This window comes from Roseateles sp. P1_C6, assembly GCF_056406315.1.
In genome coordinates this window covers 1-115343 of the sequence record NZ_JBFUAK010000005.1, presented here as the reverse complement: position 1 = coordinate 115343, position 115343 = coordinate 1, and the positions used below count along the sequence as shown (strand labels likewise).

The following is a 115343-nucleotide window of genomic DNA, read 5'->3' as shown; positions in this document are numbered from 1 at the left end:
CGCTGAGGCCGTCCAGCGGCGTCAGCAGGTGCAGCACGCCCTTGCCGATGTCCAGCGCCTTGGCCAGCAGCTCGCGCAGCTCGGCCTCGCGCTCGGGCGCGATGACGAGGTCACCGACCGGCAACTCCAGCGTGTGCTCCTTGAAGCGGTCGATGCGCGGCCAGGGCGACGTGGGCAGGAACTCGCCGTCCACGCGCAGGTGCGTGTGGCCGCGGCCCTTGGCCCATTTCGCGAGGTCCGTGTAGACACCCTTGCGGTTGACCACCAGCGGCGCCAGCAGGCCCACATGCTGGCCGCGGTAGTCGCGCATCAGCTGCGCGGCGATGGACTCCACGCTTTGCGGCCGCACTGGCGCGCCGTCGTGCACGCAGTGCTGCACGCCCAGCTTCACGTACAGCAGGCGCAGGAAGTGCCAGACCTCGGTCGTCGTCGCGACCGTGCTCTTGCGGCCGCCGCGCGACAGGCGCTGCTCGATGGCGACTGTCGGCGGAATGCCCCAGACCGCGTCCACCTCGGGCCGGCCGGCCGGCTGGACGATGCTGCGCGCGTAGGCATTCAGCGATTCCAAGTAGCGGCGCTGGCCCTCGTTGAACAGGATGTCGAACGCGAGCGTGGATTTGCCGGAGCCCGACACGCCGGTGACGACGTTGAACTTGCCGCGCGGGATGTCGACGTTGACGCCCTTCAGGTTGTGCTCGCGCGCGTTGACGATGCGGATGGACTCTTCCGTCATGCGCCGCGCGCGCAGCAGCGACTGCAGCGGGCGGCCTTCCTCCACGACCGTGGCCGGGCGGTCCATGTGCAGCGCATAGTCGCGCAGCGCCGCGGCGGTGTGCGAGGTGGCGTGCCGGGTGATCTCTTCCGGCGTGCCGACGCAGACGACCTCGCCGCCGGCCTCGCCGCCTTCGGGGCCCAGGTCCACCAGCCAGTCGGCCGCGCGGATCACGTCGAGGTTGTGCTCGATGAGGATCAGCGAGTGGCCCGCGCTCAGCAGCTTGCGCATCGCCCGCATCAGCTTGGCGATGTCGTCGAAGTGCAGGCCGGTGGTCGGCTCGTCGAACAGGAACAGCGTGCCCTTCTTGGCGACGCCGAACCGCGGGCTCGCCGCGGCCTCGGCCAGGAAGCCGGCCAGCTTGAGCCGCTGCGCCTCGCCGCCCGACAGCGTCGGCACCGGCTGGCCCAGCTTCACGTACTCCAGCCCCACGTCGACGATGGGCTGCAGCTTGGCCACCACCGCGCGGTGGTCGCTGAACAGGTGGACCGCCTCGGCCACGGTCAGGTCCAGCACGTCGGCGACGCTCAGGTCCCGGTCCTTCAGTGCGAGCTTGGCGTCCAGCATCTCGGCACGGAAGCGCTTGCCGTCGCAGTCCGGGCAGCGCAGGTAGACGTCGCTGAGAAACTGCATCTCGACGTGTTCGAAGCCCGAGCCGCCGCAGGTGGGGCAGCGGCCGTCGCCGGCGTTGAAGCTGAACATGCCGGCCGTGTAGCTGCGCTCCCGTGCGATGGGCGCGTCGGCAAACAGCTTGCGGATCTCGTCGAACGCGCCGACGTAGCTGGCCGGGTTGGAGCGCGCCGTCTTGCCGATGGGCGACTGGTCCACGAACACAGCGTCGGCCAGGAAGTCCGCGCCCAGCAGGCGGTCGTGCGCGCCCGGTGTCTCGGTCGCCTTGCCGAACTGGCGGGCCAGCGCCGGGTAGAGCACGTCCTGCATCAGCGTGCTCTTGCCCGAGCCGGACACACCGGTCACGACGACCAGGCGCTGCAGCGGGAACTCGACGGACACGTTCTGCAGGTTGTGCTCGCGCACGCCTTCGAGGATGAGCTTGGGCGTGGACTCGTCCACCAGCCGCTTCAGTCCCATGCCCACATGCTTGCGGGCGCCCAGGTAGGCGCCGGTCAGCGTGTCGGCCGCGCGGATCTGCTCGGGCGTGCCGTCGAAGACGATCTCGCCGCCGCGCTCGCCCGGGCCGGGGCCCATGTCGATCAGGCGGTCGGCCGCCAGCATGACCGCCGGGTCGTGCTCCACGACCACCAGCGTGTTGCCCGCGTCGCGCAGCCGCTGCATGGCCTGCACGATGCGGCCCATGTCGCGCGGGTGCAGGCCGATGCTGGGCTCGTCCAGCACGAACAAGGTGTTGACCAGCGACGTGCCCAACGCCGTCGTCAGGTTGATGCGCTGCACCTCGCCGCCGGAGAGCGTGCGGCTCTGGCGGTCCAGCGTCAGGTAGCCCAGGCCCACGTCGCACAGGTAGCGGCTGCGGTGGCGGATCTCATCCAGCAGCAGCTTCAGCGCCTCGTCCAGCATGGAGCTGGGCAGCTGCAGGCCGTCGACGAAGTCGCGCAGGCGCTGGATGGGCAGCTGCATCAGGTCGTGCAGGGACAGGCCCGGCAGCGCCTTCAGCTGCTCACGCGTCCAGTCGACACCTACCGGCAGGAAGCGCTGCGCCGCCGGCAGCGCGGTGTCGGCCAGCGCCTTGGCGCCCACGCGCCACAGCAGCGCTTCGGTCTTCAGCCGCGCGCCACGGCAGCTGGGGCACTCGGTGTAGCTGCGGTATTTGGACAAGAGCACGCGGATGTGCATCTTGTAGGCCTTGCTCTCCAGGTAGTCGAAGAAGCGTTTGACCCCGTACCACTGCTTGTTCCAGTTGCCGTTCCAGTTCGGCGTGCCGCCGATGACCCACTCATGCTGCGCGGGGCTCAAGTCCTTCCACGGCGTGTCGCGCGGGATGCCGGCCTCGCCGGCGTACTTCAACAGGTCTTCCTGGCAGTCCTTCCAGGCCGGCGTCTGCATGGGCTTGATGGCGCCGTTGCGCAGCGTCTTGCGGTCGTCGGGGATGACCAGCCCCAGGTCCACGCCGATGACGCGGCCGAAGCCGCGGCAGGCCTCGCAGGCGCCAAAGGCCGAGTTGAACGAGAACAGCGCCGGCTGCGGGTCGGCGTAGCGGATGTCGCTGTCGGGACAGTGCAGGCCGGTCGAAAAACGCCAAAGTGTTGCGCCATCGTCACCCACGTGAACATTCACCCGGCCCGCGCCGCGCTTCAAACTGAGCTCGATGGCCTCCATCGCGCGCTGCTTGTCGGCGCCCTGGATGCGGAAGCGGTCGGCCACGACATCCAGCACTTTTTTGCCTTCGACGTCGCGCTCGCCCTGCACGCGGGTGAAGCCGCTGGCCGACAGCCATTGCTCGACTTGCGCCGCCGTCGTGTTGGCCGGCAGTTCGATGGGGAAAGTCAGCACCAATCTGGGATCGTCCGCCGCCGTGCGGGCCATCAGTTCCGCATAAATGCTCTGCGCCGTGTCATGCTTGACCGGCAGCGCCGTCTTGCGGTCGAACAGCTCGGCCGCGCGCGCATAAAGCAGCTTCAGATGGTCGTTCAGCTCCGTCATGGTGCCCACCGTGGAACGGCTGGTGCGCACCGGATTGGTCTGGTCTATGGCGATCGCGGGCGGCACGCCGTCCACCCGGTCCACGGCGGGGCGGTCCATGCGGTCCAGGAACTGGCGCGCGTAGGCCGAGAATGTCTCCACGTAGCGCCGCTGCCCTTCGGCGTACAGCGTGTCGAACACCAGGCTGGACTTGCCGGAGCCGCTGGGCCCGGTCACCACGGTCAGCTCGGCGGTGCGCAGATCCAGGTCGAGGTTCTTGAGGTTGTGCTGCCGAGCGCCTCGGATGCGGATCAGACCGTCAGACATTGATGGGGGCCAAAACGACAAAGGCGAGCAGTGTAGGGAGACGCATGGACAAAAACTGTCAGCACACCTTGCCGACCAACGGTCGATTCACGCCGCGTGAGCGGCCAAGGCTGACCGCAAACGTGGGGCTTGCCATTGCGCGCGGACGCTTGCTGAGGCAACAATGGGTCACGCCTCTTGCCGGGCGCATAACAACAACGTCATCGAGGACATGGGGATGGACAACTCAAGGCTGCCTGCTGAAGTGCTGATGCACCCGATCTGGCTGAGCGCCGCCTCAGGCGGTGGTGCAGGGGGTGATCCGTCTCGAAGCGAGTCCGATGGCCCGGCGGCGGGTCAGCGCCAACCCCAGGTGCTGCTGGTCGAAGACAACCACATCAACCAGGTCGTCGCGCTGGAGTTCCTGTCGCTGATGGGCGTGCAGGCGCGCCTGGCCAAGAACGGGCTGGAAGCGCTGGCCGCCTGTGCCGAGGCGGCGCCTGACCTCGTGCTGATGGACATCCAGATGCCCGGCATGGACGGCCTGGAATGCGCCCGCCGCATCCGTGCCCAGCAGCGCGAGGGCAAGCTGCCCAACTTCCCCATCCTGGCGCTGACCGCCCATGCGCTGGACGCCGACGTGGCCGCCAGCATGGATGCCGGCATGGACGAGCACTTGACCAAGCCGCTGGACTTCGTCGCGCTGCGCACGCGGCTGCAGCGGTGGCTGAAGCTGCCCCAGGCTAACTAGCCCCTTGCCTGGGCTCGCCGCGCTGAACGCGGGCGTGCCCAGTCGGTCTTGCAGACCGCGCTGCGGCAGTGCCGCAGCATTCACCACCGCCGCGACGCTGTTGTCAGCCGGCCGGCACGTACACGTAGCCGACGTTCCTCACCGTCTTGATGACCTCCGGCTTGTCCGGGTTGCGTTCCACCTTGCGGCGCAGGCGCATGACGCGCAGGTCGATGCTGCGGTCGAACACGTCCCAGCCGCGGTTGTGCGCCTGCTCCATGATCTGGTCGCGGTTCAGCGGGCGGTTGGGGTGGCGGGCGAACAAGGCCAGCAGGTCGAACTCCGCGGCCGTGATGTCGATCTCGGCGCCGTCCGTGCCGTAGAGCTTGCGCTGGGCCAGGTCCAGCTGGCAGGCACCAAAGACCACGCGTTCGGGATCTGCTGCGGCCGCGGCCGGCGCGGTGGGGACCTGCAGGCGACGCAGCACGGCGCGTACGCGCGCCAGCAGCTCGCGCAGCTCGAAGGGCTTGGCGACGTAGTCGTCCGCGCCCATCTCCAGGCCGACGATGCGGTCGATGGCCTCGCCGGCCGTCGTCAGCATCAGCACGGCCAGGCGCGGGTGCGTCTCGCGCAGCGAACGGGCCAGCGACAGGCCCGACTCGCCCGGCATGTTGATGTCCAGCACGGCCACGTCCGGCACGCGCTGGGCCACTTGCGCGCGAGCAGCGGCGGCGTCCTCGGCCTGCATGACCGTGAAGCCGTTGCGGCCGAAGTACTCGGCCAGCAGCGCGCGCAGTTCGGGCTCGTCGTCGACGAGCAGCACGGTGGGTGTGATGTCAGGCATGGCGCCGAATGATAGGCAGGCGCGCCCCGGCACGGCGTGGGGCTGAAACAAACGCAACACAAGCCCGCCGGGCCTGAAGCCGTGCTGAAACGCGCGCTGCCGACAGTGGCGACACCCCAACCGAAAGACCGCCATGAACTACCGCAGCGACAACCCCCACACGGACTGGCCGGAAACCATGGCCGTCACCTACCGCAGCGAGGCCTTCGCTGAAGACCTCGAAAACACAGCGCCCGCGACCAGCCGCTGGCCTGTGCTCGAGCGACTCCTCGCGGCGCTGCCGTTCCTGTGCCTGTTCGCCCCCGTCGCCGACGCCTACCTGATCCATTGAGAGGCCCACCATGACCCCGCACCAGATCCACCTCATCCGCAGCAGTTTCGAGCCGCTCAAGCCGCTGGCCGCCTCGGTGGCCGAGGCCTTCTATGCCCAGCTGTTCGCCCGTGACCCGGCGCTGCGCGCGCTGTTCCGCGGCGGCGACATGAGTGAGCAGGGCGCGCGCCTGATTCAGATGCTCGCCGCCGCCATCGACCTGCTGGACCGGCCCGCCACGCTGCGGCCCGTGCTGCTGCGCCTGGGCCAGCGCCACACCGTCTACGGTGTCGTCGATGCGCACTACGCCTGCGTCGGCGCGGCACTGCTGGACACGTTGGCCGTCGGCCTGGGCGACGGCTTCACGGCCGAGGTGCGCGAGGCCTGGACGACGATGTACGGCCATGTCGCACAGACCATGCAGGAAGGCGCCGCCCACCCGGCCACGCTGGCCGCCTGAGCGTCCTTATCATCCGCCGCGATCCAGGAGTGCTGGACGGACAGGGCCGAGATGACCGAAGACATTCATTTCCATCCCACGCCCGACGCCGGCGTGGGCGAACTGGGCGATGTGCTGCAGGCCACGCTGCCGCTGCTGTCGCAGCTGTTGGAAGCCGTGCCGGCGCGCGTGGTTGTCATCGACGTGAACGAGCGACTGGTGTGGGCCAACCAGGAGTTCTTCCGTTTCACGCGCCTGCATCCCAAGCAGGTGCTGACCCAGCCCATCGGCCGCATCATTGGCGAGTCGGCCTACGCCAGCTACAACGCCGTGCGCTCGCGCCTGGCGAATGGCCAGACCGTCGCCTGGGAGGGCTGGACCGAACTGGCCGGCATGGGGCGGCGCTACATGCGCGAGCACCTGGTGCCGGTGAACGTCGTCAACGGCGTGCCGCAGGCCACCGTCGTCATGAGCCTGGACCTGACCGAGTTGAAGCGCCGCGACGCCGAGCTGTCGGCCAAGGTCGCCGAGCTGGAGGCCAGCGAGGCCTTGAAGTCGTCCATCTTCGACAACGCGATGGCGGCGCTGGTGTCCACCGACGAGACCGGGCACATCGCCGAGTTCAACCCGGCCGCGGCGGCCATGTTCGGCATCGCGCGCGAACAGGCGCTGGGCCGCTCGGTGGCCGACGTGATGATCCCGCCGCGGCTGCGCCAGGCGCACGACGCCGGCATGGCCCGCGTGACGGCCGGCGGCGAACAGCGTGTCATGGGTCGGCGCGTCGAGATGCCGGCGCTGCGTGCCGACGGCAGCGAGTTCCCCGTCGAGATGGTGCTGTGGCGCACGGCCGTCGGCAGCCAGACCTATTACACGGCGTCGCTGTTTGACCTGTCCGAGCGCGAGGCCGCGCAGAGCGAGATCGAGCGCCAGCGCGAGGCGCTGCGCCAGAGCGAGAAGCTGACGGCCATGGGCAGCCTGCTGGCCGGCGTGGCGCATGAGCTGAACAACCCGCTGTCCATCGTCATGGGCCGCGCGGCGCTGCTGGCCGAGAAGATGGGCGGCAACCCGCTGGCTGCCGATGCGCAGCGCATCCACGAGGCGGCCGAGCGCTGCGGCCGCATCGTGCGCACCTTCCTGAACATGGCGCGCAGCCGCCCGGCCAACCGCAGCGAGGTGGCGCTGAACGACCTGGCCACCGCGGCCATCGACATGCTGGCCTATGTGCTGCGCAGCCACGGCATCGCCGTCATGCTGGACCTGCTGCCGGGCCTGCCGCCGGTGAAGGCCGACGCCGACCAGATCGGCCAGATCGTGCTCAACCTCATCGTCAATGCGCAGCAGGCGCTGGGCGCGCGCGACCACGGCCGCCGCCTGACCGTGTCCACGGGTCTGGCGCCCATGACCGAGGGCGACCGCCGCCGCGTGCCGCGCGTGTGGCTGCGCGTGCGCGACAACGGCCCCGGCATCACGCACGAATTGCGCGAGCGCATCTTCGAGCCCTTCTTCACGACCAAGAGCGAGGGCGTCGGCACCGGCCTGGGCCTGGCCGTGTCGCGCTCCATTGCGCGCGACCACGGCGGCGAGCTGACGCTGCAGGACGAGGAGGGCGGCGCCTGCTTCTGCCTGCAGCTGCCCGTCAGCGGCGAGCCCGAGGCCAGCGAGACCGAGCCGGTGCCGCTGGCCGACACCGACGAGCGCAGCGCCCGGCTGCTGGTGGTGGACGACGAGCCCGAGATTGCCGAGCTGATCGGCGAAATGCTGGGCGGCGCGGGCTACGAGGTGATGACGGCCGAGTCCGGTGCCGTGGCGCTGGCCATGCTGGCCGAGGCCCGCTTCGACGCCATCGTCAGCGACCTGCACATGCCCGAGCTGGACGGCGCCGGCCTGTGGCGCGAGGTCAAGCGCAGCCACCCGGCGCTCGCGCGGCGCATGCTGTTCGTGACTGGCGACACCTTGTCGCCGACGGCCCGCCAGTTCCTCAACGAGGCACGCTGCGACAGCCTGAACAAGCCCTTCTCCAAGCAGGAGCTGCTGGCCCGCGTGACGGCGCTGTTAGAGGCTTGAACGCCACCGCGCGGCGACCATAATCGCCCCGCACAAGACCAACGGAGACAAGCCGATGAAGCGACGCACGCTGCTGCCTGTGATTCCCGCGCTGTTGAGCCCCTGGGCGGCGCAGGCGCAAGGCACCAAGCCCCTGACCTGGATCGTGCCCTTTCCTGCCGGCGGCGGCACCGACGCCTTCGCGCGGCCGCTGGCCGCGATGCTGACCAAGCAGATGGGCCGCCAGGTGCTGATCGACAACAAGGGCGGTGCCGGTGGCACGGTGGGCGCCGGCGTGGCGGCCAAGCTGGCGCCGGACGGCAGCAACTTCTTCATGGGGGCCGTGCACCACACCATCGCGCCGTCCATGTACCCCAAGCTGGACTACCGGCTGGAAGAGGATTTCGTGCCCGTGGGCCTGCTGGCCAGCGTGCCGCAGGTCATCGTCGTGCATCCGGGGCAGGTGCCCGTCACCGACCTGAAGGGGTTGCTCGCGACGGTGCGCGCCAAGCCCGGCAAGCTGAACTACGCGTCGGCCGGCAACGGCACGTCGCACCACCTGGCCGGCGAGCTGTTCAAGCTGCAGACCAAGACCTTCATCACTCACATCCCCTACCGCGGTGCGGGCCCCGCGCTGCAGGACCTGATCGCGGGCCAGGTGGACCTGATGTTCGACGGCCTGGGCTCGTCGGCCAGCCACATCAAGGGCGGGCGCATCAAGGCGCTGGCCGTCGCGGGCAAGCAGCGTGCCGTGGGCTTCCCCGACGTGCCCACGGCCGCCGAGGCCGGCGTGCCGGGCTACGAGGTGTCGACCTGGTACGGCCTGTGGGCGCCCAAGGGCACGTCCAAGGAAGCGGTGTCGGCCATGCAGGCCGAATTGCGCAAGGCCTTTGCGGCGGAGGAGATCCGCAACATCTGGCACGGCCTGGGCGCCGAGACGCCCAACCTGTACGGCGACGCGTTCGGCCAGTTCGTCAGCGCGGAGGCCAAGCGCTGGGCCGAGGTGGTCAAGCGTTCCGGCGCCAAGCTGGACTGAGCGATGAACCTGTTCAGCGCGCTGCGCGCCGGCTTCCCGGCCGACCTCGACACCACTGCCATCGACGCCGAAGGCGCGCTCTATTCGTGGCGCGACCTGGAGCGCGGCAGCGCCATGCTGGCCAACTGGCTGGGCCGGCTGGACCTGGCCCCAGGCAGCCGCGTCGCGGTGCACGCGGACAAGAGCGTCGAGGGCCTGATCCTGTACCTGGCCGTGCTGCGTGCCGGCCTGGTGTACCTGCCGCTGAACCCGGCCTACCAGGCCAGCGAGCTGGAGCACTTCATCACCGACGCGTCGCCCGGCGTGGTCGTCTGTGCCGGCAAGAACTTCGGCTGGGTCAGCAAGCTGGCCTTCCAGCGCGGCGTGCGCTGGGTGTTCACGCTCAACGACGACCGCACCGGCACGCTGCTGGACCGCGCCGTGCAGATGAGCGACCAGCACGAGCCGGCGTCTCGCGGCGCCGACGACCTGGCCGCCATCCTGTACACCAGCGGCACGACCGGGCGCAGCAAGGGCGCCATGCTCAGCCACGGCAACCTGCTCTCCAACGCGAAGACGCTGAAGACCTACTGGGATTGGCGGCCCGATGACGTGCTGCTGCACGCGCTGCCCATCTTCCACGTGCACGGCCTGTTCGTCGCGTCGCACGGTGCGCTGCTGAACGGCAGCAAGATGCTGTGGTTCAACAGGTTCGACGCCGGCTCGGTCGCGCGCCGCCTGCCCCAAGCCACCGTCTTCATGGGTGTGCCCACGCTCTACGTGCGGCTGCTGCAGGAGCGCACGCTGGACACGCGCCACATGCGGCTGTTCATCAGCGGTTCGGCGCCGCTGTTGATCGAGACCTGGCGCGACTGGCAGGCCTGCACCGGCCACCTGATCCTGGAGCGCTACGGCATGAGCGAGACGCTGATGCTGACCTCCAACCCCTGCCGGCCCGAGGACGGCGAGCGCGTCGGTGGCACTGTCGGCAAACCGCTGCCGGGCGTGGGCCTGCGCATCGTGCGCGACGACGGCCAGGCTTGCGCCGCCGACGAGATCGGCCATGTGCAGGTGCGCGGTCCCAATGTCTTCAACGGCTACTGGCAGATGCCGGAGAAGACGGCCGAGGAATTCACGCCGGACGGCTGGTTCCGGACCGGCGACGTCGGCCGCGTGGATGCGCGCGGCTACCTGACGCTGATCGGCCGCAGCAAGGACCTCATCATCAGCGGCGGCTTCAACGTCTACCCGGCCGAGGTCGAGGGCTTCCTGAACGAGCTGCCCGGCGTCGGTGAATCGGCCGTCATCGGCGTGCCGCACCCGGACTTCGGCGAGGCCGTCGTGGCCGTCGTCACGCCGCATGGTCAGGTCGATGCCGACGCGCTGATCGCGGCCTTGAAAGCGCGCATCGCCGGCTTCAAGGTGCCCAAGCGCGTCATCGTCGTGCCCGAGCTGCCGCGCAACGCGATGGGCAAGGTGCAGAAAAAGCTGCTGCGCGAGCAGCACGCGGCGCTGTTCGCGCCGGGCGCCTGATCTCCGCTCGCCCGCGGCGGGGCCGCGCGTCACAATGGTCCGGGCCTCTGCGCCCGTAGCCGATGAGCGCACCCGCCCCCTCCACCCCGCCACCGGCGCCCGAGGCTGCCCAGCAGCAGCTCGCGCGTCAGCGGCAGCGCCGTGAGCGCGCGCTGCTGCTGGCGCCGGCGCTGGCCTTCGGCCTGGTCATCCTGACGCTGTGGGCCTTGGTGGCCTGGTATGTCGTCGAGCGTCCGCGCGAGCTGCTGGCCGATCAGCGTCAGGGGCTGGCCGGGGCCGTGCGCACCATCGGCATGCAGACCGAGCCGGTGCTGCGCCAGGCCGAGTCGGCGCTGCGTGTCGTCGACCTGTGGCTGCTGGCCCATCGCGGCGACGATGCTCCGCTGGCCGACCCGGCGTTGATCCAGCTCGCCGAGGTCGTGCGCGGCAACTCGCGCCAGCTGGTGGACGTGATGCTGGTGGCCCGTACCGGCAAGCTGCGGCGGTTGCAGGCGGGTGCCGAGGGCGACAGCGCCAGCATCGAGGGCAGCGCCGCCTTCGCCCAGGTGTCGGGACTGGTGCCCGAGGGTGTTGTGCTGGGACTGCCGCTCAAGCTCGGCGGCCGGCTGGACGACGGCCATGCCCGCCTGCCGCTGTTGATGCGCCTGTCGCGCCCGCTGGACGACCACGACATGGTGCTGGCTGTCGTCGACCTGCAGCGGCTGCGCGACGTGCACAGCCTGTTCACGCCGGGGCCGCTGGCCTCGCTGGTGCTGGTGCGCACCGACGGCGTCACGCTGTCGCGCCAGCCCGAGGTGCCCGGCTTCGTCGGCCGCAACATGTTTGACGAGTTCCCGTCACGTCGCAAGGACCTGAACGACAACGAGGGCTTCTTCGCCAGCACCGGCGCGGCCAGCGATGGCCGCCGGCGCATGGGGGCCTTCGTCACGCTGGCCGATTTCAACCTCAAGATCCTGCTGTCCGACACCGAGGATGCGGCCCTCGCCGCCCACCGTCGCCAGCGCGCCTTCATCCTCGTCGTGGCGGCGGTGGCGACGCTGGGCCTGCTCGTGCTGGCGCGCTGGCTCAGCCAGCTGCAGCGCGCTGCACGGCTGCGCGAGGCCGCGCTGCAGGCCACCAGCAATGCCATCCCGCTGGGCCTGTTCCGCTGCGACGAGACCGGCCGCATGGTCTACGCGAACGACAGCTATCTGCGCGTGCACGGCATCCGGCGCGAGGACCTGGCCTGGGGCTGGACCACGCTGGTGCAGCCCGAGCACCGCGACATGCTGATCCAGCGCTGGAAGCACCACGTCGCGACCGGCGAGCCCGTCGACATGGTGCGCAAGATGCGGCGCGCCGACGACGGCCGCGTGCGCTGGATCGCCGTGCGCACGGCGCCGCTGTACTTCGACGGCCAGGTGGCCGGCCAGGCCGGCACCGTCGAGGACGTGACCGAACGCGGCGAGCAGGAGAAGGCGCGCCAGACGCTGGCCGCCATCTTCGACATGACGCCCGACATCGTCTGCCAGGCGCGCGCCAACGGCGACGTCATCTACATGAACCCCGCCGCGCGCGCGCGCTTCGGCCTGGCGCCCGATGCCGGCCTGGGCAGCGCGCGCGTGGAGCGGTTCTTCTCGGAGCAGCAGATCGACGCCTACCAGAAGCTCGTGCTGCCGGCCGCGCTGCGCGACGGCCACTGGCGCGGCCGCACGCAGGTGCAGCTCGGCGGCGACAGCGTGCCCATGGACCTCACCGTGCTGGCCCACCGCGACCTGCGCGGCCGCACGGAAACCGTCTCGGTCATCCTGCACGACGTGTCCGAGCAGGCGCGCGCGCAGCGCGAGCGCGCACGCAGCGAGGCCATGCTGCTGGCCGTCGCGCACACGGCTCGGGCGCAGTTCATCGTCGGCGACAACGAGGCGCGCGTCATCTTCTTCAACGCCGCCTTCGAGCAGCCGCGCGGCATCAAGCTGCAGGACTGGGTCGGCCGGCCGCTGGTCGAGCTGTTCGGCACCACCGAGTACGAGTTGCGCGCGCCGTTGATCGCTGCGGCGTTGGCCGGCGAGACCTGCCACCTTGGCGTGACCGAAGGCCCCGGGCGCGACGCGCGCAGCTTCGACGTGCAGTACGCGCCGCTGCGCGTGCAGAGCGGCCAGATCGAAGGTGTCATTGGCATCGAGCTGGACGTGACCGAGGCGCGTCGCGAAGAGGCGCGCCTGCGGCTGGCGTCGCAGACCGACGCGCTGACCCAGCTGCTGAACCGTGCCGGCTTCGAGGACGGCGCGCGTCGCCTGCTGGCCGCGCCGGCCACGCAGCGCCTGGCACTGCTGTACCTCGACCTCGACAAGTTCAAGCCCGTCAACGACCAGCACGGCCACCCGACCGGCGATGCGCTGCTGAAGGCTGTCGCGCTGCGCCTGCGCCATGCACTGCGCCCGGGCGACCTGGTCGCGCGGCTGGGCGGCGACGAATTCGCCGTGCTGCTGCCGCAGCTGCACGAGGCTGCCGACGCCGCCACCGTGTCGGCCAAGCTGGTGCATGCGCTCAGCACGCCTTATCACATCGGCGAGCTGGAGCTGGAGATCGGCGTCAGCATCGGCTACGCGGTGGCGATGGCGGGTGGCGCGGGCCTGGAGGCGTTGCTGGCCAGCGCCGACGCCAGCCTGTACGAAGCCAAGCGCGCCGGGCGCGGGCGCTACCGTGGCGGCGAACTCACCGCCTAGGCCGCAACGCCGTTCTTGATCTCGTCCAGCGCCAGCTGCAGCACGCGCGCGTCGCTGCTGGCGCGGTGGCGGTTCAGCCGCTGGCGCTGGCGCACGGACTCGGTCACGCCGCGCCAGCGCTGCGCCTCCTGCTCGTTGAGCAGCCGGCGCAGGTCGTCCAGCCGGAAGCTGGGCTGCAGGCCGGCGGCGTCGTACAGGCGGGCCAGCCAGGGATAGTCCTGGCCCCAGCCGTCGCAATAGACCGTCTGGCCGCGCAGCCGGGCATTGATCTGCTCGGCCATCCACAGCGCCGGCCGGCCGTGGCGGCTCAGCAGCGCGCGGCTGATGCCGTGCAAGGCCTCGGCGCGCTCGTCCCAGTGCTGCCAGTCGGGCTCGGGTCGGATCAGGCCGCAGAACAGCGCGCCGTCAGTGCCCACGAAGCCGACCTCGATGGGGTAGCTGCCGCGGCCGAACCCGGAGGCTTCGATGTCGAGGATGGCGGGCATCTGCATTGGGGCCGAGTTTGTCAGGCCGGACGCAGAAGTTACACAGGGTTGTCGCCGAGCCGTCAGCCCGGCTCGTTCTCGATCACCTGCTCACGCTCGAACAGCTGCAGCGCCGCGCGTCCGACCTGGCGCGTGTCCCACCAGGCATAGGCGCCCACGCCCGCTGCGCCGACCAGCGGTACCCAGCGCGAGAGCGCCCGGCTGGCGGCCTGCTTGCCCAGGTGCATGCCGACGGCCGCGGCCGCACGCTGAAGCAGGGCCTGCGCGGCCGGCCGCACGATGACGCGCTCGCCGACGCGCACCGTCAGGTCGCGCAGGGCCTGCGCCGCCGTGTGGCGGAACAGGCACCACAGCATCTGCGTGGGCCCCAGCTCGGCGCTGCGGCCGTAGATGGCCGCGATGTCGGCCACGAGCTGGCGCTGGATCTGCCAGACGGCGGTCATCTCCGGCAGGATGGTCGCCCAGCCCAGCGGCCCCGCGGGCAAGGCCAGCGCGCTCGCGGCCAGGGCGGCCTTGCTGGCGGCGCTGTCGATGGCGCGCGCCGCCGCGTCGCCCGGGCGTGGGCTGGGCACGCAGTCGGGCTCCGGCGGCTGCGTCACCAGCGCCAGGACCCTGTTGCTCAGACTCGCATCACTTCCCATGCCTGTACTCCGTGGTCATCGTTGCGGCGTTGTGGCGCAAATGCGCCTTGCGTTGCGTCAGCAGAATGGCACAGACTCGCACACCGCGCATCCCTACAGAGCCGAGATGCCCGCTGCGCGGCCCGAGCCTTGTTCAGCAACGCACTCACAGGGAGCCTACGCATGAACCTCCTCACCAACCTGCGCATCGGCCGACGCCTCGGTCTGGCGTTCGCGATCTCCATCGCCTTCACCGTGCTGATGGCCGCCTATGCCCGCACGGCGCTGATCCGCGTCAACGACGAACTGGCCATGATGGTCGATGACCGCATCGTCAAGGTCCATCAGCTCGAGGAGATCAAGGACAACGTCAATCTGACGGCGCAGGCGGTGCGCAACGTGCTGCTGCTGCCCAACGTGGAGGGCAAGCGCAAACAGCTGGCGACGGTCGAGGCTGTCGCCAAGCTGACCCAGGAGGTGTTCGAGAAACTCGACGCGAGCATCAAGTCCGAGCGCGGCCGTCAGCTGATGGCCTTGGCCGTGCAGCAGCGCGGCCAGTTCGTCGTCTCCGTGCGCAAAGTCATCGACCTGGGCATGAAGGACGAGACCGAAGCGGCGCGCGACCTGCTGCTGGGTGAAACCGAAGGCCTGCAGGCACAGTATTTCAAGGCGCTGGAGACCTTGATCGACTTCCAGAAGGACCTGATGCATGCGGCGGCCAGAACGGCCGACGACACGGTGGACTTCGCCGCCATCGCCGTCGTGGTGGCTGCCGTGGCCGCCATCGCCATCGGCGCGGCGATGGCGCTGCTGATCACGCGCTCCGTGGTGACGCCCATCCAACAGGCCGTCAACGCCGCCGAGACCGTGGCCGGCGGCGACCTGCGCCTGCGCCTGGTCACGGACCGCAAGGACGAGGCCGGGCTGCTGTTGGGCGCGCTGCAGCGCATGAACGACTCGCTGGTGAGCATCGTCGGCGCGGTGCGTGGCAATGCCGACAGCGTCGCCACCGCCAGTGGCCAGATCGCCCAAGGCAATGCCGACCTGAGCCAGCGCACCGAGCAGCAGGCCAGCAACCTGCAGGAGACGGCGGCCTCCATGGAGGAGTTGAGCGCCACCGTCAACCACAACACCGACACCGCCCGCCAGGCCGCCCAGCTGGCCACCAGTGCCGCGCGCGTGGCCGAGAGCGGCGGCCAGGTCATGGGCCAGGTCGTCGAGACGATGGACCAGATCACGACCAGCTCCAAGAAGATCGCCGACATCATCGGCACCATCGACGGCATCGCCTTCCAGACCAACATCCTGGCGCTGAACGCGGCGGTCGAGGCCGCGCGGGCCGGCGAGCAGGGGCGGGGCTTTGCGGTCGTGGCCGGGGAGGTGCGCCTGCTCGCCCAGCGCAGCGCCGAGGCGGCGCGCGAGATCAAGGCCTTGATCGGCGCCAGCGTCGAGCGCGTGGAGGCTGGCAACACGCTGGTCGGCGAGGCCGGCCGCACGATGGGCGAGGTCGTCAGCCAGGTGCAGCGCGTGGCCGACCTGATCAGCGAGATCAGCGCCGCCAGCGGCGAGCAGAGCAAGGGCATTGGCCAGATCGGCGAGGCCGTCAACCAGCTCGACCAGGTCACGCAGCAGAACGCCGCCCTCGTCGAGCAAAGCGCCGCCGCCGCCGAGAGCCTGCGCGCCCAGGCGCGCCAGCTTGCCGAGACGGTGTCCGCCTTCAAGCTCGATGCCGCCGCGGCGCCCCGGCCGGCCGCGGCGAAAGCGCCCAGGCCCAAGGCGGTCTTCGCACCCAAGGCCGCGGCCAAGCCCATGGCCAAGGCGGCACCCGTGCGCGCCTTTGCGGCGACGGTGTCGCCCGTGGCCCCCGCCGCGCCGGCCGCCGCTGCCGCGGCCGACGACGAATGGACCTCCTTCTAGTTGAGCGAACATCGGGCCCCTGATCTCAGGAGCCCCCGATGCAGACCCTTCCCTGGCGCGGCGTCTTCCCCGCCGTCACCACCAAGTTCCACGCCGACGAAAGCCTGGACTTCGCCGGCACGGCACGCCACATCGACTTCCAGGTCCGCAACGGCATCCACGGTGTCGTCTGCTGCGGTTCGCTGGGCGAGGCCAGCACGCTGGCGCTGGACGAGAAGCTGGCCGTGGCGCGCTGCGCGCTGGATGCCGCCAACGGCCGCGTGCCGGTGCTGGCCACCGTGTCCGAGACCAGCACGCGCGAGGCGCTGCGCTTCATCGAGGGCGCCAACGCGCTGGGCGTGGCCGGCTACATGGTCATGCCGTCGGTCATCTACGTGGCCGACGCACGCGAGGCCATGGCCAATGTGCGCGCGTACGCCAATGCGGCCCAGCGGCCGCTGATGGTCTACAACAACCCGGTCGCGTACCGCGTGGACCTGAAGCCGGAGCACTTCGCCGAGCTGGCCGGCGGTGCGCACAGCGAGCACATCGCCGCCATCAAGGAGAGCAGCGGCGACGTGACCCGCATCACCGACCTGCGCAACCTGCTGGGCAACCGCTACCAGCTCTTCATGGGCGTGGACGACCTGGCCTTCGAGGGCCTGGCGCTGGGCTGCGACGGCTTGCTGGCCGGCGTGGGCTGCGCCTTCCCGCGCGAGACGGTGGCGCTGTTCGACCTGATGCAGGAAGGCCGCTGGGACGAGGCGCGCGCCATCTACCGCTGGATGACACCGCTGCTGCACCTGGACGTGTCGACCAAGCTGGTGCAGAACCTGAAGCTCATCGACGTGCTGGTGGGCGTGGGCACGGAGCACATGCGCCGGCCGCGGCTGCCGCTGGTGGGCGTGGAGCGCGAGCGGGTTGAAACGCTGGTCGCGCGGGCGCTGGCGACGCGGCCGGCGCACTGCCAGTCCCGGCCATGAAGCGCATCCAGATCATCGACTCGCACACTGGCGGCGAGCCGACGCGGGTCGTCATCGACGGCTTTCCCGACCTCGGCACGGGCACCATGGCTCAGCGACGCGAGTTGCTGGCGAGCGAGCACGACCGCTACCGCCGCGCGACGCTGCTGGAGCCGCGCGGCAGCGACGTGCTGGTGGGCGCGCTGCTGTGCGCACCGGCCGACCCGGCGCACGCGGCCGGTGTCATCTTCTTCAACAACGCCGGCTACCTGGGCATGTGCGGCCACGGCACGATCGGCCTGGTGGCGACGCTGGCCCACCTGGGGCGCATCGCGCCGGGCGAGCATGTCATCGAGACGCCGGTAGGCGACGTGCGGGCCACGCTGCATGCCGACGGCAAGGTCAGCGTGCGCAACGTGCCGGCTTACCGGCTGACGGCTGACGTGGCCGTGACGCTGCCGACGGGCCAGGTCGTGACCGGCGACATCGCCTGGGGCGGCAACTGGTTCTTCCTGTGCGCCGACCATGGCCAGGTCGTGGCCCCCGAGCGCGTCGCCGCGCTGACCGACTACGCCGCCCAGCTGGGCGAGGCCTTGCACGCCCAGGGCCACCGCGGCGCGGACGGCGCCGTCATCGACCACATCGAGCTGTTCGCCGCTGCCGACCCGGCGCTGGCTGACAGCCGCAGCTTCGTGCTGTGCCCCGGCCGCCAGTACGACCGTTCGCCCTGCGGCACCGGCACCAGCGCCAAACTGGCCTGCCTGGCCGCGGGCGCGAAGCTCGCGCTGGGCGAGGTCTGGCGCCAGGCCAGCGTCATCGGCAGCGTCTTTGAAGGCTGGTACGACGTCCCAGTGGGTGACGCGGCAAGCATCGTGCCCACCATCCGCGGCCAGGCCTTCATCAGCGCGGAGGCGACGCTGCTCATCGACGCGGCCGACCCCTTCGGCTGGGGCCTGCCCGGCCCCGGCTGATGCAATGCCCCTATCGCGGGCATTGAAATCTGGGACTGCAGCGGCGCGACCGCGACGGCAAACTTGGGGCGTCACGCCGGGTCCACGAGGCCGGGCGGCTGTCGTTGGAAGGAGCTGTCGAGCATGCAGTCGGAGCAAGCCACGCTGTCCCGGCCACAAGGCCCCAAACCACAACCGGCGGTACACCCGCCCCCCGTCCTGCGCGAACTGCTCGCGCGGGCCGATGTGCAGATCAATGGCACGCGGCCCTGGGACATGCGCGTCAATGACGCCCGCGCCTACCGCCGCATCCTGACGCAATGGTCGCTGGGTGCCGGCGAGGCCTATGTCGACGGCGACTGGGACTGCGAGCGGCTGGACATGATGTTCGAGCGCCTGCTGCGCGCCGAACTGGACCGCACCGCCCCCGGCACCGCGCGGCTCAAGCTGCTGCTGGAGAGCCTGCGCCAGCGCCTGTTCAACCTGCAGACGGAGGAACGCGCGCACCAGGTCGGCGAACACCATTACGACGCCGGCAACGACGTCTTCGAGGCCATGCTGGACTCGCGCATGATCTATTCCTGCGCCTACTGGGCCAACGCCCACGACCTGGAGCAGGCCCAGGTCGACAAGCTGGACATGATCTGCCGCAAGCTGGAGTTGCAGCCTGGCGAGACGCTGCTGGACATCGGCTGCGGCTGGGGCGGCCTGGCGCGCTTTGCCGCCGAGCGCTATGGCGTGCGCGTGACCGGCATCACCATCAGCAAGGAGCAGCTGGCCATCGCCCAGCAGCGCTGTCAGGGCCTGCCCGTCACGCTGCTGCTGCAGGACTACCGTTCGCTGCAGGGTCGTTTCGACAAGGTCGTGTCGGTGGGCATGTTCGAGCATGTGGGGCTGAAGAACTACGGCGTCTACTTCGACACCGCGCGTCGTCTGCTGGCGCCGGACGGCCTGTTCCTGCTGCACAGCATCGGCGTGGACCGCCGCGCGCCGCACACGGACCCGTGGATAGAGCGCTACATCTTCCCCAACGGCAAGCTGCCGTCGCCCGTGGAGCTGGCCGGCGCGCTGGAGGGCCGCTTCGTCGTCGAGGACTGGCACAACTTCGGGCCCGACTACGACCGCACGCTGATGTGCTGGGCCGAGCGCTTCGAGGCCGCCTGGGCCCGGCTGAGCTCGCGCTACGACGAGGGCTTTCGCCGCATGTTCCGTTACTACCTGCTCAGCTGCGCCGGCTTCTTCCGCTCGCGCCAGGGCCAGCTCTGGCAGCTGGTCCTGAGCCGGCCGGAGCGGCGCGAGGTTTACCGGTCGTTCCGGCCCGCTTGACGCTCACAGCGCCACGGTGCGGCCGACGAACAGGATGGGCCCGGTCGGGCGGCCGATGGGCGAGCCGGCCTCGGGCTCCAGCGTGATCTCGAACAGCTGCTGCGCGCCCACGGCGGGCAGGCGCGCCACCGGCATCTCCACCGTCTGGCCGGCGCGCACCAGGCCCAGCGACGTGGGGCCGGCCGCGCCCTGCGGCTTGGTCCAGAACTGCAGCGCGCGGCCCGGCGGCACGGGCGGGCTGTCGCCCACCGGCACCAGGCGCAGCGTGTGGCCCGCCTGCAGCTCCACCACCCAGCCGGTGGCGCGGCGCTCGTCCGGGCTTTCCAGCAGCGCGATGTAGCGCGGCCCGTCGGCCGCCGGCAGCGGCGCGAGCAGGCGCAACGCCAGCAGCAGCGACGCGGCGACGCCGACGGCGCTGAGGCCTTGCCAGAAGCGCAAGCCCTGCCACCACGGGGGGCGCGCTTCGCGCGGCTTGCCGGGCGGCGTGCGGCTGTCCAGTTCGACGGACACGCGCGTCCACAGCGACGCTGCTGGCTCGACAGCGGGCGCCTGCGCGCTCAGCGGCAGCAGCCGGTCCTGCCAGGCGTACACGGCGGCGCGCAGCGCGGCGTCGCGCGGCAGCGCGGCGGCGACGGCGGCATGGTCCTCGGCGCTGAGCGTGCCCAGCACGTACTCGCCGGCCGCGGCGTCGCGCTCGTCGGGGTCGTGCAGCGCGATCACGCCAGGCACTCCTTCAGGCTCGCCAGGCTGCGCTTGATCCACGACTTGACGGTGCCCAGCGGCGTGTTCAGCCGCGCGGCGATCTGCTCGTGCGTGTAGCCGTCCACGAAGGCGTGCATCACGCAGGCGCGGCGGGGCGCATCCAGCCGCTGCAGGCAGCGTTCCAGGCTGTCGGCGTCCAGCCCGCGGTCCTCGCCGGCGCCGTCATCACGCTGCCGCGCGTCGGACAAGGCGGTCAGTTCCGTCACGTCCATGACCTGCAGGCGGCCGGGCTCGCGCGCGGCCTTCAGCGCGGCGTGGCGCACGACGGTGTAGACCCAGCCGCGCCCGGAGCCCAGCGCGGGCTGGAAGGTGGCGGCATGGTCCCAGACCTGCATGAAGGCGTCGTGCAACACGTCCTCGGCCCGTTCGCGGTCGCGCACGATGCGCAGTGCCACACCCAGCAGCCAGCGCGCCTCGCGCTCGTACAGCGCGCGCAACGCAAAGCGCTCGCCCCGCGCGCAGGCGAGCAGCGCGGCTTCGTAGTCGAACGGAGGTTGCGGGGTGGGCAAGGCGGATCGGGGCTGGGCAGGTCGCGCGGACTCTAGCCCAGCCCAGGTGCCCAGGTCAGGCGGCTTTCCAGAAGATGTAGTCGGCCTGGTACTTGACGATCTCCTTGCGGCCCACGCCGGCGGCGTCGCAGGGCAGGGCCGGTGCCACGCCGCCCTGCGTGGCCACGCGCTGCACGAAGGTCACGTCCATCATGGCGCCGGGACCCGAGGCCGGGTTGGCCTTGACGAGCTGCAGCGGGATGTTGCCGGCCGTGTGGGGCGACACGGCGACCTGCGTGCCGGTGAACTTGGAGCCGTCATTGGCCACCCAGGTGGCCGGCGGGCCGAAGTAGCTGCCCAGCTTGGCGCCGGTGCGGCTGTTCAGGTCTGCCTTGGGGCCGACGAACACCCACTCGAACGCGCCCGCCATGTTGGCCTTGGCGCGGCATTCGTAGGTGATCTCGCCCACGCCGACGGTTTCCAGCGCGACGCGGTGGCCGGCCGGCACCTTGACGGCATCCGGCAGCGCGGCCTGGCTGAAGACGGGCGCGGGCGGGGTCATGCCGGCGCAGGCGGACAAGGCGACGACGGCGAACAGCGTCAGGGCGGTGGCAGCGGTTTTCTGCATGGTGAATCTCCAGAAGTTGGGGGGTAGCAAGACCGGTGTGGCCGAAGCTCACCCTCCCACTAGCCGCCAGCGCCGGCCTTGGATGCAGAGAGCTGAAAAATATTTCTTGCGGCCTCAGTCGCCCCGGCCGAGGTAGGCGCGGATGGCGGCGATGCGGCCGTCGCTGTCGAGGTCGAACACGTCGACGACGAACAGCGTGTCGCGCCCGTTGACGACGATCTTCAGCTCGGCCGCCGCGCCGCCCGGGCGCTCGTAGGCGGCCAGCACGTCGATGCCGATCTGCTGCGCGGCCGCGAAGTTCTTGCGTGTCTCTTCCAATGCCGCGGCCTTGCCGACGACGCGGATCTTCCAGTCGCGCAGCGTGACGTCGTCGGCCAGCAGCGGCGCGATGGCCGCGAGGTCGCGCGCCGCATAGGCCGCCAGGTAGGCGTGGACGAGGTCCAGGGTCTTGTTGCTCATCATCACCAGGTGTCGATAAAACGGGTGTCCGGGGGGCGCACGCGCGCCGAGGCCAGACCGCGTGCCAGCCAGGCGCGCGTGTCGGCGGGGTCGATGACGGCATCGATCTCCAGCGTCGCCGCCAGGTTGATCGCTTCGCCGTTGGCGTATTGCTGGGCGACCAGGCGCTGGAAGAGTGCCTCGCGGTCCGGCCCCTCCGGCAGCGCCGCCAGCTCCTTGCGAAAGCCCAGCCGCACGGCGCCCTCCAGCCCCATCGCGCCGAACTCGCCTGTGGGCCAGGCGATGGTGAACACCGGCCGGTGCAGGCCACCTGCGGCCAGCGCCATCGCGCCCAGGCCATAGCTCTTGCGCAGCACGACGGCGAAGAAGGGCACGCGCAGCGCGCCGGCGGTGACGAACAGGCGGCTGACATGCCGCACCTGGGCTTGCGCCTCGATGTCCGGCCCGACCATGAAGCCCGGCGTGTCGATGAGGCTGATCAGCGGCAGGCCATGCGCGTTGCACAGCTGCATGAAGCGGGCGGCCTTGTCGGCGGCGTCGGCGTCGATGGCGCCGCCCAGGTGCAGCGGGTTGCTGGCGATGACGCCCACCGGCCGGCCCTCGATGCGCGCCAGCGCCGTGTGCAGGCCGGTGCCGAAACCCGTGCGCAGCACAAGCACGCTGCCCTCGTCGAACAGCGACGGCAGCACCGCCCGGCTGTCGTAGACGCGCAGCCGGTTCTCCGGCACCACGTCGCGCAGCCGTCGCGCATCGGGCGCTGTCCAGTGCGGGCGGCGGCCCTGGAAGAAGGACAGGTAGTGGCGCGCGGCGGCCACGGCCTGGGCCTCGTCGTCGACCAGCACGTCGATGACGCCATTGCCGTGCTGCACATCCGCCGGGCCGATCTGCTCGGGCTTGAACACGCCCAGCCCGCCACCTTCCACCATGGCCGGGCCGCCCATGCCGATGTTGCTGCGGCGCGTGGCGATGATGACGTCGCTGCAGCCCAGCAGCGCCGCATTGCCGGCAAAGCAGCGCCCGGCGGCGATGCCGACGACGGGCACCCGGCCCGACAGCGCGGCGTAGCTGGCGAAGGTGGGCACATGCAGGCCGGCGACGACCGGCATGTCGGTGTCGCCCGGCCGGCCGCCGCCGCCTTCGGCGAACAGCACGACGGGCAGGCGCTGTTCGGCGGCGATGCCCAGCATGCGGTCGGTCTTGGCATGGTTGCGGGCGCCCTGCGTGCCGGCCAGCACGGTCGCGTCGTAGGCCATGACCACCGTGCGGGCAGCCTCTGCGCCGAACTCGCTGCCGTTGACCGCGCCGATGCCGGTGACGATGCCGTCGGCCGGCGTGTTGGCGATCAGGTCTTCGGCCGTGCGGCGGCGCGACTGCGCGGCGACGGCCAGCGCGCCGTACTCGATGAAGGAGCCGGCGTCGCAGAGGTCGGCGATGTTCTCGCGCGCCGTGCGCTGGCCCTGCGCGTGCCGCCTGGCGATGGCGTCGGGGCGGGCGGCGTCCTGCGTGAAGGCGCTGCGGTCGAGCAGGCGCTGCAGGTCGGGGCGGATGTGGTCCGGGTCGCTTGCGGTGGTCGTGTCGACGGCTGCCGTCGTGTCGTCCGTGGGCGCCAGCGTCAACAGCGGCTGGCCGCTGACGACCTGCTGCCCGGCCCCGGCCAGCAGCGCGCTGACGCGGCCCGCGCGCGGCGCGGCGACCACGTGCTCCATCTTCATCGCCTCGACGACGGCCAGCTCGGCGCCGGCCGCGACCAGGTCGCCGGCCGCGACGCTGAGCTGCAGCAGCCGCCCGGCCATCGGTGCCGGCACGGCCTGCGGGTCGGCGCTAGCGTCAGTCCGCTCGGGCAGCAGCTCGGGCAGGTGCGCTTCCAGCCAGCCCGTGTGCAGCTCGCTGCCGCCCAGTTCGGGCCGCGCGGCCAGCGTGCGCAGCAGCGCCAGGTTGGTGGCGACGCCTTCGATGCGGCATTCGGCCAGCGCGCGCTGCGAGCGCCGGAGGGCGTCGGCGAACTGCGGGCTGCGCGACGACACGATGAGCTTGGCCAGCAGGCTGTCGTACAGCGGCGACGGCGTGCTGCCCGCCACGCCATGCGTGTCCACGCGCACGCCGGGGCCCTGGGCCAGGTCGAAGCGGTCCAGCCGGCCGTCGCCTTCGGCGTTGATGCGCCACTGGATCGCAAAGCCCTGCGCCGGTGGCGGCTCGCTCAAGCCCAGCTCGGCCAGCCGGCGCCCGGCGGCGACGCCGATCTGCAGCTGCACCAGGTCCTGGCCGGTGACGGCCTCGGTGACCGTGTGCTCGACCTGCAGCCGCGCATTGGCCTCGATGAAGACGAACTCGCCGCGCGCCACGTCGACGAGGAACTCGAAGGTGCCCAGGCCCAGGAACTTGGCCGCGCGCGCCATGCGCAGCGCGGCGTCGGTCAACTGTGCGCGCAACGCGTCGCCCAGCACCGGGCAGGGCGCCATCTCGACCAGCTTCTGGAAGCGCCGCTGCAGCGTGCAGTCGCGCTCGCCCAGCGCGACGACGTCCACGCCGTCGCCCAGCACCTGCACCTCGATGTGGCGGGCACCGCGCATCAGCCGCTCGACGTAGACGCCGTCGACGCCGAAGGCCGCGCCCGCCTCGGAGCGGCAGCGCTCGAACGCGGCCGGCAGCGCGTCGGCGCTCAGCACCGCGCGCATGCCGCGGCCACCGCCGCCGGCGAGGGCCTTCAGCATGACGGCCCCGCCGCCCGCCGCGGCGAAGAAGGCCTGGGCCTGGTCCAGCGTCACGGCGCCCGCGCTGCCCGCCAGCACCGGCACGCCGCATTGCTGTGCCAGGGCGCGCGCGCTGGCCTTGTCGCCAAAACGCGCCAGCTGCGCCGGCGTCGCGCCGATGAACACCAGTCCGGCCGCGGCGCAGGCCTGGGCGAAATCGGCCCGCTCGCTCAGGAAGCCGTAACCCGGGTGGATGGCCTGGCAGCCGGTGCGCAGCGCCACGGCGACGAGGCCGTCTATGTCCAGATAGGCCGCCGGCCCGCTGGCCGGCAGCGCGACGACCTCGTCCGCGGCGCTGGCGTGGCTGGATGCCGTGTCGTCCGCGGCGTGCACGGCAACGGCATCCAGGCCGAGGTCGTGCAGCGCGCGCAGCACGCGCAGCGCGATCTCGCCACGGTTGGCAACGAGGACTTTGCGGAAGGGGCGAGGGGTGGGATCGACCATGGCTGGGCGGCATCCTAGGGCCGTGCGTGCCAAACCACCGGCTGGCCAGGGCGTGACGAATGGGCGGTCGACGCCCCCTGCCTAGAATTCGCGGCCCCTAACCCTAGGGGGCAGTTCAGGAGACCCCCTTGAAGCCCGTGACCTTCGCTGCCGCCTGCAGCCTGGCCCTTGCCTTGACCCTCGCGGCCACGATGCCGCAGGCGCAGACCGCGCCCGCCACCGCGGCGCCCAGCCTCGAGCAGATCTTCCGCGCCGAGCCCTACCGCGGCGAGAACGCCAAGGAGGCCGCCTTCAGCCGCAGCGGCCGCTACCTGGCCTATCTGTGGAACCCCTTTGGCGAGCCGGGCACGGACCTCTATGTGCACGACACCCGCACCGGCAAGACGCAGCGCCTGACGTCGCCGCAGCTGATGGCGGCCTTCGACGCGCCCGAGGACACCGAGCGTTTCGACAGGAAGCTCAAGCAGCGCCAGACCGAGTACGCCGAACGCCAGGCCCGCGAGGTGGCGCAGCAGGCCTATCTGCGCGGCGACAAGGTCGACCTGTCGCAGTGGGAGCGCGCCGCGCTGGAGAAGGTCAAGCAGGAGCTGGCCGACAAGAAGGCCAAGGACGACGCGCAGAAGGCCGCCGACAAGGCCGAGGCCGAGGCCGAGAAGAAGGCCATGGCCGAACTGGCCGCCAGGCGTGCCGGCAAGCCGGTGGTGGCTGCCGCCGCGGCACCGGCGTCCGCCGCGTCGGCCGCCGCCGACAAGGCCAAGGAGACCTGGGAGCTGCGCGACGAGCTCAAGAAGAAGCTGGTGCGCGACAAGCTCAAGCCCGCCGACCTCTACCCCGGCCCGACGCAGTTCGTCTGGGCGCTGAAGGCCGACGAGCTGATCTTCCAGTACCGCGGCGGCCTGTACCGCTGGCAGGTGGGCGAGGCCGCGCCGGTGGCGCTGCTGACGACGCAGCGCGACCTGCGCATCGTCGCCTACACGCCGGACGACGGCGGCTTCATCTACACCGACGACGGCCGCGTGCTGCGCGCCCGCTTCGCGCAGGCCGGGGCGCAGGTGCTCAACCGCGACCTCATCCACCCGGACGACGAGCAAAAGAAGTACCGCATCGTCGAGACGCAGATCAGCGAGAACGGCCGCTGGATGTCGCTGGTGGCGCGCGCGCCGGTGAACCCGCCCGGCCCCGACGGCAAGCCCGTGCCGCCGCCGACCGGCCGCCAGGTCGAGATCATGAATTACAGCGACCGCTGGGCCACGGCCAAGAAGGTCAATCGCGAGGTGTCGGACGACAAGCGCACGCTGCAGCCGATGGCGCTGTACATCCGCCAGGTGCCGGCCGGCGCCGAGCCGCCGCGCAAGCAGCCAGCGCCGGTGTTCACGCACACCGGCGGCGACGTCTGGTTCGAGATGAGCACCGTGGCCTGGGCGCGCGACGGCAGCCGCTACGCGTTCACGACCTGGGAGCGCGAGAAGGAGCTGCTGCGCGTCTACCTCGGCAATGCCGACGAGAACGCCAAGCCCGAGATGGTGCTGGAGCGCCGCGGCGACGTGGGCCACGAGGTGGTCAACGTGCTGCAGCCGCGCTTCACGCCCGACGGCAAGCTGCTGGTGCTGACGCTGGACGAGACCGGCTGGCGCCAGCCCTACGGCATCAACGTCGAGGACAAGGTGCTGCGGCCGCTGGTCAAGGGCGAGTTCGAGGCCCACCAGGTGGTCGGCTTCACGCCGGACAGCAAGGCCATGTTCGTGCTGGCCAACCAGGGCGATGCGGCGGCGATGAACCTGTTCCGCGTCGACCTGGCCACCGGCGGCATGACCGCGCTGGGCGCGCCCGGCGAGTACCACCGCGCGGCGGTGTCATCGTTCGACGGCCGCTGGCTCAGCGCCAACGCCGGCAACTGGGCCCAGCGTCCCGAGCTGAAGCTGCTGGCCGCCGACGGCAAGACCGCAAGCCGCGTGCTGACCGACTCCACCGACAAGGCCTGGAGTGCGCTGAACCTGCTGCGCCCGGAGCGCTTCCACTTCACCAACCGCCATGGCGACCGCATCGAGGCCTACGCCTTCAAGCCCGCCGGCTGGCAGGCCAGCGACAAGCGCCCGGCCGTGGTCTACGTCTACGGCGGCCCGCTGAACGACCGCCACATCGTCGAGGTCGACAGCTTCCAGAACACCGCCTACCTGTTCGGCCAGTACATGGCCGCCAAGCATGGCTACGTGACCATCGCCGTGGACCCGCGCGGCCACAGCAACTACGGCCGCAAGTTCTCCGACGCCAACTGGGAGCGCGCCGGCGAGCCGCAGGCCGAGGACCTGGAAGACCTGGTCAAGCTGCTGCCCGCGCAGTTCGGCGTGGACGCCGGCCGCGTGGGCCTGAACGGCTGGAGCTTCGGGGGCTTCCAGACGCAGTACACGATGTACACCAGGCCCGACCTGTTCGCCGCCGGCATCGCCGGCGCCGGCCCGACGGAATGGGAGAACTACAACAGCTGGTACAGCGGCCGCACCATCGGCAAGGTCGACCGGACCAAGCCCAACCTGCGCAAGTACTCGCTGCTGCCGCTGGCGCGTGGCCTGAAGAAGCCGCTGCTGCTGGTGCACGGCATGCAGGACCCCAACGTGCTGTACCAGGACACCGTCAACGTCTATCGCGAGCTGCTGGACTCGGGCAAGGAGTCGCTGGTGGAGCTGTTCCTGGACCCGGACGGCGAGCACGCGCTCGGCGGCGCGGTCAAGCCGGCCGGCTGGCACCGCAAGTACGAGGCCTTCTGGCTGCGCAACCTGGGCCGCGCCACGCCGGCGCGCTGATCAGTTCAGCGGCCGCAGCTGCGTCGCCAGCACTTCCTCGGCCACCTTCTGGCCGAGGCGGTAGCCGACGTCGACGGAGTTGCGGAAGTGCACGCCGCTCCACACGCGTGACGACGCCAGCTCCTGGCCCAGCGCCTCGGGCGTGGCCCAGCTGCGCGTCATCGACAGCGCCGAGTTGACCCACACCAGCGGCGCCTTGCTGTCGCCGCGGAAGGCGGCCAGCAGCGCCTGCAGCGTGCCGCCGCCGACGGCGCCGCCCGAGGGGTAGTCGCTGTTGGGCGGCGTGTGGATCAGCGGCTCCCAGCTCGCGTCGCGCAGCTTGGCATCGGCAAACGCGCCGCGCAGCGCGTTGTAGGGCCGCCAATGGCGGTACTTGGTCTTGATGCCCGTGTAGACGATGCGCGAGTCCAGGTCGGCCATGTCCGTCAGCGCCAGCATGCGCGCGAACTCCAGCGGCGTGGCCTTGTTGGCCTCGGCCAGCGTCTTCAGCATCTGCACGCCGTCCTCGCCCTCGCCGGAGTTCCAGAACAGCGCGATGACCGACTGCTCGCCGGTGCGCGCCGTGCTGACGCGGCCGCCCAGCGCCTTCACCTCGGCCAGGTCGCGCTGCGCCACGGCGCTGCCGACGGCCGGCGGCGGGCCGGGGTCGAACGCCGCCACGTCGCGGATGCCGAAGGGCTTCATGCGCGCCAGGCCCACGCCCGACTCCTGCTTGGCCTCCGGTGTCAGCACATGGATGCCGGGCGCCGGCTCGACCTTGGGCGGGTCCACGCGCGCGAAGCTGTCGTCGGCGCGCAGCGCCAGCAGCGCCAGGCCCACGCGCCGGCCCAGTGCCACGCCCTTGGCGCGCGCCGTGGCGTCGCTGACGGCCTTCAGCGACGCGTCGTAGGTCTTGTCGATCAGCGCCTGGTCGGCGCCCGGCACGCTGCCCAGCACGACACGCGCCGCCGCCGCGACAGCGGCCTCGGGTGCGGCGTCGGGCACCGGCGTGGGGGCCGGGCCATAGGCCTGGTAGCGCGGCGTGATCGCGTTCAGCGCGTTGAACATCGCCAGGTCGGTCAGCAGCACCGTGTGCAGCCATTGCGAGCGTGGCGACTTGGCCAGCACCTTGGGCGCGGCCTCGGCCCAGTCGCTGACGATGTCGGCGTGCACCGGCGCGGCGGCCAGGCACAGCGTCAGCAGCAGCCCGCAGGCGGCATGAGGGAATCTGGACATCGCATCTCCCGGTGGCAAAGCGGCGACGCTAGCCGCGCTACCACCGGGGCGCAATGCCCTTCAACGCGAACTCAGCGCGTGGCGAGCGCAGCTGCCAGCCGCTGGCTGGGTTCGCCGAAATAGGGCGCTGCCTCCGGCCGCGCCTGCAGGATGGCCTGGGCCTGCTGCTGCAGCGCGGCGGCGGCCTGGCGTCGGCCGGCGCCGAGTTCGCACAGGCCCTGGGCCGCCAGCAGCCGGGCCAGCACCGGGTTGTCGGGGCCGCTGTCGACGCGCACCTTGCGCGCCAGCTGCAGGCTCTGTGCCAGGTCGCTCGCGCCGGCCTGCCACTGCTTCAGCGCGCAGCGCGCCTCGCCGCGGATGGCCAGCACGACCTGCGCGTCGAACTGGCTGATGCGGTCGGTGCCGGGGTGGAACCAGGCCTCGGGCAAGGCCTTCAGCGCGGCCTCGGGCTGGCCGTCGTTCAGCAGGATGCGGGCGCGCGAGGCGTCCATCATGTGGTTGTAGCGCAGCGGGTCGGGCGTGGCCTCGCCACGCGCGGGCTCGAAGCGCGGCGCGCCGTCCAGCAGCGCCAGCGCCTGCCTGACCTTGCCGGCCTTGGCCAGGTTCTCCGCCGCCGAGCTGTACTGGAAGGCCGTCATCGGGTTGCGGCCCATGCCGCCGTCCAGGCGCGCCTTCAGCGCCATCTGGTAGCCGTGGTCGGCCTCGTCGTAGCGGCCCAGGCCCTCGTTGACGTCGCCCAGCGTGTGCCCCAGCCGCAGCCGTTCGCCGGGCGTGCGCGCCCAGGCTTCCAGCGCCGGCAGGCTGCGCGCCAGCAGGGTCTGGGCCTCGACGGCGCGGTTCATGCGCGCCAGCACGGTAGCTTCGTGCAGGTCCATCAGCGCATCGATCTCCCCGGCCACCGGCTGGCCGCGTTCGGACAAGGCCTTCAGCCGTGCGCGGCTGTCCTGGATGGTCTTCAGGGCCTCGTCGCCGCTGATCTGGAAGAAGGCCGTGAAGCGCGCCGCGGCGAACGCGGCCGCCGTGAAGGCCTCGCGGATGCGGTGCTCGCCGCCCAGCTCGTGCAGCGCCGCCAGCGCCTGCGACAGGTGCCGATCGGACAGCTGGCGATCCTGGGACTGGATGGCCGCCTCGGCGGCGCTGAGCTGGATGACGACATGGTCCAGCGGCGCCGTGGCGGCATGCTGCTGCGCCAGCTGCACCGCCGCCTCGTGCAGGCGGGCCGCGTCGTCGCGGCGGTTGGCCAGCGCCGACAGCTGAGCGCGCAGCGAGGTGGCCCAGGCCGCGTCCATGCCGGTGGGCTGCCCGGCCTCGATGTCCTGCACGGCGGCCTGGGCCTCGGATGCGGCCTGCCGCCGCACCAGCGCACGCGCCAGCAGGATGCGCGCAGGCATGCTGGGCTGGGCCTGCAGCGCGGCGCGGGCCTGCTGCTCGGCGGCCAGTGGGTCGCGCGCGTCCAGCAGCGTGCGGGCCAGCGCCAGCCTGGCCTGGGCCAGCTGGGGAGCCGCGGCCTGGGCCTGCGTCAGCGCGGCGATCTGGCGCGCGCCGATGTCGGAGGCCAGTCGGAAAGCGCCCATGCGCCCCAGTACCGCGCCGACGGCGCCATACAGCTCCGCGCGCTGCCCGTGCTGTTCGGCAAAGCGCTGCTCGATCAGCTCGGTGCTGCGCTGGAACAGGCCTTGCGCGCCGCCGGCCTGGTCGCTGGTGCTGGCGCGCACGACGTCGCCCACCAGGCTGCGCGCGGCCTCCTCGCGGTGCACGGCGTCCCAGGCCAGCGCGGCCTGGCGCCAGGCCACGCCGATGCCCACCGTCAGCGCCAGCAGCGCGATGCCGGCGGCCCAGGCCCAGGGGCGGTACAGGCGCAGTAGCCGGCGCAGCGACCGCCAGCCGCTGTCCGGCAAGGCCATGATGGGACGTCCGTCCTGGTGGGCCTGCAGGTCGGCCGCGAACTCCGCCGCGCTGCCGTAGCGGTCGGCGGGGTCGGGCCGCAGCGCGCGGGCCAGCATGGCCTGCAGCTCGTTGCGCGCCGGCTGCGGGATGGTGGCGGGCAGCGCCGGCGTCTCGCCGGACAACGGCAGCCGGCCCGTGATCAGCTGGTGCAGCATGACGCCCAGGCTGTAGACGTCGGAGCGCGCGTCCGCACGGCTGCCCTCGATCTGCTCGGGCGCGGCGTGGCGCGGCGTGTGGGCCGAATCGCCCACGGCGTCGCCCAGCAGCTCGGCGATGCCGAAGTCCAGCAGGCGTGGCGTGCCGTCGGCGGCCACCAGCACGTTGCTGGGCTTGAGGTCGCGGTGGATGACGCCCTGGGCATGGGCATAGGCCACGGCGCCCAGCACCTGCAGCATCAGCGTCAGCGTGGCGCGCAGGTCCAGGCCGTGCGACTTGACGTGGTCGTCGATCGGCTGGCCGGCGACGAACTCCATGGCGATGAAGGGCCGGCCCTGGTCATCGCGGCCGGCGTCGTACAAGCGGGCGATGTGGGCGTGCTCCAGGCGGGCGCTGATGCGCTGCTCGCGCTCCAGCCGCGTGGCCAGCGCCTCGCTCCAGGCGCGCCGCGGCAGCTTGAGCGCCACGCGGCGGTCGTAGGCGCCGTCCGCGCGCTCGGCCAGCCAGACCGAGCCCATGCCGCCCTGGCCGATCTCCCGGATGAGGCGGTAGGGGCCGACCTGCTCGCCCCCGTGCGCGCTGGGCAACTCGCTGGCCAGCCGGGGCAGCGTCGCCATCGCGCCGGCGGCCAGACGCTGCTGGTCGGCCAGCATGTGGGTCAGCTCCTCGCGCAGCTCGACCGGCTGCCGCGCCAGCCAGGCCGGGCGCTCCTCGGGCGGCAGGTCCAGCACCTCGTCGAGCAGCGCGCTGAGGCGCGTCAGCTGGGCGATGTCCAGCGTCATGTCAGCCGCCCTGCGGCAAACCAGGCCTGCGGGCCGAGCGCCGGGCCGTTCCCAAGCCCACCCCTCGGGGGACCGGCCAAGGTATGCCTTGGGCGAGGGGCCTCATGTCAACGCAGGAGGGCCAGCAGCAGGATGCGGGCCTTCTCCCAGTCGCGCCGCACGGTGCGCTCGGTCAGGCCCAGCGTCTCGCCGATCTCGGCCTCGGTGTAGCCGCCGAAATAGCGCATCTCGACCACCTGGGCCAGGCGCGGCTCGGCGGCCTGCAGCGCGCCCAGCGCATCGTGCAGGCGCAGCACCTCGTCGGCGTCGGAAGGCAGGTCGACCTCCACCTGGGTGTCCAGCGTCAGCGCGTCGCCGGCGCGCGGGCGGCGCAGCGTGTCGACGATGAACTCGCGCATGACGCGGGCCGCGAAGGCGAAAAATTCGCGCCGGCTTTCGGGCCGCAGCCGCGAGCTGCGCGCCAGGCGCAGATAGCTTTCATGCACCAGCTGGGTGGTGTTCAGGCCGCCGGCGTGGCCGCCGCTGTCGCGCAGCCGGGCACGGGCCAGCTCGCGCAGCGCCGGGTAGGCGGTGGCAAACAAGGCGTCCTGCGCGCCGGGCTCTCCGGCGTTGACGCGCGCGATCAGCGCATCGACTTCATCAATCTGCATGACCAGATCTTCCCTCATCCCTTGCCATAAGCTTGCGGCCATGGTGATCCCCGACCTGCCGCTCGACGAAGACCGACGCCTCGCCCGCCTGGCCGCGCTGGCCGTCATGGACACCGAGCCCGAGCCGCTGTTCGACCACCTGACCGCCCTGGCCGCGCAGATCTGCGGCACGCCGGTGGCGCTGCTGGGCCTGCTGGACGAGCGCCGCCAGTGGTTCAAGGCCGCCGTCGGCTTCAGCCGCAGCGAGACGCCGCGCGCGCTGACCTTCTGCGCCCACACGTTGCTGGCCGACGGCCTGTTCGAGGTGCGCGACGCGCGTCTGGACGGTCGCTTCGTCGACCACCCCGACGTGCGGGCCAAGCCGCCGCTGCGCTTTTACGCCGGCGTGCCCATCCGCCTGGACGACGGCAGCCACCCCGGCACGCTGTGCGTCGTCGACTTCCGCCCGCGCGAACTGAGCGAGGCGCAGCGCGAGGCGCTGATGCGCCTGGCCGATGCCGCGGCCGAGGCGCTGATGATGCGCGAGCGCGCGCTGGCCGGTGTCGACTCGGCGGCCGCCGAGCAGCCCTTTCGCCTGCTGGCCGAGACGGCGTCGCTGGGCATCTTCCGCGCCGACGCGGCCGGCCTGTGCGTCTACACCAACCCGGTCTGGCAGCGCATCTACGGCATCGGTGCGCAGGCCGCGCTGGGCGAGGGCTGGGCGGCGGCGCTGGTGCCGGACGACGCCGCCTCGGCGCTCGACCACTGGCGGCGCTGCGTGGCGCAGCGCCAGGCCTTCGAGATGCGCTACCGCGTGCGTCGGCCAGGCATGGCCGCGCCGCGTCAGGTCTGGGCGCGAGCGCGGCCGCTGCTGGCGGTCGACGGCGCGCTGCTCGGCTTTGTCGGCGTCACCGAGGACGTGACCGACAAGCTCACCACCGAGCGCGAGCTGCACGAGAGCAAGGCGCTGCTGGACCGCACCGGCCGCGTCGCCGGCGTGGGGGGCTGGAGCCTGGATCTGCAGACCCAGGCCGTCGTCTGGAGCGACCAGACCTGCCGCATCCACGACCTGGAGCCCGGCCATCAGCCCACGCTGGAGGAGGCCATCGGCTATTACAAGCCCGAGGCGCGCGCCGCCATCGAGGCGGTCGTGCAGCGCGGCATCAGCCACGGCGAGCCGTGGTCGCTAGAGCTGCCCCTGGTCACCGCCAAGGGCCGCGAGATCTGGGTGTTGTCCCAGGGCCAGGTGGACTGGCAGGACGGCGTGCCGGTGCGGCTGGTGGGTGCCTTCCAGGACGTCACCGAGCACCACCGCGCCGCGGTCGAGCTGGAGCACAGCCGCCAGCGCCTGCGCGCGCTGTACGAATCGACACCGGCGCTGATGCATTCGGTCGATGCGGCAGGGCGGCTGCTGAGCGTGTCGGACCGCTGGCTGGAGCGCCTGGGCTACCGGCGCGAGCAGGTCATCGGCCGCATGATGGACGACTTCCTGACGCCCGAGTCCAGCGCCCAGGTGCGCGACATCTACCGCCCGGCGATGTGGCGCGACGGCCATGTCGACGACTGCCCGGTGCAGCTGATCTGCGCCGACGGCCGCTTGCGCGACGTGCTGGTGTCGGCGGTGGCCGAATTCGATACCGACGGACAGCCGCTGCGCGCGCTGGCGCTGGTGGACGACATCACCGAGGAGTTGAAGCGCCGCGCCGAGCTGGCCCAGGAGCAGCAGATGCGCCGCCAGACCGAACGCCATGTGCAGGAGCTGGACCAACTGCTGCGCGAGCGCTCGGAGATGCTGGACGTGCTGGCCCACGAGGTGCGCCAGCCGTTGAACAACGCCAGCGCCGCGCTGCAAAGCGCCGCTGCCAGCCTGGCCGGGCGCGGGGAGCGCCAGGCCCAGGAGCGGCTGACGCGCGCCCAGGCCGTGCTGGGCCAGGTGCTGGCCGGCGTCGACAACACGCTGGCCGCTGCCAGCCTGCTGGCCGGCGGCGGGCGCATCGCGCGGCTGGACACCGACATCGACACGCTGATCGCCGTGACCATCGCCGACCTGCCGCGCGACCAGCGCGACCGTGTTGTCGTGCACCGCCACACGGCCACGCGCACGGCGCTGATGGACATGAGCCTGCTGCGCCTGGCGCTGCGCAACCTGCTGTCCAACGCGCTGAAGTACGCGCCCGGCGTCAGCCCGGTGGCGCTGCACGTGATGGACTTCGACGAACCGGCGGCGCTGCAGTTCGAGGTCGCCGACGCCGGCCCCGGCATCCCGCGCGAGCTGCTGCCGCGGCTGTTCACGCGCGGCGCGCGCGGCGGCGGGCATGAGTCGGCCCACGGCCTGGGCCTGTACATCGTCCGTCGCGTGATGGATTTGCACGGTGGCAGCGCTGAATTGCTGCGCACCGGCCCCCTGGGCACCGTGATGCGGCTTACGCTGCCGCAAGCCGGTTGATGCGCTTTCCCACGCTCTAGACTGGCCGCCCGTCAGCGCTGCCCTTCGACCATCCGATGATCGACTCCCACGCCGCCGCCCCCCCACCGCCTGCCCGGCCCGCGGCCGGTGTCTCGCCTGCCCCGGCCCGGCGGCTGTTCAGCCTGCGTGGCCAGCTCAGCCTAGTGCTGGGCGGCCTGGCACTGGCCATCCTGACCCTCGTGGGCGGCTATCTCGGCAAGCTGGCGACCGACGAGCTCTACACGGCCCAACAGGCCGCCGTGCGCGCGACGGCGCAGAGCGCGGCCGAGCTGCTGGCCACGCAGTTGCGCGACCGCGAGCGCGAGATCGAGCTGCTCAGCGTCGCGCCTTTCCTCGGCGAAGGCTCGCTGGACTCGGCACGCGTGCGCGACGCGCTGGACCGCCGCGCGGCGCTGCACGACGAGTTCGCCTGGATGGGCGTTGCCGACCCGGACGGCCTCGTGCTGCAAGCCAGCGGCGGCATGCTGACGGGCCGCTCGGTGGCGCAGCGGGAGTGGTTCATCGCCGCGCGTGAACGCATCTACGTGGGTGACGTGCACGAGGCCAAGTTGCTGGCGACGATGCTGCCGGCCCAGCCCAACGGCGAGCCGACGCGCTTCATCGACTTCGCCGCGCCGATACGCGACGCCGACGGCCGGTTGCGCGGCGTCGTCGGCGCCCACGCGCACTGGCGCTGGGTCACCGGCCTGGTGGACGGCGTCACGAGCCGCCAGCACCCGGGCAGCGGCATCGACGCCCTCATCATCGACCGCCAGGGCCGCGTGCTCTACCCGGAGGCACTCAAGCTCGCGCAGGCGGCCGGCGACACGGTGCTGCCCAAGCTGGTCAACGGCCGCTTCGAGGGCGAGCTGGAATTCGACGGCAAGCCCTACCTGACCAGCGAGGCCACGCTGCAGGCGCGCACCAACGCCGAGCTGGGCTGGCGCATCGTGGCCCGCCAGCCGCTGGAGCTGGCGCTTCGCCCCGTGCGCGACCTGAGGCGCGAACTGGTGCTGCTGGGCGGGCTGGCCGCGGCCGTGCTGACGCTGGCCGCACTGCTGCTGGCGCGGCGCATCAGCCAGCCGGTGGAACAGCTGGCACGCATCGCCGAGCGTGTCGAGAGCGAGCGGCGCATCCCCGATTTCCCCGCCAAACCCGCTGCGCATGAGCTGGCCCGGCTCAGCCAGGCGATGCAGTCGATGGCGCGCTCGCTGCTGGACACCGAGCGCGAGCTGCAGCAGGCGAACTCGACGCTGGAGGCCCAGGTGCAGCAGCGCACGGCCGAGCTGCAAGCCGCCAACGCGGCGCTGGAACACCTGGCCACGCGTGACCCGCTGACCGGCCTGCACAACCGCCGCAGCCTGGATGCCCGCCTGGCCGAGGCCCAGGCGCTGGACCACCGCTACGGCCGCCAGAACGCCCGCGTGCACGGCCTGCTGCTGGTGGACGTGGATCACTTCAAGCGGGTCAACGACCAGTTCGGCCACCCGGTCGGCGATGCGGTGCTGCGCCAGCTCGCGCAGCTGTTGCAGACGTCGGTGCGCGTCACCGACGTCGCGGCGCGCTTCGGCGGCGAGGAGTTCGCCGTGCTGCTGCCCGAGCTGGCCGGGCCGCTGGATGCCGTCATGGCGGCCGAGAAGATACGCGCCGCGGTCGAGACGACGGTCTTCCCCGAGGTCGGCCATGTGACGGTCAGCATCGGCGTGAGCCTGGCCTCGCCGGAGGACGCCGACGTGCGCCCGCTGATCGACCGCGCCGACGTGGCGCTGTACGAGGCCAAGCGCGGCGGCCGCAACGCCGTCGTGTTGAAGACGGCCGAAGACGTGAATTGAGTCACGGCCGGGCGCGGTGGGCGGCGCCTTTCGCGGCCACCCCATGGCCGTGTGCAAGAACTCCCCGCAGCGTCGCCGCGAGGGGCCTCCTACGCTGGCGGCCATGTCCGAAGCTGCCTCTACTGCCGCCAAAGCCACCCTGGCGCCGCCCAGCGCCGCCGGCTGGCAGCGCCTGGCCGAGCGGCTGCGGCAGTCGGCCGGCCTGATCCTGCCGGCCACCAGCGGCGCGCACGTGGCGGCCCGGCTGGCACCGCGGCTGCGCCGCCTCGGGCTGGACGGGTTCGATGCCTATGCCGCGCTGCTCGATGAGGGCGGCGCCGAGCTGGCGATGGCGCTGGACCTGCTGACGCGGCCCGAGGCCGGGTTCTTCCGCGAGCCGGCGCAGTTCGAATCGCTGGAGTCGGAATTCGGCCGGCTGCGGCCGGCGCGCCTGCGGCTGTGGAGCGCCGCCACCGGCTGCGGCGAGGAGGCCTACAGCCTGGCCATGCTGCTGAGCGACCTGCAGAACGCCGGGCGCATCGGTGTGGACTGGGCCGTGCTGGGCACCGACATCAGCGCCGGGCTGCTGCGCGGTGCCGCCGAGGGCTTGTACGCGGAGCCCCGGCTGACGCCCGAGCGGCTGCGCCACCACGCGCTGGGCGGCGCGGTATCGACGGGTCTGGTGCAGATGCAGGCCGCGCTGCGCGAGCGCGTGCGCTTCGCGTGCCACGACCTGCGCGGGCCGCTGGCGTCGGACGAGGTCTTCGACGCCGTGCTGCTGCGCCAGCTGCTGGTCTATGTCGACGCGCTGACGCGCCGCGAAATCATCACGCAGGTGCTGGCAAGGCTGCGGCCCGGCGGGCTGCTGCTGGTCGGCGCGGCCGAGCAGGCGCTGGTCGATTCGGCCGAGCTGACGCCGCTGGGCGGTGGCGCGTTCCGCAAGAACGGGAGCGACTGAACCGCTAGATCAGCTGCAGCGGCGCGCGGAACACATAGCCGACGCGCGACTTGCTCTGCAGCGGCACCAGCGTGGGCGTGGCGCGCTCGATGCGCCGGCGCAGCCGGTAGATGGTGGCGGACAGGCCGTCGTCGGCCTCGCCCTCGGGCAGCTCGCGGCCCAGCTTGTTCAACAGCGCCTCGCGCGTGACCGGCTCGCCGCCGGCCTGGGCAAAGCATTCCAGCAGCTGGCGGTCGGCCTCGCTGAGCTGGATGCGCGTGCCGTCCGGCACGACCAGTTCGCCGCTGGCGCGGTCCAGCTTCCAGACGGCATCGGCCGCCGACGGCTTGGCGACGCGGCGCTGCACGGCGGCGATGGCCAGCGACACCTGCTCGAACTGCACCGGCTTGACGAGGTACATGTCGGCACCGGCCGTGATGACCTCGCGGAACACTTCCGCGCCCAGGCGGCCCGACACGACGACGATGCCGGCATCGGTACGGCGGCGCAGGATCTTGATCAGCTCCACGCCGTTGACGCCCGGCAGCATCAGGTCGACCAGGTAGAAGTCGAACGAGAAGGCCTCGGGCGCCGCCAGCAGCGCGTTGCTGTCGTCGAAACGGCTGACCGCGATGCCTTGCTCGAGCAGGAATTGCGTCAGAAACTCCGAATACTCGGCGTCGTCATCGATCAGGGCGAGGGATTTGGGTTGCATGGCAGCGCGGGAAAGCACGAGAGCGAGCAACCGGGGAGTTTGCCGCATGATGGAGGCGTCAGGCCCCATCCAATCGCGCCTGCGTGAAGGCTTCACGCCAGGTGCGCGCCATAAATGATTGACACTGGCCTAGTTCCGTGAGAAATCAAGAACCAGAACGGCGCACGAGGAGACAACGATGCCCGACGCTGCGTATGAAGAAGAGGCTGAAGACCCTTTGGCCTGGCTGCAACCAGGCTGCCGTGCGGCGCCGGCCGAGGCGCTGCGCCGCATCCAGCTGCTGTGCGGCGGCTGGCCGGACCTGTACGCCGCGATGTTCCTCGTGCTGGCGACGCACCAGGAGCTGCCACGCGACGTGCTGGCAGCGGCGATCAAGCAGTGCCGCCCCGACCTGGAGGCCTACACGCGCGAGGACGTCGTCAGCCTGCTGACGGCGATCTGGAACGGCGGCAAGAGCGGCTTCGACGCGGTGCTGCGCACGCGCGCCAACTCGCCCAAGAAGGGTGGCGGCGCCTTCTCCTGGGTCAAGGAATAGCGGCTACTTCTTCAGGCCCAGCGCGGCCCAGCCGTCGTGGCCCAGCCGGGTCAGCGTGTCGAGGTTGTTCTCGTAGATGGCCGCCGTGTCGGGCATGGCCTCGACGGCGCGTTCGATGCTGTCCTCGCGCAGGATGTGCAGCGTGGGGTAGGGCGAGCGGTTGCTGTAGTTGGCGATGTCGTCGGGCTCGCTGCCATCGAACTGGTAGCCGGGGTGGAAGTCGGCGATCTGCAGGATGCCGTCCAGCTTCAACTCCTCCACCAGCGCATCTGCCGCATCCAGGAAGTCGTTGAAGTCCAGGAAGTCGGTCAGCACGCCGGGGTGGATCACCAGCGTGGTGTCGACCTCCTCCGGGTCGGCGCGGTTCAGCGCCAGCAGCTCGCGGGCCAGGTCCTTCAGCAGCGCCTCGGGCTCGGTCGCGTCGCTGACGACGTAGCGGATGCGCTCGTTGACGTGCACGGCCTTGGCGAACGGGCACAGGTTCAGGCCGATGACGGCCTTGACGACCCAGTCGCGGGTGTCCTGGATGATCTGCTCGGAATTCATCGCGGCGTGTTCAACCATTGCTCGGCCATGCGCACCCACATCGAGCCGCCCAGTGGGATCAGCTCGTCGTTGAAGTCGTAGCTCGGGTTGTGCAGCATGCAGGGGCCCATGCCGTGGCCGCCGATGCGGTGGCTGCCGTCGCCGTTGCCGATCAGGAAGTAGCAGCCCGGCTTGTCCAGCAGGTAGTAGCTGAAATCCTCGGCGCCCATGGTCGGTTCGAACTCTTGCACGTTCTCAGAACCGACCATGTCGGTCAGCACGCGGCGCACGAACTCGGTCTCCTGCGGGTGGTTGATGGTCGGCGGGTAGTTGCGGCGGAACTCGAACTCGGCCGTCAGCTCGAAGGCGCCGGCCAGCTGCTCGGTCATCTCCTTCATGCGGCGCTCGAACAGGTCCAGCAGCTCCAGCGTGAAGGTGCGCACCGTGCCTTCCATGACGACCGAGTCCGGCACCACGTTGGTGGCCTCGCCGGCGTGGATCATGGTCACGGAGATGACGCCCGGGTCGATGGGCCGCTTGTTGCGCGACACGATGGTCTGGAAGGCCGTGACCAGCTGGCAGGCGGCCGGCACTGGGTCCAGGCCCAGATGGGGCATGGCGGCGTGCGAGCCCTTGCCCTTGAGCGTGATCTTGAACTCGTTGCTGGACGCGAACACCGGGCCCGACTTCAACGCGAACTGGCCGGCCTGCATGCCGGGCCAGTTGTGGGCGCCGAACATGGCCTCCATCGGGAACTTCTCGAACAGGCCATCCTTGATCATCTCGCGCGCGCCGCCGCCGCCCTCTTCCGCAGGCTGGAAGACCAGGTAGACCGTGCCGTCGAAGTTGCGGTTCGTCGCCAGGTGCTTGGCCGCGGCCAGCAGCATGGCCGTGTGGCCGTCATGCCCGCAGGCATGCATGCGGCCGCGGATGCTGCTGGCGTGCGGGAACTCGTTGCGCTCGGTCATCGGCAGCGCGTCGATGTCGGCGCGAAGGCCCACGGCGCGGTCGGACGCGCCGTTCTTGACGATGCCCACGACGCCCGTCTTGCCCAGGCCGCGGTGGATGGGGATGCCCCAGTCGGTCAGCGTCTTGGCGATGACGTCGGCGGTGCGCTCCTCGTGGAAGCAGAGTTCGGGGTGCTTGTGCAGGTCACGGCGGATGGCGGTGATGGCCGGCGCGTCGGCCAGGATGGTGTCGATGAGCTTCATGAGAGGGTGACTTCAGGCTCTGTGAGGTGCTGAGTTTAGGATTGCGGCCGTGAACATGCGTCGCAACGTCCGAAGCTGGCTTTTGTGGCTGGCCCTGCTGCTGCCCATCGCGCAAGCGATGGCCGGCGTGCACGCGTTGTCGCACGTGGGCGACCGCCAGGACGATGGCATCGCCCATCTGGTCCATTGCGACCTGTGCCTGACGGCCGCCGACCTCGGCGCCGGCGCGCCGGCGGCCGAGCCGCCGCTGCTGGCGGCCAGCCCGGCCGTCCATGCGGCGCCGCTGGCTACCACGGCCACCGCAGCCCGCACGGCCGACACCGGCCTGCCGCCGGCCCGCGCACCGCCTCTTTCCGCCTGAAACCAAGCCTGTCCCGCGCCCGGTCATCGGGGCGCGGGTTCTTGTCTTTCTTGCGGAAATCTCCCTCATGCGTTCCTTTGCCCTGGCGCCGCTCGCGGCCGCCTGTCTTTGCCTTTCTGCCCAAGCCGATCCTGCTGAATCTCTCGACAAGGTCGTCGTCACCGGCAACCCGTTGAAGAGCCAGGTGCTGGCCCAGCCCAGCGATTCCCTGTCCGGCGACCAGTTGACGCTGACCCGCGCCGCCAACCTCGGCGACACGCTGCAAGGCCTGCCCGGCGTCGCGGCCACCAACTTCGGCCCCAACGCCAGCCGGCCCAGTATCCGCGGCCTGGATGGCGACCGCGTGCGCATCCTGAACAACTCCGGCGCTTCCGTGGACGCGTCCAACCTCAGCTTCGACCACGGCGTGGCGATCGACCCTTTGGTCATCGACAGGGTCGAGGTGCTGCGTGGCGCGGCGGCGCTGCTGTACGGCGGCAATGCGGTGGGCGGCGTCGTCAACACGCTGGACAACCGCATCCCGCGCACGCTGCTCCAGGGCTTGAGTGGCGCGGCCGAGGTCCGCCTGGGCGGCGCCAGCCGCGACAAGAGCGGCGCCGTCGTGCTGGACGGCGGCAGCGGCCAGGCGCACTCGGGCTTTGGCTGGCACGTGGACCTGGCCGGCCGCGACGCCGACGACCAACGCGCGCCGCGCTTCGCCAGCCCGACCGAAGACGGCAGCGAAACCCGCAACAGCGTGCGCAACTCCGCCGCGCGCAGCCAAGGCGGGGCGGTGGGCGGTTCGGTGTTCTTCCAGGGCGGCTTTGCCGGCGTGTCGGTGGACGACTTCCACACCAACTACGGCACGACCGCCGAAGAGGACGTGACCATCCGCATGCAGCGCCAGCGTGTGGCCACGGCCGGTGAATGGGCGACGGCCGATGGCCCTGTCCACCGCATCAGCTGGCAGCTCAGCCGCAACCGCTACGAGCATGTCGAGATGGAAGGCGACGAGGTCGGCACGACCTTCAAGAGCCGCGGCACGGACGGGCGGCTGGAGGTCGAGCATGCCGCCCTGGGTCCGGTGAAGGGCCTGGTCGGGCTGCAGACCGAGGCCCTCAATTTCTCCGCGCTGGGCGAGGAGGCCTTCGTGCCCAACACGCGCACGCGCAACACCGGCGTCTTCGTGCTGGAGCAGGCCCGCCTCGCCGGCGTGGACTGGTCGGCCGGCGCGCGCACCGAGCGCGTGACGGTGGACTCGGACGGCGGCGACCGCTTCGGCGCGGCGCAGTCGCGGCGCTTTCGCCCGCTGAGCGTGGCGCTCAGTGGCGTGCTGCCGCTGAGCGATGCCTGGAGCCTGAGCGCCAATCTGAACCGCACGCAGCGCGCGCCGGCCTATTACGAGCTGTTCGCCAACGGCCTGCATGTGGCCAGCGCGGCGTACGAGCGTGGCGACGCGACGCTGGGCCTGGAACGCTCCAAGGGCTTGGACGTCGGCTTGAAGTGGGAGGGCGACGGCAGCCATGTGCACGTGAACGTCTACGAGACCCGCTTTGCGAACTACATCGCGCTGCAGGCCACCGGCGAGACGGCGGACAACGACGGCGAGACGGTGCCGGTCTACGCCTTCCAGGCCGTGCCGGCGCGGCTGCGTGGCGTGGAGTTGGAAGGCCGCTGGCAGGTTCACCCCGCCGTCGCGCTGCTGAGCCAGCTCGACGCGGTGCGCGGCGACAACCGGGCGACGGGCGAGCCGCTGCCGCGCCTGGCGCCGCTGCGCGCGATGCTGGGGCTGGAAAGCAAGTGGGGCGAGTGGTCTGGCAAGCTGGAATGGCGCGGTGCCGCGCGCCAGACCCGCGTGGCCCAGTTCGACACGCCCACGGCCGGCTACGGCACGGTGCGCCTGTCCGTCGCGCGCCAGTTGCGCTGGGGCCAGACCGACGCGCTCTGGTACCTGAAGCTCGACAACCTGGGCAACAAGCTGGCCTACAACGCGACGGCCGTGCCAACCATCCGCGACCTGTCGCCCCAGGCCGGCCGCTCGGCCAGTACAGGGTTGCAACTGCGTTTCTGATCCTCCAAGCCGGTGTACAACCGTGCATGCCGCCCATGCACCGGGCGGCATGCACGCAAGTCGTGCGTGCGCGCACCAGGAGCTTCTTTCCAGCGCGGGCGCGGAACTTGCGTCGCGAGCCAGGGAACAGGAGCGACGATGCAGACCGCCTTTGACGAGATGAACGCTGCGGGGTCCAAGACCCGCGCCCATTACGAGGGCTATGCCCGCTGGCTGGCGGAACAGCCCGAGTCGCTGATGCGGGAGCGCCGCGAGCAGGCCGAGCTGATCTTCCGCCGCGTGGGCATCACCTTCGCGGTCTACGGCGACAAGGATTCGGGCGAGGGCACCGAGCGCCTCATCCCCTTCGATCTGATCCCGCGGGTCATCCCGGCCACCGAGTGGACGTCCATGCAGGCGGGCCTGGCCCAGCGGGTGACGGCGCTGAACCGCTTCATCCACGACGTCTATCACGACCAGGAGATCCTCAAGGCCGGCATCGTGCCCGCCGACGAGATCCTGAAGAACGCGCAGTTCCGCCCCGAGATGATGGGCGTGGACGTGCCCGGCGGCGTCTACAGCCACATCGCCGGCGTCGACATCGTGCGCGCGGGCAACGCCGACGGCTCGGGCGACTACTACGTGCTGGAGGACAACCTGCGCGTGCCCAGCGGCGTGAGCTACATGCTCGAGAACCGCAAGATGATGATGCGGCTCTTCCCCGAGCTGTTCGTGCAGCACCGCATCGCGCCGGTGGCGCACTACCCCGACCTGCTGCTGGACACGTTGCGCAGCGTGGCGCCGTCGGGCGTGTCCGACCCCACCGTCGTCGTGCTGACGCCGGGCATGTACAACTCGGCCTACTTCGAGCACGCCTTCCTGGCGCAGCAGATGGGGGTGGAGCTGGTCGAGGGCCAGGACTTGTTCGTCGACGGCGGCTTCGTGTACATGCGCACCACGCGCGGCCCCAAGCGCGTCGACGTCATCTACCGCCGCCTGGACGACGACTTCCTCGACCCCACGGTGTTCCGCGCCGACTCGCAGCTGGGCTGCGCCGGCCTGGTGGGCGCCTACAAGGCCGGCAAGGTGACGCTGTCCAACGCGATCGGCACCGGCATCGCGGACGACAAGTCCATCTACCCCTACGTGCCGAAGATGATCGAGTTCTACCTCGGCGAGAAACCCATCCTGCAGAACGTGCCGACCTATGTCTGCCGCGACAAGGACGACCTGGCCTACACGCTGGCCCACCTGTCGGAGCTGGTCGTCAAGGAGGTGCACGGCGCGGGCGGCTACGGCATGCTGGTCGGGCCGGCCGCGAGCAAGGACGAGATCGAGTCCTTCCGCCAGCGGCTGGTCGCCAACCCCGGCAACTACATCGCGCAGCCGACGCTGTCGCTGTCCAGCTGCCCCACGTTCGTCGACAGCGGCATCGCGCCCCGTCACATTGATCTGCGACCCTTCGTGCTGTCGGGCGCCAGCGTGCGCATGGTGCCGGGCGGGCTGACGCGGGTGGCGCTGAAGGAGGGATCCCTGGTGGTCAACAGCAGCCAGGGCGGCGGGACCAAGGACACCTGGGTTCTGGAAGACTGAAGGGAACGATCAAGATGCTTTCAAGAACCGCTGACCATCTTTTCTGGCTGAGCCGCTACCTCGAGCGGGCCGGTCAAGCGCGAAGCGCTTGTGGCGAAGCCAGAACACAGCAGAGCGCGTCAGCGCGGGCGGTGTTTTCGGCCAACGAATGGGAGTCGAAGCATGCTGTCTAGGACTGCTGACCACCTTTTTTGGCTGAGCCGCTACATCGAGCGGGCCGAAAACACCGCGCGCATGCTGGACATCGCCTACCAGACCTCGCTGCAGCCGCAGTCGGCCGACGAGTCCGAGCAGTCCTGGCGCAGCCTGGTGTCCATCTCCGAGCTGAACAGCCTGTACGGCACCAAGTATTCGACGATCAACAGCCGCAGCGTCATGGAATTCATGGTGGCCGACGAGGACAACCTCTCGTCCATCTTCAACTGCCTGCGTGCCGCGCGCGAGAACGCCCGGGCCGTGCGCGGCGCGCTGACGACCGAGGTCTGGGAGACCATGAACCAGACCTGGCTGGAGTTCCGCCGCCTGCTGCGCGAGGGCGCGCTGACACGCGACCCGTCGGCGCTGTTCGAGTGGGTCAAGTACCGCTCGCACCTGTCGCGCGGCGTCACGGTCGGCACCATGCTGCAGGACGAGGCCTTCCACTTCATCCGCATCGGCTCCTTCCTGGAGCGGGCCGACAACACGGCGCGGCTGATCGACGTCAAGTTCTACCGCCACGACGGCACCGGCACCGAACGCGACGCGGCGCGCGACTTCTACTACTGGTCGGCCGTGCTGCGCTCCGTGTCGGGCTTCGAGATCTACCGCAAGGTCTACAGCAACGTCATCCAGCCCGACAAGGTTGCCGAGCTGCTGATTCTGCGCCCCGACATGCCACGGTCGCTCTCGCATTGCGTGACGCGCATGCTGGCCAACCTGAAGCGCGTGGCCAATGCCCAGTCCGGCGAGACGCTGCGCCGCGTCGGCCGCCTGGAGGCCGAGCTGGCCTTCGGCCGCATCGACGAAATCCTGGCCAAGGGCTTGCATCCCTTCCTGGACGGCTTCCTGGCCGAAGTGGCCGATCTCGGCGCGGGCATCAGCCGCGATTTCCTCGTCCCTTCGACCTGACCCACAGGGCCACGCATGTCCATCCACGTCGCCCTCAAACACGTCACCCGCTACAAATACGACCGCCCCGTCGCCCTCGGCCCGCAGGTCGTTCGGCTCAGGCCCGCGCCGCATTGCCGCACGCCGGTGCTGTCGTACTCGCTGACCATCGAGCCGGCCAAGCACTTCCTGAACTGGCAGCAGGACCCGTTCGCCAACTACCTGGCGCGGCTGGTCTTCCCCGAGAAGACGACCGAGTTCACCGTCACGGTGGACCTGGTCGCCGAGATGGCGGTCTACAACCCGTTCGACTTCTTCCTGGAGCCACACGCGCAGACCTTCCCGTTCGCCTACGACGAGGCGCAGCGCGCCGAGCTGGCGCCGTACCTCGTCACCGAGCCGGCCACGCCGCTGCTGGACGCGTACCTGAAGACCATCGACCGCAAGCCGCAGGTCACCATCGACTTCCTCGTCGCGCTGAACCAGAAGGTGCAGCACAGCGTCTCCTACCTGATCCGCATGGAGCCCGGCGTGCAGACGCCGGAGGAGACGCTGGCCAAGGCGTCCGGCTCCTGCCGCGACTCCGGCTGGCTGCTGGTGCAGCTGATGCGCCACCTGGGCCTGGCGGCACGCTTCGTGTCGGGCTACCTGATCCAGCTGACGCCCGACGAGAAGGCGCTCGATGGCCCCAGCGGCACCGAGGTCGACTTCACCGACCTGCACGCCTGGTGCGAGGTCTTCCTGCCTGGTGCCGGCTGGATAGGCCTGGACCCCACGTCGGGCCTGCTGGCCGGCGAAGGCCACCTGCCGCTGGCCGCCACGCCCACGCCCGGCAGCGCCGCGCCCATCAGCGGCGCGGTGGACGAGAGCGAGGTCGAGTTCGAGCACGAGATGGCCGTCACGCGCATCTACGAGTCGCCGCGCGTGACCAAGCCCTACAACGACGAGCAATGGGCGCAGGTGCTCAGGCTCGGCGAGCAGGTCGACCGCGAACTCGTGGCCGGCGACGTGCGCCTGACCATGGGCGGCGAGCCCACCTTCGTGTCCATCGACGACCGCGACGCGGGCGAATGGAACACCGAGGCGCTGGGCCCGACCAAGCGCCTGTACGCGCAACAACTGACGCACCGGCTGCGCGACGAGTACGGCCAGGGCGGCTTTCTGCATTTCGGCCAGGGCAAGTGGTACCCGGGTGAGCAGCTGCCGCGCTGGGCCTTGTCCATCTGCTGGCGTGCCGACGGCCAGCCCTGCTGGCGCAACCCGGACTGGTTCGCCGACGAAAGCGAGGGCCACGCCTACACCAGCGACGACGCCAAGACCTTCATGGCCGCGCTGACCCGCCGCCTGGGCGTGACGGACGCGCACGTGCAGCCCGGTTACGAGGACACCTTCTACTACCTGTGGCGCGAGCGCCGCCTGCCGGTCAACGTCGACCCGTTCGACTCGCGGCTGGACGACGAGATGGAGCGCGCGCGGCTGCGCCGCATCTACGAGCAGGGGCTGGCGCATGTGGTCGGCTATGCGCTGCCGCTGAGCCGCAGCGAGGACACGCCGCCGCTGGGCGGCAACCGCTGGCAGACGGGGCCTTGGTACTTCCGTGACGAGCGCCTGTACCTGTTCCCCGGCGACTCGCCGATGGGCTGGCGCCTGCCGCTGGATTCGCTGCCCTGGGTCGGCAAGGGCGACTTCCCGCACCTGATCGAGCAGGACCCCTTCGCGCCGCGCGGCATGCTGCCTGCTGCCGCGGCGCTGCGCGCGCAGACCATGGGCGTGCTGTCGACCGGGCCGACGCCGGGGCTGCTGCGCGGCGGTTCGGCCGCCGCGGGCGACGGCTCAGCACCCGGCGCCGGGAGCGCTGCGTCTGCGGCCCAGCGCGCCCCCGCCCGCTTCGAGAGCGCCCGTGGCATCACGCGCACGGCGCTGTGTGTCGAGGCCCGCGACCCGCGCCGCGCCAATGGCCCCAAGGCCGAGCGCCAGGGCAAGGCCAGTGGCGTGCTCTACGTCTTCATGCCGCCGCTGGAAAAGCTGGAGCACTACCTGGAACTGCTGGCCGCCGTCGAGTGCACCTGCGAGGACACCGGCTACAAGATCGTGCTGGAGGGCTACCCGCCGCCGCGCGACCCGCGCCTGAAGCTGCTGCAGGTCACGCCCGATCCCGGCGTCATCGAGGTCAACATCCACCCCGCGCACAGCTGGCGCGAGCTGGTCGACCACACCGAATTCCTCTACGAGGCCGCGCGGCTGACGCGCCTGTCGAGCGAGAAATTCATGATCGACGGCCGCCACAGCGGCACCGGCGGCGGCAACCACTTCGTGCTGGGCGGCGCCACGCCGGCCGACTCGCCCTTCCTGCGCCGGCCCTCTCTTCTGGCCTCGCTGCTGGCCTACTGGCACAACCACCCGTCGCTGAGCTATTTGTTCAGCGGCCTGTTCATCGGCCCGACCAGCCAGGCGCCGCGCGTCGACGAGGCGCGCAACGACCAGCTGCGCGAGCTGGAGATCGCGCTGACCGAGATCCACAAGGCGGGCGACAACGTCATGCCCTGGCTCATCGACCGCACGCTGCGCAACGTGCTCGTCGACGTGACCGGCAACACGCACCGCAGCGAGTTCTGCATCGACAAGCTCTACTCGCCCGACTCCGCGACCGGTCGCCTGGGCCTGCTGGAGCTGCGCGCCTTCGAGATGCCGCCGCATGCGCGCATGAGCATCGTGCAGCAGCTGCTGCTGCGCGCGCTGGTGGCGCGCTTCTGGAAGACGCCCTACCGCGCGCCGCTGGTGCGCTGGGGCACCGAGCTGCACGACCGCTGGCTGCTGCCGCACTTCGTGCAGGAGGACTTCGGCGACGTCATGCAGGACATGAACGAGGCCGGCTACCCGCTGGACGCCGCCTGGTTCGCGCCGCACTTCGAGTTCCGCTTCCCCAAGTACGGCGAGTTCGCCGCGCGCGGTGTGCAGGTCACGCTGCGCAGCGCGCTGGAGCCCTGGCATGTGATGGGCGAGGAGGGCTCGTCCGGCGGCACCGCGCGCTATGTCGACTCGTCGCTGGAGCGGCTGGAGGTGCACGTCACCGGCCTGGTGGACACGCGCCACCGCGTCACGGTCAACGGCATCGCGCTGCCGCTGCAGCCCACGGGCCGCGTCGGTGAATACGTGGCCGGCGTGCGCTACCGCGCCTGGCTGCCGCCGTCGGCGCTGCACCCCACGATCGGCATCCATGCGCCGCTGACGGTGGACCTGGTCGACACCTGGCAGAACAAGAGCCTGGGCGGCTGCCGTTACTCGGTGGCCCACCCGGGGGGGCGCAACTACGAGACGCTGCCCGTCAACGCCTACGAGGCCGAGAGCCGGCGCCTGTCGCGCTTTGTCGCGCTGGGGCACACGCCGGGCAAGCTCGTCGTCGCCGAGCCGCAGCGCAGCCTGGAGTTTCCGTTCACGCTGGACCTGCGCAAAGTATCCTGAGCGCATGCGTATTGAGATCGAACCCGGCGTCCGCCTCTTTGTCGACATCGAAGGCCTGGGCCACGTGCCTGAAGGCCCAGAGCTGCGCGCGAAGCCCACCCTCGTGCTGATCCACGGCGGCCCCGGCTTCGACCACACGGCCTTCAGGCCCTTCTTCAGCCGCTTTGCCGACATCTGCCAGGTCGTCTATTTCGACCTGCGCGGCCATGGCCGCAGTGACCCGCGGCCGGCCGAGGAATGGGTGCTGGATGTGTTCGCCGACGACGTCGTGCGGCTGTGCGAGCGCTTGGGCATCGTCAAGCCCATCGTGCTGGGCCAGAGCTTTGGTGGCTTCGTCGCGCAGCGCTACCTGGCGCGGCACCCGGGCCATCCGAGCAAGGTCGTGCTGTCCAGCACCTCGCATCACTTCGGCCTGCAGCGCAAGATCGAGCGCTTCGGCGCGCTGGGCGGCCCCGATGCGGCCGCGGCCACGCGCGAGTTCTGGGAGCATCCGAGCCCGGCCAGCTGGGCGGTCTACGAGAAGCATTGCCGCCACCTCTACAACACCCGGCCCAAGAACCCCGATGCGGGCGGCTGGATGATGTTCAAGCCCGAGATCCTGTTCGCGCACACGCGCGGCGAACTGCGCAACATGGACCTGCGCCCCGGCCTGGCCCAGGTGCAATGCCCGGTGCTGGTGATGGCCGGCGAGCAGGACCCGGTCACACCGCCGGAGGACGCGCAGGAGATCGTCGCCGCGCTGCCGGCGCCCTGGGTGCAGTTCGAGCGCTTCGCCGACGTGGGCCACGGCGCATGGCGGGATGACCCCGACGCCGCCGAGCGCGTGCTGCGGGCGTTTCTCACGGCTTGACAGGGCAGGCCCCGGTGGGGGCGGCGTGGACATTGCTTGACAATGCCGTTTGCCCTCGCCCTGCCCATGCCTGCCCCCACCCGACTCGCCGCCCGCCGCCATGTCTGAGCTCACGCCCAGTCAATGGAGCCTGCTCCCCGACGAGCCGGAAGAGCCGCCCGCCCCCGACCCGCTGGCCCAGGCCGCATCGGCCGCGCTGCGCAGCCGCGATGGTCATTTCTACGAGCTGACCGGCCAGGTCAACCATGCCGGCGAGCCGCAGGCGGGTCTGAGCGAACGCTGGCGGCGCTTCTTCGAGGCCGGCGGCGCGGCAGGCTGGCAGGAGCTGAGCGCCAAGGCCTTGCGCGTGCAGCGCCGCGTGCTGGAGGACGGCGCCAGCTACAACGTGCACAGCGACGCGCCGCCGCTGCCGGGCGAGACGGGCCGCGAGGGCGCGCCGCTGGCCCGCCACTGGCCGCTCGAGCTGCTGCCCATGCTGATCGAGCCTGACGAGTGGCGCCACATCGAGGCCGGCATCGCCCAGCGCGCACGGCTCTTGAATGCCGTCATGGCCGACACCTACGGCGAGCGCCACCTGCTGCAGCAAGGCCTGCTGCCGGCCTCGCTGGTGCTGGCCCACCCGCAATACCTGCGCGCCATGCATGGCAGCGAGCCGGCCGGTGGCGTGCACCTGCATGTGCTGGCCTTCGACCTGACGCGTTGTGCCGACGGTCACTGGTGGGTGGTGGGCCAGCGCACGCAGGCCGCTTCGGGTCTGGGCTATGTGCTGGAGAATCGCCTCATCATTGCGCAGCAGTTCCCGGAAGCCTTCCGGCAGATGGCCGTGCAGCGGCTGGCCGCCAGCTATCGCGACTTCATCCAGGCGCTGACCAAGCTGTCGCCCGCCGGCGAGCGCAGCCGCGTCGCGCTGCTGACCCCCGGGCCGCGCAACGAGACCTATTTCGAACAGGCCTTCCTGGCGCGCTACCTCGGCATCACGCTGGTGGAGGGCGCCGACCTGACCGTGCGCGCCGACAAGGTCTACCTGAAGACGCTGGCCGGCCTGGAGCGCGTGCACGTGCTGCTGCGCCGCGTCGACGACACCTGGCTGGACCCGCTGGAGCTGCGCCCCGACTCCATCCTCGGCGTGCCGGGCCTGCTGCAGGCCGTGCGCGCCGGCGAGGTGGTGCTGGCCAACACACCCGGCTCCGGCTGGCTGGAAAGCCCGGGTCTGACGGCCTTCTGGCCCGGCGTGGCCGAGGCGGTGCTGGGCGAGGAGCTGGCGCTGCCGGCCATCCAGAGCTGGTGGTGCGGCGAGGAGAGTGCCTGGCGCGCGCTGCGGCCGCGGCTGGCGGAGTTCATCGCCGTGCCGACCTTCTCGGCCAGCAGCACCACGCGCAGCTTCGCCCCCATCGTCGCCGCCGAGCTCAGTGACGAGGCGCTGCGCGACCTGGCCGCGCGCATCGACGCCGACCCCACCGCCTACACGCTGCAGGCGCGCGTGAAGCCGACCAAGCAGCCGGTCTGGACACGCGGTGCGCTGGAGCCGCGCGTGGCCGTGCTGCGCGTCTTCGCGCTGTGCGACGGCCACGGTGGCTGGAAGGTGCTGCCCGGCGGCCTGACGCGCGTGGCACCGCGCCGCGACCCGCTGGCCGACGCCTGGCTGTCCATCCAGCGCGGCTCCCTGAGCGCCGACACCTGGGTCATGACCGACGGCGAGGTCGACGCGACGACGTTGCTGGCGCAGCCGCTGCAGCCCGCCGACCTGGCGCAGGTGCACTGGACCGTGACCAGCCGCGCCGCGGAGAACCTGTTCTGGCTGGGCCGCTACACCGAGCGCGCCGAGAACAGCGCGCGGCTGGCGCGTCATGTCATCGAGGCCAGCGTCATGGTCCAGCGCGGCGCCATGCCGCCGCCCATGCTGCCGCTGCTGGACGCGCTGGCGCGCCGCCACGGCCTGGTCGGCCCGCGGGCGCCCAAGGCCGACGACGACCCGCGCGGCTTCGAGCGCGCGCTGCTGAGCTCGCTGCTGACCAGCTCGGGCGTCACCAGCGTCGGCTGGAACCTGCGCGCGCTGCAGGGCTGCGCCCAGGCGCTGCGCGAGCGCCTGTCGCCCGAGGCCTGGCGCCTCATCCACGAGACGGCGGCGCAGTTCGAGCAGCACCTGCGCGCCGTGCTGGACCGCCCCGGCCCCAGCGCGTCGGTGACCGACGTGCTCAATGTGCTGGCCCGTGCCGACACGCATCTGGCCGCCATCACCGGCGCGCAGACCGACCGCATGACGCGCGACGACGGCTGGCGGCTGCTGTCCATCGGCCGGCAGATCGAGCGGCTGTCCTTCCACGCCGAGGTGCTGGCCGAGACCTTCGCGCAAGGAAGCGCCGGGTCGCTTCCAGCTTCCTTGACCCCCTCGGGGGGCGGGCTGGGCGAAGGCCCGACCTGGGGGCACACACAATCTCTGGCTCTCAGCGAGGACGGCTTCGGCCTGCTGCTGGGCGTGTTCGACTCCACCATCACCTACCGCGCGCAGTTCCAGGCGCGCCGCGAGGCGCCGCCGCTGCTGCACCTGCTGGTGCACGACACCGACAACCCGCGCTCGCTGGCTTGGGTGGCGCGCACGCTGCGCGACCGCTTCGCCAAGCTGGCGCGCCACGACCCCGGCTGGGCCGCGGACGTCGGCGCCGAGCTGCCCGTGCCCGAAGCCTGGCCGCTGGCCGAGCTGGCCGCGCCCGGCCCGGCCCTGGTCGAGCACCTGAAGCGCGCGGCCGCGCAGGCCGGCGAGCTGTCCAGCCTGATCAGCCAGCGTTACTTCGCGCATGTCATCGGCGCCGAGCAGAGGGTCTGGCAGTGAGCGACGTGCGCCTGGCCGTCCACCATGTCACCGAGTACACCTACGAGGACTCGGTCGAGTGGGCCTATCACGCGGCCTGCCTGGCGCCGCGCGACACGCCGTGGCAGACCGTGCACGGCTGGCGCCTCAACATCGACCCCTTGCCCGATGGCTGGGGCGTCGAGGGCCTGGAGCTGGACGCCGCCGAGCTGGCCCGCCATCTGCGTCGCGACCCCTGGGGCAACCGGCACCTGAGCTTCGGCCATTCGCGCGTGCATGAGCTCCTCGTCGTCGACAGCCGCTTCGAGGCCGCACTGAGCGCTCGCCCGGCGCCCGAGCCCGGCCGCGGCCCGTCCTGGGAGGCGGTGGCGGCCAGCCTGCGCTACCGCGCCGGCCGCGCGCTGCAGGCCGCCGACGAGTTCGCGCTCGCCTCCACCTACGCCGCGCCCGACGCCACGCTGACCGCCTACGCACGCCGCGCCTTCTCGCCCGGCCGCACGCTGGCGGCCGGCGGGCTGTCGCTGATGCACCAGATCCACACCGACCTGCGCTACGTGCCCGAGAGCACGACGGTCGCGACGCGCGCCGCCGACGCGCTGGCGCAGCGCAGCGGCGTCTGCCAGGACTTCGCCCATGTCTTCATCGCTGCCTGCCGCTCGCTGGGCCTCGCGGCGCGCTATGTGTCCGGCTACCTGCTGACCCACCCTCCGGCCGGCCAGCCGCGCCTGGTCGGCGCCGACGCGTCGCATGCCTGGGTGGAGCTGTGGTGCCCAGAGCAGGGCTGGCTGGCGCTGGACCCGACCAACGCCGTGCCCGCGGGCCTGGACCATGTCACGCTGGCCTGGGGCCGCGACTACGCCGACGTGGCGCCGCTGCGCGGCGTGCTGCGCGGGGGCGGCGTGGCCAAGCTGGGCGTCAGCGTCAGCGTCGAGCCCGTGACGGGCTGAGCAGCGCGCACGTCGCCGCTCAACGCCGCTGTGCGAGCAGCACCGCCACCTGCGCGGCCAACTGCTCGTCGATGAACTCCTTGGCACACAGGCCCACGCCGGGCAGCGCCGCGCTGTCGGCGCGCAGCGCGTCGCTCACCTGGCCCGTGACGATGAGCACCGGCAATGCGGGGTGCAGCTGCCGCACGGCCCGGGCCACCGCCAGGCCGGACATCTGCGGCATGTTGTAGTCGGTCACGACCAGGTCGATCGCGGCGGGCGTGGCAGCCACGGCCGCCAACGCGGCCTCCGGGTCGGCGTGGGTCTCGACGCGGTAGCCCTGGCGCTCCAGCAACGCGGCGACGGTCAGCCTCAGCACCTCGTCGTCGTCCAGGTAAAGGATGCGTTGGCCCTGGCCGCGCGCGGCGGCGGCGCTGGTGGGCTCGGCTGTGGTTTCGGCGGCGGTCGCGGCGACGACGGGGAGCCAGATCTCGAAGAGGCTGCCGTGCCCCGGCGCCGAGCTGACCTCGATGCGGCCACCGTGGCCGGTGATGATGCCGTGCACCATCGCCAGCCCCAGGCCCGTGCCCTGGCCTGCGACCTTGGTCGTGAAGAAGGGTTCGAAGATTCGCTCGCGCAGCGCGGCATCCATGCCGGCGCCGTCGTCCTGCACGCCCAGGCGCGCCCAGGGCCGGTCGTCCAGCATCCGTGCCTCCAGCGTGATCTCGATGCGGCCCTGGTGGCCCGGCATGGCCTGCCACGCGTTGTTGCACAGGTTCAGCAGCACCTGCTGGATCTGCGTGGGCTCGGTGACGACGTGCACCGGGGCGTCCGTCAGCTGCACGTCCAGCGTCACGGTGACCGGCAGGCTCAGGCGCAGCAGCGCCAGCGCTTCCTGCACCAGCGGTTGCAGCGGCTGCGCCCAGCGCCCCTCGGCGGACGGGCGGCCGAAGGTGAGCAACTGCTGCACCAGCGTGCGGGCGCGCAGGCCGGCCTGGCGGATGCGCTGCAGGTGCGGCCGGCCGGCGTGGTCGTCGGCGAGGTCGGTGTCCAGCAGCGCCGTGCCGCCCAGCACGACGGCAAGCACGTTGTTGAAGTCGTGCGCGATGCCGCCCGCGAGCGTGCCGATGGCCTGCATCTTCTGTGCGTGGCGCAGCTGCGCCTCCAGCCGCTGCCGCTCGGCGGCGGCGCTCAGGCTGGGCGTGAGGTCGCGCACGATGACGCTGGCCAGGCCGCTGCCGTCGCTGTCCTGGTAGCTCATGGAGCTGACCTCGGCCTCGAACAGGCTGCCGTCGCCGCGGCGCATGCGGATCTGTCCGCGCGTGCGGCCGGTGGCATTGCGCTGGGCCATCAGCTCGGGCAGGCGCGGGTCCTCGAGGTCCAGCAGGTCGGCGCGGCCGGCGGCGATGAACTCGGCTTCGCTGCGGCCGAACAGCTCGCAGGCGGCACGGTTGGCGGCGATGACACCGCCGCCGGGCCGGGTGTTGAGCACCGCGTCCAGGCTGTGCTCGAAGAGCAGGCGCAGGCGTGTTTCGCTGCGTGCCAGCTGGGCCTTCTCGGCCTCCAGCCGCGCCAGACCCTCGCGCACGCGGGCTTCGGCGCGCCGACGCCCGCGGGACAGCCCGGCCGTCAGCGTCGCCAGCGACGCCGCGCAGACCAGCCCTGCCGCCAGCAAGGCGGCGGTGCCCTCGTCGACGTCCCGCCACCAGGCCAGCGGCGCCGGCGCCACTTCGACCAGCCAGCGCCGGTCCGCGACGTTCAGTGCGAAGCGCTGGGCCTGGGCAGCGGGTGCGGCGCCTGGTTCGCTGTCGTAGACGGCTGCGGCGCCGGCGGCGTCCTGGTCGGTCACGCGCACACGGGCCGGGCTGGCCAGTTCGGGGGGCAGGGCGCTGCGCACGAGGGCCGTGGTGCGCAGCGCGATGCCGACCACGCCGGTGGCGGCCGCGCGCCGTGCCGCAGTGCCGCCCGGCAGGTGGTCGCTGCGGTAGGTGGCCGCGCGCACGACCACGTGGCTCAGCTCGGGGTGCGGCGGGCGGTGGCGGTCGCGTGCCAGCAGCAAGGGCGCGGTGGCCACCAGGCCGCCGTCGGCAATGGCGCGTTCGACGGCCTGGCGGTAGGGCTGGCCGGGGTCGTAGAGGTCGTAGCCGTCGCTGAGCGGGTCGCGCGGCAGTTGGTGGCGCAGCAGCATGTACTCGGGCCGCGTGCCGGAAGGCTGGATGTCAAAGCCCGGGTGGCCGGCAGGGTCGATGCTGCGGTCGGCGCGCACGCGCTCGACGTAGGCGTCGCGCCCGGCCGCCTCGACGCGCTCGGCGATGAAGCTCAGCGTTAGGCCTGCGTAGCGCCCCGTGCCGAGCATGGTGTCGGCATAACGAGAAAACTGCGCGTCATCCAGCCGCTGCGCGCCGCTCGCGGCCAGGCGCAGGCCGGGCAGGATGTCCAGATGGCTGCGCACGGCGCCCGTCAGCGACAGGCGGAAGGCCTCGGTGTGGCGCTCGAACAGCGCCTTGCGGTCGGCCGCGTTGCGCATGACGGACCAGGCTGCCAACGCCAGCGTCACCACCAGCGTGGCTGCGAACAGCAGCCAGGGCAGGGCCCTGCGAGCCAGAGGTTCAGCGGCGGGCATGGGCGGTCGGGTCTCCCTCGGCCGCCTGTGCCAGGCTCAGCGGCTAACAGCTTTTTCTAATGCTTGGCGGTCGATGATAGAGCGGCACACCCTGTCTCGCCGGTTCAGTGTTGCAGCAGCGGCAGCACCGATGCGACCATCAGCGCCGCGGCACCCCAGTTGAAGGCCTGCAGCGCGCGCGGCCGGTGCAGCCAGCGGCGCATCTGCTCGCCCAGCAGTGCCCAGGAGCCGCAGCAAGGCAGGTTGACGAGCACGAAGATGGCTGTCACGGCCGCGATGCCCAGGTCGCCGTAGGCCGTCACGGCGGTCAGCGCCATGGCCCAGGCCTTGGGGTTTATGACCTGGAACAGTGCCGCGGCGCCAAAGCCCATGGGCCGGCCTTGCGCCTGGCCGTCGCCGGCCGTCGGCGGCGCCGCGGTGGCGACCTTGTAGGCCAGGTAGAGCAGATAGGCCAGGCTGGCCCACTTCAGCACGTCGTGCAGCGCGGGGTAGCGCGTGAACACCTGGCCGAGCCCCAGGCCCACGAGGACCAGCATGACGCCGAAGCCGAAGGAGATGCCCAGCAGATGCGGCAGGCTGCGCCGCCAGCCGAAGCGCGTGCCCGAGGCCAGCAGCATCAGGTTGTTGGGGCCCGGCGTGACGGAGGTGACGAAGGCGAAGCCGGTCAAGGCGATGATCGTGGCGCTGGTTTCCATGGGGCGCAACTCTAGGCAACCGGGCGGCGAATGGGCTTGCGTTCTGCGGTGCGCCGCGCCGTTGGTGTGCAATCATCTGCGGCCATGGATGCGATCGACGAGAAAATATTGCGTGAACTGGTCAGGGACGGCCGCGTCACCAACGCCGAGCTGGCGCAACGCATCGCCCTCAGCCCCTCGGCCTGCCTGCGCCGCGTGCAGGAACTGGAGCGGCTGGGCGTCATCAAGGGTTATCGCGCGGTGCTGGACCCGGCGCGGCTGGGCCTGGGCTTTTTCGCCTACGTGGCCATCGGCCTGTCGCGCCACACGCTGGCGGAGCAGCAGGGCTTCGAGCAGGCGATGCGCGACTGCCCGGTCGTGCGCGAATGCCACAACGTGACCGGCGCCTTCGAGTACCTGCTGCGCGTCGAGGTGCCCGACCTGGCCGCCTACAAGCGCTTCCACGCCGACGTGCTGGGCGGGCTGCCGCAGGTCAGCATGATCACGAGCTACATCGTCATGGACTCGCCCAAGGACGAGCGCGGCTGATCCGCCGGCGTGCGGCGCGGCGGCAGCGGGCGAGGGGGCTTCAGCGCTTGACTTTGCCGTCAGCGGTCAGCATCGACAGCTCGACGAAGTTGGAGCCGACGTGCTTGGTGGGCGAGAAGGCCAGGTGGTAGCCGCGTGAGTCGTAGCCGGACAGGCTTTCCAGCGCACCGATCAGCGCCTCGCGGCTGGGCTTGCCGCCGGTGCGGCGCAGTGCGTCCACCATCACGCGGGCGGCCAGGTAGCCCTCGATGCTGGTGTAGTTGGGCTCGGCCTTGGGGTCGAACTTGTGCAGCGCCTGCTGGTACTCGTTGACCAGGCCGGCGGCGGTGCCAAACGGCGAGGGCATGACCTGCGAGACGACGACGCCGGCGGCGTCCTTGCCCAGTTCGTCCGCCAGCGCCTGGGTGCCGACGAAGGAAACGTTGTAGAACTGGCCGAAGTACCCGGCCTTGCGTGCCTCGCGGATGAAGGCCGCGCAGCTCTTGTAGGCGCTGATCTGCACGATGGCCTCGGGCTGCGCCGGTACCAGCGTCTTCAGCGCGGCGGCCACATCCACGCTGTTGCGTTCCACGGTGGCCACGGCCACCGGCTGCAGCCCGCGTTTTTCGAGCGCACGCATCACGCCCTTCAGGCCGGCCTGGCCGTACGCGTCGTTCTGGTGGAAGACGGCGATCTTCTTCTGGTCGAGTTGCGTCAGCTGTTTGACGATCAGTTCGGTCTCGTCGTAGTAGCTGGCGCGGATGTGGAACACCAGCTTGTTGAACGGGTCGCGCAGCGATTCGGCGCCGGTGAAGGGCGCGACGAACGGGATCTTGGCGGCCGTGGCCAGCGGCAGCGCGGCCAGCGAGGTGGGCGTGCCGACATAGCCGAACAGCGCGAACACGTCTTCCTGGATGAACTTCTCGGTGTTGGCCTTGCAGCGTGCGGGGTCGTAGCCGTCGTCCAGCGTCTTCAGCACGATGGGCAGGCCAGCGACGCCGCCGCCCGTGTTGATCGCGTCGAAGTAGGCCTTGGCACCCAGCTGCATCTGCAGGCCGAGCTGGGCGGCCGGGCCGGTCAGCGGCACCGACTGGCCGAGCACGATGGCGCGGCGCTCCTGGGCATGGCTGAGACTGAGGGCCGGCAGGCTGAGGCCGGCGATGGCGAGTTGGTGGAAGCGGCGACGAGTGTGCATACCCGCATGATCTGCGAGGTTGGCCCCACCAACGTGTGAAAAAAATCAGGTCTTGCTGGTGCTTGTGCGCAGGCGACCGGCACGTTTGTTAGCAAACATTTCTTCGTCGGCTTGGCGCATTAGCGAATCCGGCGTGCGGCCGTCTTCGGGGAAGTGGGCCAGGCCCAGGCTGCTGCCCACCGCCACCTGCACCCCGCTGCTCAGCGTGATGGGCTGGATCAGCGCGTCCAGCAGGCGGTTCAGCACCGGCTCCGCCTCGGCCGGCGCCTGTGCCGGCGTCAGCAGCACGACGAATTCGTCCCCGCCCAGGCGGGCCACCGTGTCGGTGGCGCGCAGCCCCGCCTGCAGTCGTGCGGCCACGGCCTTCAGCACCTCGTCGCCGGCGTCGTGGCCGTGGCTGTCGTTGATCTGCTTGAAGCCGTTCAGGTCCAGGTAGGCCAGCGCAAAGACATGGCCGGTGCGCTCGGCGCTGGCGATGGCCTGCTTGAGGCGGTCGGCCAGCAGTAGGCGGTTGGGCAGGCCGGTCAGCGCGTCGTGCAGCGCGGCCCGCTCCATGCGCGCCTCGTAGGCCTTGCTTTGCGTGATATCCACCATCATCCACAGCGAGGCGCCGTCGCTGCCGGGCAGCTCGATGCCGGAGAGGTCCACCCAGATCAGCGAGCCATCCTTGCGCCGCATCTGCAGCTGCGTGCGAAAGCGCCCACCGGCGCGCAGCTGCGGGTAGGCCGTGGCGCCCAGCGTCGTGTACGCGGCGTCGTCGACGTACAGCAGGCGGGCCGCGGTGCCCAGCAGTTCGCCGTCGTCGTAGCCGAACATGCGCTCCACGGCGTGGTTGCGCCAGACGGCCTTGCGGTCGCGCAGCTTGACGATGCCGACCAGGTCGCTTTCCAGCATGGCCTCTTGATCGAGCGTCAGCTGGTGCAGCTGTTGGCGGATGCGATGCGTCTCGCTGATGTCGAACATCACCGAGCGGCTGCGCAGGTAGCCGCCGTCGGCGGCGTAGATGGCCGTGGCCGACAGGCTGACGCGGCGGGTCTGGCCATCGCGGCCGGTGACGTCGAACTCCAGCCCCGACACCCGCCCCTCGCGCATGAAGCGCGGGAAGGCCGCATCGAACAGCACGCGGCCCTCGTCGGTGAAGAAGTCGCGCGGGCTCATGCGGCCGATCAGCTCGGTCGCCGTGAAGCCCAGCCAGCTCACGCCCAGCGCATTGATCTGCAGGAAGCGGCCCTGGCTGTCCAGCGCGTAGTAGGCGCAGGGCGCGTTGTCGTAGAGGTCTTGTAGGCTCTGGCGGGCCTCGTCGGCCTGGGCCTGCAGCGCCTTGCGCGCCGTGATGTCGGACTCGATGACCATGAAGCCGCTCAGCGCCTCGCTCTCGTCGCGCAGCGGCTGGATCTCGATGTCGACCCAATAGTCCCGGCCCCACTTGCTGCGGTGGATCAACTCGACCTTGCAACCCAGGCCCACATTCATCGCCTCGCGCATGCCGTGCACGGCGTCGGCATCGGTGAGCTCGCTGTGCAGCAGCTCGCTGGGCAGCTTGCCCAGCGCCTCGGCACTGGTGTAGCCGCTCAGCCGCGTGAAGCCGTCGTTGACCCAGGTGATACGCCGCTCGGGGTCGGTGATCAGCACCGCATTCGTCGTGTGGCTGGCCACCATTGCCAGCCGGGTCAGGTCGGCCGTCATGCCGCGCGCCATCTGCTCGGCCCGCGCGCGCCCGGCGGCCAGCAGATAGACCGTCACGGCCAGCAGCAGGCTCAGCGCCGCGCCGCCCAGCTCCAGGCCCAGGCCGGACAGGCCCAGCAGGCGCATGGTGGCGTCGTGCGTCAGTGCGCTGTCGAGCTGGAACTCGCGCCCGGCGACCGAGAAGCGCAGCGACTCCGCCGTCGACGCCTCGGCCAGCGAATACTCCGCGGCGTCCTCGGGCGGCAGCGTCTCGCCCCCACGCGTCGCGAGCAGGGGTTGCCACTCGCCGTCCACGGTGCGCGCGGACAGCTTCAGGTCCAACAGCGACATGGCGGGCTCGGCAACGCCGCGCAGCATGTCGTTGGCCACCATGGGCGCGTACAACAGGCCTTGCAAGGCCGCTCTGCGCTCGGCCGGGTTGCCGGGGTCATGCCCCTCCCGGTAGACCGGCACGAGCAGCAGAAACCCCGGGCCCTTCAACGGGTCCTGCACCAGCCGCACGGGGCTGGACAGCGTCGCCTCGCCGCTGTCGATGGCCTGCTCTATGGCCTGGCGGCGCACCGGGTTCGCACCCGAGTCGATGCCCCAGGCCGAGAAGTTGCGCGAGAACGGCGAGATCTGCGTGACGACGTACAGCGTCGGGTCCTGGCCCGAGCCATGCACGCGGAATTCCATGGCGCCGTCGCGCTGGCGGGCGGCGACGAAGGCATCCAGGTTGCGGCGTTCCACCCGCTCGATGAAACCGAAGCCGCGCACGCCGGGAAACTCCTTGGGCAGGTCGCGCGACTCGACATAGGCATCGAAGGCGGCACGGGTGAACTTGCCTTCCAGCGCCGCCAGCGCGCCGCGTGCGCCTTTCAGGCCGTAAACCGGCATCGTCAGCCGCTTGACCAGGTCGGATTGCAGCCGCTCGACCTGGCGCCCCTGCAGGCTGCGGGCCTCGGCGCTGGCGTTCTGCTGCTGCCAGATGACCGCCGCGGCCGTCAGGGCCAGGCCGATGGACAACACCGCCGCCGCCGCGACCCACGCGGTGGTGCTGACCATCTCTGGCCCGGTGTAGCCGTCTCCGATGCGCAAGCTTGTCTCTTTTCTTTTGCCGTGGTTGCAACGCCGCACGGCGATTGAAGCATTTCCGGCAGGCGCCGTCAGCCCCGTGGCGGGTCAAGGCGTGCACTGTCCACGCCTGGGCCGCGCACAATCGCGTCGCTATGAATCTGCACCTCATCCAAGCCCGCGCCAACCGCCTCGCCAACCGCCGCCTGCTGGGCGTCGTGGCGCAGCTGAGCGAAGCCGACTTCCACGCGCCACGTGTGAGCTTCTTCCCCAGCCTGGCGTTGACACTGAACCACGTTTTGAACGTGGACCACTACTACATCGCCGCGCTGCATGGCGACGAGGCCATGCGTGCCATCTGGGCCAGCTATGTGCCGGCGAAGACGGCGGCCGAGCTGGCCGAGCGGCAGGACGCCAGCGACCAGCGGCTGATCGCGCTCTGCGAGACGCTGACGCCTGCCGACGACGAGCGCATCGTCGCCTTCGACCGCGGCGCCGGCATCGCGGCCGGCCCGCGCGAGCCGCTGGCGCGGGTGCTGGGCCACCTCTTCATGCACCAGACCCACCACCGCGGCCAGGCGCATGCGATGTTGTCGGGCACGTCGGTGAAGCCGCCACAGCTGGATGACTTCATCATGCTGGGGGACAAGGTCCACCGGGTTGAGGACATGGCCGCCCTCGGGTGGGCCGAACCGGTCTGAGCCTTGGCCACCCGCCTGGCTGCGCGCCAGGCGTCGCTCAGAGTTCCGCCACGCCCTTGACCCGCACCGGCATCGCGACCGGCTGGGCCACGACCTCGACCGCGCGGCCGTGGAAGCGGTCCAGCAGCGACTGCCACTGGGTCTTCACTGCCACGACATTGGCATGCTTCACGTGGCCATAACCGCGGATCTTCTCGGGCAGGCGGGTCAGCTCGACCGCGGTGTTCAGGTTGTCGGCCGTCAGTGAAGCCAGGATGTCGTCGACCAGCGCCTCGTAGTCGGCGATCAGCTGGCGCTCCATGCGGCGTTCCTCGGTCTTGCCGAAGATGTCCAGCGCGCCGCCGCGCAGGCCCTTGAACTTGGCGAGCCATTTGAAGGCGGTGAAGGTCCACGAGCCCAGCTCGATCTTTTTCGCGCGGCCGTCGGCGCCGGGCCTGGAGATCAGCGGCGGCGCGAGGTGGAAGCTCAGGGATTCCCAGTTCTCGAACTGGTCCTTCATCGCCGCCTCGAAGCGGCCGTCGGTGTACAGCCGCGCGACCTCGTACTCGTCCTTGATGGCCAGCAGCTTGGCGTAGTAGCGGGCCACGGCCTGGGTCAGGCGTTGGCCCTTGGCGAGCGCGGACTCGGCGGCGCGCACGCGGTCGACCAGCGCGCGGTAGCGCTGGCCGTAGGCGGCGTCCTGGTAGTCCGTCAGGAACTTCACGCGCCGTGCGATCAGGCCGTCAGGGCCGTCGAGCTGGTCGAAGTTGAAGAGCTTGACGACGTTGGCCTGACCGGCGAGGCGCTGGATCGCGTCCGGCGCGGCGATGGCCAGGCGCCCCAGCGCGAAAGCGGTCTTGTTGGCTTCGGCCGCCACGCCGTTCAGTTCGATGGCGCGCATCAGCGCCGCCTCGCTGACGGGGATCAGCCCGCGCTGCCAGCAGGCGCCCAGCATGATGATGTTGCTGGGCAGCGTGTCGCCCATCAGGCGCTGCGAGATGTCTTGCGCGTCGATGGTGTCCAACGTGCCCTGCTCGCCGACGGCGAACTTCATCTTGGCCAGCAGCGAGTCCCCTTGCAGCGATGCATCCGGGTTGCGCACGAAGCCGGCGGTGGGCAGCTCGTGCGTGTTGGCGAGGATGACCGTGCGGCCGGGCTTGACCGTGCCCAGCGCATCGGGCGACGCGCCAACGACCATGTCGCAGGCCAGCAGCACGTCGGCCTGCTGGGTGTCGATGCGCACCTGGTTCAGCAGGTCCAGCGTCGGCGCCACGCGCACGAAGGAGAGCACCGCGCCGCCCTTCTGCGCAAAGCCCATGAAGTCCAGCACCGACGCCTGCTTGCCTTCCAGGTGCGCGGCCATCGACACCAACGCGCCGACCGTGACGACGCCCGTGCCACCGACGCCGGTGACCAGCAGGTCAAACGGCCCCGTCCAGTGCCAGCTCGCAGGGGGCTGGATGGCAGCAATCTCGCGCGCCAGGTCTTGCGCCGTGTAGCTCGCGCCGGCCTTCTTCTTCAGCACCGGCTCGTGCACCGACACGAAGCTGGGGCAGAAGCCGTTCACGCAGGAGAAGTCCTTGTTGCAGCTGCTCTGCTCGATGGCGCGCTTGCGGCCCCAGTCGGTCTCCACCGGCACCACGCTCAGGCAGTTCGACGCCACGCCGCAGTCGCCGCAGCCTTCGCAGACGGCCTCGTTGATGAAGATGCGCTTCGGCGGGTCCGGGAATTCCTTCTTCTTGCGGCGGCGGCGCTTCTCGGCCGCGCAGGTCTGGTCGTAGATCAGCACGGTCACGCCTTCGATCTCGCGCAGCTCGCGCTGCACGGCGTCCAGCGCGCTGCGGTCGTGGAAGGTCGTGCCGGTGGGGAACAGGCCGTGGTGGCCGTCGTACTTGCCGATCTCGTCGGACACCACCACCAGGCGCTTGACGCCCTCGGCCTCGACCTGGCGCGCGATCTGCGGCACGCTGGTCTGGCCGTCCACCGGCTGGCCACCGGTCATCGCCACCGCGTCGTTGTAGAGGATCTTGTAGGTGATGTTGGTCTTGGCCGCGATCGCCTGGCGGATGGCGAGATACCCCGAGTGGTAGTAGGTGCCGTCGCCCAGGTTCTGGAAGACGTGCTTCTCTTTGGTGAAGCGCGAGTGCGCGGCCCAGTCCACGCCCTCGGCGCCCATCTGGATCAGGCCCGACGTGCCGCGCTCCATCCAGCTGGCCATGAAGTGGCAGCCGATGCCGGCGAGGGCCCGCGAGCCCTCGGGCAGCTTGGTGCTGGTGTTGTGCGGGCAGCCCGAGCAGAAGTAGGGCTGGCGGCGCACGCCGTCGGCGGCGTTGCTCAGCAGGCAGGGCGTCAGGAAGTCGACCACCAGGTGGCGGCGGTCCAGCGCCGGGTTCAGCCGCGCCAGCCAGTCGGCCACCGTGCCCATGATGCGGCTGGGGCGCAGCTCGCCCAGGGCGCTCAGCACGGCGGCGCCATGCTCGTCCGTCTTGCCGACGACGCGCGGGCGCTGGAACTCGGGCAGGTGGTACAGCAGCTCCTTGATCTGGCGCTCGACGACCGGGCCCTTCTCCTCGATGACCAGCACGTCGGTCAGGTTGCTGCAGAACTCGGTGATGCGCGTCGGCTCCAGCGGGAACACCAGACCCACCTTGTAGACGCGCACGCCGGCCGCGGCCAGCGCGTTTGGGTCCAGGTCCAACCGGCGCAGCACTTCCATGAAATCGTAGTGCGCCTTGCCGACCGTGACGATGCCCAGCGTCGCGGCCGGGCTGGTGACGATGTGCTTGTCGATGCTGTTGACGCGGGCGAAGGCCTTCACCGCGTCCAGCTTGTGCGCCAGGCGCGACTCCAGCTCCAGCGACGGCAGGTCCACCGAGCGGATGTGCAGGTTGGTCGGCGCCTCGTAGTCGACCGGGCGTTCGAAGTCCAGCGCGACGCTGTCCAGGTCCACCGTCATGCCGCTCTCGACGACCTCCGAGATCGCCTTGAAGCCCACCCAGGCGCCCGAGAAACGGCTCAGCGCCCAGCCATACAGGCCGAACTCCAGGTACTCGGCCACGTTGGCCGGATGCACCAGCGGCATGCTCCAGGCCTGCAGCGCCTGGTCGCTCTGGTGCGGCGTGCTGCTGGACACGCAGCCGTGGTCGTCACCGCAGACCACCAGCACGCCGCCTTGCTTGCTGGTGCCGTAGACGTTGCCGTGCTTCAGCGCGTCGCCCGAACGGTCCACGCCCGGCCCCTTGCCGTACCACATCGCGAACACGCCATCGACGGTGCGCTGCGGGTCCAGCGCCACGCGCTGCACGCCAAGACACGCGGTCGCGGCCAGGTCCTCGTTGATGGCGGGCAGGAACTCGACGTGCGCCTTCTCCAGGAACTTCTTCGCCTTCCACAGCTGCTGATCCACCATGCCCAGCGGCGAGCCGCGGTAGCCGGAGACGAAGCCCGCCGTCTTCAGGCCCCCGCGTTCGTCCTGCGCCTTCTGCGCGAGCAACAGCCGCACCAGCGCCTGCGTGCCGGTCAGGAAGACCGCGCCCGTCGTGGCGGCGAGGTTGTCGCTGAGCTGGTAGGGGCGCAGGGCGGGAAGGACGTCAGACATGCAGGCTCCTGGAGGGCGGGAAATTCTTCCTCGCAGAGGCCGGAAGAACTTGCCTCATTGCCGGTGCGGTGCGTGGCAAATGAGATGATTCTTCTCCAAAGAGGGGTTTCATGGAAACAAACGAGTTCGACCGTGCCAGCCTTCAGATCCTGGAAGCGCTGCAGGCCGATGCGCGACTGAGCACCCAGGCGCTGGCCGACAAGGTCGGCCTGTCGGCCACGCCCGTGTGGCGGCGCGTGAAGGAGCTGGAGGACCGCGGCGTCATCCGCGGCCATGTCGTGCTGGTGGACCGCGAGAAGGTCGGCCTGTCCATCTGCGTGCTGGCCAACGTCAGCCTGGTGCGGCACAGCGAGGGCGCGGTGGAGCAGTTCGAGCGCCTGGTCGGCACGCGCCGCGAGATCATCGAATGCCATGCCATCACCGGCGAGGCCGACTACGTCATCAAGGTCGTCGCCGCCGACATGAAGGCCTACGACCTGTTCCTGCAGCAGCACATCTTCAAGCTGCCGGGCGTGTCCAGCGTGCGCAGCAACGTCGTGCTGCGCGAGGTCAAGTACGAGACGGCGCTGCCGGTGGGCTGAGCCCAGCCGCCGGCCCTGAAACGAGAAATCTCATTGCTTGGCGAGGCGCGGCGGCATGCCTACAGTCCGCCGGTCGCTACTCATCACCCCCCATGGACTCCTTCTTCGCCCAGCTTTCCGATTCCGTCAAGACGGCCCGCACGCTGGAAGACCTGACCCGGCCGTTGCTGGAGATGCTCGAGGCCGTGACGGGCCTGGAGTCGACCTACCTGACGACGGTCAACCTGACCGAAGGCCTGCAGCATGTGCTGTACGCGCGCAACTCACGCGACCTGCAGATCCCCGAGGGCTTGTCTGTGCCCTGGGGCGACACGCTGTGCAAGCGGGCGCTGGATGAAGACCGCCCCTTCACCGACGACGTCGCCGGCATCTGGGGCGACTCCGGCGCCGCGCGTGATCTGGGCATACAGACCTATGTCAGCACGCCGGTGCGCACCGATGACGGCGCGCTGTACGGCACGCTGTGCGCCGCCAGCTCGCAGCGCCGACCGCTGACCGGCGAGGCCGGGCATGTGCTGCGCCTGTTCGCCGGCCTCATCGAGCAGCATGTCGCGCGTGAGCGCCTCGTCGAGGAGTTGCAGCGCGCCAATGCCGAGCTGCAGACCCAGGCGCTGACCGATTCGCTGACCGGCCTGATGAACCGCCGGGCGCTGATGCAGGAGCTGGTGCGCCTGGCCTCGGTGGCCCAGCGCACTGGCAGCTGGCTGCTGGCCGGCGCCATTGACCTGGACGGCTTCAAGCAGGTCAACGACAGCCACGGCCACGACGCCGGCGACGAGTTCCTGCGCGGCATCGCCGCCAGGCTGAAGGCCTCGTTGCGCAGCGGTGACGTGCTGGCGCGCATGGGCGGCGACGAGTTCGTCGTCGTCGGCCTGGGGCCCAAGCTCAGCGAAGACGGTGCCGCGGCCGCCGAGCTGCTGCGTCGGCGCCTGACCCACGCCACGGTCGGCCAGTACCCGGCCGGTCCGGCCAGCATTGCCTACGAAGGCGCGAGCGTGGGCGTCGCCTGCCTGGACCCGCAGCAGGCCGGCGTGGAGGAAGCGCTGCGCCAGTCCGACGCGGCGATGTATCGCGTCAAGCTGGCGCGGCGCCAGGCGGCGCAGCACTGACCGCACCGAGGGCGTCGAGCGCGGTGCCGAAGTCCAGCCGCTTGATCGCCTCGCGCAGCCGCTCGAAATCGGCCTCGCCGGTGGCCGCGCGCAGCGCCGGTGCCAGTGGCTCGAACAAGTCCAGCGCGGCCAGGTCGCGCGACTGCAGTGCCTCGCGCAGCCGCGCCAACGCGGCGGGGTCCGGCGGGCCGGCCGGCGCTGCGGCCGCGGCATCGCGGGCGTCCTGAGCCGCCTGGGCGGCGCGGTGGCGCTGCAGCCAGGGCCGGGCCTCGGCCGTCAGCTCGGTCAGCAGGCGCTGCACCTGGGCCAGTTCCACGTCGAAGGGGCCGCCGGCGCGCGCCGCGGCCTCGGCGCGCTGGACGGCCGCATGCAGCGGCTGCGCTGCCAACAGGCCCGCGCCGCCGCCGAGCTTGTGCAGTCGCGCCGCCAGCTCGGCGGGGTCGGGCGGCGTCGGTGGCGCGTCCGCCAGGTCGCCGAACTCGTCGAGCAGCCGCTCCAGCAGCCGGGCGAAGAAGTTGGCGTCGCCCAGCAGCCGCTGGCGCGCCTCGTCGCGGGCGATGCCGTCGAACCAGGGCCAGGGGTCGGCGTCCTCGACCTCGGCCACGCGCGCCGTCACCGGCAGGCGGCGGCCCTGCACCTGCTCGACATGCTGGCGCAGCAGCAGCACCAGGCCGGCCGGGTCGAAGGGCTTGCTGATGAAGCCGTTCATGCCGGCCTCCAGCGCGCGCTGGCGTTCGCTGAGCAGCGCGCCGGCCGTCAGCGCGAGGATGGGCAGCTCGTGCAGGCCCAGCTCGGTGCGGATGCGCCGCGCGGCCGCCAGGCCGTCCAGCACCGGCATCTGCACGTCCATCAGCACCGCGTCGAAGCCGTCGGGGGCGTCCCCCAGCAGCGCGACGGCCGCGGCGCCGTCGCGCGCCAGCGCCACGTGCGCGCCCTCCTGTTCGAGGATGCGCTGGGCCACCTCGAGGTTGATGACGCTGTCGTCGGCCACCAGCACGCGCACGCCGCTCAGCAGCTGCACGGCGGAGGCCTCGCGCGCGCTCGCCAGCAGCGACTGGGCCGCGCCGCTTGCGGCCAGCACCGCATGCACGGCGTTGAACAGGCTGGACACGTCGGCGGGCAGGCGCAGCCGGCCCACGCCGGTCGTGGCCGACGCGCGGCTCATCTGCACGCAGGGCAGGGCGGCCAGGCGCTCCTGCAGGGCTTGCTGCTCGGCCGGCGGCAGCGCCTGCAGCAGGCGGTGGTCCAGCAGCAGCACGTCGGGTGGCGCTGTATCCAGCGCGTTGCGCAGCGCGGCCACGTCGGCCAACGCGACGGTCTGCCAGCCCAGGTCGGCGCACAGGCGCTGCAGCGCGTCGCGCTGGGTCGCGTCGTCGCTGGCCAGCAGCAGTGCCAGCGGCCGCGCCGGCAGCGTCAGCCCCGGCGCCGGTGTGGCCAGCTCGAACGGCAGGCGCACGACGAAGCGCGTGCCCGCACCGGGGCTGCTGCTGACGCCGACCTGGCCGCCCATCAGGTCGCACAGCTGCTTGACGATGGACAGGCCCAGGCCCGTGCCGCCGTAGCGCCGGGACGTGGAGCTGTCGGCCTGCGTGAAGGGCGTGAAGAGGCGCGACAAGGCCTCGGCCGGGATGCCGATGCCGCTGTCCTCGACGGCGATCTCCAGCGACACCCGTGACGTGCTGGCATCGGCGCAGCGCGCGGTGAGGCACACATCGCCCTCGGCGGTGAACTTGATCGCGTTGGAGACCAGGTTGTTGACGATCTGGCGCAGCCGCGCCGCGTCGCCCAGCAGCAGGGCGGGCAGCGGCGGCGGGCCGGCGTCGACGGCCAGCTGCAGCGTGATGCCCTTGGTCTCCGCCTGGGGCTGGAACAGGCTGGTGATGTCCTGGAGCAGTGCGCGCGGGTCGAAGGGTGCGGCCTCCAGCGCCATCTCGCCGGCCTCGATCTTGGACAGGTCCAGCACCGCGTTGATGACGTCCAGCAGCGAGCGGCTGGCGCTGGCGATCTTGTCCAGCAGCTCGCGCTGGGCCGGGTCCAGCGCGCTGCGTTCGAGCAGAAAGGTCAGGCCCATGACGGCGTTCATCGGCGTGCGGATCTCGTGGCTCATGTTGGCCAGGAACTCGCTCTTGGCCGCGCTCGCCGCGTCGGCCACCTGCATGGCGTGGCGCAGCGCGTCGGCGGCGGCGCGCCGCTCGGTCACGTCCTGCACGGCGCCCACCAGGCGCGCCACCGGGCCATCGCTGTCGCGCTGCGCCGCGCCGACGGAGCGCAGCCAGCGCAGCTCGCCGGCCGGCGTCAGCAGCTGCAGCTCCAGGTCCCAGCCCTCGCCCGTCTGCGCGGCCTGCGCCATCGCCTCGCGCAGCCGCTGCTCGGACTCCGGCATGAAGCTGCGCATCACCGCCTCGCCGTCGATCTCGGCCCCTACCGGGACGCCGTGGATGGCATGGGTCTGGGCGGACCACGTGACGTGGCCGCTGGCCAGGTCCAGCTCCCAGCCGCCCACGCCGGCGATCTGCCCGGCGCGCGTCAGGAAGGCCTCGTTGCGCGCCAGCTGGCGGTTGGAATCGCGCAGCGCCCCGTCGCGCTGCTGCAGCGCCGCCGTCATCGCGTCCAGCGCCTGCGACAGCTGGCCCAGTTCGTCCTTGCTCTGCAGCGCGCTGCGCGCGGCCAGGTCGCCGCCCTCCACGGCCTGCGCGACGCGGCGCAGCCGGTCGATGGGCGACAGCACGCGGCGCAGCAGCAGGCCGGCCAGCACCAGCGTCAGCGCCAGCAGCGTCGCCTGTGTCGCCACGGCCAGCCAGCGCTGGCGCACCGCGTCGTGGCGGCGCGCCTCGGCCAGCGTGCGCGACAGGTCGAAGGCGCCGTCGCTGACGCGGCGCGTCTCGTTGACCAGTTGGTCGGTCAGCGTCTCGCGTCGGGCCAGTGCGTCCAGGTCATCGCGGACCGTGGCGCTGCGCAGCGCGGTGAAGATCTGCGGCAGCGTGCGTGCGGTGTCCTGCAAGTCGTTGACCTGGGCGGCGCTGGCCGCGTCGGTGTCGGCGTAGTCGGTCAGCGCGCGCGTCAGCCGCACGTGCACCAGGTTCCATTGCCGCGCCGCGCGCTCGTTCTGGTGCAGCCCGTAGTCCTGCGTCAGCACCAGCAGGCCGGCGGCGTCGCGGGCGATGACCTCGACCGCCTCGCGCAACCTGTCGTTGCGCTCGGAGAACTGGCGCTCGATGGCGATCGTCGTCAGCCGCAGCCCGACCACCGCGAGCGCCGCGATCACGCAGGTCATCAGGGCCGGGCGCAGGCGCATGTCAGTGGCTCCCATGCGCATCGCGCGGTGCGCGACGCCTGTCATTTGCGGGCCGGGCGCCGGGCCGCTCCCAAGCCGGCCCGGCATGGCGATGTGCTTGCCGGTCAGGCCGGCAAGCATCGCCGTCCCGGGGGGAGGGCCAAGGTACGAGTTGCACGAGGGGCTTCACAACTACTTGATGAGCGTCATCGCGCGCGGGTCGAGCGCGCGCAGCGGCTCGGTGCGCATCAGTTCGAGATAGTCGGGTGCGCTGGGGTTGTCCACCAGGCCCTCGCGCACGGCCCAGCGCGACTCGGCCTCCAGCGTCGACAACAGGTTCTGGTCCAGGCCGAGGCGGAATTCATAAACCTCCAACTGGGCGGCCACATCCTTGACGTCCTGCTTCCACAGCGTGGCCAGCCGCGCATGGGCGCGCGCCGGCTGGCCGTTGAGCAGCGTGATGCCGCGCTGCACGGCTTTGAGCAGGCGCAGCAGCGTGTCCTGGCTCAGGCCTGGTTGGGCGACCAGGTTGACCATGACGGTGTAGGGGCGCAGCGTGGCCAGCACCTGGCCGTTGGTGCCCAGCTGCTGGGCTGCCTGCGGGCCCACGGGGCGGTACAGGGCGGCCGCGTCGACTTCGCCGCGCAGCAGCGGTTCGGCGCCGCGGTTGGGGTCGATGAAGACCAGGTTGGCCTTGTCGCGCGAGACGCCGTTGACGAGCAGGAAGACGTTGGCGAAGTAGTGCGCGCTCGTGCCGCGCACGACGCCGATGCGCTTGCCCGCCAGATCGGCCGGCGTGCGGATGCCGCGGTCCGCGCGCGCCACCAGCATGGTGTCGCGCGACGAGCTGCCGAAGGTGGCGAGGATGTCGAAGCGGTGGCCGGCATGCAGCGCGAACACCATGGGCGTGTCGGCCACGGTGGCGACCTGGGCCTCGCCGTCGGTCAGGTGCTTGAGGCAGCGCCGGCCGTTGATGCAGGGCTGCACGCGCACGTCCAGGCCCTCGGCCGCGAAATAGCCCTCCTGGGCCGCCAGCTGCAGCGGCGCGAACAGCGTCGAATCGCCGATGGCCAGCACCAGCGGCGCGGCGCGGGCCGGCGCGGCGGGTGCCAGCAACCAACAGGTCAGCAGCGAGAGGATGGTGAGGCCACGGCGCGTCTTGTCGGTGCAGAGCATGCCGGCATTGTGGGTGCTCAGGACCCGGTTGGCGACTCGTCTCCGACACGGCCGCGGCCGGCCGCCTTGGCCGCGTAGAGCAGCCGGTCGGCCGCCGCGACCAGCGCTTCGCCGCGGCTGTCGACGATGGCGGCATCCAGGTCGGGCCGCCCCGCTGCCCAGCCGACGGATACGCTGACGGCGCCCAGCGGCGAGTCGGCATGGGGCAGGGCCAGCGCCGCGAACGCGTCGACGATGCGCTGGGCCATCGCGCGGGCGCCGGCCGCGTCGGTCTGCGGCAGCAGCACGGCGAACTCCTCGCCGCCGTAGCGCGCGGCCAGGTCGGCCGGGCGGCGGACGGCGGCACGGATGGTGCTGGCGACCTGGCGCAGGCAGGCGTCGCCGCTGACATGCCCGTAGCGGTCGTTGTAGCGCTTGAAGAAGTCCACGTCGACGAGCAGCAGCCCGAGGCTGTCGTGGCTGCGGCGGGCGCGTTCGCATTCGACGCGCAAGTCCTGGTCGAAGCGGCGGCGGTTGGCCAGGCCGGTCAGGCCGTCGGTCAGCGCCGAGGCGCGCAGCGCGTCGCCCAGCGCCTTCAGGCGCAACTGGGTGCGCACGCGCGCGACGACGACCTCGGCCACCGGCGGCTTGCGGATGAAATCGGCCGCGCCGGCCGCGAAGCCGGCGACCTCGGCGGCGATCTCGGTATGGCTGGTGATGATGATGACGGGCACGTCGGCCAGCTGCGGGTCGGCGTGCAGTGCGGCGCAGACCTCCAGGCCGCCCAGGCCGGGCATCTCGGCGTCGATGAGGACCAGGTCGGGCGGGCTCTGGCGCGCCAGGCGCAGCGCGTCCTCGCCGGACAGCGCGAAGCGCAGCTCGCCCAGGCCGGCGAGCATGCGCGCCAGCACCTGCACGCTGGCGGGGTCGTCGTCGACGAGCAGCAGGCTCTGCCGCACGTTGAGCTCGGCGGGCCAGGTGTCGGCGTCGTGCGGGCTCATGGCGTGACGGCCTGCGGCGCGTGGCCGGCGTCGGCGCACAGGAAGAGGCTGCCGGGCGCGGCATGGCTGGCGGCATCCAGCGCGGCCTGCGCGGCCGCGGCCGGATCGCCGTCACCGGTGAGCAGGCCGATGCCGATGGCCAGCGTCAGCCCGCCTGCGTCGGCCAGGGCCTGCTGCAGCCGCTGGGCCAGCGCGGTGGCGCCGGCAGCGGCCGTGTCGGGCAGCAGCAGCGCGAAGACGTGTTCGCCGTGGCGGGCGGCCAGGTCGGCGGGGCGCTGCAGCAGCTGCCGGGCCAGGTCGGCGACGTCGCGCAGCGCGTGGTCGGCCGTGCCACGGCCGTGGCGTTGCTCGTGGCCGGCCAGGCCTTGCACGGCCGCCAGCAGCAGCGCCAGCGGCTGGCCGTTGCGGCGCGCGCGGCGGGTTTCCAGCGCCAGTTCGTCGTCGAGCTGGGCGCGGTCGGCCAGGCCGGTCAGCGCATCGCGGCGGGCCAGCCGTACCAGGCGCTGGGCCGTGCGGTGCAGGCGCAGCTGCATCGCGACGCGGGCGCGCAGCGCCGGGCCGGCGACCGGCTTGGCGATGAAGTCGGCCGCGCCCAGCTCGAACACGGCGGCCTCGACACGGGCGTCGTTGTGCTGCGTGACGAAGATGACGGGCACGTCGGCCAGCAGCGGGTCGGCCTTGAGCCGGCGGCACACCTCGAAGCCGTCCAGGCCGGGCATCTCGGCGTCCAGCAGCACCAGCTCGGGCTGCCAGCTCTGCGCCAGGGCCAGGGCTTGCGTGCCGTCGGTGGCGAAGCGCAGCTGGCTGTAGCCGGACAGCAGCCGGCCGAGCGCCTGGATCATGCCGGGGTCGTCGTCGACCAGCAGCACGCGTGCGTCGGCCAGCGACGGCAGCAGGCTGTCCAGGCGGCTGGCCAGCGGGCTGGGTGCGGCGGGATGGGGAGCGCTGGGCAGGGTCAAGGGCATGGCGCGGCCATTGTGAGGCCGTGGCGGAGTTGGGCGTCAATCGGGCGCGGGGCGCAGCAACAGCTCGAAACGGCAGCCGCGACCGGGCCCGTCGCTGTGCACCAGCAGCCGGCCGCCCATGGCCTGCACGAGCTCGCGCGTCAGCGTCAGGCCCAGGCCCGTGCCGGGGATGGCGCCGCCGTCCTGGCCCAGGCGGTTGTAGGGTTCGAACAGGTGGGCCATCTGGGTGGCGCCCAGACCGGCGCCGTGGTCCTGCACGGCCAGCGCGATGTCGCCGCCGCGCCGCGCGATCTCGACCTCGATGCGCCCGCCATCGCGCCCGTACTTCATCGCGTTGGACAGCAGGTTGTCCAGGCATTGGCGCAGCCGGCGCGCGTCCGCGCTCACCAGCACCGGCGCGCCGGGCGCGGGCAGGCTCAGCCGCAGGCCGGCCGCGGCGGCCTGCGCGAGCGCCGGGCCGCAGGCCTGCTGCACGAGGGCGCCCAGCTCGACCTCGCCGGGCTGGACGAGGAACTGGCCCGACTCCATGCGCGCCACGTCGGTCACGTCGGCCAGCAGGCTGCCCAGCCGGCCGACAGCGTCGAGGATGTGGGACAGCTTCTCGGCCTGCGCCGGCGGCAGCGGGGCGCCGGCGTCGGCCTGCATCAGCTGCGCAAAGCCCTTGATGACGTTGACGGGGTTGCCCAGCTCATGGGCGATGTAGGACAGCATGGAGGCGGTGGCGCGGCGCGCGGCGGCGGCTTCGTCCTGGCGGCGCAGCAGCGACTGCAGGCGATCGCGCTCGCGGGTGTCTCGCAGCACGTGCACGGTCAGCGCGTCGGCGCCGTCGCCCTCGGTGGAGGTGCTGACCTCGACCGGGATGCCCAGGCCGCTGACGTGGTGCGCGGTGTGGCGGCCCCGGTCGTCGGCGCTGAGCAGCTCGGCCAGGCGCAGCCGCCGCAATGGGCCATCCTCCAGGCCGATCAGCGCGCAGGCGGCTGCGTTGGCCATGACGATGCGGTCATCGGCATCGGCGATGAGGATGGCGTCCTTGCAGGCCTCGACGATGGCGGCCACGCGGCTGCCGCTGAGCCGGCGCTGCTGCTCGCCAGCCGGTCCGACATGGCGTTCCGGCGAATGCTTGCGGTCCATCAGGCGGCGCACGCGGGCGCGCAGCACCGGCGCGCTGAAGGGCTTGCGCACGAAGTCGTCGCCGCCCCGCGCCAGCGCGCGGGCCTCGTGGCCGATGGTGCTGGACTGGGTCAGGAACATGATGGGCACCTGACCCAGCGCGGGGTCGGCGCGCAGCGTCTTGCACAGCTGCATGCCGTCGCTGTCGGGCAGGTCGATGTCGAGCAGGATGAGGTCGGGGCGCAGCCGGTCCAGCAGGCCCAGCGCCTGTGCGCCGCTGCCCGCGAAATGGCATTCGCCGACGTCGGCCAGCAGCCGGCGCACCAGCTGCTGGCTGCCGGCGTCGTCGTCGATGACGAGGATGCGCGTGCGGCTGCCGGGAGCGGCGCCGGTGTCATCGGCGCGTTCGTCCACGTGGGCGGCGGCGCGCAGCTGGTGGCGCAGCCGGGCCAGCACCTGGGCGTCGTCGAAGGGCTTGCACAGGAAGTCGTTGGCGCCATGGTGCAGCGCGCTGGCCTGCGTGGCGGCATCGGTGTGCTGGCTGGCGAAGATGACGGGCAGGTCGTGCAGGCCCGGCGTCGCGCGCAGGCGGCGGCAGACCTCGAAACCGTTCAGCCCCGGCAGCTCCATGTCCAGCAGCACCAGGTCGGGCCGGCGCCGCTCGGCCAGGCGCAGCGCGTCCTCGCCGCTGGTGGCAAAGCTGATCTGGGCGAAGCCCTTCAGCAGCTGGCCGAGGTACTCGATGCTGCCGAGGTCGTCGTCGACGACCAGCAGCCGGATCAGGCAGCTGCGTGCCGCTTCGGCCTCGTGGGCCGGGCTGGCGGGCTGTGGCCAGCGCGGCGTGGTGAGTGGGGAGGTGCTCGCATTCGATATGACCATGTGTTCTCCCTGTGGTCTTTGTCGTCAGCGTCCCCCGTGGTGCGCGAGCGCGTCGGCCAGGCGGCCGCCGAGTTCGAGCACGTCCAGGGGCTTGGTCCAGTAGTCGTCGAAGCCGAGCTGCATCGCGCGCTCGATCTGGCTCGGGGTTGCATCGGCGGACAGCGCGATGCACAGCGTGCCGGCCAGCGCCGGGTCGGCACGCAGCGCCTGCACGATGTCCAGGCCCGACAGGCCCGGCAGGTTGATGTCGGTCAGTACGACGTCGGGCCTCTGCGTCTGCGCCAGCGCCAGGCCGCTGCGGCCGTCGGCGGCGTGCAGCACGCGCCAGTCCGTGCGCTGGCGCAAGGCTTCCTGCACCAGCAGCGTGTTCAAGGGCTCGTCCTCGATGTAGAGCAGCGTGAGGGCGTCGTCGATGAGCGCGCCCGGCGCGGTCTTGCGCGCGGCTTCGGCGCGGTCCAGGTCGAGCAGGCCGTCGACGAGCTGGTGCAGGCGCTGCGCGGAGGCGAGCACCCATTCGATGCGCTCGCGCTGGCGCGGGGTCAGCGGCTCGTCGTCGTCGGCCAGCAGCAGCAGCTGGCTGAAGCCCAGCACGGCGTTCAGCGGCGTGCGCAGCTCATGGCTGGCGCGTGACAGGAAGGCGCTCTTCTCGGCGCTGGCGTGTTCGGCGGCCAGCTTGTCGCGGCGCAAGCGGTCGATCTCCATGGGCGCGTCCACGTTGGCGACGAAGCCATGCCACAGCACGCTGCCATCGGCCAGGCGCGAGGGGCTGGCATGGGCCGAGCGCCAGCTGGGCTGGGCCGCGCCCGGCAGGCAGACACGGAAGACGTGCTGCCAGGGCTGGTGCGCCAATGCGGCGTCGGCCATGCAGCGCAAGAGGCCGCGCAAGTCCTCGGGGTGGCAGCGCGCCAGGAAGGCGCGCACGCTGGGCGGCTGTAGCGGAGCCAGCGCGCCGAAGATCAGGTCGGCCTGGCCGCTGACGAAGCTCAGGCTGCCGCGCTGGCCCGGCGTGCGGCGGTACTGGAACAGCATGCCGGGCGTCTCGCGGCTGAGGCTGAGCAGCAGTTCGGCGCGGTCTTCCAGGTCGGCGCGGCTGGCGCGCAGCTCGACATGCTCGCGGCGGTGGCTGAACCAGGCACTGACGGCCTGCGCGATGTCGGCCAGCAGCGTGGCCTGCACGGCGTCCAGCCGGCGCGGCACGGTGTCGGCCACGCACAGCGCGCCCAGCGTCAGCTCGCCCAGGCGGATGGGCAGGCCGGCGTAGGCGCGCAGCTGCACATGGGCGGGGTTCTGGCCGGTGACCCAGGGGCTGTCGGCGAAGCGCGGGTCGGCCTGCGCGTCGGTGACCTCGAACAGCGTGCTGCCGCGGATGGTGTGGTTGCAGAAGGAGGGTTCGCGTTCGCCGCCGATCGCGTCGGTGCCATAGCGGGCCTTGAACCACATGCGGCTCTCGCCCACGATGCTGATGGCGGCGACGGGGTAGCCCAGCAGGTGGGCGGCGCAGCGCACCAGGCCGTCGAGCACGGCGTCGGTCTCGGCCCCGCCGGGGGGCTGGCTCAGGCCCAGTTCGGCCAGGCATTGCAGGCGCTGCGTTTCGTCCAGCGGGAGTTCGGCGGCTTTCATGGCACCAATCTAGGTGCGCGCGCCCGGCGGCGATGCGGGGAGTTCTTGATCCGTGCTGTCGGGGGGCTTGAGTGGCGGGCGGCTCAGGCGTCGTTGCTGATCAGACCGTGACGCAATGCCAGTTTGACGAGGGCCGTCACGTCGGCGGCGCCCAGCTTGGCCATCAGCCGGCTGCGGTAGCTGTCCACCGTCTTGGGCGACAGGTGCAGGGCCGTCGCGATCTCGCTGCTGGAGTGGCCGTCGACGACCATCGTGACGACCTGGCGCTCGCGCACCGACAGGCTGGCGAAGGGGTCATCACCCGCGCCTTCGGCCAGCGCGCGCGCGGCCAGCTCGGCCACGCCCTGGCCCAGGTGGCGGCGGCCGCTGCGCAGCGCCGCGATGGCTTGCAGCAGCTCTTCGGACGGCGAGCCTTTCAGCACATAGCCGCAGGCACCCAGCTTGAGTGCCATGGCCACATGGCGCGGCTGCGCGGACATGGTCAGCACCAGGGCCCGTGTGGGCAGGTGGCGGCGCTGCAGCTCGGCCAGCAGTTCCATGCCGGAGCGCGCGCCGATGGACAGGTCGACCAGCGCGACGTCCGGCGTCAGCTGCTGCAGCTCGGCCAGCGCCGGGGTGATGTCGCCGCTGTCGCCAACGACGTCGTGGCCGGCCTCGGTGAGCAGCGCGCGCAGGCCCTGGCGCACCATGGCGTGGTCGTCAACGAGATAGATGCGGGCGCTCAAGCGGGTGCCTCCCAGCGCAGGCTCAGGCGTGTGCCGATGCCGTCCTCGCACGCGGCCAGCGCGAGCGTCGCGCCGATGGCGCGGGCGCGTTCGCGCATGCCCACCAGTCCCAGGTGGCCGGGCCGGCGCTCGAAGCCCGGCGCCAGGCCCGCGCCGTCGTCGGCCACGCCCAGTTCCAGCTCGTCCGGGCCGCCGTACAGCGTCAGCCGGACCTCGCCGGGGGCGGCGTGGCGCAGTGCGTTCTCCATGCCTTCACGGGCGACCATGAAACAAGCGTACTCGACCTGGGCGGGCCAGCGCTGGGTCAGCAGCGTCGCGTCGGCGTCCAGCACCAGGCGCACGCCGGGGTGCAGCACGCGGCGCTGGGCGATCTCGTTGTCCAGCGCCGCGGCCAGGCCTTCGTCCTCCAGCAGCGGCGGGCGCAGGTCGACCAGCACCTGGCGCACGTCGCGCAGCGCCTGGTCGACCAGGCTGCGCGCCTGCTGGCGGGTGTCGGCGGAGGCGCCCAGGTCCAGCGTCAGGCGCAGCGCCGTCAGCGTCTGGCCCAGCTGGTCGTGCAGCGCCTGGGCCAGGCGTTGCGTCGTGCGGCGCTCCTGGTCCATCAGTTGCTCGGCCAGCGCCGACAAGGCGACTTCGGCGTTGACCTGCACGGAGATGTCGACGACGGCGCACAGCAGCAGCGCGCGGCCGCCCAGCTCGACCTTCTCGGCCACCAGCTTGGCGTGCAGCGGCCGGCCGTCGCGGTGCTGCAGCGCCAGGTCGTCGATCTCGATGCGGCCGGCTGCGGCGAACACCGCCGACAAGCCCAGCGCCGCGGCCGGCTGGCCGACGACGCCATGGGCCGGCCAGCCGAGCAGCCGGGCCAGCTCATCGTTGGACTCGACGACCGTCTCGCTGGCCGGGTCCAGCAGCGCGATGCCGATGGGCGCCGTGTGGAAGAGGGCGCGAAACTTGGACTGGCTGTCGCTGAGGGCTTGCTCGGTGAACTTGGCGACGGTCACGTCGGACAGCGTCGCCAGCACGCGGGCCGGCTGGCCGCGCAGGTCGCGTTCGGCCCAGCCGCGGCAGCGCAGCCAGCGTGAATCGACGCCAGCGATGCGCGCGTCGATGTCCAGCGGTGCACCGTGCAGCAGGTGCGACTGCAGCGCGGCGCGCAGCGGGCCCTGGTCGTCGGCGTGCAGCAGCTCGATGAGGCGGCCGCTCCAGCCGGCCGGCTGGCCCAGCAGCGCCAGGCAGCGCGGCGAGAAGTATTCGCTGTCGGCCGCCAGGTCCCATTCCCACAGGCCGTCGGCCCCGCCCTGCATCGCGCGGGCGTAGCGGGCCTGGTCGGCGTCGGCCACGCGGGAGGCCCCGCTCAGAGCGTGCCGTAGCTGTGCAGGCCGGACAGGAACATGTTGACGCCCAGGAAGGCGAAGGTCGTCACCAGCAGGCCCACCAGCGCCCACCAGGCCGCGACGGTGCCGCGCAGGCCCTTCATCAGCCGCATGTGCAGCCAGGCCGCGTAGTTCAGCCAGACGATCAGCGCCCAGGTTTCCTTGGGGTCCCAGCTCCAGTAGCCGCCCCAGGCCTCGGCGGCCCAGAAGGCGCCCAAGATGGTGGCGATGGTGAAGAACGCAAAGCCCAGCGCGATGGCCTTGTACATGAGGTCGTCGAGCTGGGGCAGGTCCGGCAGGCGGGCCGTCAGGCGGCTGCGCAGCGCGACGGTGATGGCCAGGAAGACGGCCACGCCGGCGATCTTGCGCGCCCAGCCGTCCAGGCCGGTGAGGGTGGCGGCCTCCAGCGTGGCGCCGAAGCGCACGGCCAGGATCAGCGCAATGATGCCCACGGGCATCGCGACCAGGCCGATGACCAGCGAGCGCGTGGCCGCCGTCTTCAGCAGATAGGCCAGCGCGACCATGGCCGCCAGCGCGAAGCTGCCGTAGCCGACGAAATTGGCCGGCACGTGGATCTTCATCCACCAGCTCTGCAGCGCCGGCACCAGCGGCTGGATCTCCTGCGCCTCGCGCGCCACCGTGTACCAGAGCAGGAAGCTGACGGCCGCGCAGACGACCAGCATCACGTAGGCGCCCAGCGAGCGTGTCGCGAAGCGGGCCTCGTAGTACAGGTAGAACAGCGTCGTCATCCAGCTGAACAGCACGAACACTTCGTACAGGTTGCTGACGGGGATGTGGCCGATGTCGGCGCCGATCTGGTGGCTCTCGTACCAGCGCACCAGCGTGCCCACCAGCGCCATGAAGACGCCGCCCCAGGCCAGCTTGGAGCCGACCACTTCGGCCGCGCTGTTGCGCCCCGCGCCGGTGAAGAAGCCGCCCCAGTAGAAGAGCATGCTCATGTAGAACAGCAGGCTCATCCACAGGATGGCGCTCTGGCTGGACAGCATGTACTTCAGCCAGAAGACCTTCTCGCCGGCGGCCAGGTCGGCGCCGAAGCCGTCGGTCTGCTGCGCGTACAGGCCGATGGCCAGCAGCGTGGCCGCGCCGGCCGCGACGCACAGCCAGCGCAGCGGCTTCCAGAACCAGCCCAGCGCGATCAGCGCCGGCATCGCGAATGCCAGGATGCCTTTCTCATAGACGTCCATGCTGGCGTGGTAGCGGCTGAAGGCATAGCTGCCGCCCAGCAGCACCAGGGCGGCGAAGACCCAGTCCAGCGCGTCGCGCCGCTGCAGCGTGTGGCGGCGCGGCAGATCGAAAGTGGTGGTGTTCATGAAGGCTCCTTCAGCACAGCAGCCTTGAGCTGGGCGAACAGGGTCGCATTGTCGGGCGACTCGCGCGTGCTGGACATTGCCATGCGCACCTGCGAGCTGGCCGGATCCGCGCTGGGCGCGATCCAGATCCACAGCCTACGCTCTTTGATGTACAGCATGGCGAAGACGCCGATGATCAGGAAGACGGCGCCCAGGTAGACCAGCTTCTGCCCGGGTGCGCGCGCCACCTGGAAGACGCTGGCCTGCAGCTGCTCGTAGTTCTCGAGCTGGAACAGCACCGGCGCCGGGTAGTACAAGCTGTCGGACAGCGACAGCACGGCCTGCGTCATGAAGGCCTGGCTGGCGAGGTCGGGCGTGGCGGGCTTGACGCCGGCGCGTTCGCGGGCGAGCTGGTGCAGTTCGAACAGGCTGCCGTTGAGGATGCGCAGCAGCACCTCGGAGACGCGCTGGCGGTCCGACTCGGGCACGTCGCGGTCGATGAACTGCGACAACGCCGGCAGGCCGCCCTTGACCTCGTCGGCGGGTTTGTTCGCGGCGCCGGAGAACAGGCTGAGCGCGCGCTGGGCGGTCAGCTGCAGCTGCGGCGTCATCTGCGGCTGGTTGGCCGGCGTGGCGGACACGGCGTACGCGCGCGCGGCGGCGTCGCGCAGCGCGGGGTCGGCCAGTGCCTGGCGCAGGCGCAGCCAGCCGTCCAGCGCGCCGTTCTCGTCGGCCGGCATGCGCAGGTAGCGGAAGTTCTCGGCCGGCGTGTCGCGCACGCCGGCGAGGAAGAGCTTCTGCCCGTCCAGCTCGACGGGGTACATGTAGTTGTTGTACTCGCGGGCCTGGCCGGCGGCGTCGCGCAGCCGGTAGCTGAAGGACGGCCCGACGTTGTGCAGCGTCTTGGCGGTGCTGCTCTTGGCGCCGCTGCCCAGGTGCTTGCCCAGCGTGTCGGTCAGGTCGACCTTGCGCACGTCGGTGCCGCTGGCGGAGTCGTTGCTGAGGTTCTCGACGTTGATGACGCGCAGGCCGGCGAACTCCAGCGTCTGGTCACCAAATGCGGTCTTGTCGCCGACGCGGCCCTCGATCTGCACCGGCTTGCCGCCGATCAGCGGCAGCACCTTCAGCTGCAGCTTGGAGCCGCCGTCCTCGAAGCTGCTCTGGTAGATGGCCACGCCCTTGTGGATGACGGGCTCGTTGACCTTGACCGTCGCCTGGCGCTCGGCGCCGCCGTCGCGGATGACGATGTCGCTGGCAAAGCTCTTGGGCATGCCGGTGGGGTAGTAGTCGACGCTGAACTTCTTCAGCTCGACGTCGAAGGGCAGCTCCTGCAGCACGATGCCCTTGGGCAGCGTCAGCACGGCGGTGCCGGCGCGGCTGCCCTCGGGCACGAACAGGTTGCCGCGAAAGCTCGGGTTGCCGCTGCCCAGCCGGTACTCGGGCCTGACTTCCGCCGACGTGCCGGCGGAGCCGGTGTAGGCCTGCTTGCCCTGCGCCCACATCATCAGCTTGACCATGATGTCGCCGTCGAACAGGCCGCCCAGGCAGATCAGCACGATCGCCGAGTGCGCCGACAAGTAACCGATCTTGTTGGCCGCGCCGCGCCGCGCCGCGATCATGGTGCCGTGCTCGCGCTGCTGCACGCGGGCCTTCCAGCCCAAGGCGGTCAGCACCTGGCCGATCTCGGCCAGCGCCATCTGCGGGTTGCTGGGCAGCTCGCCAATGGCCTTGTGGTGGTGGGCCTGCAGCGACTGCTCGCGCACGCCTTCCTTGTAGCTCTTCAGGTCCGCGACGATCTTGGGCGCATTGCGGGCGATGCACAGGCTGGTCGACGTGACGAGGAAGGCCAGGATGAGCAGGAACCAGGGCGCGCTGTAGACGGTGTACAGGTCCAGCCGGCCGAACAGATCGGCCCAGAACGGCCCGAACTGGTTGACGTAGTTGCCCGCGGGCTCGCGCTGCTTGACGACGGTGCCGATGACCGAGGCGATGCAGATGACGCTGAGCAGCGAGATCGAGAAGCGCATGGACGCGAGCAGGTCCAGCAGTTCACGGGCAAGCGAGGGGCGGGGGGCAGCGGTGGACATCAGGTTGGGCAACAAAAAAGGCCGGTGGGGTTCACCGGCCTTCGTTCATCGAGGCTGTCGCTGCGTTCAGCGCAGGCCGGCGACGTAATCGGCAACGGCCTTGATTTCCTTGTCGTTCATCTTCGCAGCCACGGCCACCATCTGCGGCGAGTTGCCGCGGGTGCCGGCACGGAAGGCCACCATCTGCGCCTCGACGTAGTCGCCGTGCTGGCCGCCGATGCGCGGGTACTGGGCCGGGATGCCGGCGCCCGTGGGGCTGTGGCAGCCGGCGCAGGCCGGCACGTTGCGCTCGGCGATGCCGCCGCGGTAGATCTTCTCCCCCAACGCGACGCTGTCCTTGTTCTTCGCGAAGCCCGGCTTGGCGGTCTTGCTGGCGTAGAAGGCCGACACGTTGCGGATGTCTTCTTCCGACAGCGGCGCGGCCATGCCGCTCATGACGGCGTTCTTGCGCTTGCCGGCCTTGAACTCGGCCAGCTGCTTGGCGAGGTACTCGGGGTGCTGGCCGGCCAGGATGGGGTTGGCGGGGCTGCCGCGCGAACCGTCCGCCGTGTGGCAGGCGGCGCAAACTTGCGACGAGATCGTGCCGCCCTTGCCGAGGTCGGGCTTGGCCGGCGCGGCGGCAGGCTCGTTCGCGTGAGCCACGGTGGCCAGCAGCAGACTCGACAGGAGGAAGGCGACAGTCTTCATGGATTTATTCGGTTTCGTTGGGCGCAACCTCAGAATTTTACAATGCTGAATCACAGCGTCCGAACAAGCCATGACCGACACGATCCCCGAGGCCGAAGCCATCACCGAGAAGGTGGCCCTGGGCTGGACGCACACCACGCGTTTCCTGACCACCGCCAGCCAGCTCATCCACCTGCCCGCGACCGAGTTGCCGGAGATTGCCTTCGTCGGCCGCTCCAACGCCGGCAAGTCCACGGCGATCAACACGCTGGCCCAGCAGAAGCGCCTGGCCTTCGCGTCCAAGACGCCCGGCCGCACCCAGCACATCAACCTGTTCGAGCTGGGGCCCAAGGACGCGCCCGACGCGTTGTTCGCCGACCTGCCCGGCTATGGCTATGCGGCCGTCGCCAAGGCCGCCAAGCTGCGCTGGCAGAAGGTCATGGCCGACTACCTGGAGGTGCGGCGCAGCCTGTCCGGCGTCGTGCTGATGGTGGACTCCCGACTGGGGCTGACCGACCTGGACAAGCAGCTGCTGGAGTTCGTCGCGGCGCGCATCGCCACCGGTGAGATCAAGCTGCTGGTGCTGCTGACGAAGTCCGACAAGCTCAACCGCAAGGAGGCCGATGCGGCGCTGCGCGCGACGACCGAGTTCCTGGGCGGGCTGACGACCGACAGCTCGGACGTGGCCGTGACGCTGTTCTCGGCGCTGAAGAAGAGCGGCGTGGGCGACGTCGCGGTGACGCTGCGCGAGTGGGTGCTGGCCCATCGGCAGCGCGAGGCGGCGGCGTTGAGCGAGCCCGTCGTGCCCGTCACGCCCGCGGCCTGAGGCTTGGGGCTCAGCCGCCGTCCAAGTCGCTCATCAGCGTGTCGACGGCGCGCTGCACGACGCTGTCATCTTCCAGCGCCGTGATGAGGCCGTTGGCCAGCAGGGCTTCGAGCGCCTTGCGCGTCAGCGGCAGGCGCTCGTCGGACTCGCGGCCGACGAAGAGCAGGAACTGGCGGCCCTCGCTGATCCAGGCGATCTGCGTGGTGTGCCAGTCGCCCTGGATGAAGAGGTGGAACCAGCGGCCGATCTGCAGGCCATCGATCCAGCGCTGCAGTGCGGCGCGGGCGTCCGGCGAGTCGTCTTCGTTGTAGAGCTGCACCGGCACCGTCGGCAGCTCGCCGCGGTCGACGTCGGCGCTGAGCCAGTGCGAGGGCACCTGCGAATCGCGCTCTTCCATCAGGCGCTTGACGATCTCGTCCGCCGACGCGGGCGCGGCGCTGCCGGCGGGCGTGGCGGCGGGCAGCGGCGGCGAGGGGCGGCGCTCGGACGGGTCCTGCGCCGGCAGGCCGCGCAGCAGGCGGGCGTGCTGGGCCATCAGCTCGCTGAGCGGCGGCTCGCGCTTGACCTCGGGCAGCTGGATGCTGTCGCAGCCGGCGACGAGGCGCTCGATCAGCACCGGCAGGCGCATGCGCAGCGCCTCGCGGTCGGCCATGTCGCGCGGTGTCGTGAGGCTGTCCAGCACGGCGTCGACGAGTTCCATCGCGGCGCTGGCCTCCAGCGAGTCGCGGCCGTGGCGCACCATGGCCGTGACGATGACGTCGACCCACGACGTCTGCAGGAAGCGGTGCATGCGCGGCCCCAGCGGTGCGCCGGCGATCTGGTGGTCGATCTGCTCGCGCAGCAGCTCGCGCCAGTCGTTGCGCAGGTGCTCGCGCTCCAGCGCGGCCAGCGCGACGGCGTTGCGCTCGCTGCTCTGGCGCGCCTGCTGGTCGATGCGCGCGTCCACGCGGGCCAGCACCTGCTGGAACAGCGCCGCGGTCGGCGTCGGTGCGTCGACCAGCAGCTGGGCCTCGCCTTCCATGAAGCGCAGGAAGTCGACGAGGCGCTCGTCATCGGCGCGCTCGAAGGCCATGCCGTGGCCGGCGACGCGGTTCAGCAGCGCCCAGGTCGGGTGGTCCTGGCGGCGCAGCAGCGTCGTGTCGCTGCGCGCCAGGCGCACGACGGCGATCTGCAGCCGCGCGAGCAAGGCCTTCAAGGGCGGCAGCAGGCGTGGGTCGGCGAGGATCTGGTCGTAGAGCCGGCTCAGCATGTCCGGGCCGGTCGTGCGCACGAAGGGCGCCGGCGCCTGCGGGTCGCGCGGCTGCACGGCGGCACCCAGGCCCTGGGGCCGCGAGTTCACGGCGTCGACGCGGCGCGACAGGCTGTCCAGCGTGCCATGGTTGGTCGGACGCGTGCCGATGCCGCGCGCGGCGGCCAGCCGCTGGTGGGCCAGCGGATCGGTCTGCGCGTGGCCGTGCGAGGCCACCATGTCGCTGATCTCCGCGGCCTTCAGCGCGGCGCAGGCCTGGGTGTATTGGCGGTGCAAGGCCTTGGCCAACGGCGTGGCCGCTACGCGCATCAGCTCGTACTGCGCCTGGGCGGCCAGCGGGCTGGCGGCCAGCGCATGGTGCAGCGCGTGGGCGTACAGGGCAGGGCGCAGCGGGTTGTCGCGTTCGCGGGCACGGGCGGTGCCGCGCAGCGCGGCGTAGAAGTTGCCTAGCTGGTGCAGCTCGGCCCGGCTCAGCTCCTCGGCCGTGTGGGCCACATGGGCGATGGCCACGTCCTGCAGGGCCTGGTGCTCGTCGACGAGGCTGAGGCTTTCCAGGCCGCCGAGCTGCAGCGCCGAGCGGTTCAGCGCGTCTTCGCCGCGGCGGCCCGCCTGCAACAGCTCGATGAGCTTGCCTTCGAAGTCGGCCGCGAAGCTCGCGCGCACCTTGCGCCAGCCTTCCCGCAGCGGGTAATGCTGGGGCTGGGCATCGAGTTCGTCCTGCACGACGTTCAGCAGCTCGCGGGCCAGCGGGCCGGCCTCGGTCAGCGCGTGGTCAAGCAGGTCGTGGGGATGCAGGCTGGAGGACATGGACGCGGGAAGACAACGAGCCTGGATTATCTGGCGCCAAGCTGGTGCGCCTTGGCGTGTTGCCCTCTCTTACCTCCCCCTGATCCGCATGGCAAACGCCGCAGTCCAGAACCTTTTCACGCTTTTCGGGCTTGACCGAGGTCGTTGACGGCATGATGCGCGCGGTCCTGGCTCCCGAACCGCCCATGAAGCACCTCCTTGGTTTCAGCCTTGCCTGCGCTAGCGCGCTGGCGCAGGCCGACGACGCCGCGCCCAAGCGCCCTGACCTGCCGTTGTGGGAGCTGGGCGTTGCCGCCGGCGTGTTGTCACAGCAGGCTTACCCGGGCGCCAACGAGCAGGTGCGGCGCACGCCGGTGCTGCCCTACGTCGTCTACCGGGGCAAGGTGCTGCGGGCCGACGACGAGGGCGCGGGCCTGCGGGCCGTGCGCACCGAGAGCTTCGAGCTGGACGTCTCGTTTGCCGGCTCGCTGAGTTCCGGCGGCAAGTCGCTGCGGGCGCGCGAGGGCATGCCGCGTCTGCCCACGCTGGTCGAGTTCGGGCCCGTGGCGCGCTGGTTCCTGAACGGCCGCGAGGCTGCCGACCGCTTCAGCCTGGAGCTGCCGCTGCGCGGCGTGTTCGAGGCGCGCGACCTGCGCCGGCACCGTGGCATGAGCCTGGAGCCCGAGCTGAGCCTGGACCGCCGCGGCAAGGGCGGGTGGGGCTACGGCCTCAGCGCCGGCCTGTTGTTCGGCGACAGCAGGCTCGGGTCGACCTACTACGCCGTCGCGCCCGGCGAGGTGTTGCCGGACCGACCGGCGTACGAGGCAAAGGCCGGGTTGATCGCGTGGCGACTGAAGGGCGGCGTGTCGCGCCAGTTGACGCCGGACCTGCGCCTGTTCGCCTTCGGTCGCGTCGACAGCGTCGCCGGCGCGGCCAATCGTGCGAGCCCGCTGGTGCGGCAGACGACCGGCGCCAGCATCGGCATCGGCCTGACCTACACACTCATGCGCTCGTCGGCACGCGCCAGCGACTGATTTCGCAGAGGCAAAAGAAAAGGGGCTGCTTGCGCAGCCCCTTCGTGTGTCAGCGACGGGTGTGTCGCCGGCGCGGACTTACATGTCCATGCCGCCCATGCCACCCATGCCGCCCATGCCACCAGGCATGCCGCCGCCGGCAGCTTCTTCCTTCGGCGACTCGGCAACCATGGCTTCGGTCGTCAGCATCAGCGACGCGACGGAGGCAGCGTTCTGCAGGGCAGTGCGCGTCACCTTGGTCGGGTCCAGGATGCCCATTTCGATCATGTCGCCATAGGTATCGTTGGCGGCATTGAAGCCGTAGTTGCCCGAGCCGGCCAGCACGGCGTTGACGACGACGGAGGCTTCGCCACCGGCGTTGTAGACGATCTCGCGCAGCGGTGCTTCGATGGCGCGCAGGACCAGCTTGATGCCAGCGTCTTGATCAGCGTTGTCGCCCTTGATGGCGCCAGCGGCTTGCTTGGCGCGCAGCAGCGCGACGCCGCCACCAGCCACGATGCCTTCTTCAACGGCAGCACGCGTGGCGTGCAGCGCGTCTTCGACACGGGCCTTCTTTTCCTTCATCTCGACTTCGGTGGCAGCACCGACCTTGATGACGGCCACGCCGCCGGCCAGCTTGGCCACGCGCTCTTGCAGCTTCTCGCGGTCGTAGTCGCTGGTGGCTTCCTCGATCTGGATGCGCACTTGCTTGACGCGGGCTTCGATGTCGCCCGCAGCACCGGCGCCGTCGATGATGGTGGTGTTTTCCTTGCCCACTTCGACGCGCTTGGCCTGGCCCAGGTCGGCCAGCGTGACCTTCTCGAGCGTCAGGCCGACTTCTTCGGCGATGACCTTGCCGCCCGTCAGGATGGCGATGTCTTCCAGCATGGCCTTGCGACGGTCACCGAAGCCGGGCGCCTTGACTGCGACGACCTTCAGGATGCCGCGGATGGTGTTGACCACCAGCGTCGCCAGGGCTTCGCCTTCGACTTCTTCGGCAATGATCAGCAGCGGGCGGCCGGCCTTGGCCACTTGCTCCAGCGTGGGCAGCAGGTCGCGGATGTTCGAGATCTTCTTGTCGAACAGCAGGACAAAGGGGTTGTCCAGCAGCGCGGCTTGCTTCTCGGGGTTGTTGATGAAGTAGGGCGACAGGTAGCCGCGGTCGAACTGCATGCCTTCGACGACGTCCAGCTCGCTGTCCAGGCTCTTGCCGTCTTCGACGGTGATGACGCCTTCCTTGCCGACCTTGTCCATCGCTTCAGCAATGATGCGGCCCACTTCCACGTCGCTGTTGGCCGAGATCGTGCCGACCTGGGCGATTTCCTTGGAGGTGGTGGTGGCCTTGGAGGCCTTCTTCAGCTCGGCGACCAGGGCAGTGACCGCCTTGTCGATGCCGCGCTTCAGGTCCATCGGGTTCATGCCGGCGGCCACGTACTTCATGCCTTCGCGGACGATGGCTTGTGCCAGCACCGTGGCGGTCGTGGTGCCGTCACCGGCGTTGTCAGACGTCTTGGAAGCGACTTCCTTGACCATCTGCGCGCCCATGTTCTGCAGCTTGTCCTTCAGCTCGATTTCCTTGGCCACGGACACGCCGTCCTTGGTCACGGTGGGAGCGCCGAACGAGCGCTCGAGCACGACATTGCGGCCCTTGGGGCCCAGGGTCACCTTGACCGCATTGGCCAGGATGTTCACGCCTTCGACCATGCGGGCACGCGCCTCGCCGCCAAAGATCACGTCTTTTGCTGCCATTTGAATTCTCCGGTTCTCTAAATTGGGGTCAGAGTCGATTTATCGACGCCGAATTCAGCGAGGGCAGAGCAGCAGGTCGTGCCGGGCTGCCCTCAAGCCATCACTTCTGGACGACGGCGAAGAGGTCTTCTTCGCGCATGACCAGCAGTTCCTCGCCGTCGACCTTGACGGTCTGACCCGAGTACTTGCCGAACAGCACGCGGTCGCCGACGGCGACGTTCAGGGTGATGAAGTCACCCTTGTCGTTGCGCTTGCCCGGGCCGACGGCCAGGACTTCACCCTGGTCGGGCTTCTCGGCGGCGTTGTCGGGGATGACGATGCCGGAGGCGGTCTTGGTTTCCTGTTCCAGGCGGCGAACGATCACGCGATCGTGCAAGGGGCGCAGCTTCATGGGTTCTCCTTCAGAGTTTGAACTGCAGCGGCCGCATGCTCCCTGAGCCTCGGCCGCCGAAAAAACGGGGCCGAATCATCGGCCCGATTTCGTTAGCACTCGAATGCGTTGAGTGCTAGCAGCCTCGCATTATAAGGACGATGCGTGTCGATTCAAGCGCTTGGTCCTGCTCCCAACCCGCGCGCGCTCGGCGGCCGTCGTGAGGGCGAAGTCAACCGGGGTTTTGCCTCACAAATCACGGCAACGTCCGCTCGTTCGCCGCCCAGAATGCGTGGGCGAAGGTGATTTCTGCTGAAATTTCAGGTCGTTTCATCCGCCACCGCCCGCAGTCGAGACAACTTCAGCCCCGGGCGCCCGCTGCTAACAACAACCAAGGCTGCCTCAATGAAGTTTTTGTCCAACATGCGCATCGGACAACGTCTTGCCGCCGGTTTCACGGTGGTCACGGCCTGCCTGATCGCGATCACCTTGCTGGGCTACTTCGGCATCCAGACTTTGAACGGCGAGATCAGCCAGCTGATCAGCAGCGACTACAAGGCGGTCGCGCTGGCCAACCGGGCCAAGGCCGAGCTGGGCGACGCGTCGCGCAGCATGATGACGACGCTCATCATGACCGGCGAGGAGCAGATCAAGAAGGAGCTGGACACGGTCGCCACGCTCATGACGGCTCATGAGAAGACCATGACCGAGCTGAAGCCCCTGCTGACCGACGAGGCCAGCCAGGAACAGCTCAAGCTGGTCGAGGAGGCGCGCGCGAAGTTCATGGCGGGCCAGGCCGCCTTCGTGAAGACCGTCGCTTCGGGCGACACCGAAGGCGCGCCGCTGAAGTACCAGTTCTCGGTGCGCGCCGCCCAGGGCAAGTACATGGCGGCCCTGGACAAGCTGGTCCAGACCCGCAACGCCGCGATGGAAGAAGCCGGGCAGAAGTCCAATGGCGTCGCGCGCAAGACGGCACTGCTGCTGGCCGCCCTGGCCGTCGCCGCCATCGCGGCCAGCGTGCTGACCGGCGTGCTGATCACCCGCGGCATCGTCGTGCCGCTGCGCGGCGCCGTCAGCGTGGCGCGCAAGGTCGCGTCCGGCAACCTGACCAGCGAAATCGAGGTGCGCAGCCGCGACGAGACGGGCGACCTGATGCAGGCGCTGTCGGACATGAACGAGAGCCTCAAGGGCATCGTGGGCCGCGTGCGCGAGGGCACGGAGTCCATCGCGTCGGCGTCCAGCGAGATCGCCAGCGGCAACCTCGACCTGTCGGTGCGCACCGAGGCGCAGGCCGCGTCGCTGGAGCAGACGCTGTCGGCGATGAAGACGCTGACCGATGCCGTGCAGCAGAACGCGCAGAACGCGCAGCAGGCCAACCAGCTCGCGCAGGCCGCGTCGACCGTGGCCGTGGAGGGCGGCACCGTCGTTGCCAAGGTCGTCACGACCATGGGCTCGATCGACGCCTCGTCCAAGAAGATCGTCGACATCATCAGCGTCATCGACGGCATCGCCTTCCAGACCAACATCCTGGCGCTGAACGCGGCCGTGGAGGCCGCACGGGCCGGCGAGCAGGGGCGCGGCTTCGCGGTCGTCGCCGGCGAGGTGCGGTCACTGGCGGGCCGCAGCGCCGACGCGGCCAAGGAGATCAAGCGCCTGATCGGCGACTCGGTCGAGAAGGTGGCCCTGGGCAGCCAGCTCGTGGCCCAGGCGGGCAACACGATGCAAGGCGTGGTGGCGAGCGTGCAACGGATGACCGACATCATGGGGGAGATCACGCACGCCAGTGCCGAACAGAGCTCCGGCATCGAGCGCGTCACGCATACCATCCACGACATGGACAAGAGCACGCAGCAAAACGCCGCACTGGTGGAGCAAGCCGCCGCCGCTGCCGACTCGCTGCGCGCCCAGGCCCATGGTCTCGAAGAAGTCGTCAGCCTCTTCAAGCTCGAGGCGGCGCACTGACCCCACCCCCCAAAAGATCAGGAGACTGCATGAAGACGCATACCGCCAAATGCTGGATTGCCGGCTTGGGCTTGGCCCTCGGTCTGGGCGGCGCTGCACAGGCCATCGAGGTCGGCGGCCTGAAGTTCGACGACACCGCCAAGGTCGGCGGCAAGGAGCTCAAGGTCAACGGCGCCGGTATTCGCACGCGCATCGTCATCAAGGTCTACGCGCTGGTGCTGTACCTGCCCGAGAAGAAGGACACCGCAGCCGGCGTGCTGGAGAGCACCGGCCCGCGTCGCTTCAGCCTGGGCCTGCTGCGCGAGGTGACGGGTGACGAGCTGGGCCAGGCCTTCATGGCCGGCATCACGGCCAACACCGACAAGGCCGAGCGTTCCAAGTTCGTCAACCAGCTCGCCCAGTTCGGCGAGGCCTTCGTCAACATCCCGCAGGGCAAGAAGGGCGACGTCATCACCGTGGACTGGATTCCCGACACCGGCACCGTGATGACGCTGAACGGCAAGCCCATCGGCGAGCCGATGAAGGATCTGGCGTTCTACAACGCCATCCTGAAGATCTGGCTGGGGGACAAGCCGGTCGACTCATCGCTCAAGCCGCAACTGCTGGGCAAGGGCTGACCCGCTCATGTGCCATGCACCGCGCCACGCCGCTGATGCGACGTGGCGCGATTTGTCTTTTCGCGGCCGACCGCTAACTGCAATCATTGCATCTTGAGCCGCAAGCCTTCCTCCTCGCTGTTTGCCGCGCTGGCCTTGGGCGCCAGCATCGGCCTGCTGCTGCCCGCGCTCATCGTCGGCGGCCTGTTCATCGGCCTGCGCGAGGCCAACGTGGCCCAGCAGGCGCTGCAGCGCGACCTGGACGCCAAGCTCGACGTGCTGGCCAGCAGCCTGCCGGAGCTGTTGTGGAACCTGGACGCCGTCGCCGCGCGCGAGGTCGTGTCGGCCATCGTCAAGTCGCCCGAGGTCGTGCGCGTCAGCGTCAGCGATGCGTCGCAAGGCCTGCCCTTCATCGAGAACCACCTGCCCGAGCGGCGCCTGGGCCAGACGCTGACCGGCGAACGCGACATCCTGCGCGGCGCCACGCGCATCGGCCACATCCAGATCGAGATCGACGACCACCTCAGCACGACGGCCGTGCTGCGCCAGCGCTGGCTCTACGGCGCCACCGTCGGCGGCCAGCTGCTGGTGTCGCTGGCCCTGGTGCTGTGGCTCTTGAACTCGCGCCTGTTCCGCCCACTGCGCGAGCTGGGCGACTTCGCCAACGACCTGGCCGGCGGCCGCTTCAGCGCCAAGCTGGAACACAAGCGCCAGGACGAGATCGGCCTGCTGGGCGGCCATCTGGAACACATGCGCGACGCGCTGCAGCAGCAGTTCGACGCGCAGCGCAGCCTCATCGAGCGGCTGCGCGGCATGGCCGAGACGGTGCCCGGTGTCGTCTACCAGCTGCGCCTGGCCGTCAACGGCGAGTTCTCGTTCGCCTACGTCAGCGAGGCGGTGCGCGAGTACTTCCTGCTGGGCAGCGCCGAACTGGGCCGCAGCGCGGCGGCCTGGTTCGAGCGCATCCACGCCGATGACCGCGCCGCCGTGCGCGAGAGCCTGCTGGCGTCGGCGCGCAACCTCAGCCCCTGGCAGCAGGAGTTCCGCACGCCGCAGGCCGACGGCAGCGAGCGCTGGATCTACGGCAACGCCATCGCACAACGCGAGGCCGACGGCAGCGTGTTGTGGCATGGCTTCCTGACCGACATCTCGCGCCAACGCCGCGACCAGCTCGAACTGGAGCGCTACCGCCACCACCTCGAGGAGCTCGTCGAGGCGCGCACCGCCGAACTGGCCGAGGCCACGCAGGCCGCGCAGGCGGCCAACCTGGCCAAGAGCGCCTTCCTGGCCAACATGAGCCACGAGATCCGCACGCCGATGAACGCCATCATCGGCCTGACCTACCTGGCCCAGAGCGACACCATCGAGCCCGAGCAGCAGCACCGGTTGCAGAAGGTGGCCAACGCGGCCGAACACCTGCTCAGCGTCATCAACAACGTGCTGGACTTCTCCAAGATCGAGGCCGGCAAGGTGCAGCTGGAGCGACGGGAGTTCACCGTCGAAGAGGTGCTGGACAACATCGCCAACATGACGACGCAGTCGGCCGCAGCCAAGCGGCTGCGTGTCGAGACCGACATCGCGCCGGCGCTGCGCGGCCGCACGCTGCTGGGCGACCCGCAGCGCATCTCCGAACTCCTGCTGAACTTTGCCGGCAACGCCGTCAAGTTCACCGAGAGTGGCTTCGTGCGCCTGGCCGCGCGGCTGGATGGCGAAGCCAGCGGCGAGCGGCTGCCACTGCGTTTCGAGGTACAGGACAGCGGCATCGGCATCGACCCCGAGGCGCAGCAGCGCCTGTTCCGCGACTTCGAGCAGGCCGACAGCTCGACGACACGCCGCTATGGCGGCACCGGCCTGGGCCTGGCAATCTGCCGGCGCCTGGCCGAGCTGATGGGCGGGCGCGTCGGTGTGGACAGCACCCTTGGCCGCGGCAGCAACTTCTGGTTCGCGCTGACCGTGGAGGCCATGTCGCCAACGCAGATCACGCCGGCCGCGGCGCCGCGGCCTCATTCTGCCCGCGAGCGCCTCGCCGAACTGGCCCGCAACCACCCGCGCCGCCTGCTGCTGGCCGAGGACAACCCCGTCAACCAGGAGGTCGCCGTCGCGCTGATCGGCAGCGCCGGCCTGGCGGTGGACGTCGCCGCGGACGGCCAGCAGGCCATCGACATGGTCAAGGCCGGCGACTACGCGCTGGTGTTGATGGACGTACAGATGCCCGTCATGGACGGCCTTGACGCGACGCGCGCGATCCGTGCGCTGCCGCAGGGCGCCGCGCTGCCCATCCTGGCGATGACGGCCAACGCCTTCGACGAGGAGCGCCAGCGCTGCCTGGACGCCGGCATGGACGACCACGTCGCCAAGCCGGTCGTTGCCGAGCAGCTGTTCGCGACGCTGCACGACTGGTTGTCGGGCGCCCGAAAAAGAGCCTGAGACCCACGCCGCGTTCTTCGGGCCGAGGATCCCTTGGTTACTGCGATTCCTTGATCAGCCGACCCGAGCCGGCCTGCAGCGGCCGCGCGTTCATCGGGTAAAGGCGGGCGAACACGCCGATCTGCTGGGCCGTCAGCGTCACTGTCTGGCGCATGACCATCCACAGCACCCCCTCGCTGCAGGGCGGTGTCGTCAGTGAGCCCATGTAGGTGTAGTAGCCGCGCTCGGCCGGCAGCAGCTGGTTCAGGTCGATCTGCGCCTGCGCCGCCACGGCCTCGCCCTTTTCCAGCGGCAGATTGGCCCAGACCGTCTGCACCAGCGGCTGCGGCTTGTTGTCGGGCCCGCGCTCCAGCAGCACGGCGACGACGGCAAGCCGCCCCTGCGCGTCCTTGTGCACCAGGTGGGCCACCATGTCGAACTGGCGGCCGTTGACGCGCTCCTCGCTGGGTCGGTGGAAGTGGAACTGCACCAGCTCGTAGCGCCGCCCCATGACCGTGAGGCCGTTGCCGGGCGCCACGTTGACCTGCACCGTGTGGCCGTTGTCCAGCACCGAGAAGCTGCTGCTGCGGTAGTCGAAGCCGATCTTTTCCTGGTCGACGGCGATGCCCTCGCGGATGTCGATGGGGCTCTGGCGCAGGCCGACCGCGCACAGCTTGTTCTCCGGCGCCAGCTCCGCCCAGCGCTCCGGGCCGATGTCGCCCGCATAGCCCCAGTGCACTGGCTTGCCGGCCTCGGCCTTGGCTGGCTTGGCCGGTCGTGCGGCGGGCTTGGCGGTGGCGGTGGCCGTCCCCTCGCCCTTGGTCGCCAAACGCTCCGCCAGGCGCTGGCGCAGTGCCTGCACGGGTTCTCCGGAGTCCTGCGCCTGCGCGGCCGACGTGGCCAGCAGCAGCGCGCCGATCAGCCAACGCTTCTTCATCATCCCAATGATTTCGGCGCTTGGGCCGCCAGCTTAAGCGGGGATGGAGCGCCTGACGCCATACCAGGCCACCAGGCCCACCAGCATCAGCGCCCCCGACGTGACGGCCAGCGCCACGGTCGAGTGCATGACCAGCGGCACCAGCAGGCCGGCGACCAGGCCGTTGGCCGCCGAGCCTATGCAGGCCTGCAGCGACGACGCCATGCCGCGGCGTTCGGGCACCTGGTCCAGCACGAGCAGCGTGACGACCGGCACCATCATGGCCCAGCCGAAGGCGAACAAGCCCACCATGGGCAGCGCCCAGAAGGCGCTCAGCGGTGCGAACAGGTTGAGCGCGATGTTGAGCACCGACACCGCCAGCATGATGCGAAAGCCCCGCATGATCTGGCGCTTGGCCGACATCTTGCCGGCCAGCCGGCCGCTGACCGCGGCGCCGGCCATGATGCCGCCGATGGAGCACAGGAAGAACCAGAAGAACTGCTGCGGCGCGAAGTGCAGGTGCTCGCCGAGAAACACCGGCGTGGCCAGCACGTAGAGGAACATGCCGTTGAACGGGATGCCGCTGGCCAGCACCAGCAGCATGAACTTGGGGCTGCTGCACAGCCGCCAGTACTCGCGCATCAGCGCGCCCACCTTGAAGGGCTGCACCATGTTCGCGTGCAGCGTCTCCGGCAGCAACTTCCAGTTCGACACGAACAGCGCGGCGCCGACGAAGGTCAGGAACCAGAAGATCGAGTGCCAGTCGGCATGCACGAACAGGAAGCCGCCCACCATGGGCGCGATGGCCGGCGCGACGCCAAAGAAGAGGGTCACCTGCGACATCACGCGCTGCGCGTCGGCGGGCGGGAACATGTCGCGGATGATGGCCCGCGACACGACGATGCCGGCGCCCGCCGACATGCCTTGCACGGTGCGCCAGAAGACGAGCTGGCCGATCGAGCCGGCCAGCGCGCAGCCCACGCTGGCCGCGGTGAACACGGCCAGGCCGATCAGCACGACAGGCCGCCGGCCGAAGCAGTCCGACAGCGCGCCGTGGAAGAGATTCATGACGGCGAAACCGAGCAGATAGGCAGACAGCGTCTGCTGCATCTGCACCGGCGTCGCGTCCAGCGCCGCAGCGATGCCGGAGAAGGCCGGCAGGTAGGTGTCGATGGAGAAGGGCCCGACCATGGCCAAACAGGCCAACAGCACGGACAGGGCCCAGCGGGGCGCGCGCCAGAGGCGGCTGGCGTCAGGATTCATCGAGGGGGCTCGGGTGGACGGTCAGCCGCGGGCTTGCGGCTGCCGGCCAGTGTATCGAGCCGCCTCGACGGCCGCAGGCCTCAGCTGATGAAGCCGTGGCGCGGCTGGGCCGTCTTGAACTGCGCGATGACGTCCAGCAGGCCGGCCGCCTGCTGCTGCAGGCTCTCGGCCGCGGCGGCACTCTGCTCGACGAGGGCGGCGTTCTGCTGCGTGCCCTGGTCGATGGACGCGACCGACTGGTTGACCTGGCCGATGCCGCTGCTCTGCTCGGTGGCGGAGGCGTTGATCTCAGCCATCAGGTCCGTCATGCGGCGCACCTGGTTGACGATGTCGCCCATGGTCGCGCCGGCCTCGCCGACGAGCTGGCTGCCCGCCTCGACCTTCTCGACGCTGGCGCCGATCAAGCCCTTGATCTCACGTGCCGCCTGCGCGCTGCGCTGGGCCAGCGCCCGCACCTCGCCGGCCACGACAGCAAAGCCGCGGCCTTGCTCGCCGGCCCGCGCCGCTTCCACGGCCGCATTCAATGCCAGGATGTTGGTCTGGAAGGCGATGCCGTCGATGGTGCCGATGATGTCGGCGATCTTGCGGCTGGAATCGCTGATCTCGCCCATGGTCGTGACGACGCGCTGCACGACGTCGCCGCCGCGGCCCGCCACCTCGGTCGCCGCGCTGGCCAGCTGGCTGGCCTGGCGCGAGCTCTCGGCCGTCTGCTGCACGGTGGACGTCATCTGCTGCATGGACGCCGCCGTCTGCTGCAGGGCACTGGCCTGTTGCTCGGTGCGGCTGGACAGGTCGTGGTTGCCGCTGGCGATCTCCTGCGATGCCGTGGAGATGCTGTCTGCCGACTGGCGCACGCGGCCGACCATGTCGACCAGGCCGTCGTTCATGCGCTTGAGCGCGCCCAGCAGCTGGCCGGTCTCGTCTTCGCTGTCGATGACGATGTTGGAGCTCAGGTCGCCCGAAGCAACGGCCTCGGCCAGGTGCACGGCGCGCTGCAGTGGGCGCGTGATGGCATTGCTCAAGGCCCAGCCCAGCAGCACGGCGGCGGCCACGGCCGCAAGGCTGACGCCCACCATCAGGAGGCGGTCGTTGCCGTAGGCGCCTTCGGCCTGCTGCACGCGCAGCTGCGCCTGCTGTTGCTCGTAGCCGATGTAGTCGCTGGTCGCCTTCAGCAGTGCCGCCAGCAGCGGCCGGCATTCGGCATTCATCTTGGTGATGGCCTCGTCGCGCTTGCCCTCCAGGGCCATGCCCACGATGGCCAGCGCCACCGGGCCGTACTGCGCCTCGACGCGCTCCATCTCGCCCACCAGCGCGGCGTCGCGATCGCCCAGATCGCCTGCCTTGGCCAGGGACTGCTTGAGCTTGGCCAGGGACTGCTGCATGTCTTCGTGCGCCTTGACGACGGCCACTTTCTCGACATCGCGGTCGGCCGGCACCGTCACCAGCACCAGATTGCGCGCCGCGATGGCCCGCCGCGCCGCGGCACTGCTGACCGCGTTGGCCAGGCTCTCGCGCTCGCCCACGCCTTCCAGGTAGCCGGTGAAGCGCCCGTTGGAGCGGCTCAGCGAGTTCAAGGCCAGGCCCGACACCAGCAGCACGACGGCCGCCAGCAGCGCAAAACCAAGCATCAGCTTGGACCGCAAACGCAGATTGCTCAACTTCATTGCAACACTCCCCTTAGGCACGGCCCGGTGCTGTATCCAGCACTCGATTCGGGCAGATCGAGTGCCGCAGGATCTCTAATTTGGTTGACCGAAATCGATATCACAAGGCCATCGGACAGGCACGTTGTGATTTACAGCCGGAACGGTGGGCAGCGGCTCATGCCGCATGTCTCAGAGGGAAAAAACGTTTGCTGGCGCGACTCGCCAAGCAGAACAGGGGCTCGCACGGCACCGCCTTTGGCGCCGGCTCTGACTTGAGCCAGAACTCGATCCACGCTTGTCTGGGATCATTTTTCTTCTCCCTGCCGGGTGCTGCGCCCGCGGCTGACCTGAATGTCGTCGATACGGCGATGCTGCGCCAAACCTAACACCATGACAACGTGAAATCTAGCCGTCGCCGGCGCGCTTGGCCAGCAGGGAAAGGTAGAAGAAAGAAAAAGTGAAGCAAGCCGATAGGCCGGATTCTGTGCACCGCCCTGGCCTTGCGGTTCAGGCGGCGTGACCGCCATTCCTCTGGGCCGGGCATCACTGCCCGGCTCGGTGCCACCTACCCGCCAGCTCTGCGAGCCGCATCAACGCTGGCCTACTTGGTGTTGCTGCGCGTAGAGATTGCCCGTTTCACCTCTGTCGGGCCGAAGCTCGACAGAACTCGTCTCTGTTGCTCTGATCCTCGGCTTTCGCCGGGCGGCCGTTAGCCGCTACGCTGCTCTGTGCAGTCCGGACCTTCCTCCAGGGCCATGTTTCCATGCTTGCCCCAGCGGCGGTCTGGCTTGCTTCACGGTGCGGAGTATCGCAGCTGCGGGCATGCGCCTTGCCGCGCAGCGCGTCCACCTCGGAGACCCGCATGACTTCACCCGTGAGAACCGGCCAGGCGCTGACGATGGGGCGCGACGAGTTCGGCGCGCGTTTCCGGCAGCGCTTCCTCGACCCGGCCTATGACGCGGAGCGCGCCGCGCTCGCTAGGCTGGAGCAGATCGCGTGGGAGGCATTCGACGAGGGCCGCAAGGCGCCCCTCACCGTCAAGGCCGGCCCGGGCTTTGCCGACCCCGGCTACGACTTGTCGCGCGAATGGCGCGACTTGAGCGAACGCTTGCGTGATGCCCAGGCGCAGTGGGCCGACCGCGCCACGCCGTCGCGCGTGCTGCTCATCAACGCATCGCCGCGCAACGACGGCAGCTGCCCCGGCGAGATGTCCAAGACCTGGCGCATGACGCAGATGGCGCGCACCGTCTGTGAGGCCGAGGGCATGGCGGTCGACGTGCTGGACCTGAGTCGCGTGACGTCGGACTACGACCGCCACATCCACCCGTGCAAGGGCTGCGTGTCCACCGCCATGCCGCTGTGCCACTGGCCGTGCAGTTGCTATCCCAACCATGCGTCGGGCCAGACCAACGATTGGATGGCCGAGATCTACGAGCAATGGGTGCGCGCCCACGGCGTGCTGCTGCTGACGCCCGTGCACTGGTACCAGGCCACCAGCCCCCTGAAGCTGATGATGGACCGCCTGGTCTGTGCCGACGGCGGCAACCCCGACCCGACCACCACGCAGGGCAAGAAGGCCGAGCTGGCGCGTGCGATGGAGCTGAAAGGCTGGGGCTATCCCAAGCATCTGGCCGGCCGCGTCTATGGCCTGGTCGTGCATGGCGACGTGGCCGGCATCGACGGCACGCGCCGCGCGCTGTCGGACTGGCTGCACTGGATGGGCCTGCTGGACGCGGGCTTCGGCGCACAGCTGGACCGCTACATCGGCTATTACGAACCCTATGCGACCAGCCACGACGCGCTGGATGCCGACGAGGCCGTGCAGCAAGAGGTGAAGCGAGCCGCGCGTGCGGTGGCGCGCAGCGTGGGCCTGATGCGCGAAGGCCGCATGCAGCACGGTGACGACCAGCTGCCCAGGCCCCGCATCAAGTAGGTCGCTGGCACACTGTTCCCCATCACGCGAACAGGAGATCCCGATGAAAGCCGCCAGCATCCTCGACACCATCGGCAACACGCCGCACATCCGCCTGCAGCGCCTGTTTGCCGGCCACGAGGTCTGGGTCAAGTCCGAGCGCGCCAACCCGGGCGGTTCGATCAAGGACCGCATCGCGCTGTCCATGATCGAGGACGCCGAAGCGCGCGGCCTGCTCAAGCCCGGCGGCACCATCATCGAGCCCACCTCCGGCAACACCGGCGTGGGCCTGGCGATGGTGGCCGCCGTCAAGGGCTACAAGCTCATCCTGGTCATGCCCGACAGCATGAGCATCGAGCGCCGCCGGCTGATGCTCGCCTATGGGGCGTCATTCGATCTGACACCGCGCGAGAAGGGCATGAAGGGCGCCATCGCCCGCGCCCGCGAGCTGCTGGAGCAGCACCCCGGCTCGTGGATGCCGCAGCAGTTCGAGAACGCGGCCAACCCGGCCATCCACGTGAAGGCGACGGCGCAGGAGATCCTGGCCGACTTCCCCGATGGCCTGGATGCGCTGATCACCGGCGTGGGCACCGGCGGCCACATCACCGGCTGTGCGCAGGTGCTGAAGGCCGCCTGGCCGCAGCTCAAGGTCTATGCGGTCGAGCCCAGCGCGTCGCCGGTCATCAGCGGCGGCCAGCCCAGCCCGCATCCCATCCAGGGCATTGGCGCGGGCTTCATCCCGGCGGTGCTGGACACGGCGCTGCTGGACGGCGTCATCCAGGTCGACGCCGAGGCCGCGCGAGAGTACGCGCGCCGCAGCGCCCGCGAAGAAGGCTTGCTCGTGGGCATCTCCAGCGGCGCGACGCTCGCCGCCATTGCGCAAAAGCTGCCCGAGCTGGGCGCCCGCGCCCGCGTGCTGGGCTTCAACTACGACACGGGCGAGCGCTACCTGTCGGTCGACGGCTTCCTGCCGCAGAGCTGAGCGCTCGCCGCGTCAATCGCCGCCGTCGTCGTCGGCGATGACGCCTTCGTTGTCCTTGCGCGCCTGCTTGGCAAGCTCGGCCTTCAGCGGCTTCAGCGACTCGATGAGCACCTCGGGCGGCTGCGTCGAGACAACGCGCAGCGCCGGTGGCGGCAGGCCGGCCAGGTAGGGCGGGCCGAACACGTATTGCTGCTCCTGGCGGTTGCCGACCTGCAGCCCCAGGCCCAGCAGCACCAGCACCGCGATGCCGATGTTCAGCGTGCGCCGGGCGCGCGGCCAGACCAGGCGCGCATGCCAGGCGATCAGCGCGGCGGCGGCCACCGGCGTCACCAGCGACTCCACCGCCAGCAGCCTTGGCCACGAGAAGGCGTACGCCACCGCGGGCAGCAGCCACTCCAGCACCTGCAGCGCGACGATGACGACCAGCGCGCGGCGCAGATGCGTCGTGAACGGGAAGCGGTGTTGGAACAGCTGGCTGGCCAGCGACCACAGCCCGGCCCAGCCGAGGATGAAGGCCAGCGGCGCCAGCAGCGGCGACGCGTAGTCGACCCAGCGCGCATCGGGATCGACGGCGCTCCAGCGGTCCACCCACTGGAAGAACAGCATCGCCAGCAGCAGCAGCGGCACCAGCGCCCAGTGGCGCGCCTTGTCCACCAGCAGGAGCTGTTCCGGCGCCAGCACGTCGGCGCTGGTGCGCAGGCGCAGCGAGCAGCCGGCGAGATGGAAGCCGCCGCCCTCGGGCAGCGTCGCCTCGGCGCCCGCGGCCAGGCGCTTGCCGCCGACCGAGCCGCCATTGCGGCTGTCCAGCAGCCTGAGCAGCACACCACCCTCTGGCTTCAGATGCAGCTCGGCATGCTCGGCGGCCAGATGGGCGTCATCCAGCACGATGTCGCAGGCCGGCGAGCGACCGATGCGCACCGGCCACTGCGCGACGCGCTGCACGACCGTTGCGCGGCCGTCGCGGCCCAGCAATTCGATGACGGCAGCGTCGGGCACCGGCACGGCGGTTGGCATCACTTGCCCTTGCTGCTGTTCGTCCACGCGAAGCCCTCCAGGTAATGCGCCGCGAGCTTGAGCGCGTTGTCGAAGCTGACGCCCCGGGCGTCAAACCGGCCCAGCGCGCCCTGCTTGGACGCATCCACCGTCGTCACCAGCACGCTGAGGTCGTGCAAGCCCTCCAGCTTGCGGTAGGCGCGCAGGCAGACGACGGCGCGCAGCGGCAGGCCGTCGCGGTCGACGAACTGCTCCTTGCAATAGGCCGCAGTGCGCGACTTGTCGGCCTGGCCCAGGCGCTCGTTGCGGAAGCTCCCCGAGTACTGGCGCGCGAAGCGCAGCGCGCCCAGCTTCTCGCCGTCATAGGCCTCGTGCGACATGTCCAGCCAGCCGGTCTGCAGGTTGCCGCTGACGAACAGCGCATGGTCCATGCGGCACTGCGAGCGCTCGAAGGCCAGACCCTTGGTGTCGGCGGCCGTGCCGCGGCCCCAGCAGCGCATGAAGTCCTGCTTGGGCACCGGCAGGCGGTAGCGCTCGTGGTTGGCGCTCTCCCACGGCGCGGCGAGGAAGCGGGTGACGAGCTCGTCCTGATAACGCGTCAACTGGTCGCGCAACCGGCTCCACGCCGCACTGCGGATGGGTTTGGCGCCCAGGCTGCGCTTGACGAGGTCCGCCGCGAACTCGCCCGGCACCAGGAAGCTGACCTGCTGCGCGAACAGCATGGTGGACACATTGACGCCGACGACCAGGCCGTCCTCGTCAAGCACCGGGCCGCCGCTCATGCCGGGGTTGATGCCGCCGGCGTAGTAGATCAGCGGGTCGAAGCTGCGCTCGACCAGGCCGTTGTAGTTGCCCTCCACGACGGCGAAGGCGACGTCGTGGGGGTTGCCCATCGAGTAGATGCGCTCGCCCTTGGCCAGCGGCTGGTTCTGCGGCCGAAAGCCCAGCGCGCCGCGGCCCTTCAGACCACCGCCCTTGCCATCGTCCACCGCGCGCAGCAGCGCCAGGTCGCGGCGGGCGTCGAAGTCCAGCAGCTCCAGCACGCCGCTCTGGCCGTCGGTCGTCGCGTAGCGCAGCCGGTAGCTGTCGGGCTCCAGCGCGAACTGGCTGATGACGTGATAGTTGGTGACGACATGGCCGTCGTCGCTGACGAGAAAGCCCGAGCCGACAGAGGCCTGGCTGTCCTGCGTCTTCAGCAGCGTGCGGATCTGCAGCAGCTGACCCTTGCTGCGCTCGTACAGGCGCCGCGCGCTGGCCGACACGGTGGGCGGCGGCTGCTGAGCCTGCGGCGCGGGCGCCGGGGCCGACGAGGGGGCAGGCGGCGGCGACTGCGCGCCGGCCAGGCAGGCCAGGCCGGCCAGGGCCAAGCCCGACAGCAGCTTCAAACAGGACTTCATCAGCAAACCAGACCTCCCGAGGCGGGCGCCGATGCTAGCCGCTTTGGGCGGAAGACCCAGTCGTCAGCGTAGAAGTCCCGTGATGCATTGGCGGGCCACCAGCCCGGGATGCCCAGCACGGGCAGCGGTGGCAGGTCGGCCGGCGCCAGCGTCGCGGGCAGGCGGGGCGCCTCGATGTCGTCGACGAACAGCACGCGCGCACACAGCGGCTTGCGCGGTGCCAGCAGCTTTTCCAGCAGCGCATGGCCGACAACGCGCGGCCGCGCATGGCGCCACAGCTCGCGCCGCGCATGGAACAGCGACGCCCAGTCCTGCGCCCGCAGCGCGGCGCGCAGCGGCGGCGGCGCCTCCAGCAGCAGGCCGCTTTCATCCAGCAGCGTCAGTGCGTCGCGCTGCGCACCGCGCCGGCCCGGCGGCGCGGGCGGCGCGGCAAGGTGGGCGCGGTTCAGCGCGGCCTTGAAGGCCGGGCTGCGCAGCCAGACCAGGCCGTTGAAGAGGTCGTGCGCGTTGTGGCGCGTGGGCACGCGGCCGGTGGCGGCGACGTGCTGCTCGTAGCCGGCGGCCAATTGCGCGGCCGGCTCGAAGCGCTCATGGCCCAGCGCCCGGTGCACGGGCTGGCCCGACGCCAGCCGCGCCAGCACCGGCCGGGCCACGTCGCGATAGGGCGCGAACCAGGGCCGGCCCCAATCCGGGTCGATCATCCGTGGCCGAATCGCACCTGGTTGGGGGTCTTTTCCGGCTGCAGCTGGAAGGCCTGCGGGTGCTTGCGGAACAGCTTGGTCGACGCCGCCGTCTTGGGCAGCAGGCCGGCCTCCTTGAGCGCCTTGGCCGCCGCGCCGAGGTCGTGCCACTGGCCGTCGGCCAGCTTGGGCAGCAGCGCCAGGATGGCATTGATCTCGCGGGCCGCGGCGACGTTGGCGTCCACCGGCGCGGGGGCCGGCTTGGCTGCGGCGGGCGCGACGGGTGCCGCGGGCTTGGGCGCGGGGGCCGGCGCAGGCGCCTGCTTGGGCGCGGGTGCAGCAGCCTTGGCCGGCACCGCCTTCTTCGCGGCGGCCCTGGGGGCGGCCTGCTTGCGTGCCGGCTGGCGCTTGGGCGCGGACTCGCGCTTGGCCGCCGGCCGGCTGCTGTCGTGGGCCAGTTCGTTGAACTGGTCGTAGATCTGGATGACGCCGTCGCCGGTCTTGCCATGCTGGCCGAAGCCGCGCAGCCAGGCGCCCTTCTCGCGCAGCCGCAGCACCAGCGGCGCGAAGTCGCTGTCGGACGACACCAGCACGATGACGTCGGGCTTCTCGGTGATGGCCAGGTCCATCGCGTCCACCGCCATGGCGATGTCCGTCGAGTTCTTGCCGATGGCCAGGTTGACGATGGCGCGCAGGCCCAGGCGCTTCAGGAAGGACTGGTGGGTCTGGGCCTGCTCGGCGTTGCAGTAGGCGCGGCGGATGTGGACGGCCTCGTAGTCCTTGAACGCCATCTGCAGCGCTTGCTCGATGACGTCGGTGGCGACGTTGTCGAAGTCGACGAGGAAGGCGACTTTTTTCATCAGATCAATTTCCAGTTCAGGGTTTCACCGCCGCGCAGCGGCTTGAGTTGTGCCTCGCCGAAGGGCACGGCACTGGGCAGCGTCCAGGGCTCGCGCTTCAAGGTGACGGTGCCGGTGTTGCGCGGCAGGCCGTAGAAGTCGGGGCCGTGATGGCCGGCGAAGGCGTCCAGCTTGTCCAGCGCGCCCAGGCCCTCGAAGGCCTCGGCATACAACTCCAGCGCGGAGATGGCCGTGAAGCAGCCGGCGCCGCAGACCGAGTTCTCCTTCAGCTGGGCCGCGTGCGGCGCGCTGTCGGTGCCGAGGAAGAACTTCGGGCTGCCCGACGCGACGGCCTTCAGCAGCGCCTGACGGTGCTCCTCGCGCTTGAGCACGGGCAGGCAGTAGTAGTGCGGGCGCAGACCGCCGGTGAAGATGGCGTTTCGGTTGTAGAGCAGGTGCTGCGGCGTGACGGTGGCGGCCGTGAAGCGGTCAGCCTCCGTCACGTACTGCGCGGCTTCCTTGGTCGTGATGTGTTCGAAGACGACCTTCAGCTCCGGCATGGCCGCACGCAGCGGCGTCATCACGCGGTCGACGAACACGGCCTCGCGGTCGAAGACGTCGATGTCGCCATCCGTCACCTCGCCGTGCACCAGCAGCAGCAGGCCCTCGCGCTGCATGGCCTCCAGCGTCTTGTAGGTCTTGCGGATGTCGGTCACGCCGGCATCGCTGTTGGTCGTGGCGCCGGCCGGGTAGAGCTTGAGCGCGACGACGCCGGCGTCCTTGGCGCGCTTGATCTCGTCGACCGGGGTGTTGTCGGTCAGGTACAGCGTCATCAGCGGCTGGAAGTCCGCGCCTTCCGGCAACGCCGCCAGGATGCGCTCGCGGTAGGCCACGGCCTGGGCCGCGGTCGTGACCGGCGGGCGCAGGTTGGGCATGACGATGGCGCGGGCGAATTGGTGCGCCGTGTAGGGCAGCACGCTGGCCAGCGCCGCCTCGTCACGCAGGTGCAGGTGCCAGTCGTCGGGCCGGGTGAGGGTGAGCAGATCGGTCATGGGCCGCGATTGTCGTCGCCCAGGTGGCCGGCCAGCAGCGCGTTCAGCCAGTCCATGAACACGCGCACGCGCCGCGGCGTATGGCGGCGCTGGCTCATGACCAGCTGCACCGGCAGCGGTGCCGGCTCGAAGCCCGGCAGCAGCCGCACGAGGCGACCCTCCGCCACCGCCTTGCCCATGCCCACCCACGGCGCCTGGACGATGCCCATGCCGGCCAGCGCCGCGACCTCGTAGGCGTCCGTGTGGTTGACGCTGACGCGCGCGGGCAGGTTCAGGCTGCGCGCCCGGCCTTCGGCGTCCACCCAGTCGAAGCGCGGACGGCGGCCGGCCCAGCTCTGGCTGTAGTGCACCAGCTCATGGCCCTGCGTGACGAGGTCTTCCGGCGTCGCCGGCAGGCCGCGCGCGGCCACGTAGGCGGGGCTGGCCACATTCAGCATGCGCAGCTGGCCCACTGGCTTGGCGACCAGCATGGGGTCGTGCACGGCGCCCACGCGCAGCACGCAGTCGAAACCCTCTTCCACCAGGTCCACACGCCGGTCGGTGCAGCTCAGCTCGACCTGCAGGCCCGGGTGGGCGGCCAGGAAGTCGGGCAACGCCGGCAGCACGAGGTCCAGCGCCAGACGCACCGGCAGGTCCACGCGCAGACGGCCGCCCAGCTGCTGGTCCTGCTGGAACAGCGCCTCGATCTCGCCGACATCCGCCAGCAGCGTGCGGGCGCGCTCGGCCAGCAGCTCGCCGTCCGACGTCAGGCTGACGCGCCGCGTCGTGCGCTGGAACAGCCGCGTGCCGAGCCTGGCCTCCAGCTCGCGCACGACCTGGCTGACGCGGCCCTTAGGCAGGCCCAGCTCGTCGGCCGCACGGCTGAAGTGGGCCAGCTCGGCTACTTGCAGGAAGACGCGCAGCGCCGGCAGATCCAGATTGATCGTCATTCAGGTCACAGTCAATTCAGTTGTCGCGACTTTATCCACCCCAACGCGAACAATAAATTTCACTCCGTTCACTACCCACGGAGCACGACATGACTTCCACGACCTTTCCCATCACGCTGATCACCGGCGGGAGCCGGGGCCTGGGCGCCCAGATGGCGCTGGCCCTGGCCCGCGACGGCCACGACATCGTGCTGACCTACCGCGAAGCGGCGAACGCGGCGGACGCCGTCGTCGCGCAGATCCAGGCGCTGGGCCGCCGCGCGCTGGCCTTGCCGCTGGACGTGACCGACGCCGCCGCCTTCCCGGGCTTTGCCGAGCGCGTGCGCACCGGCCTGGCCGCCTGGGGCGCGCAGCAGCTCGACGGCCTCGTCAACAACGCCGGCGCCGGCGCCCACGCGAGCTTTGCAGACACCACGTCGGCCCAGTTCGACAGCATGGTCGCCATCCACCTCAAGGGCCCGTTCTTCCTGACGCAGGCGTTGCTGCCGCTGCTGGCCGACGGCGCGCGCGTGCTGAACATCTCCAGCGGCCTGGCCCGCTTCACGATTCCCGGCTACGCCGCCTACGCAGCGATGAAGGGCGCGGTGGAGGTGCTGAGCCGCTACCAGGCCAAGGAGTTGGCCGCGCGCGGCATCCGCGTCAACACGCTGGCGCCGGGCGCCATCGCGACCGACTTCGGCGGCGGCGCCGTGCGCGACAACGCAGAGCTGAACCGCTTCGTCGCCTCCGTCACGGCGCTGGGCCGCGTCGGCGAGGCCGAGGACATCGGCGGCGCCGCGGCCGCGCTGATGCGCCCGGGTGCGGGCTGGATCACCGGCCAGCGCATCGAGGCCTCGGGCGGCATGTTCCTGTGAGCGCCTGACGCATCCATCGAGCGGAAGGCGAGCGTATAAACCGTTCGCCCCCAAAACTCTGGAGATGCCCATGACCCGCAACGCCTTCACGCTCGCCGCGACCACCGTGCTGCTGGCCGCGTGCGCCACCCAGCCCATGGAGCCCATGGGCCCGCCGGCCAAGGAAACGATCTATGCGGTGACGGCGGCCAACCAGTTGATCCAGTTCAACGCCGGCCAGCCGCAGAAGATGTTGTCCAGCAAGGCGCTGACCGGCCTGGCCGCCGGCGACACGCTGTTGGGCATCGACTACCGCGTTGCCAAAGGCCAGCTGTTCGGCCTGGGCGCCAGCGGCCAGCTCTACCGCATCGACACCAAGACCGGCGCGGCCAGCGCCGTTGGCACGCCGGTCGGCCTGCCCGCCGGCGCGACCGAGTGGGGCTTCGACTTCAATCCGACGGTGGACCGCATCCGCCTCGTCAGCGACACCGGCTTCAACATGCGCCTGCATCCGGACACGGGCGCCGTCGTCGATGCCGAACCCAACACGCCCGGCCTGCAGATGGACGGCCGACTGGCCTTCGACGCCGGCGACGTGAACGCCAGCAAGGCGGCCTCCATCGTCGCTGCCGGCTACACCTACAACAAGGACAACGACAAGATCACGACCAACTACGCGCTGGACGGCCGCCAGGGCGTGCTGGTGCACCAAGGCACGAAGGAGGGCGTACAGCCCGCCGTGTCGCCCAACACGGGCAAGCTGTTCACGGTGGGCTCGCTGGGCGTGGGCAGCTTCGACAAGGCGACGCTGGACATCTCGGACGTGTCCAACGCGGCCTATTCGGCGATCACCACGGGCGGCAAGTCGGTCTGGTACCGCATCGACCTGGCCACGGGCAAGGCCACGCGCGTGGGCACCGTGGTGGGTGGCCCGGTCGTCGGCGCCGCGATCGAACCCTGAGCTTCGCCTGCCAACGAAAACGCCCGCCGATTGGCGGGCGTTTTTTCGCTGGATGCGGCGCCGGTCAGTGCTGCAGGATCTTGGCCAGGAAGTCCTTGGCGCGCGGCGAGCGCTCCTCGGGCTTGTTGAAGAAGTCGCTGCTGCTGCAGTCCTCGATGATCTTGCCGGCGTCCATGAAGATGACGCGGTTGCTGACGCGCTTGGCGAAGCCCATCTCGTGCGTCACGCACATCATGGTCATGCCCTCGTGGGCCAGCTGCACCATCACGTCCAGCACCTCGCCGACCATTTCCGGGTCCAGCGCCGACGTGGGCTCGTCGAACAGCATGACGATGGGGTCCATGGACAGCGCGCGCGCGATCGCCACGCGCTGCTGCTGGCCGCCGGACAGCTGACCGGGGAACTTGTCCTTGTGCGCGGACAGGCCCACGCGGTCCAGCATCTTCAGGCCGCGCACCTTGGCGTCGGCCTGCGAGCGGCCCAGCACCTTGATCTGCGCGATGGTCAGGTTCTCGGTCACCGACAGGTGCGGGAACAGCTCGAAATGCTGGAACACCATGCCCACGCGTGAGCGCAGCTTGGGCAGGTTGGTCTTGGGGTCGGCGATGGAGATGCCGTCGACGACGATGTCGCCCTTCTGAAAGGGCTCCAGCGCGTTGACGGTCTTGATCAGTGTCGACTTGCCCGAACCCGACGGGCCGCAGACGACGACGACCTCGCCCTTCTGGATGGTGGTCGTGCAGTCGGTCAGCACCTGGAACGCGCCGTACCACTTGGAAATGTTCTTGATGTCGATCATGGTGTGAGACTCCGACGAGCCGCCTCCAGGAGGCTCAGCGCCCCCTCGGGGGGCAGCGAACGAATGTGAGCGTTGGGGCACATGCCATCAACTCAGCGAATGATGGCGATCTTCTTCTGCAGCCGGCGCACCAGTTGCGACAGGCCGAAGCAGATGACGAAATAGACGACGGCGGCGGCCAGATAGGTTTCCACCGGGCGGTTGAAGTTCTTGCCCGCGACCTCGAAGCCCTTCAGCAGGTCGTATTCACCCACCGCATAGACCAGCGACGTGTCCTGGAACAGGATGACGGTCTGCGTCAGCAGCACCGGCAGCATGTTGCGGAAGGCCTGCGGCAGCACGACCAGCTTCATCGTCTGGCTGTACGTCATGCCCACCGCGTAGCCGGCGTTGACCTGGCCACGCGACACCGACTGGATGCCGGCCCGCATGATCTCGGAGTAGTAGGTCGCCTCGAACAGCGTGAAGGTGATGAAGGCCGACATCTGCCCGCCCAGCGGCCCGACCAGCTTGGGGATCAGCAGGAAGAACCACAGGATCACCATCACCAGCGGGATGGAGCGCAGCGTGTCGACGTAGAAGGCCGCGGGCACCGACAGCCACTTGTGGCTGGACAGCCGCATCATCGCCAGCAGCGTGCCAAGGATGATGCCGCCGATCATGGCCACCAGCGTCAGCTGGATGGAGAACCAGAAGCCCTTGGCGACGAAGCTCTGGATGACGGCCCAGTTGACGAAGGAATAGTCGAGATTCAGCATCACTTGCCTCCCGACTGGCCGGGGATGCGCACGCGCGCCTCGATGAACTTGGCGATGCGGTTAATGGCAAAGGCCGAGATGAAGTACAGCGCGGTGACAGGGATGTAAATCTCCTCGAAATGCGAGGTCTCTTCAGAGGCCTGCTGCGCGAACTGCGCCAGCTCGGGGATGCTGACCGCGAAGGCCACCGCCGAGTTCTTGACGATGTTCATGCTCTCGCTGGTCAGCGGCGGGATGACGATCCGGAACGCCATCGGCAGCAGCACGAAGCGGTAGGTCTGCGGCAGCGTCAGGCCCATGGCCAGTCCGGCGTAGCGCTGGCCGGTCGGCAAGGTCTTGATGCCGGCCTTGACCTGCTCGCCGATGCGCGCGCTGGTGAAGAAACCCAACGCGAAGACGACCAGCACCGACGACGGCACGGCCTCGCGCAGCACGGGGAACAACGACGGCAGCACGTGGTACCAGAGGAAGACCTGCACCAGCAGCGGGATGTTGCGGAACAGCTCGGTCCACGCCTCGCCAAAGCGCGCCAACCACTTGTTGGGCGCCGTGCGGAGGATGCCTATCGCCGTGCCCACGACGAGCGCGAGCAGCAGCGCCAGCAGCGACACGCTCAGCGTCCAGCCCCAGGCGCCCAGCATCCATTGCAGATAGGTCTGCTCCTTGCCGCCCGGCCCGAAGCAACCGGCGACGGCCTCGCCCGTGGCGGTGTCATTGCAGTAGAACTGCCAATCCCAACTCATGGCTTCTCCTTGAGCCTTCGTCTAAAGCAAAGCGGGTGCCAGGCACCCGCTTTGCGGTCGTTCAGATCACGCGCGGATCACTTCTTCGCGGCGTAGTCTTCCATCGGCTTGTCGTTCGGGTTGGCCCAGGCGTCCTTGGTCGCGGCGGACAGCGGCAGGCCGATCTTGGTGTTGGTCGGCGGGATGGGCTGCAGGAACCACTTGTCGTAGAGCTTGGCCATCTCGCCCGACTTCATCATGCCCTTGATGCTGTCGTCCACGGCCTTCTTGAAGGCCGGGTCGTCCTTGCGCAGCATGATGGCGATGGGTTCGACGGACAGCACCTCGCCGACGATCTTGAAGTCGGCCGGGTTCTTGGAAGTGGCGATGTTCTTGGCCAGGATGGAGCCGTCCATCACGAAGGCGTCGGCGCGGCCGGAGTCCAGCAGCAGGAAGCTGTCGGCGTGGTCCTTGCCGAACACTTCCTTGAAGTCCACGCCGGTGGCGCGCTCATGCTTGCGCAGCGTCTGCACCGAGGTGGTGCCGGTCGTCGTCGCAACGGTCTTGCCGTTGAGCTGGCCGATACCGGTGATGCCGGAGTTGGCCTTCACGGCAATGCGCACTTCTTCCACGTAGGTCGTCACGGCGAAGGCGACGTCCTTCTGGCGGCCAGCGTTGTTGGTCGTCGAGCCGCATTCCAGGTCGACGGTGCCGTTGACCGTCAGCGGGATGCGGTTGGCCGACGTGACCGGCTGGTACTTGACCTCGATCTTGCCGCCCAGCTGCTTGCGCAGGTCGGCGATGACACGCTCGCAGACATCGATGTGGTAACCGACGTACTTGCCGTCACCAATGGTGTACGACAGGCCCGAGGACTCGCGCACGCCCATCGTGATCGCGCCGCTGTCCTTGATCTTCTTCAGCGTGTCTTCGGCATGCACGGCAGAAACGCCGGCCAGCAGGGCCGCGACGAGCAGAACTTTCTTCATGGAGACTCCAACAACAGGAAGTGGATATCGATATCAAACAGGTGTGAGCAGACCACGGCGCACGCTCGGCCCGAATACGGGTTTTCACGATCCATGCGCATGCGCGATGACTTCATGCCGTGGACGCAAGATAGTCCCACAACGCCTGGGCGGCAGGCTTGTGACGGCGCGTCACCTCGGGCCGCTCGCGATAGATGCGCAACTCCATGCTGACGCTGAAAGTCCCGGGTGCAGCGGCGGCCACCAGGCGGCCACTGGCCAGCTCCTTCTGCACCGAGCTGGCGGGCAGGAAGGCGAATCCGTGGCCTTCGAGGGCCATCGCCTTCAGGCCTTCAGCCATGTCGGTCTCGTAGATGGCGTCCAGATTGAGGGCGCAATCGGCTTGCTTGACGATCAGTTCGACGAGCCGGCCGAGGTAGGCGCCGGATGCATAGCTCAGGAAAGGAATCTTGTGGCCAGGCCGGCCGGGGAGGCGAAACAGCGGCTCGCCCTGCGGGTCCGCCTTGGCGTAGGGCGACAGCGTCTCGTGGCCCAGCGACACCATCTGGTAGCGCTCGGGGTCCAGCTGCAGCGGCTGGCTGGCGTGGTGGTAGACCAGCAGCAGGTCGCAGTTGCCCTCGCTGAGCTGCAGCATCGCGTCATGCACATTGGCCGCATTGAGCCGGCACTTGATCGCTCCGAAACCGCGCCGCAGGCCCATCAGCCAATGCGGGAAGAAGCTGAATGCCAGCGAATGCGGCACGGCGAACTCGATCATGTCCTGGTCCGCCGCCTGATGGCTGCGCAGCATATTGCGCGTGGCCTGCAGATTGCCCAGCAACTCTACGGCCTGGGCGAGCAGCGTCGCGCCGGCCGCCGTCAGCCGCGTCGGGTAGGACGACCGGTCCACGAGATCGACCCCGGCCCAGGCCTCTAGCGCCTGGATACGGCGCGAGAACGCCGGCTGGGTCACATGTCGCAACTGGGCGGAGCGGGAAAAGCTGCGCGTCTCGGCCAGGCTGACGAAGTCTTCAAGCCATTTGGTTTCCACCCAAGGCAGTGTAGCCAAGGCCTCGCACCCCCCTAAGCCCGGTACCCAGAGGCTTCTTCCCCCTCAACTGAAGGGGCGCAGGCCAGCCCAGCGCGGTAGCGCTTGTTTACAGTCTCCTCACAAACCCAACTCGAACACCCGGACGGAGAACGCCATGCGCGCAACGAGCAAACTTTTGGCCCTTGCCCTGACGGCTGCGCTGCAACCGGCGGTGGCTGGCGTTGTGCCGCTTGGCTTTGAAGACTTCGGCGGCATCGTCAGCATCGGCAGCCGATACAGCAAAGAGGGCGTGACGTTCTCTAGCAATGCCTGGGGAGTGACGGCAGATGACGAGGGCATTAACGACACCTGCTTGGGTGACTACTTCTTCCAGCCCCTGGCCAAGGCGACGGGCCGCAATTGCGGCGCGCTGCTGTTGGGCGGCGATCCCATCAACGGCCCGATCGGTTCCGGGCCGCTCAGCTTCAAGATTTCGTCCGAGTTCGGCTTTGTCGGCGGCATTTCCTTCGCTTTCGCGCTCGGCCTCGATGCTGGCGCGAAGGTCGAGGTGCTCGATGAATTCGGCAACAATCTGCTGCGCCCCGGAGACGGCGACCTTTCGGGCAATGCCTGCAGCAGTGGATTCTTCTTTTGCGACTGGAAGGGCAAGGACATCAAGTTTGGCGACACAGCCCGGTCTATCGTCTTCACGGCGACGGATCAGCGACTGATGCTGGATGATCTGGTCCTGACCACGGCCGCCGCGCCGAATCCTAACCCCCTGCCGGAACCCGGCGGTATCGCGCTGGCGCTGAGCGCTTTGGGTGTGCTGAGCTGGACGCGCAAGCGCGCTGCCCGCTGAACGGGTACGGCTTAACTGCCCAAGAACGACCGCCTAGGCGGTCGTTCTTATTTCCGCGCGTGGCAAAAGATGCTCGTCGCTTGCCGCTGTTGACGAGCTCGTCATAAAAATGGGCTATGAAGCGTCAAGGGGTTGCTTCTTGGCGAACTGATCTGGACGAAAGTGGCCGATGGCGTTGTTTGGGCGATGGCCGTAGCAGTGATGCTGCAACGGGTTCGAGCCAGGGCTCGGTGATCCGAGTTCTGGTACTTCCAGCGGTTCAGCTCGCGCAGCGCCGGCTGTAAGAACGCTCAGCTTTTCCGCTGTCTGTGGCCGGTAGAGCGAGTGAAACTACACCAGTCACCTCTACCACCAGGCGGCTCAGACGCGCGGCGCTGCCAACTTTCTGGGTGTTGGTGCGCGGCAGCTTGCTGGGCGCTTCCTGCTACAGGTTCGGTCACCTCCAGATGCCACGCTGAAATTCGACGTGGGCGCGCAGCGCTCGACGTCGAGGCTGGAGCTTCGGCCGCCCTTAGTCGCCTGTTTGACAACTCATAGCAGGCGTACGTCAAAGGTGCGCTTGAGTCTATTCCTCCGGTCGGCGTCCTCATCATTTGCCGCCCACCAGTTGCTGCCACTGGACCTTGGCGCGCTCTTCCAGGTCCTTCAGCCAGGCATCGCTGAGGGCGCGGGCGCGTTCGGCCTCGTCCTGGGCGATCTCGGCCGCGGTCTTGGGAGGCGGCGCCGCCGTGGCTCCGGCCTCCAGCTGTCCGCGGGCGTTGACCAGCAGTTCGAAGGCAGCGGCCGAGGGCGGCGTCACCGTCTGGCTGCCAGCCTGCATCTGGGTCGTCGGGGCCGCTGAGGTGGTCACGACGAAGGGGTTCACCCCCGCCGGCGTGGCGACCGGTGCACCCGGCAACACGCGCACCGTGACGGTCTGGCTCACGTTGGCGCTGGCACCGTTGCTGGTCTCCACGCTGGCCGCGACGATGCTGAGGCTGAGCTCCCCGGTGAAACCAGTCGGCGCCCTGAGGCTCAGATGGGCGAGATCCCAGCCGGTCAGATCGATGGCGCTGCCACCGCTT

General features: G+C 70.4%; 88 protein-coding genes and 1 other RNA gene (1 of these 89 running past the window's edge). 39 read left to right on the top strand and 50 right to left on the bottom strand.

Features of this window, described 5'->3' with window-relative positions:
- Positions 1–3694 carry the 5' portion of an excinuclease ABC subunit UvrA gene (gene uvrA, locus AC1D29_RS11930; protein ID WP_477897487.1) on the bottom strand. The gene continues 1934 nt to the left of window position 1, outside the view, so the window shows 3694 of its 5628 coding nt (coding positions 1–3694); its start codon is at positions 3692–3694; the stop codon falls past the left edge of the window.
- 163 nt (positions 3695–3857) lie between these two features.
- Here uvrA and AC1D29_RS11925 point away from each other — a divergent pair, with 163 nt between their 5' ends.
- Positions 3858–4424, top strand: a complete 567-nt coding sequence (locus AC1D29_RS11925; protein WP_477897485.1) for a response regulator — start codon at positions 3858–3860, stop codon at positions 4422–4424.
- A 103-nt stretch (positions 4425–4527) separates the two neighbouring features.
- Here AC1D29_RS11925 and AC1D29_RS11920 read toward each other — a convergent pair whose 3' ends face one another.
- Positions 4528–5247 carry a response regulator gene (locus tag AC1D29_RS11920; protein ID WP_477897483.1) on the bottom strand — a complete coding sequence of 240 codons (720 nt, stop codon included), beginning with the start codon at positions 5245–5247 and terminating at the stop codon, positions 4528–4530.
- 133 nt (positions 5248–5380) lie between these two features.
- Between AC1D29_RS11920 and AC1D29_RS11915 the strand changes: the two genes are divergently transcribed.
- The 6 genes from AC1D29_RS11915 to AC1D29_RS11890 all read left to right on the top strand — a co-directional run bounded on the left by AC1D29_RS11915 (position 5381) and on the right by AC1D29_RS11890 (position 13292).
- Positions 5381–5578 (top strand): hypothetical protein, encoded by a 198-nt coding sequence (locus AC1D29_RS11915; protein ID WP_477897481.1) that lies wholly within the window; start codon positions 5381–5383, stop codon positions 5576–5578.
- Positions 5579–5588: 10 nt separating this feature from the next.
- Complete coding sequence (locus AC1D29_RS11910) at positions 5589–6017, top strand: globin family protein (RefSeq protein ID WP_477897479.1); 429 nt, start codon at positions 5589–5591, stop codon at positions 6015–6017.
- A 51-nt stretch (positions 6018–6068) separates the two neighbouring features.
- Positions 6069–8060 (top strand): hybrid sensor histidine kinase/response regulator, encoded by a 1992-nt coding sequence (locus AC1D29_RS11905; protein WP_477897477.1) that lies wholly within the window; start codon positions 6069–6071, stop codon positions 8058–8060.
- Between the two features lie 55 nt (positions 8061–8115).
- Positions 8116–9075 (top strand): Bug family tripartite tricarboxylate transporter substrate binding protein, encoded by a 960-nt coding sequence (locus AC1D29_RS11900; protein WP_477897475.1) that lies wholly within the window; start codon positions 8116–8118, stop codon positions 9073–9075.
- Positions 9076–9078: 3 nt separating this feature from the next.
- Positions 9079–10587, top strand: coding sequence for a malonate--CoA ligase (locus tag AC1D29_RS11895; protein WP_477897473.1), 1509 nt, complete (start codon positions 9079–9081; stop codon positions 10585–10587).
- Between the two features lie 62 nt (positions 10588–10649).
- Positions 10650–13292, top strand: coding sequence for a diguanylate cyclase domain-containing protein (locus tag AC1D29_RS11890; RefSeq protein ID WP_477897471.1), 2643 nt, complete (start codon positions 10650–10652; stop codon positions 13290–13292).
- Here the strand turns inward: AC1D29_RS11890 and AC1D29_RS11885 are convergent.
- Together AC1D29_RS11885 and AC1D29_RS11880 are read right to left on the bottom strand one after the other, a co-directional pair.
- Positions 13289–13777: a 3'-5' exonuclease gene (locus AC1D29_RS11885; protein WP_477897469.1), complete on the bottom strand. Its 489-nt coding sequence runs from the start codon at positions 13775–13777 to the stop codon at positions 13289–13291. The two genes, AC1D29_RS11890 and AC1D29_RS11885, sit on opposite strands and share 4 nt — an antisense overlap.
- Before the next feature lie 62 nt (positions 13778–13839).
- Positions 13840–14418, bottom strand: a complete 579-nt coding sequence (locus AC1D29_RS11880) for a hypothetical protein (protein WP_477897467.1) — start codon at positions 14416–14418, stop codon at positions 13840–13842.
- 162 nt (positions 14419–14580) lie between these two features.
- Here AC1D29_RS11880 and AC1D29_RS11875 point away from each other — a divergent pair, with 162 nt between their 5' ends.
- The 4 genes from AC1D29_RS11875 to cfa all read left to right on the top strand — a co-directional run bounded on the left by AC1D29_RS11875 (position 14581) and on the right by cfa (position 19531).
- Entirely contained in the window at positions 14581–16314 is a 1734-nt protein-coding gene (locus AC1D29_RS11875) for a methyl-accepting chemotaxis protein (RefSeq protein ID WP_477897465.1), read from the top strand.
- Positions 16315–16352: 38 nt separating this feature from the next.
- Positions 16353–17276: a dihydrodipicolinate synthase family protein gene (locus AC1D29_RS11870; protein WP_477897463.1), complete on the top strand. Its 924-nt coding sequence runs from the start codon at positions 16353–16355 to the stop codon at positions 17274–17276.
- Positions 17273–18226 carry a 4-hydroxyproline epimerase gene (locus AC1D29_RS11865; protein ID WP_477897461.1) on the top strand — a complete coding sequence of 318 codons (954 nt, stop codon included), beginning with the start codon at positions 17273–17275 and terminating at the stop codon, positions 18224–18226. Before AC1D29_RS11870 ends, AC1D29_RS11865 begins: the two co-directional genes overlap by 4 nt.
- A 123-nt stretch (positions 18227–18349) precedes the next feature.
- Entirely contained in the window at positions 18350–19531 is a 1182-nt protein-coding gene (gene cfa, locus AC1D29_RS11860; RefSeq protein WP_477897459.1) for a cyclopropane fatty acyl phospholipid synthase, read from the top strand.
- A gap of 3 nt (positions 19532–19534) precedes the next feature.
- Here the strand turns inward: cfa and AC1D29_RS11855 are convergent, their stop codons facing one another.
- The 5 genes from AC1D29_RS11855 to AC1D29_RS11835 form a co-directional block, all read right to left on the bottom strand.
- Positions 19535–20251, bottom strand: a complete 717-nt coding sequence (locus tag AC1D29_RS11855; RefSeq protein WP_477897457.1) for an anti-sigma factor — start codon at positions 20249–20251, stop codon at positions 19535–19537.
- Positions 20248–20802: a sigma-70 family RNA polymerase sigma factor gene (locus tag AC1D29_RS11850; RefSeq protein ID WP_477897455.1), complete on the bottom strand. Its 555-nt coding sequence runs from the start codon at positions 20800–20802 to the stop codon at positions 20248–20250. Before AC1D29_RS11850 ends, AC1D29_RS11855 begins: the two co-directional genes overlap by 4 nt.
- 55 nt (positions 20803–20857) lie before the next feature.
- Positions 20858–21409, bottom strand: a complete 552-nt coding sequence (locus AC1D29_RS11845; protein ID WP_477897453.1) for a DUF3455 domain-containing protein — start codon at positions 21407–21409, stop codon at positions 20858–20860.
- A 114-nt stretch (positions 21410–21523) separates the two neighbouring features.
- Entirely contained in the window at positions 21524–21868 is a 345-nt protein-coding gene (locus AC1D29_RS11840; protein ID WP_477897451.1) for a nuclear transport factor 2 family protein, read from the bottom strand.
- A 2-nt stretch (positions 21869–21870) separates the two neighbouring features.
- Complete coding sequence (locus tag AC1D29_RS11835; RefSeq protein WP_477897449.1) at positions 21871–25062, bottom strand: carboxyl transferase domain-containing protein; 3192 nt, start codon at positions 25060–25062, stop codon at positions 21871–21873.
- Positions 25063–25199: 137 nt separating this feature from the next.
- On the opposite strand from AC1D29_RS11835, the gene AC1D29_RS11830 reads away from it, so the two are divergent.
- A complete protein-coding gene (locus tag AC1D29_RS11830; protein ID WP_477898298.1) occupies positions 25200–27863 on the top strand; it encodes a S9 family peptidase in 2664 nt (887 codons plus the stop codon).
- Here AC1D29_RS11830 and AC1D29_RS11825 read toward each other — a convergent pair whose 3' ends face one another.
- From AC1D29_RS11825 to AC1D29_RS11815, 3 genes are all read right to left on the bottom strand, one after another.
- Positions 27864–29078, bottom strand: coding sequence for a vanadium-dependent haloperoxidase (locus AC1D29_RS11825; RefSeq protein WP_477897447.1), 1215 nt, complete (start codon positions 29076–29078; stop codon positions 27864–27866). It abuts the gene before it with no gap.
- Between the two features lie 71 nt (positions 29079–29149).
- On the bottom strand, positions 29150–31963 hold the full coding sequence (locus AC1D29_RS11820; protein ID WP_477897445.1) for a protein kinase domain-containing protein: 2814 nt from the start codon (positions 31961–31963) through the stop codon (positions 29150–29152).
- A gap of 107 nt (positions 31964–32070) precedes the next feature.
- Positions 32071–32613, bottom strand: coding sequence for an ECF-type sigma factor (locus AC1D29_RS11815; RefSeq protein WP_477897443.1), 543 nt, complete (start codon positions 32611–32613; stop codon positions 32071–32073).
- Between the two features lie 40 nt (positions 32614–32653).
- On the opposite strand from AC1D29_RS11815, the gene AC1D29_RS11810 reads away from it, so the two are divergent.
- The 3 genes from AC1D29_RS11810 to AC1D29_RS11800 all read left to right on the top strand — a co-directional run bounded on the left by AC1D29_RS11810 (position 32654) and on the right by AC1D29_RS11800 (position 37807).
- Positions 32654–35038 carry a PAS domain S-box protein gene (locus AC1D29_RS11810; protein ID WP_477897441.1) on the top strand — a complete coding sequence of 795 codons (2385 nt, stop codon included), beginning with the start codon at positions 32654–32656 and terminating at the stop codon, positions 35036–35038.
- Between the two features lie 56 nt (positions 35039–35094).
- Positions 35095–36870: a sensor domain-containing diguanylate cyclase gene (locus AC1D29_RS11805; RefSeq protein ID WP_477897439.1), complete on the top strand. Its 1776-nt coding sequence runs from the start codon at positions 35095–35097 to the stop codon at positions 36868–36870.
- Positions 36871–36973: 103 nt separating this feature from the next.
- Positions 36974–37807 carry a CheR family methyltransferase gene (locus tag AC1D29_RS11800; protein WP_477897437.1) on the top strand — a complete coding sequence of 278 codons (834 nt, stop codon included), beginning with the start codon at positions 36974–36976 and terminating at the stop codon, positions 37805–37807.
- 4 nt (positions 37808–37811) lie between these two features.
- On the opposite strand, the gene AC1D29_RS11795 is transcribed toward AC1D29_RS11800, so the two are convergent.
- Complete coding sequence (locus AC1D29_RS11795; protein WP_477897435.1) at positions 37812–38501, bottom strand: response regulator transcription factor; 690 nt, start codon at positions 38499–38501, stop codon at positions 37812–37814.
- Between the two features lie 178 nt (positions 38502–38679).
- Between AC1D29_RS11795 and AC1D29_RS11790 the strand changes: the two genes are divergently transcribed.
- On the top strand, positions 38680–39036 hold the full coding sequence (locus tag AC1D29_RS11790) for a hypothetical protein (RefSeq protein WP_477897433.1): 357 nt from the start codon (positions 38680–38682) through the stop codon (positions 39034–39036).
- A gap of 3 nt (positions 39037–39039) precedes the next feature.
- On the opposite strand, the gene AC1D29_RS11785 is transcribed toward AC1D29_RS11790, so the two are convergent.
- Both AC1D29_RS11785 and AC1D29_RS11780 read right to left on the bottom strand, forming a co-directional pair.
- The gene (locus AC1D29_RS11785) at positions 39040–39600 is read right to left on the bottom strand and encodes a DUF1415 domain-containing protein (protein WP_477897431.1); all 561 of its coding nucleotides are present in this window, start codon (positions 39598–39600) and stop codon (positions 39040–39042) included.
- Positions 39579–40772, bottom strand: coding sequence for a M20 aminoacylase family protein (locus AC1D29_RS11780; protein ID WP_477897429.1), 1194 nt, complete (start codon positions 40770–40772; stop codon positions 39579–39581). Before AC1D29_RS11780 ends, AC1D29_RS11785 begins: the two co-directional genes overlap by 22 nt.
- A gap of 49 nt (positions 40773–40821) precedes the next feature.
- Here AC1D29_RS11780 and AC1D29_RS11775 point away from each other — a divergent pair, with 49 nt between their 5' ends.
- From AC1D29_RS11775 to AC1D29_RS11735, 9 genes are all read left to right on the top strand, one after another.
- A complete protein-coding gene (locus tag AC1D29_RS11775) occupies positions 40822–41133 on the top strand; it encodes a hypothetical protein (protein ID WP_477897427.1) in 312 nt (103 codons plus the stop codon).
- Positions 41134–41200: 67 nt separating this feature from the next.
- The gene (locus tag AC1D29_RS11770) at positions 41201–43183 is read left to right on the top strand and encodes a TonB-dependent receptor (RefSeq protein ID WP_477897425.1); all 1983 of its coding nucleotides are present in this window, start codon (positions 41201–41203) and stop codon (positions 43181–43183) included.
- A 138-nt stretch (positions 43184–43321) separates the two neighbouring features.
- Entirely contained in the window at positions 43322–44755 is a 1434-nt protein-coding gene (locus AC1D29_RS11765) for a circularly permuted type 2 ATP-grasp protein (protein ID WP_477897423.1), read from the top strand.
- 14 nt (positions 44756–44769) lie between these two features.
- Complete coding sequence (locus AC1D29_RS11760) at positions 44770–44928, top strand: alpha-E domain-containing protein (protein ID WP_477897421.1); 159 nt, start codon at positions 44770–44772, stop codon at positions 44926–44928.
- Entirely contained in the window at positions 44918–45862 is a 945-nt protein-coding gene (locus AC1D29_RS11755; RefSeq protein ID WP_477897419.1) for an alpha-E domain-containing protein, read from the top strand. Before AC1D29_RS11760 ends, AC1D29_RS11755 begins: the two co-directional genes overlap by 11 nt.
- 15 nt (positions 45863–45877) lie before the next feature.
- Entirely contained in the window at positions 45878–49303 is a 3426-nt protein-coding gene (locus AC1D29_RS11750; RefSeq protein ID WP_477897417.1) for a transglutaminase family protein, read from the top strand.
- A gap of 4 nt (positions 49304–49307) precedes the next feature.
- Positions 49308–50153: an alpha/beta fold hydrolase gene (locus tag AC1D29_RS11745; RefSeq protein WP_477897415.1), complete on the top strand. Its 846-nt coding sequence runs from the start codon at positions 49308–49310 to the stop codon at positions 50151–50153.
- A gap of 100 nt (positions 50154–50253) precedes the next feature.
- The gene (locus tag AC1D29_RS11740) at positions 50254–52983 is read left to right on the top strand and encodes a circularly permuted type 2 ATP-grasp protein (RefSeq protein ID WP_477897413.1); all 2730 of its coding nucleotides are present in this window, start codon (positions 50254–50256) and stop codon (positions 52981–52983) included.
- A complete protein-coding gene (locus tag AC1D29_RS11735) occupies positions 52974–53909 on the top strand; it encodes a transglutaminase family protein (protein ID WP_477898296.1) in 936 nt (311 codons plus the stop codon). The genes AC1D29_RS11740 and AC1D29_RS11735 overlap by 10 nt, the downstream gene beginning before the upstream one ends.
- 19 nt (positions 53910–53928) lie before the next feature.
- Here the strand turns inward: AC1D29_RS11735 and AC1D29_RS11730 are convergent, their stop codons facing one another.
- On the bottom strand, positions 53929–56511 hold the full coding sequence (locus AC1D29_RS11730) for an ATP-binding protein (protein ID WP_477897411.1): 2583 nt from the start codon (positions 56509–56511) through the stop codon (positions 53929–53931).
- 104 nt (positions 56512–56615) lie between these two features.
- Positions 56616–57206, bottom strand: coding sequence for a LysE family translocator (locus AC1D29_RS11725; protein ID WP_477897409.1), 591 nt, complete (start codon positions 57204–57206; stop codon positions 56616–56618).
- Positions 57207–57290: 84 nt separating this feature from the next.
- On the opposite strand from AC1D29_RS11725, the gene AC1D29_RS11720 reads away from it, so the two are divergent.
- On the top strand, positions 57291–57734 hold the full coding sequence (locus AC1D29_RS11720) for an Lrp/AsnC family transcriptional regulator (protein WP_477897407.1): 444 nt from the start codon (positions 57291–57293) through the stop codon (positions 57732–57734).
- A 40-nt stretch (positions 57735–57774) separates the two neighbouring features.
- Here the strand turns inward: AC1D29_RS11720 and AC1D29_RS11715 are convergent, their stop codons facing one another.
- Together AC1D29_RS11715 and AC1D29_RS11710 are read right to left on the bottom strand one after the other, a co-directional pair.
- Positions 57775–58908, bottom strand: a complete 1134-nt coding sequence (locus tag AC1D29_RS11715) for an ABC transporter substrate-binding protein (RefSeq protein ID WP_477897405.1) — start codon at positions 58906–58908, stop codon at positions 57775–57777.
- Between the two features lie 45 nt (positions 58909–58953).
- Positions 58954–61671 carry a sensor domain-containing diguanylate cyclase gene (locus AC1D29_RS11710; RefSeq protein ID WP_477897403.1) on the bottom strand — a complete coding sequence of 906 codons (2718 nt, stop codon included), beginning with the start codon at positions 61669–61671 and terminating at the stop codon, positions 58954–58956.
- A gap of 131 nt (positions 61672–61802) precedes the next feature.
- Here AC1D29_RS11710 and AC1D29_RS11705 point away from each other — a divergent pair, with 131 nt between their 5' ends.
- The gene (locus AC1D29_RS11705) at positions 61803–62348 is read left to right on the top strand and encodes a DinB family protein (protein WP_477897401.1); all 546 of its coding nucleotides are present in this window, start codon (positions 61803–61805) and stop codon (positions 62346–62348) included.
- 37 nt (positions 62349–62385) lie between these two features.
- Here AC1D29_RS11705 and AC1D29_RS11700 read toward each other — a convergent pair whose 3' ends face one another.
- Positions 62386–65925 (bottom strand): indolepyruvate ferredoxin oxidoreductase family protein, encoded by a 3540-nt coding sequence (locus AC1D29_RS11700; RefSeq protein WP_477897399.1) that lies wholly within the window; start codon positions 65923–65925, stop codon positions 62386–62388.
- Positions 65926–66035: 110 nt separating this feature from the next.
- On the opposite strand from AC1D29_RS11700, the gene AC1D29_RS11695 reads away from it, so the two are divergent.
- A complete protein-coding gene (locus AC1D29_RS11695) occupies positions 66036–66506 on the top strand; it encodes an Lrp/AsnC family transcriptional regulator (protein WP_477897397.1) in 471 nt (156 codons plus the stop codon).
- Between the two features lie 92 nt (positions 66507–66598).
- Positions 66599–67615, top strand: a complete 1017-nt coding sequence (locus AC1D29_RS11690; RefSeq protein WP_477897395.1) for a sensor domain-containing diguanylate cyclase — start codon at positions 66599–66601, stop codon at positions 67613–67615.
- Here the strand turns inward: AC1D29_RS11690 and AC1D29_RS11685 are convergent.
- From AC1D29_RS11685 to AC1D29_RS11635, 11 genes are all read right to left on the bottom strand, one after another.
- A complete protein-coding gene (locus tag AC1D29_RS11685) occupies positions 67581–70910 on the bottom strand; it encodes a hybrid sensor histidine kinase/response regulator (protein WP_477897392.1) in 3330 nt (1109 codons plus the stop codon). The two genes, AC1D29_RS11690 and AC1D29_RS11685, sit on opposite strands and share 35 nt — an antisense overlap.
- A gap of 171 nt (positions 70911–71081) precedes the next feature.
- Positions 71082–72065, bottom strand: a complete 984-nt coding sequence (locus tag AC1D29_RS11680) for an ABC transporter substrate-binding protein (protein ID WP_477897390.1) — start codon at positions 72063–72065, stop codon at positions 71082–71084.
- Between the two features lie 17 nt (positions 72066–72082).
- Positions 72083–73045, bottom strand: a complete 963-nt coding sequence (locus tag AC1D29_RS11675; protein WP_477897388.1) for a GGDEF domain-containing response regulator — start codon at positions 73043–73045, stop codon at positions 72083–72085.
- A complete protein-coding gene (locus AC1D29_RS11670; protein ID WP_477897386.1) occupies positions 73042–74010 on the bottom strand; it encodes a GGDEF domain-containing response regulator in 969 nt (322 codons plus the stop codon). The genes AC1D29_RS11675 and AC1D29_RS11670 overlap by 4 nt, the downstream gene beginning before the upstream one ends.
- 36 nt (positions 74011–74046) lie before the next feature.
- Positions 74047–75999 carry a response regulator gene (locus AC1D29_RS11665; protein ID WP_477897384.1) on the bottom strand — a complete coding sequence of 651 codons (1953 nt, stop codon included), beginning with the start codon at positions 75997–75999 and terminating at the stop codon, positions 74047–74049.
- A gap of 24 nt (positions 76000–76023) precedes the next feature.
- Positions 76024–77619 carry a response regulator gene (locus AC1D29_RS11660; RefSeq protein WP_477897382.1) on the bottom strand — a complete coding sequence of 532 codons (1596 nt, stop codon included), beginning with the start codon at positions 77617–77619 and terminating at the stop codon, positions 76024–76026.
- 83 nt (positions 77620–77702) lie between these two features.
- On the bottom strand, positions 77703–78344 hold the full coding sequence (locus tag AC1D29_RS11655; protein ID WP_477897380.1) for a response regulator: 642 nt from the start codon (positions 78342–78344) through the stop codon (positions 77703–77705).
- Positions 78341–79684 (bottom strand): PAS domain-containing sensor histidine kinase, encoded by a 1344-nt coding sequence (locus tag AC1D29_RS11650; protein ID WP_477897378.1) that lies wholly within the window; start codon positions 79682–79684, stop codon positions 78341–78343. The genes AC1D29_RS11655 and AC1D29_RS11650 overlap by 4 nt, the downstream gene beginning before the upstream one ends.
- A 14-nt stretch (positions 79685–79698) precedes the next feature.
- A complete protein-coding gene (ccsB, locus tag AC1D29_RS11645; protein WP_477897376.1) occupies positions 79699–81048 on the bottom strand; it encodes a c-type cytochrome biogenesis protein CcsB in 1350 nt (449 codons plus the stop codon).
- Complete coding sequence (locus tag AC1D29_RS11640; protein ID WP_477897374.1) at positions 81045–83114, bottom strand: cytochrome c biogenesis protein ResB; 2070 nt, start codon at positions 83112–83114, stop codon at positions 81045–81047. Before AC1D29_RS11640 ends, ccsB begins: the two co-directional genes overlap by 4 nt.
- A gap of 66 nt (positions 83115–83180) precedes the next feature.
- A complete protein-coding gene (locus AC1D29_RS11635; RefSeq protein WP_477897372.1) occupies positions 83181–83801 on the bottom strand; it encodes a c-type cytochrome in 621 nt (206 codons plus the stop codon).
- Between the two features lie 70 nt (positions 83802–83871).
- Here AC1D29_RS11635 and yihA point away from each other — a divergent pair, with 70 nt between their 5' ends.
- Positions 83872–84606 carry a ribosome biogenesis GTP-binding protein YihA/YsxC gene (yihA, locus tag AC1D29_RS11630; protein WP_477897370.1) on the top strand — a complete coding sequence of 245 codons (735 nt, stop codon included), beginning with the start codon at positions 83872–83874 and terminating at the stop codon, positions 84604–84606.
- Positions 84607–84616: 10 nt separating this feature from the next.
- Here yihA and AC1D29_RS11625 read toward each other — a convergent pair whose 3' ends face one another.
- Positions 84617–86662 carry a DUF1631 family protein gene (locus tag AC1D29_RS11625; RefSeq protein WP_477897368.1) on the bottom strand — a complete coding sequence of 682 codons (2046 nt, stop codon included), beginning with the start codon at positions 86660–86662 and terminating at the stop codon, positions 84617–84619.
- A gap of 185 nt (positions 86663–86847) precedes the next feature.
- On the opposite strand from AC1D29_RS11625, the gene AC1D29_RS11620 reads away from it, so the two are divergent.
- Positions 86848–87675 (top strand): MipA/OmpV family protein, encoded by an 828-nt coding sequence (locus AC1D29_RS11620; RefSeq protein WP_477897366.1) that lies wholly within the window; start codon positions 86848–86850, stop codon positions 87673–87675.
- 78 nt (positions 87676–87753) lie between these two features.
- On the opposite strand, the gene groL is transcribed toward AC1D29_RS11620, so the two are convergent.
- Both groL and groES read right to left on the bottom strand, forming a co-directional pair.
- Entirely contained in the window at positions 87754–89403 is a 1650-nt protein-coding gene (gene groL, locus AC1D29_RS11615; protein WP_477897364.1) for a chaperonin GroEL, read from the bottom strand.
- Positions 89404–89503: 100 nt separating this feature from the next.
- Complete coding sequence (gene groES, locus AC1D29_RS11610; RefSeq protein WP_477897362.1) at positions 89504–89794, bottom strand: co-chaperone GroES; 291 nt, start codon at positions 89792–89794, stop codon at positions 89504–89506.
- Positions 89795–90178: 384 nt separating this feature from the next.
- Between groES and AC1D29_RS11605 the strand changes: the two genes are divergently transcribed.
- The 3 genes from AC1D29_RS11605 to AC1D29_RS11595 all read left to right on the top strand — a co-directional run bounded on the left by AC1D29_RS11605 (position 90179) and on the right by AC1D29_RS11595 (position 94758).
- On the top strand, positions 90179–91735 hold the full coding sequence (locus AC1D29_RS11605) for a methyl-accepting chemotaxis protein (RefSeq protein ID WP_477897360.1): 1557 nt from the start codon (positions 90179–90181) through the stop codon (positions 91733–91735).
- Positions 91736–91764: 29 nt separating this feature from the next.
- Positions 91765–92352 carry a chalcone isomerase family protein gene (locus tag AC1D29_RS11600; RefSeq protein ID WP_477897358.1) on the top strand — a complete coding sequence of 196 codons (588 nt, stop codon included), beginning with the start codon at positions 91765–91767 and terminating at the stop codon, positions 92350–92352.
- Positions 92353–92445: 93 nt separating this feature from the next.
- Positions 92446–94758: an ATP-binding protein gene (locus tag AC1D29_RS11595; RefSeq protein WP_477897356.1), complete on the top strand. Its 2313-nt coding sequence runs from the start codon at positions 92446–92448 to the stop codon at positions 94756–94758.
- Positions 94759–94795: 37 nt separating this feature from the next.
- On the opposite strand, the gene AC1D29_RS11590 is transcribed toward AC1D29_RS11595, so the two are convergent.
- The 4 genes from AC1D29_RS11590 to rnpB all read right to left on the bottom strand — a co-directional run bounded on the left by AC1D29_RS11590 (position 94796) and on the right by rnpB (position 99357).
- The gene (locus AC1D29_RS11590; protein WP_477897354.1) at positions 94796–95674 is read right to left on the bottom strand and encodes a carbonic anhydrase; all 879 of its coding nucleotides are present in this window, start codon (positions 95672–95674) and stop codon (positions 94796–94798) included.
- 33 nt (positions 95675–95707) lie between these two features.
- On the bottom strand, positions 95708–96916 hold the full coding sequence (locus tag AC1D29_RS11585; RefSeq protein ID WP_477897352.1) for a multidrug effflux MFS transporter: 1209 nt from the start codon (positions 96914–96916) through the stop codon (positions 95708–95710).
- An 80-nt stretch (positions 96917–96996) separates the two neighbouring features.
- The gene (locus tag AC1D29_RS11580; protein WP_477897350.1) at positions 96997–98580 is read right to left on the bottom strand and encodes a methyl-accepting chemotaxis protein; all 1584 of its coding nucleotides are present in this window, start codon (positions 98578–98580) and stop codon (positions 96997–96999) included.
- A gap of 437 nt (positions 98581–99017) precedes the next feature.
- An RNA gene (gene rnpB / locus AC1D29_RS11575) (RNase P RNA component class A) lies at positions 99018–99357 on the bottom strand.
- Positions 99358–99424: 67 nt separating this feature from the next.
- Between rnpB and AC1D29_RS11570 the strand changes: the two genes are divergently transcribed.
- Positions 99425–100495, top strand: coding sequence for a flavodoxin family protein (locus AC1D29_RS11570; protein ID WP_477897348.1), 1071 nt, complete (start codon positions 99425–99427; stop codon positions 100493–100495).
- 43 nt (positions 100496–100538) lie between these two features.
- On the top strand, positions 100539–101456 hold the full coding sequence (cysK, locus tag AC1D29_RS11565) for a cysteine synthase A (RefSeq protein WP_477897346.1): 918 nt from the start codon (positions 100539–100541) through the stop codon (positions 101454–101456).
- A 12-nt stretch (positions 101457–101468) separates the two neighbouring features.
- Here the strand turns inward: cysK and AC1D29_RS11560 are convergent, their stop codons facing one another.
- Genes AC1D29_RS11560 through AC1D29_RS11535 form a run of 6 tightly spaced genes read right to left on the bottom strand, consistent with a single transcriptional unit; the run spans position 101469 to position 107346 of the window.
- A complete protein-coding gene (locus tag AC1D29_RS11560) occupies positions 101469–102470 on the bottom strand; it encodes an FHA domain-containing protein (RefSeq protein ID WP_477897344.1) in 1002 nt (333 codons plus the stop codon).
- Positions 102470–103846 carry a S1 family peptidase gene (locus AC1D29_RS11555; RefSeq protein ID WP_477897342.1) on the bottom strand — a complete coding sequence of 459 codons (1377 nt, stop codon included), beginning with the start codon at positions 103844–103846 and terminating at the stop codon, positions 102470–102472. Before AC1D29_RS11555 ends, AC1D29_RS11560 begins: the two co-directional genes overlap by 1 nt.
- Positions 103846–104547, bottom strand: a complete 702-nt coding sequence (locus tag AC1D29_RS11550) for a DUF3025 domain-containing protein (RefSeq protein WP_477897340.1) — start codon at positions 104545–104547, stop codon at positions 103846–103848. The genes AC1D29_RS11555 and AC1D29_RS11550 overlap by 1 nt, the downstream gene beginning before the upstream one ends.
- The gene (locus tag AC1D29_RS11545; protein ID WP_477897338.1) at positions 104544–105386 is read right to left on the bottom strand and encodes an NYN domain-containing protein; all 843 of its coding nucleotides are present in this window, start codon (positions 105384–105386) and stop codon (positions 104544–104546) included. Before AC1D29_RS11545 ends, AC1D29_RS11550 begins: the two co-directional genes overlap by 4 nt.
- Positions 105386–106417, bottom strand: coding sequence for a dihydroorotase (gene pyrC / locus AC1D29_RS11540; protein WP_477897336.1), 1032 nt, complete (start codon positions 106415–106417; stop codon positions 105386–105388). Before pyrC ends, AC1D29_RS11545 begins: the two co-directional genes overlap by 1 nt.
- A complete protein-coding gene (locus AC1D29_RS11535) occupies positions 106414–107346 on the bottom strand; it encodes a LysR family transcriptional regulator (RefSeq protein ID WP_477897334.1) in 933 nt (310 codons plus the stop codon). Before AC1D29_RS11535 ends, pyrC begins: the two co-directional genes overlap by 4 nt.
- Positions 107347–107435: 89 nt before the next feature.
- On the opposite strand from AC1D29_RS11535, the gene AC1D29_RS11530 reads away from it, so the two are divergent.
- Both AC1D29_RS11530 and AC1D29_RS11525 read left to right on the top strand, forming a co-directional pair.
- Entirely contained in the window at positions 107436–108200 is a 765-nt protein-coding gene (locus AC1D29_RS11530; protein WP_477897332.1) for an SDR family NAD(P)-dependent oxidoreductase, read from the top strand.
- A gap of 70 nt (positions 108201–108270) precedes the next feature.
- On the top strand, positions 108271–109140 hold the full coding sequence (locus tag AC1D29_RS11525; RefSeq protein ID WP_477897330.1) for a DUF4394 domain-containing protein: 870 nt from the start codon (positions 108271–108273) through the stop codon (positions 109138–109140).
- 64 nt (positions 109141–109204) lie between these two features.
- Here the strand turns inward: AC1D29_RS11525 and AC1D29_RS11520 are convergent, their stop codons facing one another.
- The 5 genes from AC1D29_RS11520 to AC1D29_RS11500 form a co-directional block, all read right to left on the bottom strand.
- Positions 109205–109939, bottom strand: a complete 735-nt coding sequence (locus AC1D29_RS11520) for an amino acid ABC transporter ATP-binding protein (protein WP_477897328.1) — start codon at positions 109937–109939, stop codon at positions 109205–109207.
- Positions 109940–110031: 92 nt separating this feature from the next.
- Entirely contained in the window at positions 110032–110697 is a 666-nt protein-coding gene (locus AC1D29_RS11515; protein WP_477897326.1) for an amino acid ABC transporter permease, read from the bottom strand.
- Entirely contained in the window at positions 110697–111440 is a 744-nt protein-coding gene (locus AC1D29_RS11510) for an amino acid ABC transporter permease (protein WP_477897324.1), read from the bottom strand. The genes AC1D29_RS11515 and AC1D29_RS11510 overlap by 1 nt, the downstream gene beginning before the upstream one ends.
- 77 nt (positions 111441–111517) lie before the next feature.
- Positions 111518–112408 carry an amino acid ABC transporter substrate-binding protein gene (locus AC1D29_RS11505; protein ID WP_477897322.1) on the bottom strand — a complete coding sequence of 297 codons (891 nt, stop codon included), beginning with the start codon at positions 112406–112408 and terminating at the stop codon, positions 111518–111520.
- Positions 112409–112520: 112 nt separating this feature from the next.
- Positions 112521–113438: a LysR substrate-binding domain-containing protein gene (locus AC1D29_RS11500; protein WP_477897320.1), complete on the bottom strand. Its 918-nt coding sequence runs from the start codon at positions 113436–113438 to the stop codon at positions 112521–112523.
- Between the two features lie 154 nt (positions 113439–113592).
- Between AC1D29_RS11500 and AC1D29_RS11495 the strand changes: the two genes are divergently transcribed.
- On the top strand, positions 113593–114279 hold the full coding sequence (locus AC1D29_RS11495; protein ID WP_477897318.1) for a hypothetical protein: 687 nt from the start codon (positions 113593–113595) through the stop codon (positions 114277–114279).
- Between the two features lie 589 nt (positions 114280–114868).
- Here the strand turns inward: AC1D29_RS11495 and AC1D29_RS11490 are convergent.
- On the bottom strand, positions 114869–115343 hold a 475-nt coding region (locus tag AC1D29_RS11490; protein WP_477897316.1), incomplete at its 5' end, for a hypothetical protein.

Bases quoted from the DNA above. Each gene is read 5' to 3' on its own strand.
- AC1D29_RS11505 (WP_477897322.1), bottom strand. From the start codon at position 112,408: ATGAAGAAAGTTCTGCTCGTCGCGGCCCTGCTGGCCGGCGTTTCTGCC.
- AC1D29_RS11535 (WP_477897334.1), bottom strand. From the start codon at position 107,346: ATGACGATCAATCTGGATCTGCCGGCGCTGCGCGTCTTCCTGCAAGTA.
- AC1D29_RS11685 (WP_477897392.1), bottom strand. From the start codon at position 70,910: ATGCGCCTGCGCCCGGCCCTGATGACCTGCGTGATCGCGGCGCTCGCG.
- AC1D29_RS11790 (WP_477897433.1), top strand. From the start codon at position 38,680: ATGCCCGACGCTGCGTATGAAGAAGAGGCTGAAGACCCTTTGGCCTGG.
- AC1D29_RS11510 (WP_477897324.1), bottom strand. From the start codon at position 111,440: ATGAGTTGGGATTGGCAGTTCTACTGCAATGACACCGCCACGGGCGAG.
- AC1D29_RS11550 (WP_477897340.1), bottom strand. From the start codon at position 104,547: ATGATCGACCCGGATTGGGGCCGGCCCTGGTTCGCGCCCTATCGCGAC.
- AC1D29_RS11765 (WP_477897423.1), top strand. From the start codon at position 43,322: ATGCAGACCGCCTTTGACGAGATGAACGCTGCGGGGTCCAAGACCCGC.
- AC1D29_RS11690 (WP_477897395.1), top strand. From the start codon at position 66,599: ATGGACTCCTTCTTCGCCCAGCTTTCCGATTCCGTCAAGACGGCCCGC.
- AC1D29_RS11900 (WP_477897475.1), top strand. From the start codon at position 8,116: ATGAAGCGACGCACGCTGCTGCCTGTGATTCCCGCGCTGTTGAGCCCC.
- cfa (WP_477897459.1), top strand. From the start codon at position 18,350: ATGCAGTCGGAGCAAGCCACGCTGTCCCGGCCACAAGGCCCCAAACCA.
- AC1D29_RS11920 (WP_477897483.1), bottom strand. From the start codon at position 5,247: ATGCCTGACATCACACCCACCGTGCTGCTCGTCGACGACGAGCCCGAA.
- AC1D29_RS11780 (WP_477897429.1), bottom strand. From the start codon at position 40,772: ATGAAGCTCATCGACACCATCCTGGCCGACGCGCCGGCCATCACCGCC.
- AC1D29_RS11625 (WP_477897368.1), bottom strand. From the start codon at position 86,662: ATGTCCTCCAGCCTGCATCCCCACGACCTGCTTGACCACGCGCTGACC.
- AC1D29_RS11760 (WP_477897421.1), top strand. From the start codon at position 44,770: ATGCTTTCAAGAACCGCTGACCATCTTTTCTGGCTGAGCCGCTACCTC.
- AC1D29_RS11515 (WP_477897326.1), bottom strand. From the start codon at position 110,697: ATGCTGAATCTCGACTATTCCTTCGTCAACTGGGCCGTCATCCAGAGC.
- AC1D29_RS11805 (WP_477897439.1), top strand. From the start codon at position 35,095: ATGATCGACTCCCACGCCGCCGCCCCCCCACCGCCTGCCCGGCCCGCG.
- AC1D29_RS11715 (WP_477897405.1), bottom strand. From the start codon at position 58,908: ATGCACACTCGTCGCCGCTTCCACCAACTCGCCATCGCCGGCCTCAGC.
- AC1D29_RS11800 (WP_477897437.1), top strand. From the start codon at position 36,974: ATGTCCGAAGCTGCCTCTACTGCCGCCAAAGCCACCCTGGCGCCGCCC.
- AC1D29_RS11890 (WP_477897471.1), top strand. From the start codon at position 10,650: ATGAGCGCACCCGCCCCCTCCACCCCGCCACCGGCGCCCGAGGCTGCC.
- cysK (WP_477897346.1), top strand. From the start codon at position 100,539: ATGAAAGCCGCCAGCATCCTCGACACCATCGGCAACACGCCGCACATC.
- AC1D29_RS11750 (WP_477897417.1), top strand. From the start codon at position 45,878: ATGTCCATCCACGTCGCCCTCAAACACGTCACCCGCTACAAATACGAC.
- AC1D29_RS11740 (WP_477897413.1), top strand. From the start codon at position 50,254: ATGTCTGAGCTCACGCCCAGTCAATGGAGCCTGCTCCCCGACGAGCCG.
- AC1D29_RS11865 (WP_477897461.1), top strand. From the start codon at position 17,273: ATGAAGCGCATCCAGATCATCGACTCGCACACTGGCGGCGAGCCGACG.
- AC1D29_RS11525 (WP_477897330.1), top strand. From the start codon at position 108,271: ATGACCCGCAACGCCTTCACGCTCGCCGCGACCACCGTGCTGCTGGCC.
- AC1D29_RS11815 (WP_477897443.1), bottom strand. From the start codon at position 32,613: ATGCAGATTGATGAAGTCGATGCGCTGATCGCGCGCGTCAACGCCGGA.
- AC1D29_RS11495 (WP_477897318.1), top strand. From the start codon at position 113,593: ATGCGCGCAACGAGCAAACTTTTGGCCCTTGCCCTGACGGCTGCGCTG.
- AC1D29_RS11895 (WP_477897473.1), top strand. From the start codon at position 9,079: ATGAACCTGTTCAGCGCGCTGCGCGCCGGCTTCCCGGCCGACCTCGAC.
- AC1D29_RS11810 (WP_477897441.1), top strand. From the start codon at position 32,654: ATGGTGATCCCCGACCTGCCGCTCGACGAAGACCGACGCCTCGCCCGC.
- AC1D29_RS11925 (WP_477897485.1), top strand. From the start codon at position 3,858: ATGGGTCACGCCTCTTGCCGGGCGCATAACAACAACGTCATCGAGGAC.
- AC1D29_RS11870 (WP_477897463.1), top strand. From the start codon at position 16,353: ATGCAGACCCTTCCCTGGCGCGGCGTCTTCCCCGCCGTCACCACCAAG.
- AC1D29_RS11845 (WP_477897453.1), bottom strand. From the start codon at position 21,409: ATGCAGAAAACCGCTGCCACCGCCCTGACGCTGTTCGCCGTCGTCGCC.
- AC1D29_RS11840 (WP_477897451.1), bottom strand. From the start codon at position 21,868: ATGAGCAACAAGACCCTGGACCTCGTCCACGCCTACCTGGCGGCCTAT.
- AC1D29_RS11730 (WP_477897411.1), bottom strand. From the start codon at position 56,511: ATGCCCGCCGCTGAACCTCTGGCTCGCAGGGCCCTGCCCTGGCTGCTG.
- AC1D29_RS11905 (WP_477897477.1), top strand. From the start codon at position 6,069: ATGACCGAAGACATTCATTTCCATCCCACGCCCGACGCCGGCGTGGGC.
- AC1D29_RS11820 (WP_477897445.1), bottom strand. From the start codon at position 31,963: ATGACGCTGGACATCGCCCAGCTGACGCGCCTCAGCGCGCTGCTCGAC.
- AC1D29_RS11520 (WP_477897328.1), bottom strand. From the start codon at position 109,939: ATGATCGACATCAAGAACATTTCCAAGTGGTACGGCGCGTTCCAGGTG.
- AC1D29_RS11755 (WP_477897419.1), top strand. From the start codon at position 44,918: ATGCTGTCTAGGACTGCTGACCACCTTTTTTGGCTGAGCCGCTACATC.
- AC1D29_RS11770 (WP_477897425.1), top strand. From the start codon at position 41,201: ATGCGTTCCTTTGCCCTGGCGCCGCTCGCGGCCGCCTGTCTTTGCCTT.
- AC1D29_RS11600 (WP_477897358.1), top strand. From the start codon at position 91,765: ATGAAGACGCATACCGCCAAATGCTGGATTGCCGGCTTGGGCTTGGCC.
- AC1D29_RS11720 (WP_477897407.1), top strand. From the start codon at position 57,291: ATGGATGCGATCGACGAGAAAATATTGCGTGAACTGGTCAGGGACGGC.
- AC1D29_RS11910 (WP_477897479.1), top strand. From the start codon at position 5,589: ATGACCCCGCACCAGATCCACCTCATCCGCAGCAGTTTCGAGCCGCTC.
- AC1D29_RS11660 (WP_477897382.1), bottom strand. From the start codon at position 77,619: ATGAAAGCCGCCGAACTCCCGCTGGACGAAACGCAGCGCCTGCAATGC.
- ccsB (WP_477897376.1), bottom strand. From the start codon at position 81,048: ATGAACACCACCACTTTCGATCTGCCGCGCCGCCACACGCTGCAGCGG.
- AC1D29_RS11590 (WP_477897354.1), bottom strand. From the start codon at position 95,674: ATGAAGAAGCGTTGGCTGATCGGCGCGCTGCTGCTGGCCACGTCGGCC.
- AC1D29_RS11620 (WP_477897366.1), top strand. From the start codon at position 86,848: ATGAAGCACCTCCTTGGTTTCAGCCTTGCCTGCGCTAGCGCGCTGGCG.
- AC1D29_RS11570 (WP_477897348.1), top strand. From the start codon at position 99,425: ATGACTTCACCCGTGAGAACCGGCCAGGCGCTGACGATGGGGCGCGAC.
- yihA (WP_477897370.1), top strand. From the start codon at position 83,872: ATGACCGACACGATCCCCGAGGCCGAAGCCATCACCGAGAAGGTGGCC.
- AC1D29_RS11530 (WP_477897332.1), top strand. From the start codon at position 107,436: ATGACTTCCACGACCTTTCCCATCACGCTGATCACCGGCGGGAGCCGG.
- AC1D29_RS11785 (WP_477897431.1), bottom strand. From the start codon at position 39,600: ATGGTTGAACACGCCGCGATGAATTCCGAGCAGATCATCCAGGACACC.
- AC1D29_RS11640 (WP_477897374.1), bottom strand. From the start codon at position 83,114: ATGTCCACCGCTGCCCCCCGCCCCTCGCTTGCCCGTGAACTGCTGGAC.
- AC1D29_RS11835 (WP_477897449.1), bottom strand. From the start codon at position 25,062: ATGGTCGATCCCACCCCTCGCCCCTTCCGCAAAGTCCTCGTTGCCAAC.
- groL (WP_477897364.1), bottom strand. From the start codon at position 89,403: ATGGCAGCAAAAGACGTGATCTTTGGCGGCGAGGCGCGTGCCCGCATG.
- AC1D29_RS11560 (WP_477897344.1), bottom strand. From the start codon at position 102,470: ATGCCAACCGCCGTGCCGGTGCCCGACGCTGCCGTCATCGAATTGCTG.
- AC1D29_RS11705 (WP_477897401.1), top strand. From the start codon at position 61,803: ATGAATCTGCACCTCATCCAAGCCCGCGCCAACCGCCTCGCCAACCGC.
- AC1D29_RS11680 (WP_477897390.1), bottom strand. From the start codon at position 72,065: ATGCTCTGCACCGACAAGACGCGCCGTGGCCTCACCATCCTCTCGCTG.
- AC1D29_RS11875 (WP_477897465.1), top strand. From the start codon at position 14,581: ATGAACCTCCTCACCAACCTGCGCATCGGCCGACGCCTCGGTCTGGCG.
- AC1D29_RS11670 (WP_477897386.1), bottom strand. From the start codon at position 74,010: ATGCCCTTGACCCTGCCCAGCGCTCCCCATCCCGCCGCACCCAGCCCG.
- AC1D29_RS11665 (WP_477897384.1), bottom strand. From the start codon at position 75,999: ATGGTCATATCGAATGCGAGCACCTCCCCACTCACCACGCCGCGCTGG.
- AC1D29_RS11635 (WP_477897372.1), bottom strand. From the start codon at position 83,801: ATGAAGACTGTCGCCTTCCTCCTGTCGAGTCTGCTGCTGGCCACCGTG.
- AC1D29_RS11555 (WP_477897342.1), bottom strand. From the start codon at position 103,846: ATGAAGTCCTGTTTGAAGCTGCTGTCGGGCTTGGCCCTGGCCGGCCTG.
- AC1D29_RS11825 (WP_477897447.1), bottom strand. From the start codon at position 29,078: ATGTCCAGATTCCCTCATGCCGCCTGCGGGCTGCTGCTGACGCTGTGC.
- AC1D29_RS11700 (WP_477897399.1), bottom strand. From the start codon at position 65,925: ATGTCTGACGTCCTTCCCGCCCTGCGCCCCTACCAGCTCAGCGACAAC.
- AC1D29_RS11585 (WP_477897352.1), bottom strand. From the start codon at position 96,916: ATGAATCCTGACGCCAGCCGCCTCTGGCGCGCGCCCCGCTGGGCCCTG.
- AC1D29_RS11880 (WP_477897467.1), bottom strand. From the start codon at position 14,418: ATGGGAAGTGATGCGAGTCTGAGCAACAGGGTCCTGGCGCTGGTGACG.
- pyrC (WP_477897336.1), bottom strand. From the start codon at position 106,417: ATGACCGATCTGCTCACCCTCACCCGGCCCGACGACTGGCACCTGCAC.
- AC1D29_RS11545 (WP_477897338.1), bottom strand. From the start codon at position 105,386: ATGAAAAAAGTCGCCTTCCTCGTCGACTTCGACAACGTCGCCACCGAC.
- AC1D29_RS11580 (WP_477897350.1), bottom strand. From the start codon at position 98,580: ATGAAGTTGAGCAATCTGCGTTTGCGGTCCAAGCTGATGCTTGGTTTT.
- groES (WP_477897362.1), bottom strand. From the start codon at position 89,794: ATGAAGCTGCGCCCCTTGCACGATCGCGTGATCGTTCGCCGCCTGGAA.
- AC1D29_RS11675 (WP_477897388.1), bottom strand. From the start codon at position 73,045: ATGAGCCCGCACGACGCCGACACCTGGCCCGCCGAGCTCAACGTGCGG.
- AC1D29_RS11695 (WP_477897397.1), top strand. From the start codon at position 66,036: ATGGAAACAAACGAGTTCGACCGTGCCAGCCTTCAGATCCTGGAAGCG.
- AC1D29_RS11795 (WP_477897435.1), bottom strand. From the start codon at position 38,501: ATGCAACCCAAATCCCTCGCCCTGATCGATGACGACGCCGAGTATTCG.
- AC1D29_RS11725 (WP_477897409.1), bottom strand. From the start codon at position 57,206: ATGGAAACCAGCGCCACGATCATCGCCTTGACCGGCTTCGCCTTCGTC.
- AC1D29_RS11745 (WP_477897415.1), top strand. From the start codon at position 49,308: ATGCGTATTGAGATCGAACCCGGCGTCCGCCTCTTTGTCGACATCGAA.
- AC1D29_RS11605 (WP_477897360.1), top strand. From the start codon at position 90,179: ATGAAGTTTTTGTCCAACATGCGCATCGGACAACGTCTTGCCGCCGGT.
- AC1D29_RS11915 (WP_477897481.1), top strand. From the start codon at position 5,381: ATGAACTACCGCAGCGACAACCCCCACACGGACTGGCCGGAAACCATG.
- AC1D29_RS11885 (WP_477897469.1), bottom strand. From the start codon at position 13,777: ATGCCCGCCATCCTCGACATCGAAGCCTCCGGGTTCGGCCGCGGCAGC.